Annotated in this window: 104 protein-coding genes and 1 pseudogene (2 of these 105 cut by a window edge); 54 read left to right on the top strand and 51 right to left on the bottom strand. The window is 73.1% G+C overall.

Going from position 1 to position 114,092, the window contains the following annotated elements; all coding sequences use genetic code 11:
- Positions 1–353 carry the final stretch of a glycosyltransferase family 2 protein gene (locus ABS735_RS26010; RefSeq protein ID WP_373903844.1) on the top strand. 544 nt of this gene lie to the left of the window's left edge, so only the last 353 of its 897 coding nucleotides appear in the window; the start codon falls outside the window, past its left edge; the stop codon is at positions 351–353.
- 6 nt (positions 354–359) lie between these two features.
- Here the strand turns inward: ABS735_RS26010 and ABS735_RS26005 are convergent, their stop codons facing one another.
- The 4 genes from ABS735_RS26005 to ABS735_RS25990 all read right to left on the bottom strand — a co-directional run bounded on the left by ABS735_RS26005 (position 360) and on the right by ABS735_RS25990 (position 3,513).
- Complete coding sequence (locus ABS735_RS26005) at positions 360–668, bottom strand: DUF3040 domain-containing protein (protein ID WP_373903845.1); 309 nt, start codon at positions 666–668, stop codon at positions 360–362.
- Positions 669–745: 77 nt separating this feature from the next.
- A complete protein-coding gene (locus ABS735_RS26000) occupies positions 746–1,684 on the bottom strand; it encodes a polysaccharide pyruvyl transferase family protein (protein WP_373903846.1) in 939 nt (312 codons plus the stop codon).
- Between the two features lie 87 nt (positions 1,685–1,771).
- Positions 1,772–3,133 (bottom strand): hypothetical protein, encoded by a 1,362-nt coding sequence (locus ABS735_RS25995; protein ID WP_373903847.1) that lies wholly within the window; start codon positions 3,131–3,133, stop codon positions 1,772–1,774.
- Positions 3,130–3,513: a hypothetical protein gene (locus ABS735_RS25990; protein WP_373903848.1), complete on the bottom strand. Its 384-nt coding sequence runs from the start codon at positions 3,511–3,513 to the stop codon at positions 3,130–3,132. The genes ABS735_RS25995 and ABS735_RS25990 overlap by 4 nt, the downstream gene beginning before the upstream one ends.
- Before the next feature lie 410 nt (positions 3,514–3,923).
- On the opposite strand from ABS735_RS25990, the gene ABS735_RS25985 reads away from it, so the two are divergent.
- Positions 3,924–7,787 (top strand): nSTAND1 domain-containing NTPase, encoded by a 3,864-nt coding sequence (locus ABS735_RS25985; RefSeq protein ID WP_373903849.1) that lies wholly within the window; start codon positions 3,924–3,926, stop codon positions 7,785–7,787.
- 87 nt (positions 7,788–7,874) lie between these two features.
- Here ABS735_RS25985 and ABS735_RS25980 read toward each other — a convergent pair whose 3' ends face one another.
- Genes ABS735_RS25980 through ABS735_RS25970 form a run of 3 tightly spaced genes read right to left on the bottom strand, consistent with a single transcriptional unit; the run spans position 7,875 to position 9,363 of the window.
- Positions 7,875–8,213: an Asp23/Gls24 family envelope stress response protein gene (locus ABS735_RS25980; RefSeq protein ID WP_373903850.1), complete on the bottom strand. Its 339-nt coding sequence runs from the start codon at positions 8,211–8,213 to the stop codon at positions 7,875–7,877.
- Positions 8,210–8,887, bottom strand: coding sequence for an Asp23/Gls24 family envelope stress response protein (locus tag ABS735_RS25975; protein WP_373903851.1), 678 nt, complete (start codon positions 8,885–8,887; stop codon positions 8,210–8,212). The genes ABS735_RS25980 and ABS735_RS25975 overlap by 4 nt, the downstream gene beginning before the upstream one ends.
- Positions 8,884–9,363: an RNA polymerase sigma factor gene (locus ABS735_RS25970; protein WP_373903852.1), complete on the bottom strand. Its 480-nt coding sequence runs from the start codon at positions 9,361–9,363 to the stop codon at positions 8,884–8,886. Before ABS735_RS25970 ends, ABS735_RS25975 begins: the two co-directional genes overlap by 4 nt.
- Before the next feature lie 349 nt (positions 9,364–9,712).
- Here ABS735_RS25970 and ABS735_RS25965 point away from each other — a divergent pair, with 349 nt between their 5' ends.
- A complete protein-coding gene (locus tag ABS735_RS25965; RefSeq protein ID WP_373903853.1) occupies positions 9,713–10,819 on the top strand; it encodes a winged helix DNA-binding domain-containing protein in 1,107 nt (368 codons plus the stop codon).
- Between the two features lie 504 nt (positions 10,820–11,323).
- On the opposite strand, the gene ABS735_RS25960 is transcribed toward ABS735_RS25965, so the two are convergent.
- Both ABS735_RS25960 and ABS735_RS25955 read right to left on the bottom strand, forming a co-directional pair.
- Positions 11,324–14,155, bottom strand: a complete 2,832-nt coding sequence (locus tag ABS735_RS25960) for an ATP-binding protein (RefSeq protein WP_373903854.1) — start codon at positions 14,153–14,155, stop codon at positions 11,324–11,326.
- Between the two features lie 211 nt (positions 14,156–14,366).
- Complete coding sequence (locus ABS735_RS25955) at positions 14,367–15,215, bottom strand: helix-turn-helix transcriptional regulator (protein ID WP_373903855.1); 849 nt, start codon at positions 15,213–15,215, stop codon at positions 14,367–14,369.
- Positions 15,216–15,342: 127 nt separating this feature from the next.
- Here ABS735_RS25955 and ibuL point away from each other — a divergent pair, with 127 nt between their 5' ends.
- Positions 15,343–17,019, top strand: a complete 1,677-nt coding sequence (gene ibuL / locus ABS735_RS25950; RefSeq protein WP_373903856.1) for an isobutyrate:CoA ligase IbuL — start codon at positions 15,343–15,345, stop codon at positions 17,017–17,019.
- Positions 17,016–18,638: a linear/branched/unsaturated fatty acid:CoA ligase LbuL gene (gene lbuL, locus ABS735_RS25945; RefSeq protein WP_373903857.1), complete on the top strand. Its 1,623-nt coding sequence runs from the start codon at positions 17,016–17,018 to the stop codon at positions 18,636–18,638. The genes ibuL and lbuL overlap by 4 nt, the downstream gene beginning before the upstream one ends.
- Before the next feature lie 12 nt (positions 18,639–18,650).
- Here the strand turns inward: lbuL and ABS735_RS25940 are convergent, their stop codons facing one another.
- Positions 18,651–19,337, bottom strand: a complete 687-nt coding sequence (locus ABS735_RS25940; protein WP_373903858.1) for a hypothetical protein — start codon at positions 19,335–19,337, stop codon at positions 18,651–18,653.
- A gap of 147 nt (positions 19,338–19,484) precedes the next feature.
- On the opposite strand from ABS735_RS25940, the gene gcl reads away from it, so the two are divergent.
- Positions 19,485–21,269: a glyoxylate carboligase gene (gene gcl / locus ABS735_RS25935; RefSeq protein ID WP_373903859.1), complete on the top strand. Its 1,785-nt coding sequence runs from the start codon at positions 19,485–19,487 to the stop codon at positions 21,267–21,269.
- Positions 21,270–21,349: 80 nt separating this feature from the next.
- Here the strand turns inward: gcl and ABS735_RS25930 are convergent, their stop codons facing one another.
- The 5 genes from ABS735_RS25930 to ABS735_RS25910 all read right to left on the bottom strand — a co-directional run bounded on the left by ABS735_RS25930 (position 21,350) and on the right by ABS735_RS25910 (position 26,271).
- Positions 21,350–21,979, bottom strand: coding sequence for a TIGR04222 domain-containing membrane protein (locus ABS735_RS25930; protein ID WP_373903955.1), 630 nt, complete (start codon positions 21,977–21,979; stop codon positions 21,350–21,352).
- A 65-nt stretch (positions 21,980–22,044) separates the two neighbouring features.
- Entirely contained in the window at positions 22,045–22,290 is a 246-nt protein-coding gene (locus tag ABS735_RS25925; protein WP_373903860.1) for a hypothetical protein, read from the bottom strand.
- Between the two features lie 543 nt (positions 22,291–22,833).
- The gene (locus ABS735_RS25920; protein ID WP_373903861.1) at positions 22,834–24,297 is read right to left on the bottom strand and encodes a catalase; all 1,464 of its coding nucleotides are present in this window, start codon (positions 24,295–24,297) and stop codon (positions 22,834–22,836) included.
- A 189-nt stretch (positions 24,298–24,486) separates the two neighbouring features.
- Positions 24,487–25,377 carry a 2-hydroxy-3-oxopropionate reductase gene (locus ABS735_RS25915; RefSeq protein ID WP_373903862.1) on the bottom strand — a complete coding sequence of 297 codons (891 nt, stop codon included), beginning with the start codon at positions 25,375–25,377 and terminating at the stop codon, positions 24,487–24,489.
- Positions 25,378–25,431: 54 nt separating this feature from the next.
- Complete coding sequence (locus tag ABS735_RS25910; RefSeq protein WP_373903863.1) at positions 25,432–26,271, bottom strand: TIM barrel protein; 840 nt, start codon at positions 26,269–26,271, stop codon at positions 25,432–25,434.
- 140 nt (positions 26,272–26,411) lie between these two features.
- Here ABS735_RS25910 and ABS735_RS25905 point away from each other — a divergent pair, with 140 nt between their 5' ends.
- From ABS735_RS25905 to ABS735_RS25870, 8 genes are all read left to right on the top strand, one after another.
- Positions 26,412–26,678 (top strand): thiamine-binding protein, encoded by a 267-nt coding sequence (locus ABS735_RS25905; RefSeq protein WP_373903864.1) that lies wholly within the window; start codon positions 26,412–26,414, stop codon positions 26,676–26,678.
- A complete protein-coding gene (locus ABS735_RS25900) occupies positions 26,675–27,043 on the top strand; it encodes a helix-turn-helix domain-containing protein (RefSeq protein WP_003972719.1) in 369 nt (122 codons plus the stop codon). The genes ABS735_RS25905 and ABS735_RS25900 overlap by 4 nt, the downstream gene beginning before the upstream one ends.
- 149 nt (positions 27,044–27,192) lie before the next feature.
- Positions 27,193–27,702 (top strand): 2-oxo-4-hydroxy-4-carboxy-5-ureidoimidazoline decarboxylase, encoded by a 510-nt coding sequence (gene uraD / locus ABS735_RS25895; protein WP_373903865.1) that lies wholly within the window; start codon positions 27,193–27,195, stop codon positions 27,700–27,702.
- Positions 27,703–27,704: 2 nt separating this feature from the next.
- Entirely contained in the window at positions 27,705–28,106 is a 402-nt protein-coding gene (uraH, locus tag ABS735_RS25890) for a hydroxyisourate hydrolase (protein WP_373903866.1), read from the top strand.
- Positions 28,107–28,113: 7 nt separating this feature from the next.
- Positions 28,114–29,049, top strand: coding sequence for a factor-independent urate hydroxylase (pucL, locus tag ABS735_RS25885; protein ID WP_373903867.1), 936 nt, complete (start codon positions 28,114–28,116; stop codon positions 29,047–29,049).
- A gap of 64 nt (positions 29,050–29,113) precedes the next feature.
- The gene (locus ABS735_RS25880; protein ID WP_373903868.1) at positions 29,114–30,574 is read left to right on the top strand and encodes a nucleobase:cation symporter-2 family protein; all 1,461 of its coding nucleotides are present in this window, start codon (positions 29,114–29,116) and stop codon (positions 30,572–30,574) included.
- Between the two features lie 72 nt (positions 30,575–30,646).
- Positions 30,647–32,035: an 8-oxoguanine deaminase gene (locus ABS735_RS25875; protein WP_373903869.1), complete on the top strand. Its 1,389-nt coding sequence runs from the start codon at positions 30,647–30,649 to the stop codon at positions 32,033–32,035.
- A 240-nt stretch (positions 32,036–32,275) separates the two neighbouring features.
- The gene (locus ABS735_RS25870; RefSeq protein ID WP_373903870.1) at positions 32,276–33,664 is read left to right on the top strand and encodes a nucleobase:cation symporter-2 family protein; all 1,389 of its coding nucleotides are present in this window, start codon (positions 32,276–32,278) and stop codon (positions 33,662–33,664) included.
- Positions 33,665–33,922: 258 nt separating this feature from the next.
- Here ABS735_RS25870 and ABS735_RS25865 read toward each other — a convergent pair whose 3' ends face one another.
- Entirely contained in the window at positions 33,923–35,359 is a 1,437-nt protein-coding gene (locus ABS735_RS25865) for an MFS transporter (protein WP_373903871.1), read from the bottom strand.
- A 99-nt stretch (positions 35,360–35,458) separates the two neighbouring features.
- Here ABS735_RS25865 and ABS735_RS25860 point away from each other — a divergent pair, with 99 nt between their 5' ends.
- Entirely contained in the window at positions 35,459–35,860 is a 402-nt protein-coding gene (locus ABS735_RS25860) for a winged helix-turn-helix transcriptional regulator (RefSeq protein ID WP_373903872.1), read from the top strand.
- Positions 35,861–35,876: 16 nt separating this feature from the next.
- On the opposite strand, the gene ABS735_RS25855 is transcribed toward ABS735_RS25860, so the two are convergent.
- The 3 genes from ABS735_RS25855 to ABS735_RS25845 all read right to left on the bottom strand — a co-directional run bounded on the left by ABS735_RS25855 (position 35,877) and on the right by ABS735_RS25845 (position 37,659).
- Positions 35,877–36,299, bottom strand: coding sequence for an acyl-CoA thioesterase (locus tag ABS735_RS25855; RefSeq protein WP_373903873.1), 423 nt, complete (start codon positions 36,297–36,299; stop codon positions 35,877–35,879).
- Positions 36,300–36,370: 71 nt separating this feature from the next.
- Positions 36,371–37,021, bottom strand: coding sequence for a hypothetical protein (locus tag ABS735_RS25850; RefSeq protein ID WP_373903874.1), 651 nt, complete (start codon positions 37,019–37,021; stop codon positions 36,371–36,373).
- A gap of 38 nt (positions 37,022–37,059) precedes the next feature.
- Positions 37,060–37,659, bottom strand: coding sequence for a histidine phosphatase family protein (locus ABS735_RS25845; RefSeq protein ID WP_373903875.1), 600 nt, complete (start codon positions 37,657–37,659; stop codon positions 37,060–37,062).
- Positions 37,660–37,725: 66 nt separating this feature from the next.
- Here ABS735_RS25845 and ABS735_RS25840 point away from each other — a divergent pair, with 66 nt between their 5' ends.
- Positions 37,726–38,187 (top strand): hypothetical protein, encoded by a 462-nt coding sequence (locus ABS735_RS25840; protein WP_373903876.1) that lies wholly within the window; start codon positions 37,726–37,728, stop codon positions 38,185–38,187.
- A 36-nt stretch (positions 38,188–38,223) separates the two neighbouring features.
- Here the strand turns inward: ABS735_RS25840 and ABS735_RS25835 are convergent, their stop codons facing one another.
- Positions 38,224–39,432: a pyridoxal phosphate-dependent aminotransferase gene (locus tag ABS735_RS25835; protein ID WP_373903877.1), complete on the bottom strand. Its 1,209-nt coding sequence runs from the start codon at positions 39,430–39,432 to the stop codon at positions 38,224–38,226.
- An 87-nt stretch (positions 39,433–39,519) separates the two neighbouring features.
- Between ABS735_RS25835 and ABS735_RS25830 the strand changes: the two genes are divergently transcribed.
- Positions 39,520–40,179 (top strand): winged helix-turn-helix transcriptional regulator, encoded by a 660-nt coding sequence (locus tag ABS735_RS25830; protein ID WP_373903878.1) that lies wholly within the window; start codon positions 39,520–39,522, stop codon positions 40,177–40,179.
- A gap of 55 nt (positions 40,180–40,234) precedes the next feature.
- Here ABS735_RS25830 and ABS735_RS25825 read toward each other — a convergent pair whose 3' ends face one another.
- The 3 genes from ABS735_RS25825 to ABS735_RS25815 all read right to left on the bottom strand — a co-directional run bounded on the left by ABS735_RS25825 (position 40,235) and on the right by ABS735_RS25815 (position 43,910).
- Positions 40,235–41,050, bottom strand: a complete 816-nt coding sequence (locus ABS735_RS25825) for a hypothetical protein (protein WP_373903879.1) — start codon at positions 41,048–41,050, stop codon at positions 40,235–40,237.
- Complete coding sequence (locus ABS735_RS25820; protein WP_373903880.1) at positions 41,050–42,321, bottom strand: vWA domain-containing protein; 1,272 nt, start codon at positions 42,319–42,321, stop codon at positions 41,050–41,052. The genes ABS735_RS25825 and ABS735_RS25820 overlap by 1 nt, the downstream gene beginning before the upstream one ends.
- Positions 42,322–42,383: 62 nt before the next feature.
- Positions 42,384–43,910, bottom strand: a complete 1,527-nt coding sequence (locus ABS735_RS25815) for an IucA/IucC family protein (RefSeq protein WP_373903881.1) — start codon at positions 43,908–43,910, stop codon at positions 42,384–42,386.
- Positions 43,911–44,083: 173 nt separating this feature from the next.
- Here ABS735_RS25815 and ABS735_RS25810 point away from each other — a divergent pair, with 173 nt between their 5' ends.
- The 3 genes and pseudogenes from ABS735_RS25810 to ABS735_RS25800 form a co-directional block, all read left to right on the top strand.
- Positions 44,084–45,637: an IucA/IucC family protein gene (locus ABS735_RS25810; protein ID WP_373903882.1), complete on the top strand. Its 1,554-nt coding sequence runs from the start codon at positions 44,084–44,086 to the stop codon at positions 45,635–45,637.
- Between the two features lie 135 nt (positions 45,638–45,772).
- Positions 45,773–46,441: a maleylpyruvate isomerase family mycothiol-dependent enzyme gene (locus ABS735_RS25805; RefSeq protein ID WP_373903883.1), complete on the top strand. Its 669-nt coding sequence runs from the start codon at positions 45,773–45,775 to the stop codon at positions 46,439–46,441.
- Between the two features lie 15 nt (positions 46,442–46,456).
- Positions 46,457–46,693: pseudogene (locus tag ABS735_RS25800) on the top strand (ATP-binding protein); the annotation flags it as partial.
- An 18-nt stretch (positions 46,694–46,711) separates the two neighbouring features.
- On the opposite strand, the gene ABS735_RS25795 reads toward ABS735_RS25800, so the two are convergent.
- From ABS735_RS25795 to ABS735_RS25785, 3 genes are read right to left on the bottom strand one after another with little or no spacing between them, the layout of a single operon-like run.
- Positions 46,712–48,493 carry an FtsX-like permease family protein gene (locus ABS735_RS25795; protein ID WP_373903884.1) on the bottom strand — a complete coding sequence of 594 codons (1,782 nt, stop codon included), beginning with the start codon at positions 48,491–48,493 and terminating at the stop codon, positions 46,712–46,714.
- Between the two features lie 2 nt (positions 48,494–48,495).
- Entirely contained in the window at positions 48,496–49,410 is a 915-nt protein-coding gene (locus tag ABS735_RS25790; protein WP_373903885.1) for an ABC transporter ATP-binding protein, read from the bottom strand.
- Positions 49,407–49,949, bottom strand: a complete 543-nt coding sequence (locus ABS735_RS25785; protein WP_373903886.1) for a PadR family transcriptional regulator — start codon at positions 49,947–49,949, stop codon at positions 49,407–49,409. Before ABS735_RS25785 ends, ABS735_RS25790 begins: the two co-directional genes overlap by 4 nt.
- Positions 49,950–50,142: 193 nt before the next feature.
- Here ABS735_RS25785 and ABS735_RS25780 point away from each other — a divergent pair, with 193 nt between their 5' ends.
- The 3 genes from ABS735_RS25780 to ABS735_RS25770 all read left to right on the top strand — a co-directional run bounded on the left by ABS735_RS25780 (position 50,143) and on the right by ABS735_RS25770 (position 52,987).
- Positions 50,143–50,604 (top strand): RrF2 family transcriptional regulator, encoded by a 462-nt coding sequence (locus ABS735_RS25780; protein WP_373903887.1) that lies wholly within the window; start codon positions 50,143–50,145, stop codon positions 50,602–50,604.
- 146 nt (positions 50,605–50,750) lie between these two features.
- Positions 50,751–52,031, top strand: coding sequence for an acyl-CoA dehydrogenase family protein (locus ABS735_RS25775; protein ID WP_373903888.1), 1,281 nt, complete (start codon positions 50,751–50,753; stop codon positions 52,029–52,031).
- Positions 52,032–52,072: 41 nt separating this feature from the next.
- Complete coding sequence (locus ABS735_RS25770) at positions 52,073–52,987, top strand: HipA family kinase (RefSeq protein WP_373903889.1); 915 nt, start codon at positions 52,073–52,075, stop codon at positions 52,985–52,987.
- 71 nt (positions 52,988–53,058) lie between these two features.
- On the opposite strand, the gene aceB is transcribed toward ABS735_RS25770, so the two are convergent.
- Positions 53,059–54,681, bottom strand: a complete 1,623-nt coding sequence (gene aceB, locus ABS735_RS25765; RefSeq protein WP_373903890.1) for a malate synthase A — start codon at positions 54,679–54,681, stop codon at positions 53,059–53,061.
- A gap of 184 nt (positions 54,682–54,865) precedes the next feature.
- Entirely contained in the window at positions 54,866–55,489 is a 624-nt protein-coding gene (locus ABS735_RS25760) for a nucleotidyltransferase family protein (RefSeq protein ID WP_373903891.1), read from the bottom strand.
- Between the two features lie 162 nt (positions 55,490–55,651).
- Between ABS735_RS25760 and ABS735_RS25755 the strand changes: the two genes are divergently transcribed.
- On the top strand, positions 55,652–55,966 hold the full coding sequence (locus ABS735_RS25755; RefSeq protein ID WP_373903892.1) for a DUF5955 family protein: 315 nt from the start codon (positions 55,652–55,654) through the stop codon (positions 55,964–55,966).
- Between the two features lie 37 nt (positions 55,967–56,003).
- On the opposite strand, the gene allR is transcribed toward ABS735_RS25755, so the two are convergent.
- Positions 56,004–56,828, bottom strand: coding sequence for an allantoin degradation transcriptional regulator AllR (gene allR, locus ABS735_RS25750; RefSeq protein WP_373903893.1), 825 nt, complete (start codon positions 56,826–56,828; stop codon positions 56,004–56,006).
- A gap of 255 nt (positions 56,829–57,083) precedes the next feature.
- Between allR and allB the strand changes: the two genes are divergently transcribed.
- Together allB and alc are read left to right on the top strand one after the other, a co-directional pair.
- A complete protein-coding gene (gene allB, locus ABS735_RS25745; RefSeq protein ID WP_373903894.1) occupies positions 57,084–58,421 on the top strand; it encodes an allantoinase AllB in 1,338 nt (445 codons plus the stop codon).
- A 62-nt stretch (positions 58,422–58,483) separates the two neighbouring features.
- Positions 58,484–59,614, top strand: a complete 1,131-nt coding sequence (alc, locus tag ABS735_RS25740) for an allantoicase (protein ID WP_373903895.1) — start codon at positions 58,484–58,486, stop codon at positions 59,612–59,614.
- A gap of 97 nt (positions 59,615–59,711) precedes the next feature.
- Here the strand turns inward: alc and ABS735_RS25735 are convergent, their stop codons facing one another.
- Positions 59,712–60,488: an SDR family oxidoreductase gene (locus ABS735_RS25735; RefSeq protein ID WP_373903896.1), complete on the bottom strand. Its 777-nt coding sequence runs from the start codon at positions 60,486–60,488 to the stop codon at positions 59,712–59,714.
- Positions 60,489–60,663: 175 nt separating this feature from the next.
- Here ABS735_RS25735 and ABS735_RS25730 point away from each other — a divergent pair, with 175 nt between their 5' ends.
- Positions 60,664–61,059 (top strand): guanyl-specific ribonuclease, encoded by a 396-nt coding sequence (locus ABS735_RS25730; RefSeq protein ID WP_373903897.1) that lies wholly within the window; start codon positions 60,664–60,666, stop codon positions 61,057–61,059.
- Positions 61,060–61,089: 30 nt separating this feature from the next.
- On the opposite strand, the gene ABS735_RS25725 is transcribed toward ABS735_RS25730, so the two are convergent.
- Positions 61,090–61,290, bottom strand: coding sequence for a hypothetical protein (locus ABS735_RS25725; RefSeq protein ID WP_373903898.1), 201 nt, complete (start codon positions 61,288–61,290; stop codon positions 61,090–61,092).
- A gap of 170 nt (positions 61,291–61,460) precedes the next feature.
- Between ABS735_RS25725 and ABS735_RS25720 the strand changes: the two genes are divergently transcribed.
- Together ABS735_RS25720 and ABS735_RS25715 are read left to right on the top strand one after the other, a co-directional pair.
- Positions 61,461–62,720 (top strand): sensor histidine kinase, encoded by a 1,260-nt coding sequence (locus ABS735_RS25720; RefSeq protein WP_373903899.1) that lies wholly within the window; start codon positions 61,461–61,463, stop codon positions 62,718–62,720.
- A gap of 88 nt (positions 62,721–62,808) precedes the next feature.
- On the top strand, positions 62,809–63,474 hold the full coding sequence (locus ABS735_RS25715; RefSeq protein WP_373903900.1) for a response regulator transcription factor: 666 nt from the start codon (positions 62,809–62,811) through the stop codon (positions 63,472–63,474).
- Here the strand turns inward: ABS735_RS25715 and phtC are convergent.
- The 3 genes from phtC to ABS735_RS25700 form a co-directional block, all read right to left on the bottom strand.
- Positions 63,471–64,265, bottom strand: a complete 795-nt coding sequence (gene phtC / locus ABS735_RS25710; RefSeq protein WP_373903901.1) for a 3,4-dihydroxyphthalate decarboxylase — start codon at positions 64,263–64,265, stop codon at positions 63,471–63,473. The genes ABS735_RS25715 and phtC overlap by 4 nt on opposite strands.
- On the bottom strand, positions 64,262–65,254 hold the full coding sequence (locus ABS735_RS25705; RefSeq protein ID WP_373903902.1) for a substrate-binding domain-containing protein: 993 nt from the start codon (positions 65,252–65,254) through the stop codon (positions 64,262–64,264). The genes phtC and ABS735_RS25705 overlap by 4 nt, the downstream gene beginning before the upstream one ends.
- 113 nt (positions 65,255–65,367) lie before the next feature.
- Complete coding sequence (locus ABS735_RS25700) at positions 65,368–66,420, bottom strand: ornithine cyclodeaminase family protein (protein ID WP_373903903.1); 1,053 nt, start codon at positions 66,418–66,420, stop codon at positions 65,368–65,370.
- A 156-nt stretch (positions 66,421–66,576) separates the two neighbouring features.
- Between ABS735_RS25700 and ABS735_RS25695 the strand changes: the two genes are divergently transcribed.
- Together ABS735_RS25695 and ABS735_RS25690 are read left to right on the top strand one after the other, a co-directional pair.
- Positions 66,577–67,338: a FadR/GntR family transcriptional regulator gene (locus ABS735_RS25695; protein WP_373903904.1), complete on the top strand. Its 762-nt coding sequence runs from the start codon at positions 66,577–66,579 to the stop codon at positions 67,336–67,338.
- 177 nt (positions 67,339–67,515) lie between these two features.
- A complete protein-coding gene (locus ABS735_RS25690; RefSeq protein ID WP_373903905.1) occupies positions 67,516–68,514 on the top strand; it encodes a cupin domain-containing protein in 999 nt (332 codons plus the stop codon).
- A gap of 234 nt (positions 68,515–68,748) precedes the next feature.
- Here ABS735_RS25690 and ABS735_RS25685 read toward each other — a convergent pair whose 3' ends face one another.
- The 10 genes from ABS735_RS25685 to ABS735_RS25640 form a co-directional block, all read right to left on the bottom strand.
- Positions 68,749–69,633 (bottom strand): AAA family ATPase, encoded by an 885-nt coding sequence (locus ABS735_RS25685; RefSeq protein WP_373903906.1) that lies wholly within the window; start codon positions 69,631–69,633, stop codon positions 68,749–68,751.
- A 13-nt stretch (positions 69,634–69,646) separates the two neighbouring features.
- Complete coding sequence (locus ABS735_RS25680; RefSeq protein ID WP_373903907.1) at positions 69,647–70,714, bottom strand: cupin domain-containing protein; 1,068 nt, start codon at positions 70,712–70,714, stop codon at positions 69,647–69,649.
- Positions 70,715–70,775: 61 nt separating this feature from the next.
- Positions 70,776–72,017, bottom strand: coding sequence for an MFS transporter (locus tag ABS735_RS25675; protein ID WP_373903908.1), 1,242 nt, complete (start codon positions 72,015–72,017; stop codon positions 70,776–70,778).
- Positions 72,018–72,044: 27 nt separating this feature from the next.
- A complete protein-coding gene (locus tag ABS735_RS25670) occupies positions 72,045–73,178 on the bottom strand; it encodes an ABC transporter ATP-binding protein (protein WP_373903909.1) in 1,134 nt (377 codons plus the stop codon).
- A gap of 14 nt (positions 73,179–73,192) precedes the next feature.
- Complete coding sequence (locus ABS735_RS25665; RefSeq protein ID WP_373903910.1) at positions 73,193–74,983, bottom strand: ABC transporter permease; 1,791 nt, start codon at positions 74,981–74,983, stop codon at positions 73,193–73,195.
- A 3-nt stretch (positions 74,984–74,986) separates the two neighbouring features.
- A complete protein-coding gene (locus ABS735_RS25660; RefSeq protein ID WP_373903911.1) occupies positions 74,987–76,099 on the bottom strand; it encodes an ABC transporter substrate-binding protein in 1,113 nt (370 codons plus the stop codon).
- Between the two features lie 29 nt (positions 76,100–76,128).
- On the bottom strand, positions 76,129–77,232 hold the full coding sequence (locus ABS735_RS25655) for an ABC transporter substrate-binding protein (protein ID WP_373903912.1): 1,104 nt from the start codon (positions 77,230–77,232) through the stop codon (positions 76,129–76,131).
- A 141-nt stretch (positions 77,233–77,373) separates the two neighbouring features.
- On the bottom strand, positions 77,374–78,972 hold the full coding sequence (locus tag ABS735_RS25650; protein ID WP_373903913.1) for an ethanolamine ammonia-lyase reactivating factor EutA: 1,599 nt from the start codon (positions 78,970–78,972) through the stop codon (positions 77,374–77,376).
- A 3-nt stretch (positions 78,973–78,975) separates the two neighbouring features.
- Positions 78,976–80,109 carry a cupin domain-containing protein gene (locus ABS735_RS25645; protein WP_373903914.1) on the bottom strand — a complete coding sequence of 378 codons (1,134 nt, stop codon included), beginning with the start codon at positions 80,107–80,109 and terminating at the stop codon, positions 78,976–78,978.
- A 123-nt stretch (positions 80,110–80,232) separates the two neighbouring features.
- Positions 80,233–80,910 (bottom strand): 2,3-bisphosphoglycerate-dependent phosphoglycerate mutase, encoded by a 678-nt coding sequence (locus ABS735_RS25640; RefSeq protein ID WP_373903915.1) that lies wholly within the window; start codon positions 80,908–80,910, stop codon positions 80,233–80,235.
- Positions 80,911–81,011: 101 nt separating this feature from the next.
- Here ABS735_RS25640 and ABS735_RS25635 point away from each other — a divergent pair, with 101 nt between their 5' ends.
- From ABS735_RS25635 to ABS735_RS25615, 5 genes are all read left to right on the top strand, one after another.
- On the top strand, positions 81,012–81,326 hold the full coding sequence (locus tag ABS735_RS25635; RefSeq protein WP_373903956.1) for a 2Fe-2S iron-sulfur cluster-binding protein: 315 nt from the start codon (positions 81,012–81,014) through the stop codon (positions 81,324–81,326).
- A 107-nt stretch (positions 81,327–81,433) separates the two neighbouring features.
- Positions 81,434–82,720, top strand: coding sequence for an aromatic ring-hydroxylating dioxygenase subunit alpha (locus ABS735_RS25630; RefSeq protein WP_373903916.1), 1,287 nt, complete (start codon positions 81,434–81,436; stop codon positions 82,718–82,720).
- Positions 82,721–82,722: 2 nt separating this feature from the next.
- Positions 82,723–83,202: a 3-methyl-2-oxobutanoate hydroxymethyltransferase gene (locus ABS735_RS25625; protein ID WP_373903917.1), complete on the top strand. Its 480-nt coding sequence runs from the start codon at positions 82,723–82,725 to the stop codon at positions 83,200–83,202.
- 13 nt (positions 83,203–83,215) lie between these two features.
- The gene (locus ABS735_RS25620; RefSeq protein ID WP_373903918.1) at positions 83,216–84,049 is read left to right on the top strand and encodes a 3-methyl-2-oxobutanoate hydroxymethyltransferase; all 834 of its coding nucleotides are present in this window, start codon (positions 83,216–83,218) and stop codon (positions 84,047–84,049) included.
- A gap of 4 nt (positions 84,050–84,053) precedes the next feature.
- A complete protein-coding gene (locus ABS735_RS25615) occupies positions 84,054–84,902 on the top strand; it encodes an alpha/beta fold hydrolase (protein ID WP_373903919.1) in 849 nt (282 codons plus the stop codon).
- 100 nt (positions 84,903–85,002) lie between these two features.
- Here ABS735_RS25615 and ABS735_RS25610 read toward each other — a convergent pair whose 3' ends face one another.
- Together ABS735_RS25610 and ABS735_RS25605 are read right to left on the bottom strand one after the other, a co-directional pair.
- Positions 85,003–85,452, bottom strand: coding sequence for an RpiB/LacA/LacB family sugar-phosphate isomerase (locus ABS735_RS25610; protein WP_373903920.1), 450 nt, complete (start codon positions 85,450–85,452; stop codon positions 85,003–85,005).
- Positions 85,453–85,472: 20 nt separating this feature from the next.
- Positions 85,473–86,414: a substrate-binding domain-containing protein gene (locus tag ABS735_RS25605; protein ID WP_373903921.1), complete on the bottom strand. Its 942-nt coding sequence runs from the start codon at positions 86,412–86,414 to the stop codon at positions 85,473–85,475.
- An 84-nt stretch (positions 86,415–86,498) separates the two neighbouring features.
- On the opposite strand from ABS735_RS25605, the gene ABS735_RS25600 reads away from it, so the two are divergent.
- The 4 genes from ABS735_RS25600 (at position 86,499) to ABS735_RS25585 (ending at position 91,810) form a co-directional block, all read left to right on the top strand.
- On the top strand, positions 86,499–87,614 hold the full coding sequence (locus ABS735_RS25600; protein WP_373903922.1) for a zinc-dependent alcohol dehydrogenase: 1,116 nt from the start codon (positions 86,499–86,501) through the stop codon (positions 87,612–87,614).
- Positions 87,611–88,321, top strand: coding sequence for a 4-carboxy-4-hydroxy-2-oxoadipate aldolase/oxaloacetate decarboxylase (locus ABS735_RS25595; RefSeq protein ID WP_373903923.1), 711 nt, complete (start codon positions 87,611–87,613; stop codon positions 88,319–88,321). Before ABS735_RS25600 ends, ABS735_RS25595 begins: the two co-directional genes overlap by 4 nt.
- Positions 88,318–89,331, top strand: a complete 1,014-nt coding sequence (locus tag ABS735_RS25590; protein ID WP_373903924.1) for an amidohydrolase family protein — start codon at positions 88,318–88,320, stop codon at positions 89,329–89,331. Before ABS735_RS25595 ends, ABS735_RS25590 begins: the two co-directional genes overlap by 4 nt.
- Positions 89,332–89,455: 124 nt before the next feature.
- Positions 89,456–91,810 (top strand): M6 family metalloprotease domain-containing protein, encoded by a 2,355-nt coding sequence (locus ABS735_RS25585; protein WP_373903925.1) that lies wholly within the window; start codon positions 89,456–89,458, stop codon positions 91,808–91,810.
- Positions 91,811–91,883: 73 nt separating this feature from the next.
- On the opposite strand, the gene ABS735_RS25580 is transcribed toward ABS735_RS25585, so the two are convergent.
- Entirely contained in the window at positions 91,884–93,113 is a 1,230-nt protein-coding gene (locus ABS735_RS25580; protein ID WP_373903926.1) for an NAD(P)/FAD-dependent oxidoreductase, read from the bottom strand.
- A 155-nt stretch (positions 93,114–93,268) separates the two neighbouring features.
- On the bottom strand, positions 93,269–94,291 hold the full coding sequence (locus tag ABS735_RS25575; protein WP_373903927.1) for a Gfo/Idh/MocA family protein: 1,023 nt from the start codon (positions 94,289–94,291) through the stop codon (positions 93,269–93,271).
- A 129-nt stretch (positions 94,292–94,420) separates the two neighbouring features.
- Here ABS735_RS25575 and ABS735_RS25570 point away from each other — a divergent pair, with 129 nt between their 5' ends.
- From ABS735_RS25570 to ABS735_RS25510, 13 genes are all read left to right on the top strand, one after another.
- On the top strand, positions 94,421–95,158 hold the full coding sequence (locus tag ABS735_RS25570; RefSeq protein ID WP_373903957.1) for a myo-inositol degradation transcriptional regulator: 738 nt from the start codon (positions 94,421–94,423) through the stop codon (positions 95,156–95,158).
- A 196-nt stretch (positions 95,159–95,354) separates the two neighbouring features.
- Positions 95,355–96,359 carry a sugar ABC transporter substrate-binding protein gene (locus ABS735_RS25565; RefSeq protein ID WP_373903928.1) on the top strand — a complete coding sequence of 335 codons (1,005 nt, stop codon included), beginning with the start codon at positions 95,355–95,357 and terminating at the stop codon, positions 96,357–96,359.
- Positions 96,356–97,396, top strand: coding sequence for an ABC transporter permease (locus ABS735_RS25560; protein ID WP_373903929.1), 1,041 nt, complete (start codon positions 96,356–96,358; stop codon positions 97,394–97,396). The genes ABS735_RS25565 and ABS735_RS25560 overlap by 4 nt, the downstream gene beginning before the upstream one ends.
- Positions 97,393–98,187 (top strand): ATP-binding cassette domain-containing protein, encoded by a 795-nt coding sequence (locus ABS735_RS25555; protein WP_373903930.1) that lies wholly within the window; start codon positions 97,393–97,395, stop codon positions 98,185–98,187. Before ABS735_RS25560 ends, ABS735_RS25555 begins: the two co-directional genes overlap by 4 nt.
- A gap of 139 nt (positions 98,188–98,326) precedes the next feature.
- Entirely contained in the window at positions 98,327–99,475 is a 1,149-nt protein-coding gene (locus tag ABS735_RS25550; RefSeq protein ID WP_373903931.1) for an ROK family glucokinase, read from the top strand.
- Complete coding sequence (locus ABS735_RS25545) at positions 99,472–100,053, top strand: sugar kinase (protein ID WP_373903932.1); 582 nt, start codon at positions 99,472–99,474, stop codon at positions 100,051–100,053. Before ABS735_RS25550 ends, ABS735_RS25545 begins: the two co-directional genes overlap by 4 nt.
- A gap of 102 nt (positions 100,054–100,155) precedes the next feature.
- Positions 100,156–103,218 (top strand): DEAD/DEAH box helicase, encoded by a 3,063-nt coding sequence (locus ABS735_RS25540; protein ID WP_373903933.1) that lies wholly within the window; start codon positions 100,156–100,158, stop codon positions 103,216–103,218.
- A 530-nt stretch (positions 103,219–103,748) separates the two neighbouring features.
- The gene (locus ABS735_RS25535; RefSeq protein ID WP_373903934.1) at positions 103,749–106,157 is read left to right on the top strand and encodes an SWIM zinc finger family protein; all 2,409 of its coding nucleotides are present in this window, start codon (positions 103,749–103,751) and stop codon (positions 106,155–106,157) included.
- A 137-nt stretch (positions 106,158–106,294) separates the two neighbouring features.
- A complete protein-coding gene (locus ABS735_RS25530) occupies positions 106,295–107,461 on the top strand; it encodes an NAD(P)/FAD-dependent oxidoreductase (protein ID WP_373903935.1) in 1,167 nt (388 codons plus the stop codon).
- A complete protein-coding gene (locus tag ABS735_RS25525) occupies positions 107,458–107,712 on the top strand; it encodes a (2Fe-2S)-binding protein (protein ID WP_373903936.1) in 255 nt (84 codons plus the stop codon). Before ABS735_RS25530 ends, ABS735_RS25525 begins: the two co-directional genes overlap by 4 nt.
- Positions 107,705–109,168, top strand: coding sequence for an FAD/NAD(P)-dependent oxidoreductase (locus tag ABS735_RS25520; protein WP_373903937.1), 1,464 nt, complete (start codon positions 107,705–107,707; stop codon positions 109,166–109,168). Before ABS735_RS25525 ends, ABS735_RS25520 begins: the two co-directional genes overlap by 8 nt.
- Positions 109,165–110,061 (top strand): dihydrodipicolinate synthase family protein, encoded by an 897-nt coding sequence (locus ABS735_RS25515; protein ID WP_373903938.1) that lies wholly within the window; start codon positions 109,165–109,167, stop codon positions 110,059–110,061. The genes ABS735_RS25520 and ABS735_RS25515 overlap by 4 nt, the downstream gene beginning before the upstream one ends.
- 2 nt (positions 110,062–110,063) lie before the next feature.
- A complete protein-coding gene (locus tag ABS735_RS25510; RefSeq protein ID WP_373903939.1) occupies positions 110,064–111,065 on the top strand; it encodes a proline racemase family protein in 1,002 nt (333 codons plus the stop codon).
- A gap of 74 nt (positions 111,066–111,139) precedes the next feature.
- On the opposite strand, the gene ABS735_RS25505 is transcribed toward ABS735_RS25510, so the two are convergent.
- Positions 111,140–111,817 carry a GntR family transcriptional regulator gene (locus ABS735_RS25505; protein ID WP_373903940.1) on the bottom strand — a complete coding sequence of 226 codons (678 nt, stop codon included), beginning with the start codon at positions 111,815–111,817 and terminating at the stop codon, positions 111,140–111,142.
- A gap of 341 nt (positions 111,818–112,158) precedes the next feature.
- Between ABS735_RS25505 and ABS735_RS25500 the strand changes: the two genes are divergently transcribed.
- Positions 112,159–113,310, top strand: a complete 1,152-nt coding sequence (locus ABS735_RS25500) for an enolase C-terminal domain-like protein (protein ID WP_373903941.1) — start codon at positions 112,159–112,161, stop codon at positions 113,308–113,310.
- Between the two features lie 31 nt (positions 113,311–113,341).
- On the opposite strand, the gene ABS735_RS25495 is transcribed toward ABS735_RS25500, so the two are convergent.
- Together ABS735_RS25495 and ABS735_RS25490 are read right to left on the bottom strand one after the other, a co-directional pair.
- Positions 113,342–113,821, bottom strand: coding sequence for a thioesterase family protein (locus tag ABS735_RS25495; RefSeq protein WP_373903942.1), 480 nt, complete (start codon positions 113,819–113,821; stop codon positions 113,342–113,344).
- Positions 113,818–114,092, bottom strand: partial view of a 3-hydroxyacyl-CoA dehydrogenase NAD-binding domain-containing protein gene (locus ABS735_RS25490; protein WP_373903943.1) — the 3' end only. The gene runs 682 nt beyond the window's last position; only the last 275 of its 957 coding nucleotides appear in the window; its start codon lies beyond the right edge, outside the window; its stop codon occupies positions 113,818–113,820. Before ABS735_RS25490 ends, ABS735_RS25495 begins: the two co-directional genes overlap by 4 nt.

Raw genomic sequence — 114,092 nt, 5'->3', positions numbered from 1 at the left:
TCGCCGCCGACCTGGCCGCCAACGGCTGGTGGCTGACGTACGCCGACCACCTGACGATCCATCACCACCCGTCCCGGGTACGGGACTCGACGGTCCGGCGGGCGCACGGCATCCGCAACACCCTGTGGTTCACCTGGCTGCGCCGCCCGGTCGGCCCCGCCCTGCGCCGCACCCTCCACCTGGCCCGCACCGTCCCCCGCGACACGGCGTCCCTGCGCGCCTTCGCGGAGGCGATGGCCGCGCTGCCCTGGGTGCTGCGCGAACGCCGGGTGCTGCCGCCGGAGGTCGAGGCCCGGCTCCGGTCACTGGAACCCGCCCAACGCGACTCGACGGCGCGCAGCTACACCGGCTGACACCCCCTAGCCCTCCGTCCACCGGCACAACAGCCGGAACACCGCGAACAGCGTCACCGGCCACACACCGGCGAACGCCCAGATCACGCCGGGCGCGGACGTGACGATGCCGACGACCATCAGCGTCACCGCCACGGCGAGCAGCAGAAGTACGGTCGGCGTGCGCGGGCGGTATGCCGCCAGGCGGGCGGGGTCGGGGCAGCGGCGCAGCCGCAGCGTGCGCAGGCGCCGGTCGAGGCGGCGGTCGCGGCGCAGTGCCCGTTCGACCTCGTCGAGTATGCGTTGCTCGTGATCGGGGAGCCGGCCGATGGACACGATGTCTCCTCCTGGGGGGCGGACCGACCACCGTCGAGTGCCCGCGCCGCCGCGTGACTAACCGCCCGCCCGGGCCGTCATCGCCCCGCCCCGGCCGCCGACGCCGCCCGCAAGGCCGCCACCAGGCCGTCCGCCGCGTCCGGCACCGAGTCCGGCACCGAGTGCGCCGCCCGGAACCGCGCGCCGATCCGTGCCGCTTCCGCCCGCCCGTCGGCCAGGCACCAGTCCCACCAGCGCTCCAGCGGCCCCTGCGCCGGTGCCTGCGCCGATGTCTCCGCGAGGTGCTCGGCGGGCACCAGCGCCGGCCAGCCACAGGTGCGGGCCTGCGCCGTCACCTTCGCACCGCCCTCGACCGGATCCACCGCCAGCGCGGGGACCCCCGCCCGCAGCGCGAGGACCAGCCCGTGCAGCCGGTCGGTGACGACCAGATCGAGCCGGGACAGTACGGCCTCCAGCTGGGCCGGCGTGCCGCACAGCCGCCAGTCGTGCGCGTCGAGCCGGGTCTCCAGCTCGAGCCGGGCACAGTCCCGGCCGGCCAGCCAGCGCGTCAGTACGGCGGCGACCTCCTCGTGCCGTCGCCGCCCCCCGTACTCGTGCTGCCCGTGGGTGAGCACCACCCCGACGACGGGCACCGCGGGGAGCGCCGGAGCACGGGCCGCGAGGTCCAGTCCCGGACCGCGTCCGGCGGCGTCCCGGGCCAGCACCCGGTGGAAGCCGGTGACGGCGGGGGAGTCCGGGTCGACCACGGAGACGCCGACGGCGATCCGCACACAGTGCGCGAACCGGCGGTGCAACTCCTCGATCTGCGTCCCGTGCACCGGCCCGCACACGAACACCAGCCGGGAGTACGCCGCCGGGTCCACGTCCGCGAAGTGCGTACCGCCGGCGCGGAACCCGGGGCTCCACACGACGTCGTACGCCAGCCCCGCGTCCCGCAGCACCTGCTCCACCCGCGCCAGCGCCAGCACGTCCCCGGCCGTCGCCTCCCCGTGCAGGAAGCTGAACCAGCCGGTCACCAGGATTCTGTCCCGTTCGTACACAGTGCCCCCGGGTGCCCCGCCGTCGCCCCGGCAACCACCGGGGCGACGGCCACCCGCGTCCGGTCAGCGCCCGACCACCGGCCCGAAGGCGTCCCGCACGTCAGCGTCCGAGGGCGTGACGGCCATCCCCGGCGGCAGCGAGCCGAAATATCCGAGGGTGCCCGGGCAGCTCTCGCCGCCGATCTGCACGGTGCGGTCGGTCACGAGCTTCCCGGTCCGCAGCGCGTAGGCCTTCACCCGGACCGCCAGTTTGTTGAAGGTGACACTGCCGATGTGGCCCTTGTGGTCCCGGTACTGGCAGGTCTCGACGGTGTCCCCCGCCTCCGTCTCGTCCGTGCACACCACCAGCGCGGCATCGGACGTGGCGGCCCGCCACTCCTGCGGCAGCTTGTCCGTGTACTCGGTGTCACCGACGAACACGGCACCGCTCCTGCCCTTGCGGTAGGCGGGGGCCGCCGAGTACTTCGCCGGGTTCCGGCAGTATCCGGAGTCCATGCTGTCCGCCTCGTCGAGCAGATTCCTGACCTGGATCAGTTCGATCGCCAGACTCGCCTTCCTGATCCCCTCGCGGGCGTCGTCCGCCCGGCCGTCCCCCGGATGCTCGTCGAGCAGCCGCTGGTAGCTGTCCCGCGCGTCCGCCCACTCCTCGTCGGTCATGAGGGCGTCACCGCACTCCACGAGCGCCCCGGGGATGATCCGGGCCGAGGTGGCGGAGGCGGGACCGGTCAGATCCTTCGGGCCGGTCCTCCGCTCCCGCAGCCAGTCCGCTATGCGTACGTTCCGGCAGCCGTCGTCGGTGGGCAGCCGCCCGAGGTAGCGCTTCAGGGTGGCCCCGACCGTCCGCTCGTTGCCGGGCTCGTCGAGCACCGCGCCGAGCCGGTCGAAAGCGGACGCCAGCATGTCCAGGTCGCCGGTCAGCCCGCCGCTCAGATAGCCCGCCGCCGTGTCCAGGCGCTCGCACGCCTCCACCACCGTGTCGCCCCGGGCGGCCACCGGCGCGGCGAGGAGCCGGTGCCGGAACCCCACCCCCTCCTGGGTGTCCACCGCCGCCCGGCAACTCCCGTCCGCGCGGGCGTCGGTGACGCGGTCCTCGATCCCGTACGCGTCGAACCGCACCCACCCGGCGGCCGCGAGCACCGGCACGGTGAGGGCGAGCGCGAGCACCCGCTGTCCGCGCCGTGGCCCCGCCGCCGGGTGCCGCCGCGCCAGCCACCAGCCGTGCGCGACGACCGCCGCCCACCACAGCACGACGAGCAGCTCGCACCACGCCTCGGCGGTCGTGTACGTCAGCCACAGCAGCGACGCCGTGCCCACCGCGGCGGCCCAGAACAGCGCCCGGCGCCCCAGGATCAGGTAACCCGCCCCGAGCAGCGAGGCGTTGGCGACGGCCACGGCGAGCGGATCGGGCTCGCGCGGCTCGGTCATCCTCCCAACTCCTCGTCGCTCTCCCCGCTGCGGGCCCGCACGTACGCCTCGGCGGCCGGCAGGTACAGCAGGACCACGCCCGGGACGGCGAGCAGCGCGGCGAACAGCAGCGTGGTGCCGCCGTACAGCGGGTCGTCGAGGGCGAACGGCGCGGCGACGACGAGGATCGCCGCGGTCAGACAGCTCACCGCGGTCCGGGCGGTCCGCCGGCCGCGGCCCGCCCGGACCGCGAACCAGAAGCAGACCGCCACCAGCAGCAGTACCAGGACGGCCGCCCCCTGCGGGCCGGCCGCCGTGGTCGCCGCGACCAGCGTCCCCAGCATCACCAGCACCACCGCCAGCGTCACGCTCCACGGCCGACGGATCGCCTCGGTCGTCATCGGATCACTTCCCTCACTTGCCTTCCTCGGACGTGTCCCTGCTCCGGACGGTGCGGGTGCCTTCTGAGGGCAGGGCGGGTGCCTGCTTCGGCGCAGGCGGAACGGGCGCGGGGTGGCGCGACCGCGACGGGCCCGCCGGCCGTGCCGCCCCGCACTCCCCCGGCCACCGATTCCACCGCGCCGCACCGTTGTTCAGCAGCCCGCACGCGGCACTGAACAATGCGGAACCCGTCGCGGCGCGGGCCGGAACCCGCGGACCTCGCGTGAAGACACCGTGAACTCCCCGTGCGCCGGCCCCCGGCGAACACCCCGGCGCTTGCCGCCCGCTCCCGCGGATCCCTACCGTGGGCGCCCGGACGGGGACCGAGAGCGACGGCGGCGGGGGCGGGGCACACATGGGCGGAAACGGCGTGGGACGCCGGGAGCGACGGCTCGACCCCGCGGCCGGACCGGTGCAGCGGTTCGCCGCCGAACTCCGTGCCCTGCGGGAGTCGGTGGGGCGCCCGACGTACCGGACGATGGCGGACAAGGTCCCGTTCTCGGTGACCGCCCTGTCGCAGGCGGCGGCCGGACGGCAGTTGCCCACCCTGGCGGTGACCCTCGCCTATGTCGAGGTCTGCGGCGGCGACCCGGGGGAGTGGGAGCGGCGCTGGCGGGCGGCGAGCGCGGAGGCCGCCGCACTCGCCACCGCCGACGAGGAGACGCGCCCGCCCTACCGGGGCCTGGCCCGCTACGAACCGGACGACGCCGCCCTGTTCTTCGGCCGCGACCGGCTGGTGGACCGCCTGGACGGACTGACCCGCCGGCACCGCTTCACCGCCGTCTTCGGCCCCTCGGGCAGCGGCAAGTCCTCCCTGCTGCGGGCCGGTCTGATCCCGCGCCTGCGCGCGCCCGCCGCGGAAGCCGGCGCCGACGCACCCGCCGCCCCGGCGGCCGTACGCGTCCTCACCCCGGGCGCCGCCCCGATGACCACCCACGCGGACCGCCTGGACCCCGTGCCGGACACGGACGCGGACACCTGGCTGATCGTCGACCAGTTCGAGGAGCTGTACACCCTCTGCGCCGACCCGGCCGAGCGGAACGCCTTCGTGGACCGGCTCCTCACCGCCACCGTCGCCGGAACCGCCACCGGAAGCGTCCCCGCCGCCGGCGGCCGGCTGCGCGTGGTGGTCGCCGTACGCGCCGACTTCCTGGGGCGCTGTGCGGAACACCCCGGCCTCACCGCCGCCTTGCAGGACGCGACCCTGCTCGCCGGTCCGATGAGCCGGGAGGAGCTGCGGGAGGCCGTCGTCCGGCCGGCCGTCGCGGCCTCACTGGTCGTCGAACGCGCCCTGACCGCACGGCTGCTCGACGAGGTCGAGGACGCTCCGGGCGGACTGCCGCTGATGTCGCACGCGTTGCTGGAGACCTGGCGGCACCGCACCGGCCGCACCCTGACCGTCACCGGCTACGAGGCGGCCGGGGGACTGCGCGGCGCCGTCGTCCGCACCGCCGAGGAGGTGTACGGCGAACTCACCGAGCCCCAGGCCGACCTGGCCCGCCGGATCCTGCTGCGGCTGGTCGCCCCGGGCGACGGCACCCCCGACACCCGGCGCCCCGCCGAGCACGCGGAACTCGACCTCGGCGACCCCGACGGCACCCGCGCCGTGCTGGACCGGCTGGTCGCCGCCCGGCTGCTCACCCTCGACGACGGCACCGTCGAACTCGCCCACGAGGCCCTCATCACGGCGTGGCCGCGGCTGCGCGGCTGGATCGACGCCGAACGCGACCGGCTCCGCGTCCACCGCGCGCTCTCCGCGGCCGCCCGCACCTGGCTGACTCTCGGCCGGGAGAACGCCGCGCTCTACGCGGGCTCGCGGCTGGCCGCCGCCCGCGAGGCCTTCGAGCGGGACCGCCGGAGCGGGGAACTCACGCCGGGAGAACTGACCCCGGTGGAGCGCGACTTCCTGGCCGCCTCGATCCACCGGCGGCGGCGCGCGGTGTGGCTCAGGCGCGGACTGTCTGCCGTCCTCGCCCTGCTGGTCCTGCTCGCCTCGGGCACCGCCGTCGTCGCGCTCAGGGCGCGGGCCACCGCCCAGGCCGAGCGGGACGACGCCGTCTTCGGCCGGATCACCGCGGAGGCCGACCGGCTGCGCGAGACCAACGCCGCCCTCTCGGCCCGGCTCGACGTCGCCGCGCTCGGCATGCGCACCACCCCCGAACTGCGCACCGCGCTCACCACGGACGCGGGCCGGGTGCTGTCCGCACGGCTGCCCGGACACGACGACATCGGCAGCGCCGTGGCCTTCGCCCCGGACGGCCGCACCCTTGCCAGCGGCGGCCACGACGGCACCGTACGGCTGTGGGACACGGCCGGATCCGGCAGACAGCTCGGGGAGCCGCTGCGGATCGCCGGAAGTCCGGTGGGCGCGGTGGCGTACGCGCCGGACGGCACCGTGCTGGTGGCGGCCGGGCACGAGGGCGGCATCCGGCTGTGGGACACCCGGGACCGCGCCCGGCCCCGGCCCCTGGGCGAGCCCCTGGTCAGCCACGCGGGCAAGTCCGTCACCTCCGTGGCCTTCGCCCCCGACGGCCACACCCTCGCCACCGCCGGTGACGACGGCACCCTTCGCCTGTGGGACCTGAGCGACCCGGCCCGGCCCACACCGATCGGCGCACCGGCCCGCGCCGACGCCCGCAGCGTCCGGGACGTCGCCTTCTCCCCGGACGGCCGCACCCTGGCCACCGCGGGGCACACCGGGACCGTACGGCTGTGGCGCCCGGACGGCGCCGACGGACCCGCCCCGCTCGGCGAGCCCCGGCACGCGCACGACGCGGCGGTCTGGTCGGTGGCGTTCTCCCCGGACGGCGACACCCTCGCCACCGCCGGCTACGACGACACGGTGCGCCTGTGGGAGGTGTCGGGCACGGGCGGGGCGGGCGCGGACCGGTCGGCCACCGGCGGGCCGGCCACCGGTGGCCTGCGCCCGCTGGGCGAACCGCTGACCGCGCACACCGCCGCCGTGTGGTCGGTGGAGTTCAGCCCGGACGGACACACCCTGGCCAGCGCCGCGCAGGACGACACCGTCATCCTGTGGAACGTGGCCGACCCCGCCTACCCGCACCGGATCGGCGAACCGCTGACCGGGCACACCGAGGGCCTGTGGGACCTGGCCTACGGCCCGGACGGCCGCACCCTCGCCACCACCGGCGCCGACCACGGCGTCCGCCTGTGGCACCTGCCGGACAGCGTCCTGACCGACTTCACCAACCCGCTCACGGCCGTGGCCTACGACCCCGGAGGGAGGCTGCTCGCCGCCGCCAGCACCGACGACGCCCTGGTCCGGCTCTGGGACGTAGGCCGGCCGGGGGCCCCGCGCCCGCTGCCGCGGCCCCTCGCCGGCCACGAGGCCCCCGTCCTGACCGCGGCCTTCGCGCCGGACGGCCGCACCGTCGCGTCCGGCGCCGAGGACGGCACCCTGCGGCTGTGGGACGTCTCCGACCCGGAACGGCCCGAGCCCGCGGCCACCGTCCCGGACGCCCACCCCGGCGGCGTCCTCACCGTTGCCTTCGCGCCGGACGGCCGCACCCTCGCCACCGGCGGCGTCGACGGGCGGGTCCGCCTGTGGGACGCGCGCGACCCCGACGACGTACGCCCCGTGGGCACGCCCCTGACCGGCCACACCGACTGGGTCGGCTCCGTGGCCTTCTCCCCGGACGGGCACACCCTCGCCACCGGCAGCCAGGACAAGACGGCCCGGCTGTGGGACGTGCACGACCGCGACCGGCCCCGGCCCGTCGGCCAGCCCATCACCGCCCACGGGGACTGGGTCAACGCGGTGGCCTTCGCGCCGAAGGGCCAGGTCCTCGCCACCGGCGGCCGGGACCGCACGGTACGGCTCTGGGACGTCACCGAACCCCGCCGGGCCCGCCCTCTGGGCGGCGAGCTGACCGGTCATCGCGGCGGCGTCACCTCCGTGGCCTTCTCCCCGGACGGCCGCACCCTCGCCAGCGGCGGTGAGGACCACGCGGTGCGGCTGTGGAACGTGGCCGACCCCACCCACGCCGAGGCCTTCGGCAACGCCCTCACCGGCCACCTGGACACCGTCACGTCGGTCGCCTTCGCGCCGGGCGGCGACACCCTGGCCTCGGCGGGCAACGACCTCACCGCCAGGATCTGGACGCTGGACACGCACCGGGCGCTCAGCCGGGTCTGCGACCGCACCGGCGGCGACCTCACCCCCGCCCGCTGGCGAGAACTCCTGCCCAGGCTGCCCTACCGGCCCACCTGCTGACCGCGCCGGCCGCCGCTCAGGGCGTGGGGGCCGCTCAGACGGTGTGGGCCGCTCACACCCGTTGGCTGCTGGGACTGTGTGGGCCGCTCACACCGCGTTGGTCACGGTCACCGTCACCTGCGCGCCGGGCACGGCCTCGGAGAGTGCGGCGGTCACCGCGTCGCGCACCGCGCGGGCGACGGTCAGGGCATGGTGGTCGCGGCGGACGACGATCTGCACGTCCACCTCCCACGGCTCCGACCCCGAGGCCCGGCTCACCCGCACGCCCCCGGGCGTCCGCCCCGCGGCGGCCGGCGGTGCGGTGCGGGCGGAGGAGCGGAACAGGTCCACGAGGCCCGGCCGCAGGAAGGCGACGCCGGGGACGCCGGAGGCGACCCGCGCGACGGTGCCGGCGAGTGCGTCACGGCCGGTGGCGGCGGCGGTCACGGCTGGTTCCCTTCGTCCGCGCCGGCCGGGTCCGGAGCCGCCCCGGCCTCTTCCGTCACGTCGGTGATGTGGACGTCCACGTGGTCCACCGGCAGTCCCAGGGCGTCGTCCGCCGCCCCGCGCACCCGCCGCCGGACCTCCTCCGCGAGGTCGCGCAGCCGCGGCGCGAGTGGTACGACGAGCTCCAGCCGCACGCTCACAGGGCCCCGTGAGGGGGATCCGCCGGACTCGGCGGGCCGGATCCGGCACGAGCCGGCCCGCACCCCCGGCACGGTCTCGGCGGCGGCCCGCAACGCGTCGGCGGCCATCGCCTCCCGCACCCACAGGTCCTCCTCGCGCTCCCCGAGCGGCAGCGGCCGGCCGGGCCGCGGCTCGAGCCGTACGACGTCCATGACCCGTTCGGTCAGCGCCCCGGCGTCCCACTCCGGCTCCCGGCCGCCGTCCACCTCGCGCACCGTGACGCCGAGCAGGTCCAGCTGCCGTACGGCCGCCGAGCAGTGCGGGCAGGTGCGCAGGTGCGGGTCCGGATCGTCCGCGCCGTCCTCCCAGGACTCCCACACCTCGGACAGCAGCCGCCCGCAGGCCAGCCGTTCGTCGTCGGCGCACTCGTCCGCACCGCCGGATCCGCCTCCGGTGGCGGACCCGGGCAGCTCCGCGCCGCTGTTCATGGTCATGCGGTCATCGCCTCCGTCAGGCAGCGTCGTGCACGGAACACCCGGCCGCGGGCAGCCTCCGGGCTGATCCCGACCGTCTCCGCGATCGTCTCGTACGACTGGCCCGCCAGCTCTCTGAGCACCCAGCACACCCGCTGCTCCGGGGAGAGCTCGGACAGCGGCCGGCCCAGCGCCCCGGGTTCGGGCACGCTGTCGAGGCCGGCCACGGGACGCCGCGAACGCAGCATGTTCAGGCACCGGTTGACGACGATGCGGTGCACCCAGGTGGCGAAGGCCGACCGCCCGCGGAACTCGGGGAGCCTGCGCCACGCGCTGACGAACGCGTCCTGCACCGCGTCCTCCGCCTCCGACGAGCTGCCCAGCATGCTCGCCGCGAGCCGCAGCAGCCCCGCCGCGTGCCGGCGCACGAGCACCTCGAAGGCGTCCTCGTCGCCCTCGGCGGCCCGCACCGCGAGCAGTCCGTCGTCACCCGGCACACGCGCTCCTCTCCACTCCACACCGTTCCCTTCGTCGGACACACCGACTGTCCCCGGCGTTACGCAAGCACACGGAGAAGAGAAAGTCCCGCAGCGGCGTAACGCCGGACGGCCATTCGTGTCCGACGCCCGGAGCAGCGAACGACCACGGCTGACGGAGGACACCATGACGACGGCACCGCAGACGGCCACGATCGGACCAAGTCCGAGAAGAAGAACGGAACCACGGGCACGGCCGGTGCTGTGCCTCGCCTGGTTCCCGGCCCAGTTCCGTGCCGGCGGCCGACGGCGTCCGTCGCCCACGTGAGCCGGACAGAACCTGTCCGCCATCCCCGCTACCGTGCCCCGCATGACGACCAAGGCAGGAACGACCGCCCCCGTCCTGGGCACCCGGGCCCTCAACCGCGCCACCCTGGCCCGGCAGTTGCTGCTGCGCCGCGCGGCGATGTCCGCCGAGGCCGCCGTCGCGCACCTCGTCGGGCTCCAGGCCCAGAACGTGAAGCCCCCGTACTACGCGCTCGCCGCCCGCCTCGACGGCTTCACACCCGAGGACCTGTCCGCGCCGATGGCCGACCGCCGCGTCGCCCGGCTCGTCACCATGCGCTCGACCATCCACACCCACACCGCCGACGACTGCCTCACCCTGCGGCCACTGGTGCAGGCCGCCAGGGACCGGGAGTTGAACACCTTCCGCAAAGGGCTGACCGGCGTCGACCTGGACCGGCTCGCAGTCCTCGCCCGTGAACTGGTCGAGGCCGAGCCGCGCACCATGGGGCAGCTGCGCGAGGCCCTCCTCGCCCAGTGGCCCGACGCCGACCCGCAGGCCCTGTCCGTCGCCGCCCGCTGCCTGCTCCCGCTCGTGCAGGTCACGCCGCGCGGACTGTGGGGGCAGAGCGGCCAGGTCACGCTCACCACCGCCGAGCACTGGCTCGGGCGCCCCGCGCGGCCGGCGCCGGCACCGGAGGACACCGTGCTGCGCTACCTCGCCGCGTTCGGGCCCGCTTCGGTGAAGGACATGCAGACCTGGGCGGGCCTGACCCGGCTCCGGGACGCCTTCGAACGGCTCCGCCCCCGCCTCGTCGTCTTCCGGGACGCGAACGGCACCGAACTCTTCGACCTCCCCGACGCGCCGCGCCCCGACCCGGACACCCCGGCCCCGCCGCGCTTCCTGCCCGAGTTCGACAACCTGCTCCTCTCCCACGCCGACCGCACCCGTCTCGTCCCGCCCGAACACAAGGGCCGCACCTGGCGGAAGAACCAGGCCTACCGCGTCCTCCTCGTCGACGGCTTCGTGGCCGGACTGTGGAAGCTCGAGGACGACGCCCTCGTCGTCGAGCCCTTCGACCGGCTCCCGGCGAAGCAGCGGGACGAGGTCGTGGCCGAGGGCGGGCGGATGCTCGCGACGATGCACGCCGAAGCCGCGTACGACATCCGCTTCGGGACCGTACGCGACTGACGCGCGGGCGCCACGCGGCCGACATGGAGAGGGAGCGTTGCGGGCCGCTCGTGGAGGCCCGCAACGCCCCCTGGTCTTGCACCTGAGGGGTACTCAGGAGATCGGCGAACCTGCCAGGGCGCCCCCGACAAGCAGGGGTCCGCCGCTCTCGCCCTGGCAGGTGTCCACGCCGCCGGCGATGGCCGTGGCGGCGGTCGGTCTGGAACGGGTGAGGCCGGACATCAGTCTCCTCGAGCGGTCGCCGGTGGGGGGGTCGCCCGGGCGTGGGGGGTGCACGGGGGTCTCGGGACAGACCCCCGTATGCCCGGGCGAGCGGCACGGGTTCACGCTAGGACCGGCGGTCCGGACCGCCCAATGAGGGAACCCCCTAAGGGCGGCGGGCAGGGAAAACCCTCGGTTCACCCCCGGTAAACCCGACCGTCGCGGGCCGGCCGTCGTCAGCCGCCGTCGTCAGCCGGCCGTCCCGGGCCGGGCGTGCTCGGCCGGGGCGTCGGCCCGCCGTGCTCAGTCGGGGCGCCGGCCCGCCGCCAGTCGGACGATGTCGACCCGGGACCGGATCCCGAGTTTGCGGTAGACCCGGGTCAGCGTCGCCTCGACGGTCTTGACGCTGACGAACAGCCGCGCGGCGATCTCCCGGTTGGTCGCGCCCTCCATGACGAGCGCCGCCACCTGCCGTTCCATCGAGGCGAGCCCCGCCAGACCGTCCGGTTCGGCGGCCGGCACCGGGGGCGGTCCGGCCGCCCGCGCCGCGACGGCCGCCTCCACCCGCCGCAGCCAGGGCAGCGCCCGGCACCGCCGGAACAGCCGCGCCGCCTCGTCGTACGGCGCCGACTCCGGTGCCCGCCCCGGCCGTTCGGCGTGCAATTCGGCCAGTGCGAACACCGCACGGGCCTCCTCCAGGCCGAACCCCAGCCCGGCGAGCCGCTCCCGCGCCGACGTCAGCCGGGCGACGGCCGCCCGGTGTTCGCCCCGCGCCGCCCGCACCAGGGCCTCGGCCCGGTCGAGGACGGCGAGCACGCTCCCGCGCCCGAGCCGCAGCGCGTGCGTCCGGGTGACCTCGATGACGTCCATCGCCTCGGCCGGCTGCCCGGTGCGCACCAGCGCCTCCGCGAGGTCGCCCTGCCAGCGGCCGCGCGCCGGGTCGGTGATGCCCGCCCCGGCCTCCAGCTCCCGCACCCGGCGCAGCGTCCGTACGGCCGCCGCCGCGTCGCCCGCCACCAGGTGCGCGTGACCGAGCGCGGCCAGCGCCCGCGACAGGTACACGGCGTCGCCGTCCTCCTCCGTCCGCCGCACCGCCTCCCGCGCCAGCTCCAGCGCCCGGTCCGGGTCGCCGCCCGCGGCCTCGGCGAGCGCGGCCTGCATCACGCCCGCGCCCTCCCCGATGCCCGCGTCGCGCGCCAGGGTCAGGCTCTCCCGGGACAGTTCCAGGGCCCGGCCGCAGTGGCCCGAATGCAGTTCGGTCTCCGCGAGGAAACGCAGGTAGTGGACCTCGCTCTCGGCCATGCCGCGCCGGCGCACCTCGCGCAGCAGCGCGGTGACGGTGGTCCGCGCCTCGGCCAGCCGGTCGTTGATCACCAGCCACCGGAACCGGGAGGAGCCAGCCCCGTTGTGATGGCACGCCACCCGCGGGTCCTGCGGTTCCTGAAGCGCCCGCTGGATGGTCGTCGCGGCGTCCGGATGGCCCATCAGCGTCTCCGACTGGGCCTGGAACGCGAGCGCCAGCAGTTCGGTGCGCCGGTCCCCGGCCCGCGCCGCCAGCCGGGCCGCGTGCGCGGCGTCCTCCCGGCCCTTGGCGAAATCGCCCTGCACCACCAGGGAGCGCCAGGCCAGCTGGTAGTGGACCAGGGCGAGCAGCCTCGGGTCGTCGCCCGCGTCGGCCAGCGCCTGCGGGAAGACGGCGTCGACCTCGCCGATGGCCTGCCCGGCCGCCTCGATCACCACCATCCACGCCCGTACCCGCTCGCCGGGCGCGGTGGCCCGGGTCAGCACCTCGCGGGCGATGTCCCGGGCGAGGTCCGGCTCACCCGCGGTGATGGCGTCCTCGGCCGCCGTGAGCCTGCGCTCGTCCGGGCCCGGCACGCTGTCCGCCGGGGTGTGGCGGGCGGCGAGCAGTCCCAGCGAGGCGGCCACCGACGGCGCCCCGCGGTCCCGGGCCAGCGCGGCCCCCTCCGCCAGCCGGGCCGCCACCTCGGGGTCGGTACCGGTGGTGGCCAGCGCCAGGTGCCGGGCGCGTTCGATCGGGTCGGAGGCGGCCGTGGACAGCGCCGCGTGCGCGGCCCGCCGTTCCGGCGCCGGGGCCTCGGCGTACAGCGCGGCCGAGATCAGCGGATGCGCGAACCGCACGGTCGGACCCTCCGGGTCGGGCACCAGCAGCCCCAGGGCCGCCGCCTGCGCGGTCTCCGCCTCGGCGTTCCCCCGCCCGGCCGCGTGCAGCAGGGCCGGGGTGGGACGGGCGCCGGCGCTGGCCACCAGGAGCGTGCGGCGCGCCTCGTCCGACAGCATCTCCAGGCGGGACAGGACCAGGGCGCGCAGCGAGGTCGGCACCGGTAGCGGCTCTCCCGGGCGCGGTGGGGCGGGGCTCTCGGCCAGGGCCCGGCCCAGTTCCAGGGCGAAGAGCGGATTGCCGCCGCTGGTGCGGTGGATGTCGCGGACCGTGGAACGGTGCAGGCCCGAGTAGCCGCGTCCGTCCAGCAGCGCCGACACCTGGGCGCGGGTCAGCGGCCCCAGGCGCACCGCGCGGGTGTCCGGCGGGGAGGCGCGCAGATGGCGGTCGTACTCGGCGTCCTGTGTCTCGGGACCCTCGGTGCGCACCGCGCACAGCAGCCGCACCGGGGTGTCGCCCAGGCGGCGGGCGGCGAAGCCGAGGAGTTCCGCGCTGGCCGGATCCAGCCACTGGAGGTCGTCGGCGACGACGAGGACGGGCCCCGCGACGGCCAGGGCGCGCAGCGCGGACAGTACCGCCAGGCGCAGCGCGAGACCGTCGCGCTGGAGGGTGGACTCGCCGCGGCCGGTGAGCGCCGACTCCAGCGCGGTGCGCTGGGCGGCGGGCAGGGCGTGGGAGACCTCGTCGAGGACCGGGCCGAGGAGGTCGGCGAGGGCGAGGAAGGGGAGATGGGATTCGGACTCGGTGGCCGAGCAGCGCAACACGGTGTGCGCCGTGCGGGCATATTCCGCGGCCAGGGTGCGCAGGACCGTCGACTTTCCAATTCCGGCGGGCCCGTGCAGCAACACGCTGCCGCCCCGGGAGAGTTGCTCACGCGCCGCGCCGAACGAGTCCTCCCGCCCGATGACCAGGTCGGAGCGGCATCCGGCAGCCTCCGCGAAGTCCCGTGGCACGGTGACCGCTCCCCTCCGTGTGTCGTGTCCGGGCCAATATTAGGCAACGGGGCATTGCATTACGGAGGGACGGCGAGGTGAGCCGAACAACAAACACCGGCACCCCGAAAACAAACCCCACCGAGAAATCCCCACCACCCCGCGCCGCGTCCGCTCCGGTCGGGCTCGTGCCGCGTCCGCTCCGTGAGGGGTGCCGCGCTCCGCCCGTGTTCTACGGCAGCCACCCCGTCCGGCGGGCGGCCGCGACGGCCTCCGTGCGGGTGCGGGCACTCAGCTTGCGCATGGCCGAGCGGAGGTAGCTCTTGACGGTCTCCGGGCGCAGGCCGAGCCGCTCGGCCGCCGCCGCGTTCGTCGCGCCGGCAGCCACACAGGCCAGCACGTCCACCTCGCGCGGAGCCAGCCGGGGCCCCGGGGCGGGGCCGGTCCCCACCGCCAGCAGACCGCACGCGTGCAGCAGCTCGTCCCGCAGCGCCGGGTCGGTGATCCTCGGCGCCAGTGCCCGCAGCGCCGCGTGCGCCTCCCGCACCTGCTCCCAGGCCGCGCCGCCCGCCGGATCGCGCCCGGGCGCCCGCGCGGACGGGGGCGAGGCCGCCGCCAGCAGCTCGTCCGCCTCGTCCCGCAGCACCAGCGCCTGCTCGGCGTCCCGCGCCGCCGCGACGGCCGCGCTCAGCGTGCGGTCGCCCAGCGGCTGGGCCGTGCGCAGGGCGCCGTACAGCACGCCGCGCACCCGGCGCCGTACGACCACCGGCACCGCCAGCACCGAGCGCAGGCCCTCGGCGGCGACGGGCAGGTCGTACTCGTGGCTGATCTGCCGGGAGACGGAGTAGTCCGTCACGGCGCACGGCCGCGACAGCGCGACCGCCCTGCCCCCGAGCCCGTTGCCGGCCGTCACCGCCAGCGCGCTGAGCGCGGTCGTGGCCGTGCCGCTCAGTTCGCTGATGCGCACATGGCGCTGCCCGGACTCGACGAGACCGCCGAAGGCGACGGGCAGCCCGGTCGTACGCCGCAGCCGCACCAGCGCGCTGCGGATCTGAGCCGCCTGAGCCGCGTCCACCGCCACCCGTTCCGTCCTCCCTCGCGACCGCCGTCCTGGGACGCACACCCCCGTTCGGGGGTAGTGAGACCCACATCACGGATTAGACGATGGCACAGAGCCGCCCGGCAAGGTCCGGCACCGAGGAGGACAGATGACGACGGCCACGGAGCAGTTCCGCAGCGCACGGGACTTCCTGCTGGAACACCGCGAGGACTACACCGCCGCCTACGAGGGGTTCCGGTGGCCCCGCCCCGAGAACTTCAACTGGGCGCTGGACTGGTTCGACGTCATCGCCGACGGCAACGATCGCACCGCCCTGCACATCGTCGAGGAGGACGGCCGCGAGGTCCGGGTCTCCTTCGCCGAGATGTCCGCCCGCTCCGACCGCGTGGCGAACCGCCTGCGCGAGTGGGGCGTCGGCCCGGAGGACCGCATCCTCGTGATGCTGGGCAACCAGGCCGAGCTGTGGGAGACCGCGCTGGCCGCGATGAAGCTGCGCGCCGTCGTCATCCCGGCCACCACGCTGCTCGGCCCCGCCGACCTGCGCGACCGCGTCGACCGCGGCCGGGTCAAGCACGTCATCGTGCGGGCCGAGGACACCGGCAAGTTCGACGACGTGCCCGGCGACTACACGCGCGTCGCCGTCGGCGGCGGCACGACGGCACCCGGCTGGCGGCCCTACGAGGACGTGTACGCGGCCTCCGACGCCTTCACCCCGGACGGCCCCACCGCCGCCGACGACCCGCTGATGCTGTACTTCACCTCCGGCACCACCGCCCGCCCCAAACTGGTCGAGCACACCCACGTGTCCTACCCCGTCGGCCACCTGGCGACCATGTACTGGATCGGGCTCGAGCCCGGCGACGTGCACCTCAACATCTCCTCGCCCGGCTGGGCCAAGCACGCCTGGTCGAACCTGTTCGCGCCGTGGAACGCCGAGGCGACCGTCTTCCTGTACAACTACACCCGGTTCGACGCGAGCCGGCTGATGGCCGAGATGGACCGGGCCGGGGTGACCACCTTCTGCGCCCCGCCGACCGTGTGGCGCATGCTCATCCAGGCCGACCTGACCCGGCTCGCCGCCCCGCCGCGCGAGGTCGTCGCCGCCGGTGAGCCGCTCAACCCCGAGGTGATCGAGCAGGTCCGCCGCCTGTGGGGGAGGACCATCAGGGACGGCTTCGGGCAGACCGAGACCGCCGTCCAGGTCTCCAACAGCCCCGGCCAGGTGCTGAAGACCGGCTCGATGGGCCGCCCCAGCCCCGGCTACCGCGTCGAACTCCTCGACCCGGTCACCGGCGCGCCCGGCGCCGACGAGGGCGAGATCGCCCTGGACCTGTCCGAGCGTCCCGTCGGCCTGATGACCGGCTACCACGGCGACCCGGAACGCACCGCCGAGGCGATGGCCGGCGGCTACTACCGCACCGGCGACATCGGCGCGCGGGACGAGGACGGCTACCTGACCTACGTGGGCCGGGCCGACGACGTGTTCAAGGCCTCGGACTACAAGATCAGCCCCTTCGAGCTGGAGAGCGCGCTGCTGGAGCACGAGGCGGTCGCCGAGGCGGCGGTCGTGCCGGCCCCGGACGAGCTGCGCCTGGCGGTACCGAAGGCGTACATCGTGCTCGCGGCCGGGTGGGAGCCCGGACCCGACACCGCGAAGGTGCTCTTCGAGCACTCCCGCGACACGCTCGCCCCCTACAAGCGGGTGCGCCGCCTGGAGTTCGGCGAGCTGCCCAAGACCGTCTCCGGCAAGATCCGCCGCATCGAGCTGCGCGAGGCCACGGCGGCCGGTTCCGCGAACGAGTACCGCGAGGAGGACTTCCGGTGACCGCACCCACCCCCCAGCCGTCGTATGCCCACGGAACCAGCACCACCCCGCTCCTCGGCGACACCATCGGCGCCAACCTCGGCCGCGCGATCGCCGCCCACCCGGACCGTGAGGCCCTCGTCGACGTCCCGTCCGGCCGGCGCTGGACCTACGCCGAGTTCGGCGCCGCCGTCGACGAGGTGGCGCGGGGGCTGCTCGCCAAGGGCGTCACCAAGGGCGACCGGGTCGGCATCTGGGCTCTCAACTGCCCCGAGTGGGTCCTCGTCCAGTACGCCACCGCCCGCATCGGCGTCATCATGGTGAACGTCAACCCGGCCTACCGCGCCCACGAGTTGGAGTACGTGCTCAAGCAGTCCGGCATCACCCTGCTGGTCGCCTCCCTCGCCCACAAGAGCAGCGACTACCGGGCGATCGTGGAACAGGTCCGGGGCCGGTGCCCCGCGCTGCGCGAGACCGTCTACATCGGCGACCCGTCCTGGGACGCGTTCACCGCGGGCGCCGCGTCGGTGCCGCAGGAGCGGGTGGACGCGCTCGCCGCCGAGGTGAGCTGCGACGACCCGGTCAACATCCAGTACACCTCCGGCACGACGGGCTTCCCGAAGGGCGCCACCCTCTCCCACCACAACATCCTCAACAACGGCTACTGGGTGGGCCGCACGGTCGGCTACACGGAGCAGGACCGGGTGTGCCTGCCGGTGCCCTTTTATCACTGTTTCGGCATGGTGATGGGGAATCTGGGCGCCACCTCCCACGCCGCCTGCATCGTCATCCCCGCCCCGTCCTTCGAGCCGGTGGCCACGCTGGAGGCGGTGCAACGGGAGCGGTGCACGTCCCTGTACGGCGTCCCGACCATGTTCATCGCCGAGCTGAACCTCCACGACTTCGCCTCCTACGACCTCACCTCCCTGCGCACCGGCATCATGGCGGGCTCGCCCTGCCCGGTGGAGGTGATGAAGCGGGTGGTCGCCGAGATGCACATGGAGCAGGTCTCCATCTGCTACGGCATGACCGAGACCTCCCCGGTCTCCCTGCAGACCCGCATGGACGACGACCTCGAACACCGCACCGGCACCGTCGGCCGCGTCCTGCCCCACATCGAGGTGAAGGTCGTCGACCCGGTCACCGGAGTGACCCTGCCGCGCGGCGACGCGGGCGAACTGCGCACCCGGGGCTACAGCGTGATGCTCGGCTACTGGGAGGAGCCCGAGAAGACCGCCGAGGCCATCGACGCGGGCCGCTGGATGCACACCGGTGACCTCGCGGTGATGCGCGAGGACGGGTACGTGGAGATCGTCGGCCGGATCAAGGACATGATCATCCGAGGCGGCGAGAACGTCTACCCGCGCGAGGTCGAGGAGTTCCTGTACGCCCACCCGAAGATCGCGGACGTCCAGGTCGTCGGCGTACCGCACGAGCGCTACGGCGAGGAGGTGCTGGCCTGCGTCGTCCCGCGCGACGCCGCCGACCCGCTCACGCTGGAGGAACTGCGCGCCTACTGCGACGGGCAGCTCGCCCACTACAAGGTGCCCAGCCGCCTCCAGCTCCTCGACTCCTTCCCGATGACCGTCTCGGGGAAGGTGCGCAAGGTGGAGCTGCGGGAGCGGTACGGCCGCGCGTAACCCCCCGACGATTCAGCCGGCCGTGGCGTCCAGCGCCACGGCCGGCGCGTTCGCCGGGCGCGGCACGCCCGACGGGTCGAGCACGAACAGCGGGACGTCCAGGAGGTCGGCGCGGGCGCGGGCGTCCTCGGCGTACCCGGCGAGCGAGAAGTAGACGCCCCGCGCGGACTCCGCCATGGCTGTCAGCCACAGGCACTCCACGTCCCGCACCGAGGCCGGGCCCGCCGTCGGATCCACCTGGACGACGATGCCGGGCGCGGCCAGCCCGATGCCGCTCAGGGGCCGCTGGTCGGCGCGGCGCACGTCCCGGTGACCCAGCCCGCGCAGATACAGGACGGCGGCGGTGACCGCGTCGCGGGCGGTGCGGATCGGGACGGCCCGGTGCGCCGGGACCCGAGAACCGGGGACGCGCCCGGCGCGGCCCGTCGCCGCGCGGTCCACCGGCACGCACAGCACCGTCCCGCACGGACAGCCCAGCTCCGGCCGCGGCCACCGGCTCTCGGCACCGCAGGCCGCGCAGCGCACCCCGATCCACTCCTCGTCCCACGCCCGGTGGGTGACCGCGGTCGCGGCCCCGCGCGGGTCCAGCTCAGGGGCGACGGGAGCCCCGCAGGCACAGGGATACGACGGTGCCGTGTAGCGGTGCCGACGCCCGCAGGCGGTGCAGCACACCGAGATGGTCTCGGACATGCCCCCCATCGTCCTCTCTTGACGGCCCTCGGCTGCCCACTTACATTACTTCCAGATCGTAGAAAACAAATTTCGCTATACGGAAGTTGCTACGGAAGAAGCTCACCGCGGGGCGCGACGGGAGTGCGAATCCGACAGCCGGATCAGGAGTACTCGATGGCTCGTATGACCGCTGCCCGAGCGGCAGTTGAGATCCTCAAGCGCGAGGGCGTCACCGACGCGTTCGGTGTGCCCGGTGCGGCGATCAATCCCTTCTACGCGGCGCTCAAGGCGTCCGGCGGCGTCCAGCACACCCTCGCCCGCCACGTCGAGGGTGCCTCGCACATGGCCGAGGGCTACACCCGCACCCGCCCCGGCAACATCGGCGTCTGCATCGGTACCTCGGGTCCGGCCGGCACCGACATGATCACCGGTCTCTACTCGGCGACCGGCGACTCGATCCCGATCCTGTGCATCACCGGTCAGGCACCGACCGCCGTGATCCACAAGGAGGACTTCCAGGCCGTCGACATCGCCTCGATCGCCAAGCCGGTCACGAAGATGGCCGTCACCGTCCTGGAGGCCGCGCAGGTCCCCGGCGTCTTCCAGCAGGCCTTCCACCTGATGCGCTCCGGCCGTCCCGGCCCGGTCCTGATCGACCTGCCGATCGACGTCCAGACGACCGAGATCGAGTTCGACCCGGAGACCTACGAGCCGCTCCCGGTCTACCGGCCCGTCGCCACCCGCGCCCAGGTCGAGAAGGCGATCGGCCTGCTCACCGCCGCCGAGCGCCCGCTGATCGTGGCCGGCGGCGGTGTCATCAACGCCGACGCCGCCGACCTGCTGGTGGAGTTCGCCGAGCTGACCGGCACCCCGGTCGTGCCGACCCTGATGGGCTGGGGCCTGCTGCCCGACGACCACGAGCTGAACGCCGGCATGGTCGGCCTGCAGACCTCGCACCGCTACGGCAACGCGACCTTCCTGGAGTCCGACTTCGTCCTCGGCATCGGCAACCGCTGGGCCAACCGCCACACCGGCAAGCTGGACGTCTACACGGCCGGGCGCAAGTTCGTCCACGTCGACGTCGAGCCGACCCAGATCGGCAAGATCTTCGCCCCGGACTACGGCATCGCCTCCGACGCCAAGGCCGCCCTGGAGCTGTTCGTCGAGGTCGCCAAGGAGCTGAAGGCGGCCGGCAAGCTGCCCGACCGCTCCGCGTGGGCCGCCTCCGCGCAGGAGCGGAAGGCCACCCTCCAGCGCCGTACGCACTTCGACGACATCCCGATCAAGCCGCAGCGCGTCTACGAGGAGATGAACAAGGCCTTCGGCCCGGAGACCCGGTACGTCTCCACCATCGGCCTCTCCCAGATCGCCGGCGCCCAGATGCTGCACGTCTACCGCCCGCGGCACTGGATCAACTGCGGCCAGGCCGGCCCGCTCGGCTGGACCGTCCCGGCCGCCCTCGGCGTCGCGAAGGCCGACCCCGACGCGCAGGTCGTGGCGCTCTCCGGCGACTACGACTTCCAGTTCATGCTGGAGGAACTGGCCGTCGGCGCGCAGCACAAGATCCCGTACGTGCACGTCCTGGTGAACAACTCCTACCTGGGCCTGATCCGCCAGGCGCAGCGGGCGTTCGACATCGACTTCCAGGTCAACCTGGAGTTCGAGAACATCAACTCGCCCGAGCTGGGCGTCTACGGCGTCGACCACGTCAAGGTCGCCGAGGGCCTGGGCTGCAAGGCGATCCGCGTGACCGACCCGAACGAACTGGGCGCGGCCCTGGAGCAGGCCAAGAAGCTGGCCGCCGAGCACCGGGTGCCGGTCGTCGTCGAGGCGATCCTGGAGCGCGTCACCAACATCTCCATGTCGGGGACGAACGACATCTCCAACGTCGTCGAGTTCGAGGAGGTGGCCACGGAGCCGGGGCACGCCCCGACCGCGGTCAGGACGCTGAAGGTCTGACGGACCCGGCGCCGAGCGCCGAGAGCGGCCCGTTCCTCCGGGGGGACGGGCCGCTCTCACGTGTGCGCGCGTGTGCGCGCTCAGTCCGAGCCGCCGCCCCCCGCGTGGTCCCCGTGGCCCGTGCTGCCCCAGTCGCCCGAGACCGAGTCCTCGTACTCGTCGCGCCACCTCAGGAACCTGCCCCGGCCCAGGGAGAAGCGCACCCCCTCGACCGGCGCGCCCGGGTCCGCCAGCCCGGTCCGCAGCGCGAAGCGCGGCAGGAGCCGACGGAGCGCGGCGTCACCGTGCAGGGCGACCGCGAGCAGTGTGTCCTCGTCCGTCAGACCGTGCCTGACCACCGGCAGCGGGTGCCGCTCCCGCCAGAACGCCACGCGCCGACGGGCGCCGCGGGCCGGCCTGAGCCAGGGGTGGCCAAGGAGCCCGTCCTCCGCGAGCGGGATGCGCGTCAGGGCCAGGGCAAGGCGCACGTCCGGGTGCCGGACCAGCTCGCGAGCGGTGAGCGGCTCGTGCAGACAGTCCAGGACGGTCCCCTCGAACGGCCCCAGGCCCTCCGGCTCCGGCCCCGCGGCGCACAGCGTCCTGCGCGGGCCGGTCTCGACGGCGCCCAGCAGGTGCAGGGCGACCAACGCCACCGTGACGGCGGCCGGCGGCCCGCCGCCCAGCAGCGCGATCTGGTGCGGCTCCCACCCGATCTCCGTGCCACCCTCCACGACACCACCCCCGTGCGCCCCGTGTTGCCGGGGTTGTGCCCGCTGCGGGGGGCTCCTACGCGCGTTCAGCCACCGGGGTGCTCGGGGTGCTCGTGCAGCCCCGGCCAGTCCTCCGGGCCGCCGCCCTGCCACTCGACCAGGTCGCTGTCCTCGACGTCGGTCACGTAGAGGTCGGCCAGGCGCAGCAGTTCGGCGACGTCGTCGACGTGGGAGGCGACGCCCAGGGTCTCGTCGCCGGAGGTGACCCGGCGGGAGCCGTCGAGGGCGGGGGAGTGGACGACGATGTGCGGGTGCTCGGGTGGGTGTGCCATGCCCCCAGGCTGCTGCGCGGGCACGGAATGCGCACCCCGGCGGACGCCGAGAAGCGCCGGATGCGGGACCGTCCGCATCCGGCGNCCGCCCTCGTGGAGCGGGCCTACGACGCCCTGACCTCGGAGGCCGCGGCCGCGACCCCCGACAGCACCACCGAAGAGTGAGAAGAGCACCGGATGCGGGACCGTCCGCATCCGGCGCTTCTCAGCCGGTGAAGGTTCTTCATGTGGTGTCCGTCCGGCGGCGCGAGGCTGGGCGCGACAGGTCGTTCGCGCCGCCGGACGGAGTCGTGGGGCCGCTCGTGACGAGCGGCGTGTGGCTGGGACCGCGGCGGTGCGACGGGCCGGAACGGCTCCTCCCCTCAGGTCGTAGGAGAAGCGTCCGTGCCCTTCACCACCGCACTGGCTCGCTGGCCGCCGCGGTCCTCGCCCTGCCCGCGCCGGCACCTGGCGGTCACCCCTCATCCGGGCCGCTTCGGTGCCTGCGCGGGCCGCGCACACGGTCCCGGCCTCCCCGCCGGGTTCCGTGCGCGAGCCGGTGGATCAGTCCTCGCGCAGGGCGCGGACCGCCTCCTCCACGCGCTTGCCGTACTCGGGGTCGGCGGCGTGGAAGTGCGCGAGGTTCTTCTCGACGACGTCGCCCCGGGAGACCTGGGACAGACCGCCGGCGAGGTTGGCGACCAGGCGCTGCTTCTCGTCCTCGCTCATCAGCCGGTACAGCTCACCGGCCTGCACGAAGGGGTCGTCCTTGGTGTGCAGCGGCGCCTCGTGGGTGCCGGTGTGGCCGGACACCGCGAGCGGCGCCGCCAGCGGGCGGCCGGTCTCGGCCGGGCCGTCGTGGGAGTTCGGCTCGTAGTTCTTGGCGTACCGGCCCTGCGAGTTGGCCGCCATCAGGCCGTCGCGGCCGTAGTTGGCGGCGCCGCCGGGGACGGCCTTCGGGGCGTTCACCGCGAGCTGGGTGTGGTTGACGCCCAGGCGGTAGCGGTGCGCGTCCGCGTAGGCGAACAGGCGGCCCTGGAGCATCTTGTCGGGGGAGGGGCCGATGCCCGGAACGAAGTTGTTCGGGGAGAAGGCGGCCTGCTCGACCTCCGCGAAGACGTTGTCCGGGTTGCGGTCGAGCACCAGCCGGCCCACCCGCTTGAGCGGGTAGTCGGCGTGCGGCCACACCTTGGTCACGTCGAACGGGTTGAAGCGGTAGTTCGCCGCCTCGGCCACCGGCATCAGCTGCACGTGCAGCGTCCAGGACGGGTACACGCCCCGCTCGATCGCCTGCACCAGGTCCGTCTGGTGCGAGGTCGGGTCCTCGCCCGCGAGCTTCGCGGCCTCGGCCGCGGTCAGGCAGCGGATGCCCTGGTCGGTCTTGAAGTGGTACTTGACGAAGAAGGACTCGCCCTTGGCGTTCGTCCACTGGTAGGTGTGCGAGCCGAAGCCGTCCATGTGGCGGTAGGAGGCCGGGATGCCGCGGTCGCCCATCAGCCAGGTCACCTGGTGCGTGGCCTCGGGGGAGTGCGCCCAGAAGTCGAAGACGTTGTCCGGCTCCTGACGGCCCGTGAACGGGTCGCGCTTCTGCGAGTGGATGAAGTCGGGGAACTTGATCGGGTCCTTGATGAAGAAGACCGGGGTGTTGTTGCCGACGAGGTCGTAGTTGCCCTCCTCGGTGTAGAACTTCACCGCGAAGCCGCGCGGGTCGCGGACCGCGTCCGCGCCGCCGAGCGAGTCGGCCACGGTGGAGAAGCGCAGGAAGACCTCGGTGCGCTTGCCGACCGTGTTCAGGAAGTCGGCGTGCGTGAAGCCGCTGACGTCGTCGGTCACCTCGAAGTGGCCGCACGCGCCGGAGCCGCGGGCGTGCACCACGCGCTCCGGGATGCGCTCGCGGTTGAAGCGCGCGAGCTTCTCGATGAGGTGCTGGTCCTGGATCAGGAGGGGGCCGCCGATGCCGGCGGAAGCGGAGTTCTGGTTGTCGGCGACCGGGGCGCCGGACTCGGTGGTGAGTACGCGCTGCGACATCGTGGACCTTCCGTGGCCTTACTTGCGAGGGTTCAGCGGAAACTTGTTTCCGCTTCGTGGAGCCTAGATTTGGGACAGTGGCACGTCAACAGTTTGTTGAAGTGGGTTCCGGGCGGCGCCGCCGCTCGGGCGCGACATGACAGGTGTCAGCGGCCGCGCCACCCGGAGGTCATGAGGTGCGTACGACGGTCAGACCCGGTCGCCGGACAGGCGCTCCACGGCCCGCAGCAGGGCCGAGTGGTCCAGGCCGCCGTCGCCCTGGGCGCGCAGCGACGCGACCAGCTGGGCCACCACGGCGCCGACGGGCAGCGCGGCGCCGACGTTGCGGGCGGCGTCGGTGACGATGCCCATGTCCTTGTGGTGCAGGTCGATGCGGAAGCCGGGCTTGAAGTCGCGGGCGAGGAAGTTGTCCTTCTTCCGGGTCAGCACGGTCGAGCCGGCCAGACCGCCGTTGAGGACGTCCAGGGCGGCCTTCAGGTTCACGCCGGACTTCTCCAGGAAGACCACGGCCTCGGCGCACGCCTGGATGTTCACGGCGACGATCAGCTGGTTGGCGGCCTTCACCGTCTGGCCCGAGCCGTGCGGACCGCACAGCACGATGGTCTTGCCGAGCGCCTCCAGGAGCGGCTTGGCCTCGTCGAAGTCGGCCTGCTCACCGCCGACCATGATGGACAGCACGGCCTCGATGGCGCCGGCCTCGCCGCCGGAGACGGGGGCGTCCAGGACGCGGATGCCCTTGTCCTTGGCGGCCTTGGCGAGGTCGACCGAGGTCTGCGGGGTGATCGAGGACATGTCGACCAGCAGCGCGCCGGACTTCGCGTTCTCCAGGATGCCGTCGGGGCCGTAGGCGATGGCCTCGACCTGCGGGGACGCGGGCACCATGGTGACGATCACGTCGGCGTCGCGCACGGCCTCGGCGATCGAGCCGGCCACGGTGCCGCCGGCGGCGGACAGGCGGTCCAGCTTCTCCTGCTCCAGGGTGAAGCCGGTGACCTGGTAACCCGCCTTGATCAGGTTCTCGGACATGGGCGATCCCATGATGCCGAGACCGATCCAGGCGACCTTGGGGAGTGCGCTCATGATGGGTACCTCTCTGAAAATGCGGAACGTCTCGAAAGTTGCTGCGGGTGGCGCTCAGCGGGCCGCGCGGGCCTCGGCCGGCAGCCAGGAGAAGGACTGGGTGCTGGGGGCGTCGCCGGGCTTGTACTCCAGGCCGACCCAGCCGTCGTATCCCGCCTTCTTCAGGCGGTCGAGCAGCTCCTCCAGCGGGAGGGAGCCGGTGCCGGGGGCGCCGCGGCCCGGGTTGTCGGCGATCTGGACGTGGCCGGTCTTGGCGGCGTACGCGTCGATCACCTGCGGCAGGTCCTCGCCGTTCATGGACAGGTGGTAGAGGTCCATGAGGAACTTGGCGTTGCCGAGCCCGGTGGCCTCGTTGACCTGGTCCACGACCGCGATCGCGGCCGGCGCCGACACCAGCGGGTACAGCGGCGACTCGGGCTCGTTGAGCGCCTCGATCAGCAGGACCGCGCCGATCCGGTCGGCCGCGCGGGCGGCGAGGACCAGGTTCTCCAGCGCGAGCCGGTCCTGCTCGGCCGGGTCCACGCCCTCGACGCGGTTGCCGTACAGGGCGTTGAGCGCCGTGCAGCCCAGCGACTTCGCGAAGTCGGCGGCCACGTCGATGTTGGCGCGGAAGCGGTCCGACTCCTCGCCGGGGATCGACAGCGCGCCGCGGTCGGGCCCGGGCAGCTGCCCGGCGTAGAAGTTCAGACCGGTGAGCCGGACGCCGGCGTCCTCGATGGCCGCCTTGAGGGCGTCGAGCTCGGACTGCTCGGGGGTGGGCGAGTCGATCCAGGGCCACCACAGCTCGACCGCGGTGAAGCCGGCCGCGGCGGCGGCCGCGGGACGCTCCAGGAGCGGGAGTTCCGTGTAGAGGATCGACAGGTTGACGTTGAAGCGCTGATCTGCAAATCCCATCGGGTGCCGCGCTCCCTTCCGTTCGAGGGTGTTTCCGTATTACGGAAGTTCGTTTCTGCTTAATGGAAGATTGCCGGGAGGGTGCGGCCCTTGTCAAGAGGGGGCGGCGCAATGTGGTCACCCCGCGTTAGGTTGACCGCGTGCGATTGAGAGTGGAGTTCACGACCGAACCCTTCGACCTGGACGAGGCGCCCGCCCATGCGGTGGTGGCCCGGGAGGTCGTCGAGGCCGCCGGGCTGGACGCGGTCGACGTCGGCCCGTTCGGCAACACCGCCGAGGGCGGCGCCGACCGGGTGCTCACCGCCGTGGATGCCTTGCTGCGCCGTTCCCTGGAGGCCGGCGCCACCCGGATCTCGCTCCAGGTCAACGTGGTCGACGCGGCCGCCGCCGAGGAGGGTGAGCGGTGACCGGCCCGGCCGAGGAGCCGTTCATCGCGGCCGTCAAGCCCCTGGTCGACGCCATGGGCGGCGAGATGCTGCCGCCGGACGAGGCCGGCCTGGAGGACGTCGTGCTTTCCTGGGAGGGTGCCGACGTCGTCGCCGTACGCCTGCCCCAGCTCGCCGACTCCCTGGACCACATCCTGGCCGCCATGGAGCGCCGGCAGGGCAGGCCGCTGGCCGACCTGGACCGCCGGACCAAACAGGAGGTCGTACGGGCCCTGGAGGCGCGCGGCGCCTTCGCCGTGCGGCACGGCGTGGAGACCGTCGCGAGCGCCCTCGGTGTCAGCCGCTTCACCGTGTACAACTACCTCAACCGCGAGAAGGGCACCTGACCTGCACGGTTCCTCCGCGCATCCAGCCGCCGTCCGGTAACCGGGCGGCGGCTTTCGTAACACCGAATTTTCAACAAAGTGTTGACGCGTTGTTTCCGAGGGCGTTAGCTATCGGCACGCCCGCTCAGCACAAGGCCACGGAGGCTCCCGTGACGTCCACTTCCGCGTCGGGCCTGGCCCGCTTCAACACCCTCGAGGAGTCCTCGGCACGCGCCGAACTCCACGAGGCGTGCGCCTCCACGGCGTGGGCCCGGCACCTGCTCGCCGCCCGCCCCTTCACCACCCCCGAGGACCTGTACGCCGCCAGCGACGCCGCCATGGCCGAGCTGAGCGCCGAGGACCTCGCGGAGGCGATGGCCGGACACCCGCCGATCGGCCGTCCCGAGCCGGGCGATCCGACCTCGTCCCGCGAACAGGCGGGCATGGCCGGCGCCGCCGAGGAGCTCAAGGCGGAGATGCTCGAACTGAACCTGGCCTACCAGGAGAAGTTCGGCCACGTCTTCCTCATCTGCGCCACCGGCCGGACCGGCGAGCAGATGCGGGACGCGGCTCTGGAGCGGATCGGCAACTCGCCCGAGCAGGAGCGGGAGATCGTCCGCACCGAACTGGGAAAGATCAACCGTATCCGCCTTTCCCGACTCGTCGAACAGGACGCCTGACCATGAGCACCAGCACCACCGCCTCCGTGTCCACGCACATCCTGGACACCAGCGTCGGCCGCCCCGCCGAGGGCGTCGCCGTCCGGCTCACCGCCCGTACGGGCAGTGACGCGGACTGGCAGGCACTCGGCGGCTCCGCGACCGACGCCGACGGCCGGTGCAAGGACCTCCCGGCCCTGCCGGAGGGCACCACCCACGTACGGCTCGACTTCGAGACCGAGACGTACTTCGCCAAGAAACAAGCCGCGGCCCAGCAGGACGCCCCCGCGCTCCGGGACAGCGAGAACGGCCGGCCCGTGTTCTTCCCCGAGGTCACCATCACCTTCGCGGTGGTGCCCGGCGAGCACTACCACGTTCCGCTGCTGCTCAACCCGTTCGGCTACTCCGTTTACCGAGGGAGCTGACCGACACATGACCCGTTTCGTCCTGGGACAGAACCAGTACGGCAAGGCAGAGAACCGCGTCGTCAAGATCACGCGCGACGGCGACACGCACCACATCAAGGACCTGAACGTCTCCGTCGCCCTGTCCGGCGACATGGAGGAGGTCCACCGCAGCGGTTCCAACGCCAACGTCCTGCCGACCGACACCACCAAGAACACGGTGTTCGCCTTCGCCAAGGAGCACGGGATCGAGAGCGCCGAGGACCTCGGCGTCGCGCTCGCCCGCCACTTCGTCGACAACAACGAGCCGATCCACCGGGCCCGCATCCGCGTCGAGGAGTACGGCTGGGAGCGGATCGAGACGTCGAAGGGCGGCGCCCGCTTCGTCGGTGCGGAGGAGATCGCCCACTCCTTCGTCCGTACCGGCCAGGAGACCCGCGTCGCCCAGATCACCTACGACGGCCACGGCATCCAGGTGCTCTCCGGGTTCAAGGACCTGACCGTCCTGAACTCGACCAACTCCGAGTTCTTCGGCTTCCTCAAGGACAAGTACACGACCCTCCGGGAGGACCACGACCGCATCCTCGCCACCACCGTCTCCACCTGGTGGCGGCACAACTGGGACGGCATCGACTCGCACGCCCCCGACTGGGACCGTTCCTACAACGGGGTGCGCAAGCACGCGCTCCAGGCGTTCGCCGAGACCTACTCGTACTCGCTCCAGCAGACCCTCTTCGAGATGGGTGTGCGGGTGCTCAACTCGCGCGACGAGGTCGACGAGATCCGCTTCTCGATGCCCAACAAGCACCACTTCCGCTCGGACCTGTCGCCCTTCGGGATCGACAACGAGGCCAAGGACGGCGCCGTGTACTACGCCGCCGACCGCCCCTACGGCCTGATCGAGGCCACCATCCTGCGCGACGGCGCCGAGCAACTCATCCCGGTCGACATGACCAACCTCTGACGCGGGACGCGCGTCGCCGGCCCGGCTCCCCGGGCCGGTGGCGCGCCACACCGGAGGAAACACCATGGCACTGCCTGCGAAAGGGCCCGCCACAGGCCCGGGTTCCGCCCCGGCCACCGGCCCGGACTCCACTCCGGCCACCGGCCCCGGCACCACCCCGCCGGTGCACACCGAGGACGCCGTCACGTCCGTGCACCCGGTCGACGAGAAGCTCCACCCCTCGCGGCTCGTCCCCGCCGCGCTCCAGCACATCGCCGCCATGTACGCGGGCGTCGTCACCCCTCCGCTCATCATCGGCCAGGCCTGCGGACTCGACCTGGAGGGCCGCACCCGGCTGATCGCGGCCTCGCTGCTGATCGCGGGCGTCGCCACCCTGCTCCAGACCCTCGGCGTCAAGGGCTTCGTCGGCAACCGCCTGCCGTTCGTCAACGCCGCCTCCTCGGCCGGCATCGCGCCCATCCTCGCCATCGTCGAGACCAACACCGACGGCAGCCAACTCCCCGCCGTCTACGGCGCGGTGATGGTCGCCGGTGTCTTCTGCCTCGCCGTCGGCCCGTTCTTCGGCAGACTGCTGCGCTTCTTCCCGCCCTTGGTCACGGGTGTCGTCATCACCCTCATCGGCGTCACGCTGATGCCCGTCCCGGTCGGCTGGGCCCAGGGCGGCGACAAGACCGCCGCCGACTTCGGCTCGATGCGCCACCTCGCGCTCGCCGCCTTCACCCTCGCGGTCATCCTCGTCGTCCAGCGCTTCGGCAAGGGCTTCGTCAAGCAGGTCGCCCTGCTCCTCGGACTGCTCATCGGCACCCTGGTCGCCATCCCCTTCGGCATGGCCGACTTCAGCGCCCTGGACTCCGCGCCGGTCGCCGCGCTGCCCACGCCCTTCGCCTTCGGCATCCCCGAGTTCCAGCCCGCCGCCATCCTCTCGCTGTGCATCGTGATGCTGGTCCTGATGACCGAGTCCAGCGCCGGCATGCTCGCCCTCGGCGAGATCTGCGACCGCCGCGCCGACGCCAAGGTCATCACCCGCGGCCTGCGCACCGACGGCCTCGCCACCCTGATCGGCCCCGTCTTCGGCGGTTTCCCCACCTCCGCCTTCGCCCAGAACGTCGGCGTCGTCTCCCTCACCCGGGTGCGCAGCCGCTACGTCGTCGCCGTCGCCGGCGCCTCCCTGCTCGTCCTCGGCGCCTTCCCGGTCCTCGGCGCGGTCGTCTCCCTGGTCCCGATGCCGGTGCTCGGCGGCGCGGGCATCGTGCTCTTCGGCTCCATCGCCGTCAGCGGCATCCGTACGCTCTCCGAGGCCGGACTCGACGACAGCTCCAACATCATCCTGGTCGCCGTGGCGCTCGGCGCGGGCATCATCCCGCTGGCCGCGCCCACCTTCTACGCCGAGTTCCCCGCCTGGGCACAGACCGTACTGGGCTCCGGCATCAGCGCCGGCGCGATCGTCGCGGTCGCCCTCAACCTGTTCTTCCACCATCTCGGCACCCGGAGCCGACGTACGGTTCCGGCACTCGAATCCTCCTAGGGTCCTGCCGTGCCCTCCCCGCGGGTACTCGACTCCCCGCCCACGGGCCCCACCGAAAGGCAAGGAAGCAGCATGGCAGCATCATCGGCAACCGAACGCACCGTCATCGAGCACTGTGCGATCGCCACTGTGGACGCGGGCGACACCGAATACGCCTCGGGCCACGTCGTCCTCGCCGGCAACCGGATCGAGTCGGTCGGCGCGGGGCGAGCGCCCGAGGACCTGGAGAACGTCGTACGCCGGATCGACGCGACCGGACACCTGGTCACCCCCGGCCTGGTCAACACCCACCACCACTTCTACCAGTGGCTCACCCGGGGCCTGGCCACCGACGACAACCTGTTCGACTGGCTGGTCGCGCTGTACCCGACCTGGGCGCGCATCGACGAGCCGATGGCCCACGCGGCGGCCCAGGGCTCCCTCGCGATGATGGCCCGCGGCGGCGTCACCACCGCCGCGGACCACCACTACATCCACCCGCGCGGCGCCGGCGACCTGTCCGGGGCGATCATCCGAGCCGCCCGCGACATGGGCGTCCGCTTCACCCTCGCCCGCGGCTCCATGGACCGCGGCGAGTCCGACGGCGGGCTGCCGCCGGACTTCGCGGTCGAGAGCCTGGACGACGCGCTCGCCGCCACCGAGGCCACCGTCAGGGAGCACCACGACCCCTCCTTCGACGCGATGACCCAGGTCGCCGTGGCGCCCTGCTCGCCCTTCTCCGTCTCCACCGAGCTGATGCGCCAGGGCGCGGAGCTGGCCCGCCGGCTCGGCGTGCGGCTGCACACCCACGGCTCGGAGACCGTGGAGGAGGAGAAGTTCTGCCACGAGCTGTTCGGCATGGGTCCGACCGACTACTTCGAGTCCACCGGCTGGCTCGGCGAGGACGTGTGGATGGCGCACTGCGTCCACATGAACGACTCCGACATCGCCGCCTTCGCCCGCACCGGCACCGGCGTCGCCCACTGCCCGTCCTCCAACGCCCGCCTGGCCGCGGGCATCGCCCGGGTCCCCGACCTGCTCGCCGCCGGCGTCCCGGTCGGCCTGGGTGTCGACGGCACCGCCTCCAACGAGTCCGGCGAACTCCACACCGAACTGCGCAACGCCCTGCTGATCAACCGCCTCGGCGCCCACCGCGAGGCCGCGCTGGACGCCCGCAAGGCGCTGCGCCTGGGCACGCACGGCGGCGCCCGGGTCCTCGGCCGGGCCGCCGAGACCGGCTCCCTGGAGGCGGGCAAGCTCGCCGACCTGGTGCTGTGGCGGATGGACACCCTCGCCCACTCCTCCATCGCCGACCCGGTGACCGCCCTGGTCTTCGGTGCCCCCGCCCCGGTCACGGCGTCGTTCGTCGACGGCCGTCAGATCGTCGAGGACGGCAGGCTGCTCACCGTCGACGAGGACGCCGTCGCCCGCTCCACCCGGGACGAGGCACGACGCCTGGCGCGGATCACCGCGCGAGGCTGAACCCCGCACAACAGAACACCACTTGATCTCCGGCCGGGAGGGACGGCTCCCGGCCGGTAACCGTGGACCCGAGCGGGGTCCACGGTGACCGACTCCGGGGCGTGCGCCCCTGCGCGCACGCCCCGGATAGGTCTCCCGTTTCCCCGAACGGTCCGTCCGGGTCCCGCACGACCACCACCAGTTCCACCTCCCTGACACCCACGTCGGAGCCGACGTGTAACCGACCGGAGGAACGCCGCCGTGGCCGACCACCCTGTTGACGAGAAACTCCCGCCACTCAAGATGGCGACGACCGGCCTGCAACACGTGGCCGCCATGTACGCCGGGGTCGTCGCCCCGCCCCTGATCGTCGGCGCGGCCATCGGCCTGAGCGCCACCGAGCTGACCTTCCTCACCGGCGCCTGCCTGTTCACCGCGGGCCTGGCCACCTTCCTCCAGACCCTCGGCATCTGGAAGATCGGCGCCCGGCTGCCCTTCGTCAACGGCGTCACCTTCGCAGGTGTCGCCCCCATGACCGCGGTCGTCGCCTCCACCGACGACAAGTCCGACGCGCTGCCGATCATCTTCGGCGCGGTCATAGTCGCCGGACTCCTCGGCTTCATCGCCGCGCCCTTCTTCAGCAAGGCGATCCGCTTCTTCCCGCCGGTCGTCACCGGCACCGTCATCACCCTCATAGGCATATCCCTGCTGCCCGTCGCCTTCGGCTGGGCGCAGGGACCCGCCCCCGCGGCGGACGACTACGGCTCGTCGACCAACCTCGGCCTGGCCGCCATCACCCTCGTCATCGTCCTGCTCCTGCGCCGCTTCACCCGCGGCTTCGTCAAGCAGATCGCCGTGCTGCTCGGCCTGATCGCGGGCACGCTCGTCGCGATCCCGTTCGGCGTCACGGACTTCGGCCCGGTCGCGGACGCGGACGTGGTCGGCTTCCCGACCCCCTTCCACTTCGGCGCCCCGCAGTTCCAGATCGCCGCGATCCTGTCCATGTGCGTGGTGATGGTGGTCTCGATGACCGAGTCCACGGCCGACATGCTCGCCCTCGGCGAGATCGTGGACCGCCCCGCCGACGAGAAGACCATCGCGGCCGGCCTGCGCGCCGACACCCTGGGCTCCGCCCTCAGCCCGTTCTTCAACGGCTTCATGTGCAGCGCCTTCGCCCAGAACATCGGCCTGGTCGCGATGACGAAGATCCGCAGTCGCTACGTCGTCGCGGTCGGCGGCGGCTTCCTGGTCCTGATGGGCCTGTGCCCGATGGCCGCCTCACTCATCGCCGTCGTCCCCCGCCCGGTCCTGGGCGGCGCCGGCGTGGTCCTCTTCGGCTCGGTCGCGGCCAGCGGCATCCAGACCCTGGTCCGGGCCAGCCTGGACAAGGACAACAACGTCCTGATCGTGGCGGTCTCCCTGGCCGTCGGCATCATCCCGATCGCGGCACCGGAGTTCTACCACTCGTTCCCGGAGAACGCGAGGATCATCCTCGACTCGGGCATCTCGACCGGCTGTGTGGCCGCCGTCCTGCTCAACCTGGTCTTCAACCACATCGGCGGCCGGGGACGCGACGCCGAGGACGTCACCCACCCGATGGAGGCGGGAGACGAGATCACCGAGGCGTCCCGGGCGGCGGCGATGCCGTGACGCGTGGGTGCGACGCGACACGTGTGGGGGCCCGGCACCTCTGAACAGAGGCGACGGGCCCCCACCCGCGTCACCGGCCTTGCCGGTTGTCGCTCCCGCCGGTGGCGGTTGCTTGCCCGGCCTCGGCTTTGCCGGTGGCGGTTCCTGCCGGTCGTCGGCCCCTCCGGTCACGGCTCTGCCGGTCACCGGTCGGGCTCGCCGTGGCACGCCCCCGCTGCTTCTGCCCGGCCACTTGCCGGTCTCACCGCGTCCGGCGGGTCACCGCTGCCGCGCCGCGCGGTCCCGCAGGGCCACCGCGGCCAGGACCAAGGTCCCCGCCGCGATCACCGCCGCCACGCGGAACGCCAGCTGATATCCCTCGGCCGTGGCCGGCACCGCCGCCGCACCCCGGCCGAGCAACCCGTCGGTCCGGGCCGCCGCCAGCGCCGACAGAGCCGCCAGCCCCAGCGAACCGCCCACCACCTGCGTCGTGTTGAACAGCCCGGACGCCAGCCCCGCGTCCTCCTCGCGCGCCCCCGACATCGCCAGCCCCGTCAGCGCGGGCATCGCGGCGGCGAAACCCACGGCGAGCAGCACCATCGGCGGCAGTACGTCGGTGAGGTACGTGCCGTCCACCGGCGCGCGGCTCAGCAGCGCCATCCCGCCGACGATCAGCACCAGTCCGGCCAGCAGTACCCGGTACGCCCCGAACCGGCCGACCGTCCGTGCCGAGAGCCCCAGCATCAGCACACCGATCAGGACCGGCGCCGGCAGGAACGCCGTCCCCGTCGCCAACTCCCCGTAGCCCAGTACTCGCTGCAGATACAGCGCGCCGATGAACTGGAAGCCGTACATCGTCGCCACCATCAACACCTGAACGGCGTTCGCCCCCGTCAGCAGCCGCGAACGGAACAGCCGCAGCCGCAACAGCGGGCTCGCGGCGTGCGCCTGCCGGACGGCGAACGCCGCGAACAGGGCGAGCGCGGCAAGGGAAAGCAGCACGGTGGTGACGGAGCCGAGCCCACCGGCTCCGGTGATCGTGTACACCGTCAGCATCAGCGCCCCCGTGACCAGGGCCGCCCCGGGGTAGTCCACGCCGTGACGGAGGCCCGCGCCCGCGTCGGGGGCGAGGACCCGGACCGCCGCGGCCCAAGCGGCCGCACCGATCGGCAGGTTGATCAGGAAGATCCAGTGCCAGCTGAGCGCCTCGGTCAGCGCCCCGCCGAGGAAGGTGCCGAGCGCCCCGCCCGCCGCGCCGACCGCGCTGAACACCGCGATCGCCCGGGCCCGCTCACGCGGCTCGGGGAAGAGCGCGACCACCATGCCGAGCACCACGGCCATGGTCATCGCGCCGCCGACACCCTGAACGGCACGGGCCGCGACCAGCACCTCCCGGCCGGTGGCCACCCCGCACAGCACGGAGGCCGCCGTGAACAGCGCCAGCCCGGCGGTGAACATCCGCTTGCGGCCCACCAGGTCACCGAGCCGGCCCGCCAGCAACAGCAGCCCGCCGAAGGGAATGAGGTAGGCGTTCACGACCCATGCCAGGCCGGATCCCGTGAAGCCGAGGTCGCGCTGGACGGCGGGCATGGCGACCGTGACGATGTTGCCGTCCAGGATCGTCATCAGCGCCCCCGCGCACAGGACGACAAGGGAAGTCCAGCGGGAGTACGTTCTCCCGCGTGATGCCGCCGTGGAATCGATCGTGGTCGTCATGGTGACGTGGCCTCCGCTTCTCCGCGCGCCCTTTGGGGCACGACTTGTAACGGAGGCCATCGTGGGTAACCCTGGAGCCCGGCATAAGGAGGCAGTTCGATGTCCCGGAGGAACACCGGTGTTACCTCCCAGGTCGTGAACGCGCACGCGTGCCCGGTCCGGGAAGTTCTTGACAGGGTCGCGGGGAAGTGGAGCGTCCAGATCCTGGTGGCGGTGGCGCACGGCCCGGCCCGTTTCACGGAGCTGGAGCGCGGCATCGAGGGCATCAGCCGCCGCATGCTGACCTTGACACTGCGCAACCTGGAGCGCGACGGCCTGGTCACCCGCACCGTCCACCCGACGGTGCCGCCGAAGGTGGAGTACGCGCTGACCCCCGTGGCCCGCGAGCTGCACGAGTCGCTGCAGCAGTTGACGGACTGGGCCGAGCGCAACCGGCTGTACATCGCCGAGGCCCGCGCGGCCTACGACACCGAGCACCGACCGGAGCTGACGGACGCCTGACGCGGCCCCTGCCCGCCTACAGCCCGAACAGCTCCGGCCGAGCCGCCAGTCCCTTGAAGCGCTGCCGCGGGTCCGGCACCAGCCTGCGCTCGCTCAGGTCCATCAGCCCGCCGACGGCCTCGATCTCGGCGGCGACGGTGCCGTCGGCCTTGGTGACGACCTGCCGGATCCGGAAGGTCTTGCCCTCGCCCCACTCGAACGCACAGGTCACCGTGACCTCGTCACCGGCGAGCAGCTCCCGCCGGAACCGGATGGTCGTCTCCAGGGCCACCGGCCCGACCCCACTGGCGACCAGGTCCGTCTGCCGGATCCCGGCCGCCTGGAGCAGGGACCAGCGGGCGTGCTCGGCGTAGTTCAGGTACACGGACTGGTTCAGGTGGCCCTGGGTGTCGGTCTCGTACCCGCGGACGGTCACCGGTACGGAAAACGGCTCGCTCACCGCTGCTGCCTCTCGTCGTGAACGCGTGGACGTGGACGTACTGATCTCTCGATCCTGGCATGGAGGCGCCGTCACACCTTCCGCGGGGAGGCCAGCAGGTAACGGGCCCGCGTGCGCGGCTCGGTGTGCTCCCCGACCTGCCAGCCGGCCCGCTCCAGCGTCGCCGCACAGCCCCGCAGTGCGGTGCCGTCCGGCTCGTACACCGCGACGGCCTCCGGCTGCGGCGTCGCCCGCACCCGGTACCCGTCCCCGCCGTCCGGTCCCGCCGGACGGTGCCCGGCCGCCTCCAGGGCGAGCGCGGCGGCCCGCACGAGATGCGACCGTTCCCACGCGCACGGCCGGTCCGTGCTCCCGTCGGGATGCGTCATCCGACGCAGCTCCAGCAGCCCCTGCCAGGCGCCGCGCACCTCCCGCAGCCGTGCGGGGCCGGCGTCGCCCGGAACGGCCTCCTCCCCGCCGACCCGCGCGGCGAACACACCCCCGGCGTCCGGTGCGGCGGGCTCCTCGGGCGGCACCGCCACCGCGTCCGGCTCGCCGGCCGCCTCCCGTATCCGGTGCCCGGCCGGGGTCAGGAAGTGGTCGTGCGGCGGCCGCGGATGCCGGAAGGCGAGCCCGCGCTTCACCAGCGCCGCGAGCTGGGTCTCCGTGCCCTTCAGGCGCCCGGTGACAGGATCGGCGGCGGCGATGACACGCCGCTGCGCGGCGGTGGGCGACAGTGCCACGGCGTCCCTCCTTCCCCCATCGGTCACGCCTTCGAAGGCTACGACGGGGGTCTGACATTCCAGGCCGCGATCACCGGCCGACCGTGCTCGGTGCCCAGCCGGCACAGCGTGCCCGTACCCAGTTGGAACAGTGCCCCGTGCGACGGCGGAAGGCCCAGGTGCCGGGCGGTCAGCACCCGCAGGAAGTGCCCGTGCGCCACCAGCACCACGCATCCCTCGGTGTTGGCGAAGGCGGCCTCCACCGTGGCAAGCACCCGGTCGGCCCGCTCGCCCACCTGCTCGGGCGTCTCCCCGGGGTGGTCCGGTGGTCCGGGCGCGACCCCGTCCGTGAACAGGAACCAGTCAGGCCGGCTCCGGTGGATCTCGACGGTCGTGATGCCCTCGTAGCCGCCGTAGTCCCATTCGTGCAGGTCCGGTTCGATCCGCACCTCGTGCAGCCCGATCAGCTCGGCCGTCTCCCGGGACCGCTGGAAGGGGCTGACGAAGGCGGCCCCGATCCGGTGCGACCGGATCAGCGGCACCAGGCTCCGCGCCTGCTCCCGTCCCTTCTCGGTCAGCGGAACGTCCGTCAGCCCGGTGTGCCGCCCGGACCGCGACCACTCGGTCTCACCGTGCCGGACCAGAAAAAGATCACCCATGGCTCCAGGCTACGGCGGGCCTTCCGCCCCGGCCGCTTGTCAGTGGCGTCTGCTTCAGTGAACCCCGTGAGCGACAACTACCTGACCGTGATCCCGACCGACCCCTGGTGGCAGCCTGCCGAGGAGGCGGCCGAGCGGGCCGCGGCGGTCGTGACCGGGCTCCTTCCGGACCGGGATGGCCTGGGCGAGGAGGAGGTCAAGTGGCACGACACGGTCCAGGTCGTCGACTGCGGGCAGAACCTGGAGCGCATCCGCTGCCCGGGATGCGGGGCGGAGCTGAGCGGGCAGTGGTGGGGGCAGGAGGTGACGCTCCGGTACGAGGAAGGCTTCGCCACGCTGAGCACCACACCGCCCTGCTGCGGAGCGGAGACCTCCCTCAACGACCTGGTGTACGACTGGCCGTGCGGCTTCGCCAGGTTCGAGATCGACGTGCTGTACCCGGACCGTGGGTGGCTGAGTGAGGAGGAAGTCGGCCGGATCGCCGAGGCGCTCGGCCACCCGGTCCGTCAGATCCTGTCCCACTTCTGAGGTCTCGGGCCGCTGAGGACAGGACCGGGGCCGTGCCTACTGCCGGTATCCGCTCAGGAACCGCCCGATACGCCCGATCGCCGCCTCCAGGTCCTCCGCGTGGGGCAGCGTCAGGATGCGGAAGTGGTCCGGGCTCGGCCAGTTGAAGCCCGTGCCCTGGACGACCTGGATCTTCTCCCGCAGCAGCAGGTCCAGGACGAAGCGCTCGTCGTCGTGGATCTTGTGGACGGCCGGGTCGATGCGCGGGAACGCGTACAGCGCGCCCTTGGGCTTGACGCAGGAGACGCCGGGGATCTCGTTGAGCTTCTCCCAGGCCACGTCCCGCTGTTCGCGCAGCCGCCCGCCGGGGACCGTCAGTTCGCGGATGGACTGGCGGCCGCCGAGCGCGGCCTGGATGGCGTACTGGGCGGGCGCGTTGGCGCACAGGCGCATGGAGGCCAGCATGGTCAGGCCCTCCAGGTAGTTTTTCGCGTGCTGCTTCGGCCCCGTCACCACCAGCCAGCCGGAGCGGAAGCCCGCCACTCGGTAGGTCTTGGACAGGCCGCAGAAGGTGAGGACCACCAGGTCGGGGGCGAGGGACGCGGCCGAGTGGTGGACCGCGTCGTCGTACAGGATCTGGTCGTAGATCTCGTCGGCGAAGACCATCAGGCCGTGCCGGCGGGCGAGGTCGAGGATGCCCTCGACGATCTCCTTGGGGTAGACGGCGCCGGTGGGGTTGTTGGGATTGATGATGACGACCGCCTTGGTGCGGTCGGTGATCTTCGACTCCATGTTGGCCAGGTCGGGGTACCACTCCGCCTGCTCGTCGCAGAGGTAGTGCACCGCCCTGCCGCCCGCGAGGGTGGTCACCGCCGTCCAGAGGGGGAAGTCGGGGGCGGGGATCAGCACCTCGTCGCCGTCCTCCAGGAGGGCCTGTACGGCCATGGAGATCAGCTCCGAGACGCCGTTGCCCAGGTAGACGTCGTCCACGTCGACCTCCAGGCCGAGCGCCTGGTAGCGCTGGGCGACGGCCCGGCGGGCGGAGAGGATGCCGCGCGAGTCCGTGTAGCCGTGCGCCCGCGGCAGCATGCGGATCATGTCCTGGACGATCTCCTCCGGCGCCTCGAAGCCGAAGAGGGCCGGGTTGCCGGTGTTGAGGCGCAGGACGCTGTGGCCCGCCTCCTCCAGCGCGTTGGCGTGCTCGATGACCGGGCCGCGGATCTCGTAACAGACCTCGCTGAGCTTGTTCGACTGCCGGAACTCCATGCGCGGCTTCCCCTCCGGAATCTGGTGTTGCTTGGTTTTACCAAGTAGCAGCTTGGAAAGTCCAACAACTTGTCTACACTGCGTCGCATGTCACCTCGCCCTCGCCGTAGCTACGACCAGTACTGTTCCGCCGCCCGCGCCCTCGACGCCGTCGGCGACCGCTGGACCCTGCTGATCGTCCGGGAGCTGCTCGCCGGTCCGCGGCGCTACACCGATCTGCACGCCGACCTGCCCGGCGTCAGCACGGACGTACTCGCCTCGCGGCTCAAGGACATGGAGCGCGACGGGCTGACGACCAGGCGCCGGCTGCCCCCGCCCGGCGCGGCGTACGTCTACGAACTCACCGCGCGGGGGCGGGCCCTGCTGCCGGTGCTGGAGGCGCTCGGCGCGTGGGGTGCCGGTGAGCTGGGGGAGCGGCGGCCCACGGACGCCGTGCGGGCGCACTGGTTCGCCCTGCCGCTGCTGCGGGCCCTGCGGGAGGCCGGTGCCGCGGAGGGTCTCGTCGAAGTCCGGCTGGAGGAGGGGGACTTCCACCTGTACGCCGACGACCGTGCCGAGGGGGAGGGCGGCGGTCCGGTCTACGGCGACGGGCCCGCGCCCGGGGAACCCGACGCCCGGCTCGTGCTGGACGCGGTGACCTGCGCGGCCCTCGGCCGCGGCGAGACCGGCCTGCGGGACGCGGTGCGCGACGGCCGCGTCGAGGTCACCGGGGACGGTACGGCGGCCAAGGCGCTGCGGGAGGGCTGAAACGGCAGGAGGCCCGCCGAAGCGGGCCTCCTGATGAAGCGGTCCTGATGGGACGTCAGGCGCCGGGCGGCACCCGGGACGGCCGTCCCGAACCGCGGGTCAGCGCGTAACCGCCGATGCCCGCGAGCGCGGCCAGTACGGCCCCGATCCCGCTCCACACCCAGCGGTCCGACCACCAGCCCGACGACCAGCCGTCCTCCGGCTCGATGGCGGACAGGACGGCGTTCCGGTCCTGCTCGTCGCCCTCCTCGCCCGCGTCGGCGCCGGACGTCACCGCGATGCCCGGCACCAGCGGCTCGGCCAGCGAACCGTCCACCGCCGCAGCGCCGCCGATGTCCTTGGAGTCCACCTGGACCTCGGCGGAGACCGGCACACCGAGGTCGGAGGCCGGCACGTTCACCGCCGTCAGCCGGAGGTAGTACGTACCCGGCAGCGGGTCGTTCGCCCACGGCTCGGACCAGGCGCGCACGGTGCGCAGGACGCAGGCCAGCTCCAGGGAGGAGGCACCGGCGTCCGCGGTGCGGGTCTGGGCGCCCCACTGGCAGGCCTGGCGGCGGCGCAGACCGTCGTACACGTCGATCCGCCAGGTCTGGGCGGCATGTGTCTCGGGCAGCTTCACCGTGGCCTTCGCGGTGGGGCGCTGCCCGGCGTCGGCCGGGAACGACCAGTACAGGTAGTCGCCCGCGGCACCGTTCGCCGTGGCGGTCTGCCCCTGCTCGAACTCGGCCGCCGTACGAAATGAGGTGCCCGCCGTGGTCGGCGCGTCACCGTCCTGGGACGGGCTCGCGGAGGGCGAGGAGTCGGCCGCCGCGGGAGCCGCGGCGAGGCCGAGCAGCACGAAGGCCGCAGTCAACGCTCGGGTGAATCGCATCAGTTGGTCCTCCAGATCGCGAACCGCCAGCGCGAGAGCCAGCCCCACAGCAGACCGGCGACGAAGCCGACCAGCACCAGCAGACCGAGCAGCCACCAGCCGCGCCCGAGGCCGAACGAGGCCACGTCGTCGGAGTCGCTCGGGCCGTCCACGACGTCGACGGTCAGCTCCAGCGGCAGCCCCGGCGTGGTCTTCACGCCGGAGGCCACCGAGAAGGAGTTGGTGACCTGGAGGCACACGGCCTCGGCCGGGGCGGCCGCATCGTCGTCGTCGCTCTCCGCCTTCGGGTAGCGCAGCCCCGTCGAGAGCACGTCGGTGCGGCCGTTGCCCGCCGCCTCACCGCGCACGATCTCCCGGCCGTGCACGGTCACCGCCCGCAGCAGCACCCCGTAGGACGGGTTCACGGCCCTGTCGGCGCCCACGCTCACCGAGGCGCGCAGCTCCTGGCCCGGTTCCACGTCCACCCGGTACCAGCGCTGCTGCCCGAACTCCTCGCGGTCGGTGTACAGCCCCGACTTGAGCGTCGGCGCCTTCGCGCACGCGTCCGCGCCCTCGGTGGCCACCGGCGTCACCACGGGGTCGGCCGCGCGGTCCACCAACTGGTTGACCTTGTCGGTCAGTTCGTCGGTGTGCTCGACCGAGGTGTACGTGCCGCCGGTCGCCTCGGCGATGCAGCTGAGCTGCTGCCGCATCTTGGTGTTGGGCACCAGCCCCAGCGTGTCGATGGTCAGCCCGATGCCCTTGGCGGCGATCTCGCGGGCCACCTCGCACGGGTCGAGCGGGGCGCAGGTGTCCTCGCCGTCGCTGATCAGCACGATGCGCTTGGAGCCGTCGCCGCCGTCGAGGTCGTCGGCCGCCTTCAGCAGCGCGGGTCCGATCGGCGTCCAGCCGGTGGGCGCCAGGGTCGCCACCGCCGTCTTCGCCTCGGTGCGGTCCAGCGGTCCGACCGGATAGAGCTGCGCGGTGTCCTTGCAGCCGGTCTTGCGGTCGTCGCCCGGGTAGTCGGCGCCGAGCGTGCGGATGCCGAGCCGCACCTCTTCCGGCGTCGCGTCGAGCACCTCGTTGAACGCCTGCTTCGCCGCAGCCATGCGCGTACCGCCGTCGATGTCCCGCGTCCGCATCGAACCGCTGACGTCGAGCACGAGGTCGACCTTCGGCGCGTCCTCACCCGTGGGTTCACCGGCGACCGCCCCGGCCGGGAACGCCGTCCCGGCCGCCAGCGCGGCGAGCAGGGCACAGGTACCCGCCGCCAGCCGTGTTCTTGTGATCATCGGCGGATCCTATTGATCAGTGGTGCCGCGCTCCAAAACGAGACCGCGCCGATGCCCCGACTTCACCTCCACCGCAGCGGATTGGGCAGTTCCGTCCACAGATCCCCCGACCTTCCAGGTGAAGTCCGCATCAACGTCAGCGCCTTCACCGGCAGCGGCCCCTCCCGCAGGGCCACGAGGTCCTCGGTGCGGGGCAGTTCGGGCACCGCCGCCTCCAGGGCCTTCCGCAACGCCGGGCCCGAGCCGGCCGTCGCCGCCAGCGCGCCCCCCACCAGCGAACCGAACAACTTCCGGCGCAGCACCGCCGGTTCGTCGGTGAGGACCCGCGCGGGCAGGCCGGAAGCGTCGATGCCGTGCCGGGCCAGACGGGCCGGGGAGACACGGATGTCCGCCAGGTCGCGGTAGACCAGACGCAGCGGGTCGCCCGTCGCGGACAGCACGACCAGGAGATTCTGACCGTGTGCCTCCAGGGCCACGCCCAGCTCCAGCGCGCGCAGCCCGACGGTGAGCGCGAGACGGGCGAAGGCCGCCAGCCACGCGGGCGAGCCGGGCAGTTCCGTGGTCGCCAGCGCGGCCACCGGGACGACATGCTCCCCCGGGGCGGCGTACACCCGCGGCGACTCGCGCAGTACGGCGGCCAGGTCGGGGGAGTGGGCACCGGCCGCGCCCAGCGTGCGGGTCACGTGAAGCAGACCGTCCGTGCGCGCCGCCAGCTCCTCCCCGAACGACGACAGGTCCGCCGACGCGGCGATCGAGGCGACCGAGATGTCCCGCACCGAGGACGTCAGCCGGGCGCTCAGCGCGGTCTTGACGTGCACCGAGCCGGGCACGGCGAGGGTCCGCAGGGACATCAGCGGATGCGCGGCGGGCCCCGCCACGCACGACCGCTCGAGCACGTGCGCGGACTGCCACGGATGCACCGGGACCAGCACCCGCGCCCCGTCCCGCAGTTCCCCCGGCCACACCCCCGTCACCAGGCACTCCGCCGCCGCAACCGGCACGAGCCCCAGCCCCACCACCGGCCCGTGCTCGGGCCCGTACGCGAGCTGCTCCGCCACCGAGAAGCCCGGCCGCGCACGGCAGCCGGGGTGGTACGGATGCCCGTCGACCACCCGCCGCTCCCAGCCCCAGTCGCTGTCCGGCCACTCGTCCGGGTGATTCTCCGGCGTCCCCTCCCGCGCCGCCCTGGGCTGCGCCGCGCGCGACAGAGCCAACGAAGCCGCACTGTGCCCGAGTTCGGCGGCCAGCCCCGCCGAGTGCGGTACGGCGAGGTCGGTCATCAGCCGCTCCGGGGCGTCGTACGCGACCTCGTCCAGCCGTACGACCGGGACGTACGCGTCCGTGCGGTACGGGTCGGCGGCCGGACCGCTCAGCCTGCGGCCGCCCCGCAGCCGCAGGACCAGTTGGTCCCCGGCCCGCTCCCGGCCCTCGATCCAGGGCAGCGGTTCGAAGGCGAGGGCACGCCACAGCCGGGACAGCACGGCCGAGCGGGCGCCGGGCAGTTCGGCCGTGAACCCGGCGACCAGTTCGGGACGGACGGCCGCCAGCTCGTCGGCGACCTCGGCCGCCGCACTGGGGGGACGATGCACGGGCTGGCTCCTCGGTTACGGGGGTACAGGGGTACGGGCACGGGTACGACGTCACGGCGGAGGGCCGACGAGGGACACGGCGACCGACACGGCCAGAGGCGTGACGAGAGACATACTGATCGTCCTGATCGTCTCCGTCCTCCTCTCCGCCATGGACCGACCGTAGGGAACGAGTGGAACGCGTGGATCTCCTGCCCCCGCCCACCGGCGCCGACTCCCGGGACGACGTGGCGCGGCGCGCCGACGCCTGCGCGGCCGTACCGCTGCTCAACTGCCTGCTGCGCGAGGTGGCCGAACCGCTGCCGGGCCCCGGCGCCCGCCCCGTGTACCGGCTGCCCGGCGGCAGACTGCTGCGGGTGCGGCAGGGACGCCGGCCCGCCGAACCCGAGGTGCGCACGAAGGACGGGTGGCACCGCGTCGACCACGCCGAACTGGTGAAGCTCGTCGCCGAGGCACTGCGCCGGTACACCGGTGCGTCCAATCACGAACTGCCCACCGAGATGACCGACAGCCGCGACGCGGTGGCCGCGCTGCTGACGGCACGCGCGCGTGCCACCCCGCCCGCGGACCCCTACCTGCGCTCCGAGCAGTCCCTGCTCACCGGCCACACCCACCACCCCGCCCCCAAGGCACGCGGCGGCGGCCCGCACGCCGGCTGGCTGCCGTACGCGCCCGAGGCGTACGCCCGCTTCCCGCTGACGCTGCTCGCCGTGCGCGAGGACGCCGTCGTCGACGAGGGCGACACCGCCGCCCTGGACGCCCTCGGCAAAGCCCCGCCCGGCTACCGCCTGCTGCCCGCCCACCCCTGGCAGCTGGAGCTGACGGCACCGGCCCTCGCCCCCGCCTTCGCCGACGGCCGCCTCGTCCGGGTGGGTACGACCGGCTTCTTCACCTGGCCGACGGCCGCGATCCGTACGGTGTACGCGCCCGAGTACCTCCCGGGACAGGACCTGTTCCTGAAGTTCAGCCTGGACGTGCGCATCACCAACGACATCCGCCGCCTGTGGCGCCACGACCTGATGCGCCTGCGCCGCACCGACACGGCGGTCACCGAGGCCTTCGCCTCAGTCGAGCCCCCTGCCGCATGGCTCGGCGACCGCGGCCACCGCACCGCGGACTTCGCCTTCGAGGAACTGGCCGTGGTCGTCCGCGACGGAGTGCGGGACCACCTCCTGCCCGGCGCGACCCCCCTCCTGGCCGCCGCGCTCGTGGAGGGCTTCCCCGGCAGCCCGCTGGCGGACACCACGGACCCGGCGACCTGGTGGGAGGCGTACCTCGCCGCCGTCGTCCCGCCCGTCCTGACCGCCTTCGCCGACGACGGCGTCGTCCTGGAGGCGCACCTGCAGAACACCCTGGTCGCCGTGGACGCCGCGGGCACCCCGGTACAGGCCCTCTTCCGGGACGCGGAGGGCGTCAAGCTGCTGCCGGACACCGCCCGCGCGGCCGGCTGGGAGCGACTGGTGTACTGCCTGGTCGTCAACCACCTGTACGAGATCGCCGCCGCCCTCACCGAACACCACCCCGGCCTCGACCCCTGGCCCGCCGTCCGCCGTGCCCTGGCCCGCCACGACCTCCCGGAGATCCCCGCCCTGCTCTCGGCCCCCGCCCTCCCCGCCAAGACCAACCTCCTGCTGCGCTGGACCGGCGCGGACGGAGCCGACGCCCGCTACCGGCCGCTGCCCAACCCGCTGCGCGAGGGCGGGGCACGCCCCGGGCCCGCGGAGTGAGGCGCGCTGGGCGCCGCTTCAGGGGCGATGACTTCTCGCACGGTCGGGAGTCTGCTCTCCGGTCGTCCCGCCGGACGGCCGCTGCTCCGGTCCGCGGACGGCTCGGAGCGCGACTCGTGACAGGAGGACCTCCCCATGACTGAGCGCAGTCCGGCCGTGGGCCGCGACCGCGGGCCCGGCGACGTCTGGCCCTCGATCCGAACGGAGCGGGCCGCGCTGGCGGCCGATCTCGCGGACCTGACCGACGGGCAGTGGGCAACGCCCTCGCTGTGCGCCGGTTTGACGGTGCGCGAGGTACTGGCGCACCTCACCGCGGGCGCGAGCCTCAACACTGTGCGCTGGCTGGCCGGGGTGATCCGCTGCCGGTTCGACTTCGACAAGCAGGTGGCCGTGCGGCTGGCCGAGCAGCTGGGCGCCGGCCCGGCCGAAACGCTGGAGCGGTTCCGGCACATCGTCCCGAGCACGACCAAGCCGCCCCTGCCCGCCGTCGCCATGCTGGGCGAGACGCTCGTGCACGGAGAGGACATACGGCGCCCGCTGGGCATCCGGTACGCCTACCCGATCGACGTCGTCACGCGGGTGGCCGAGTACTACCAGGGCTCGGACCTCGTGGTCGTCGCCGGGAAACGCGTCGCGGGACTGCGGCTCACCGCGGTGGACGGCCCGTTCGCGACCGGCTCCGGGCCCGCCGTGTCCGGTCCCACCACGGCCCTGGTGATGGCCATGACCGGACGCGCGGACCACTGCGACGACCTCGAGGGCGAGGGTGTGGAACTCCTCCGCAGTCGCTGCGGGACGGCGTGAACACGGCCCCGCCCCGGAACTGCTCCGGGCCGGGACATCGAGGTGCTGCTGCGGCTCGACGCGTACACGCTGCGGATCGACGTGTCCGACAGCCGCGGAAAGCACCGGCCGGACGCGCCGGGGAGCGCGGTGACGCCGGAGGCCGAGCACGGCCGGGGGCTGCTGCTCGTGGACGCGCTGGCCGACCGGTGGGGCGTCTTCGACCGTGTCCCCGTCGGCAAGACGGTCCGCGCGGAACTGGACCTGCGCTGACCTTCCCGGGCCCACGCCTCAGGCGGCCCCGGCGTCGAGGGCCCGCACGGCGGGAACGCGGGTGTGGAACCAGGCCGTCACGGCGGTGAGCGCGCCGACCGTCAGCAGGACGGCGAGTGCCGCGGCGAGCAGCCATGTTCCCGGCGGCACGACCTGCGTGCCGAAGAGCCAGTACAGGACGAGTCCCGCTGGAACACCCGCCGCCACTCCCGGCACGGCGGGCAGGAGCTGCGCGACGCAGAGCGCAGCGGTGACCTGGCCGGGTGTGGCGCCGAGGGTACGGGCGACGGCCAGGGCGTGCCGGGCCTGTACGGCGGTGCTCCAGCCGAGGAGCACGGTGTTGAGCGTGGACAACGCCACCAGGGCGAGCGTGACGGCGAGCAGCACCTGGCCGGTCTGCTCGGCCCGCACCTCGATGGGGCCGAACCGGCTGAAGTCGGGCCGCACATCGAGTTCGGCGTGCCAGGTGAGCAGGGCGGTGACCATGAGCGTGGTGGCGGCGGTACCGGCCGAGGCCAGAACGGCGCGGCCGGGCCGGCGGGCGAGCAACCGGACGCCGAGCAGGAACGAGGTGGGCAGGTGCGCCGTCACGGCGTTCAGGTGCGGGTGGCGCGTGAGCAGGTGCGCCGGGTCGGCCAGGGCGTGGACGGTGCTGATACGGGCGGCGCGCAGCGCGGGGGTGAGCGCACCGGTCGTGGCCACCACGACGGCGAGGAGGATCACGACGGTGACGGTGCCGGGGCCCGGAGGGCTGAGCGTGTTGAGCAGCCCGGCGCTGGGATCGACCAGGTGCGGTGCGGCCAGCGTCCCGGCGGTCAGACCGAGCGCGGTGGCCACCAGGGTCAGCAGCAGGTACTGCGCCAGCAGAACGGCGGTGACGGTCGCGGGTCCGGCGCCGACGGCCTTGAGCAGCGCGGCGCGCCGGTTGTCGCGGGCGGCGCGCGCGGTGGCGAGCGCGGCGAGGGTGACGACCGCGGCGCCGGCGAGCAGCGAGCCGCCGACGACCAGTGCGGGCCGGGTGTTTCTGATCATGGCGCTGTCGGTGCGGAGGATGCCCTGCCAGTCGTGGGTGTTGACCCAGGCGTCACCACTGCGGTCGGGGGTGAAGACGGTCTTCTGCCACCGCTGCGTCGCGTCCGGGTCCGTCAGTTTCAGGTGGATGAGGTGGACCCCGGGGGCGTCCGCGTCCTTGGCCGCCGCACGGGTGTCGGCGGTGGTGAGCCAGATCCTGCCGCCGAAGTCGGAGGGGCCGGGCCCTTGCGCGGCGTCGCTCCACGGGTACACGGAGGTGGCGGCGCTGATCGCGGTTCCGACGACCGGAAAGCCGCGGGTGCCGATGGCGACGCGGTCGCCGACGTGCACGCCGAGCGCCTGGGCGAAGCCGCGTTCGAGCACCGCTCCGCCGGGACGTACCCAGGTGCCGGAGGTCACCAGCGGCCGGTCCACGGCGGAGGGGGAGTCGTCCCGCCCCTCGACCGACGAGTGCGCGGTCCGGCCGTGGGCCTTGATGTAGGTGTCGAAGGCGAAGACCGGGTCGGACTGCGCCGCCACACCCGGTGTGTCCGCGATGCGCGCGGCCACGGCGGACGGGTCCGCGGCCGTCGTGACGGCGACGATGTCGGGGCCTGCGGTGGCCTCGCGGGTCTTCGCGTACCCGGTGGCCACGGCGTGGTCGCTCGCCAGCCCGAGGGTCAGGCTCGCGCCGGCGACGGTGACGGCGAGCACGAACACGACCGCCTCGCCGGGACGGCGACGCAGGTCGCGCGCGATCAGGCGCCACATCAGCAGGAGGCGTCCCACGGTCAGCCCTCCCAGTTCAGCAGCGCACCGAGCCGGGTGCCGTCGCCCAGGCCCTCCAGGCGGGTGTCGTCGATCAGCGTCCCGTCGCGCAGGGAGACAACGCGGTCGGCAGCGGCGGCGACGCGTTCGTCGTGGGTCACCATGACGAGGGTCTGGCCGGCGGCGCGCAACTCGTCGAAGAGCCGCAGGATGTCGTGGGTCGCGCTGCTGTCGAGGTTGCCGGTGGGCTCGTCCGCGAGGACCACCTGCGGGTCGTTGACCAGGGCGCGGGCGATCGCGACCCGCTGGCGCTGCCCGCCGGAGAGCGCGGAGGGCAGATGATGGGCGCGGTCCGCCAGCCCGACCCGCTCCAGCAGTCCGTCGGCGCGGCGGCGGGCGGTGCGCGGTGAGGCGCCGGCGAGCAGTGCGGGCAGTTCGACGTTCTCCGCCGCGGTCAGCTCGTCCATCAGGTGGAAGTCCTGGAAGACGAAGCCGACGGCGCGGCGCCGCAGCCTGGCCAGCGCCCGCTCGCCGAGCCCGTCGATGCGCTGTCCGCCCAGCCACACTTCGCCCTCGCTCGGCCGGTCGAGACCGCCGAGCAGCTGCAGCAGCGTCGACTTGCCGCAGCCGCTGGGTCCGGTCACCGCGAGCGTCTGCCCGGCGGGGACGTCGAGGTCGACCTCGTCGACCGCCCACACCAGGCTCTCGTCCTCCCCGTAGGTGCGCGTCAGACCGACCGTCCGCAACGCCGGACCTGCCGCCGGACCTGCCGCCGGACCTGCCGCCGGACCTGCCGCCGGACCTGCCGCCGGACGTGCTGCCGGACCGGCCGCCCCTCCGAGCCCGCGACCCGCCGGTCCCGTTCCCGCGCCCGGGGTGCCGTCCGCGCGCCTGCGCCGCAACCGGCCGCCCCTGATCCGCCGACCGTCTCTCGTCATCCGCTTCCTCTGCCTTTCCCACGTCGGGCACGGGCGGACCAGCCCCGCCCGCATGCCTCCAGCCAGCGGAGATCCGCCTGCAGCCGGAGCGAGATGCCCTCCAGGAGCAGCCCGGCCTCCGAATCCGTGTCGTGCGCGAGGGCGGCGCGCCGGGCCTCGGCGAGGCCGCGCATCAACTCCCGCCGCCACATGTCCACGAGCGTGAGCGGATCGGCCATGCCCGACTCCGCGGCGGCCACCAGCTTCAGGTGGAACTCCGTCACGTCCGCCCTGGGCCCGGGACTCGCGGCCAGCCACGCGACCACCCGCTCCTGCCCGGCCGCGGTCAGCGCGTACACCTTGCGCCGGGGCCCGCGTACCGGCGCGTCCTCACGCTCCTGGACGACCAGGCCCGACTTCTCGAGACGGGTGAGCGTCACATAGACCTGCCCCGCGTTCAGCGTCTCCCCGAGAGGTCCGAGCGCCGCCACCAACCGCCCGCGCAGGTCGTACCCGTGCGACGGCTCCTTGGCCAGCAGCGCCAGCACCACGTCCTGCACGGACCACCCCGTCCTCCCCGAAACTCCTCAATAGATAGCGGTTGGCCAATGGGACGTCAAATGGGGAGCGCGCCCCCATGTGCTCCGCCCAAGTCACCGCCACCCGCCGAGTCGAGCTCCTGCGCTCCGGCGGCTCCGTGCCCGCCGTCGTCGGGGGAGCCGGCCCGGGAGCCGGGCGTCCCATAATGGAGCCATGCGCATCTCCGCCAAGACCGACTACGCGATCCGTGCCGCCGTGGAGCTGGCGGCCCGCTCTTCCGACGGGGACCTGGTCAAGGCGGAGACGGTCGCCGAGGCGCAGCGGATTCCGCTGCGGTTCCTGCTGACCATCCTCAGCGAACTGCGCCATGCCGGTGTGGTCGACAGCCGCCGGGGTCAGGACGGCGGTTACCGTCTGGCCCGGCCCGCTGCGACCGTCGCCGTCGCCGACATCATCCGCGCCATCGACGGCCCCCTCGCCAACGTGGCGGGCACCCGCCCCGAGGCCCTGGAGCTGTCCGGCTCCGCCGAGCCGCTGCGCGAGGTGTGGATCTCCCTGCGCAGCAGCATCCGAACCGTGCTGGAGCACGTCACCCTGGCCGACATCGTGGCCCGGGACCTCCCGGCGGACGTGACGGCCCTCGCCGAGAAGCCGGACGCCTGGGTGGCGCGCTGACGGGGACGGTCCCCGGCGTCCGGTTGCCGTTCGGCTGTCGAGACGGGTGTGTCCGACTGATGGTCGCCCCCTTGCTCGGGGTGGGCACACCCGCGAAGGTATTCCCCACTAAGTCCATAGGGAAAGTAGAGAATGGTGGTGGGGTCGTGGGGACGCCGGAGTTCTGGATGCGTGTCGGCCGTGAACTCGGGGACGACCTCGCGACGGACGCACCCGACCGCGACCGGGCGGGCAAGCCGCCGTACGACGAGGTGGCGCGGCTGCGCGATTCCGGCCTGCCGACCGCTCTGATGCCGCCCGATACGGCGCCCGACACGGCGTCCGACACGGCGTCCGACACGGCGTCCGGCGGGACGGGCGGCGGGACGGGCGGCGGGACGGGCGGCGGGCTGGACTGGGCAGACGCCTGCGCCGTCGTCCGCCGGATCGCGGCCGCCGACGGCTCCATGGGCGAACTCCTCGGACGGCACCACGTGTTGTCCTGGAGCGCCCGGTTCTTCGCCGCCCCGGAGCGCGTCTCCCCACTGGAGGCCCGCGCCGTGCGCGAGCAGTGGCTGTGGGCCGGCGGCACGGGCCCGGCCGGCGCGGACGGGCCGTCCCGCCCCGGCGACGGCGGTGCCTGTCTCGTCCTCGCCCCCGCCACCGGGGGCTTCCTGCTCAACGGACAGCGGACCCTGGCCACCGCCGTCGACGTGGCCGACCGGTTCGTCCTCGACGCGGTCTGCGCGTCCTCGGGCGAGTCCCTCGTCGTCCTGGTGGACCCGCGCCACCCGGGCGTCGGCCGCGCCCCGCTGACCGACCGGTTCGGCCAGCGGCTCGCCGGTGCGGGCACGGTCCGTTTCGACGACGTACCGATCGGCGTGGACGACGTGCTGGGGACCGCCGCGTTCGACGAGGACACGGCCGTACCCTTCGCCACCGTCGCTCCGCTCGCACTCCGGCTGATGCTCGCCCATGTGGCTCTGGGGGTGGCCGAGGGGGCGCTCGCGGAGGCGCGGGAACTCAGCCTCGCGGCGTCCCACGCCCGGCCGGGAAGCGCCATGGAGTACCTTCTCGCGCCGCCTCCCGGCACGGACGCCGATCTGCTGCTGGCCTTCGGCGAACTGGCCCTCGGCGTCCACGGCGCGTCGGCCGTCGTCGAGCGCGCCACGACCGCCATGGCACAGACCCTGCGGACGGGCCGGGCGCTGGACGCGCGCGGGCGCGCCGACACCGCCGCGCTGGTGGCGGCGGCCGGAGCCGTCACCGACCGGGCGGCCCTGCGCGCCGGGGAGGGGATCCTGGAACTCGCCGAAGCCGACGGGCTCGACCGGTTCTGGCGCAACATCCGGGTCCTGGCGGGCCGCGGGCCCACCGGCCCCGCCCTGCGCGCCATCGGGGACCACTTCCTGTACGGCGGGGGTGGCTCGCCGGCACGATGGTGGTGACCGAGCAGGAAGCCGGGAGCGCGCCTCAATATGCTCGTCGCATGCTCACCGAAGTCACCGCCACCCGCTACATCGAGCCCCTGCGCTCCGGCGGCTCCGTGCCCGCCGTGGTCGAGGCCGACGATCTCGGCACCTACGTCCTGAAGTTCACCGGCTCCGCGCAGGGCCGCAAGGCGCTGGTAGCCGAGGTGATCGTGGGGGAGCTGGCCCGGGAGCTGGGGCTGCGGGTGCCGGAGCTGGTGCTCGCGCACTTCGACCCGGCGATCGCCGACGCCGAACCGCACCAGGAGGTGCGGGAGCTGCTGCACGCCAGCGCCGGACTCAACCTCGGCATGGACTACCTCTCGGGCGGCGCCGACTTCACGCCCGAGCTCGCCGAGGTGTTCCCGGTGGACGCGAGGGAGGCCGGGCGCGTCGTCTGGCTGGACGCGCTTACCGTGAACGTCGACCGGACCGTGCACAGTTCCAACCTCATGGTCTGGCCCACCCTCGGCACCGCGCCCCCGCGCCTGTGGCTCATCGACCACGGCGCGGCCCTCGTCTTCCACCACCGCTGGGGCGCCTCCCCGCCCGAGAAGGCGTACGACTTCCGTCACCACGCCCTCGGCCACTACGCACCCGACGTCCCCGCCGCTGACGCCGAGCTGGCGCCGAAGGTGACGCGGGAGCTGCTGAGGGAGGTGGTGGGCCGGGTGCCGGAGGCCTGGCTGACCTGCGAGGCCGGTTTCGACACGCCGGACGAGGTGCGCGCCGCCTACGTGGACTACCTGCACGCGCGCGTGCGCGCCTCCCGCGAGTGGCTGCCCACCGGCTTCCCGAGCCGCGAGGAACTCGCCGCCGAGAACGCCGCCCGCGCGGCGCGCACCCAGCGGGGTCGGCCCGACTGGCTCAAGCGCGTCCCCGACCTGCACGGCAAGCCGCCCGCCGAGCAGGACTGGTCCGTCCACCTGGGCTGACGGACGCACGACCGCGCCCCCGGTGCCGTGCTTCGGTACCGGGGGCGCGGACACGGGACGTGCCTACGGCGTCAGCCCTTCAGCTGCTCGTACGCCGGCAGCGTCAGGAAGTCGGCGTAGTCCTCGTCGAGCGACACCGTGAGCAGCAGATCGTGGGCCTGCTGCCAGTTGCCGGCCGCGAAGGCCTCGTCGCCGATCTCGGCGCGGATGTTCGCCAGTTCCTCGGCGGCGACCTTGCGGGCCAGGTCGGCGGTGACCTGCTCGCCGTTGTCCAGGACGACCTCCGCGTTGATCCACTGCCAGATCTGCGAGCGGGAGATCTCGGCGGTGGCCGCGTCCTCCATCAGGTTGAAGATGGCGACGGCACCGAGGCCGCGCAGCCACGCCTCGATGTAACGGATGCCGACCTGCACGGCGTTGACCAGACCGGCGTACGTCGGCTTGGCGTCCAGGGAGTCGATCGCGATCAGGTCGGCCGCCTTGACGTCGACGTCCTCGCGCAGCCGGTCCTTCTGGTTCGGCTTGTCGCCGAGGACCTTGTCGAAGGACTCCATGGCGATCGGGACCAGGTCGGGGTGGGCGACCCAGGAGCCGTCGAAACCGTCTCCGGCCTCGCGGTCCTTGTCGGCGCGGACCTTCTCGAAGGCGACCTTGTTGACGTCCGCGTCCCGGCGGGAGGGGATGAACGCCGCCATGCCGCCGATGGCGTGCGCGCCCCGCTTGTGGCAGGTGCGGACGAGGAGTTCGGTGTACGCCCGCATGAACGGGGCGGTCATCGTCACCGCGTTGCGGTCCGGCAGGACGAACTTGGCGCCGCCGTCACGGAAGTTCTTGACGATGGAGAACAGGTAGTCCCAACGGCCGGCGTTCAGCCCGGAGGCGTGGTCGCGCAGTTCGTAGAGGATCTCCTCCATCTCGTACGCGGCCGTGATCGTCTCGATCAGGACCGTGGCGCGGACCGTGCCCTGCGGGATGCCGACGTAGTCCTGCGCGAAGACGAACACCTCGTTCCAGAGGCGGGCCTCCAGGTGGGACTCCGTCTTCGGGAGGTAGAAGTACGGGCCCTTGCCGAGGTCGATGAGGCGCTGGGCGTTGTGGAAGAAGTACAGGCCGAAGTCGACCAGGGCGCCGGGGACCGGGCGGCCGTCCACCTGGAGGTGGCGCTCGTCGAGGTGCCAGCCGCGCGGGCGCACGACGACCGTCGCCAGCTCCTCGGCCGGGCGCAGGGCGTAGGACTTGCCGGTGCGCTCGTCCGTGAAGTCGATGGTGCGGGTGTAGGCCGCGGTCAGGTTGAGCTGGCCGAGGACGACGTTCTCCCAGGTCGGCGCGGAGGCGTCCTCGAAGTCCGCGAGCCACACCTTCGCGCCCGAGTTCAGGGCGTTGATGGTCATCTTGCGGTCGGTGGGGCCGGTGATCTCGACGCGGCGGTCGTTCAGCGCGGCCGGAGCGGGGGCCACCTTCCAGGAGTCGTCCGCGCGGACGGCGGCGGTCTCCGGGAGGAAGTCGAGCGTGGAGGTGCGGGCGATCTCGGCGCGGCGTTCCGCACGGCGGGAGAGGAGCTCGTCACGCCGGGGCGTGAACCGCCGGTGCAGCTCGGCCACGAAGGCGAGCGCCGCATCGGTGAGGACCTCCTCCTGCCGGGGCAGGGGCTCGGCGTCGACGATGGCCAGCGTGGACGGCGCTGGTGCGGACATGAGCTGTCACTTCCTTCAGCGGTGGCACCGGGTGCCAGAGGGTGCGTATGGGGCATTACGCACTCGCCGTGCAGCGGAGTGCTTCTGGTCAGTGGATAGTAGTTTCCTCATCGTGGAACTTCAATGGTTTGTTGATGTCGAGATTCTCCGGGTCGAGGGAAGATGGCGCTGGGTGCCACCTCCCTCACTCAAGGTGGACCAGATCCGCCGCGGTGTCGATGTCGTACGGCCGCGCCACGTCCCCGCACTCGACGAGGGCGATCTCCGCCTCGTGTTCCCCGAGATAGGCGCGGGCACCCCGGTCCCCGGTGGCGGTCGCGGTGATCCCCGCCCAGTGCGCGGCGCCGAGCAGCACGGGATGCCCGCGCACGCCCGCGTACGCCGCCGAGACCAGCGACGTCTCGTCCCGGTACCCCGCGAGCACCCTGGCCATCGCCGCCGCGCCGATGCCGGGCTGGTCCACCAGGGACACCAGCGCGGCCCGAGTCCCGGTCCCCGCCAGCGAGCCGAGCCCGGCCCGCAGTGACGAGCCCATGCCCTGCTCCCAGTCGGGGTTGTCCACCACGACGCAGCCGTCGAGCGCCGCCCGCGCGCGTACGTCCCCGGCACGCGCTCCCAGGACGACGTGCACGCGGGCGCAGCCGGCCGCACGCAGCGTGCCGACCACATGTTCGACGAGTGGGTGTCCGCGGTGTTCCAGCAGCGCCTTGGGGCGGCCGCCGAGCCGCCGTCCGCCCCCGGCGGCCAGCAGCAGCCCCGCCACCGGGCCGCCCACCTGGTCTTCTGCCTGCGCCTCGTTGTCGGTCATACGTCCTGCATACCTGACGGCTCGCCAAACGCTCCGGCGTGCGCGGGGTTCTGGAAGACTTTCCGGAGGCTGAATTTCGGTCCGCGTGGTGGCGCGTCCGGCGTGGGGTGGCGTTTACTGGCCCGCGCACAACGGGGTGCGAGGGGGAGGGCGGGGAGGGCTGTGTTGCGGAGCTTGGGGCAGAGGCACGTGACCGTCGGCGACGAGGACGTGAGGGTGGTGGCGCTGCGGACCGCTGTGTCCGGGTTGCGCCGCCAACTCGCCCTGCTGCCCGCCGACTTCCCGGACCGCGGGATCGCGGAGGACGAACTGGCCGACCTCGCCGCGATGGCGGGTCACGGAGTCCCCGAGGTGCCGAGGCTGCGCCGCTCCCTGCTGCTGATAGCCGGTGCGATCGGCTCCGTCAGCGCCCTCAAGCCGGGGCTGACGGAGGTCCGTCACGCCGTGGAACTGTTCGGGGACCCGCCGCGCCGCTGAGCCCCGGCGTGGGGGACCGGCGCGCGCGGGGCGCGGTTCAGACGGCGGGGTTGCCGTTCGAGCCGTTCGGCGAACCGTTCGAGGTCAGCAGGGCCTCCGACAGTTCCGCCGCCACCTGCTGGAGCAGGGGCACGATCCGGTCGGTCGCGGCCTCGGTGACACGGCCCGCGGGGCCGGAGATCGAGATGGCCGCGGCGGTGGGGGAGTCCGGCACGGAGACGGCCAGGCAGCGGACGCCGATCTCCTGCTCGTTGTCGTCGATCGCGTAGCCCTGGCGCCGCACGTCCTCGAGCGCCGCGATGAAGCCGTCCGGCGTGGTGATCGTCTTGTCGGTCGCGGCCGGCATGCCGGTACGGCCCAGCAGGGCCCGCACCTCGTCCGCCGGGAAGTCCGCGAGCAGCGCCTTGCCGACGCCCGTGGAGTGCGGCAGGACGCGCCGGCCCACTTCGGTGAACATGCGCATCGAGTGCTTGGACGGCACCTGGGCGACGTACACGATCTCGTCGCCGTCGAGCAGGGCCATGTTCGCCGTCTCGCCGGTCTCCTCGACCAGGCGGGCCAGGTGCGGCCGGGCCCAGGTGCCGAGCAGCCGGCCCGCGGACTCGCCGAGGCGGATCAGGCGGGGGCCGAGTGCGTAGCGGCGGTTGGGCTGCTGGCGTACGTATCCGCAGGCCACGAGCGTGCGCATCAGGCGGTGGATGGTCGGCAGCGGCAGTCCGCTGCTCGCCGAGAGCTCGCTCAGGCCGACCTCGCCCCCCGCGTCCGCCATCCGTTCGAGCAGGTCGAAGGCGCGCTCCAGGGACTGGACGCCACCGGTGGCGGACCTGGCGGAGTCGGTGGTGCTGGCGCTGGACGTCGGCACGGCACGTTCCTTTCGGGGCTGGCGGGAGGAAAGAAGCGTACCCGGCGGCCGGTTGACTACCGGCTTGTACGTAGCTACGTTCTGCTTGCTGGAATTCTAATTCCGCTTTGTGGAAACGTCCAGAGCGGGGGCATTGGGCATGCCATCACAAAGGGTGCCTCTTGACGGCCTCGAAGCGGGAGTGAAGACTCCTTCAACAGAACGTTGAAATTCGACGGCAGAGGCAGAGAAGCACAGGCAGAGAAGGGGATCCGGGTGTCCGAAGCTGAACTGGTGCTGCGCTCGACGCGCGTCATCACTCCCGAGGGGACGCGCGCCGCGTCGATCGCGGTCACCGGGGAGAAGATCACGGCCGTGCTGCCGTACGACGCCCCCGTCCCGGCGGGCGCCCGGCTCGAGGACGTCGGCGACCACGTCGTCCTGCCCGGCCTGGTCGACACCCACGTGCATGTGAACGACCCCGGCCGCACCGAGTGGGAGGGCTTCTGGACCGCCACCCGCGCCGCGGCGGCCGGCGGCATCACCACCCTGGTCGACATGCCGCTCAACTCCATCCCGCCGACCACCACGGTCGTCAACCTGCGCACCAAGCGCGAGGTCGCCGCCGACAAGGCCCACATCGACGTCGGCTTCTGGGGCGGCGCCCTGCCGGACAACGTCAAGGACCTGCGCCCGCTGCACGAGGCCGGGGTCTTCGGCTTCAAGGCGTTCCTGTCGCCGTCGGGCGTGGACGAGTTCCCGCACCTCGACCAGGAGCAGCTCGCCCGGTCGCTGGCGGAGATCGCCGCCTTCGACGGCCTGCTGATCGTGCACGCCGAGGACCCGCACCACCTGGCCGCGGCCCCGCAGCAGGGCGGCCCCAAGTACACCCACTTCCTCGCCAGCCGCCCGCGCGACGCCGAGGACACCGCGATCGCGAGCCTCCTCGCGCAGGCGAAGCGGTTCAACGCGCGCGTGCACGTGCTCCACCTGTCGTCCAGTGACGCCCTGCCGCTGATAGCCGAGGCCCGCGCCGACGGCGTACAGGTGACGGTCGAGACCTGCCCGCACTACCTCACCCTCACCGCCGAGGAAGTGCCGGACGGAGCCAGCGAGTTCAAGTGCTGCCCGCCGATCCGCGAGGCCGCCAACCAGGACCTGCTCTGGCGGGCACTGGCGGACGGCACCATCGACTGCGTGGTCACCGACCATTCGCCGTCCACCGCCGACCTGAAGACCGACGACTTCGCCACCGCCTGGGGCGGCATCGCCGGCCTCCAGCTCAGCCTGCCGGCCATGTGGACCGCGGCCCGCGCACGCGGGTACGGCCTGGAGGACATCGTGCGCTGGATGTCGACGCGCACGGCCCGCCTCGTGGGGCTCGACGCGCGCAAGGGCGCCATCGCGGCGGGCCACGACGCGGACTTCGCCGTCCTCGCCCCCGACGAGACGTTCACCGTCGACCCGGCCGCCCTCCAGCACCGCAACCGCGTCACCGCGTACGCGGGCAAGACCCTGTACGGCGTCGTGAAGTCCACCTGGCTGCGCGGCACGCGCGTCGTGGCGGACGGCGCGTTCACCGACCCGAAGGGACAGCTCCTCGACCGGGCCTGACGCGCCCGGACCCCCTGAACCCAGTCCCTCCCGAACGGCCCCGAAAGGAACACCTGATCACCGTGACGGCCCAGCAGAACCCCTCGTTGGCCAGCTTCACCGGCGACGCGAACCCCTACGGGGGCGGCGACCCGTACGCGGACTACCGCACCGCCGACCTCCCCTTCACCCAGTACGCCAACCTTGCCGACCGGCAGCTCGGCGCGGGTGTCGTCGCCGCCAACGACGAGTTCTTCGCCCAGCGCGAGAACCTGCTGGTACCCGAGCCCGCCGAGTTCGACCCCGAGCACTTCGGGCACAAGGGCAAGGTCATGGACGGCTGGGAGACCCGCCGGCGCCGCGGTGCCTCGGCCGAGCACCCCTGGCCCACCGAGGAGGACCACGACTGGGCGCTGATCCGCCTCGGCGCCCCGGGCGTGATCCGCGGCATCGTCGTCGACACCGCCCACTTCCGCGGCAACTACCCGCAGGCCGTCTCCGTCGAGGGCGCCTCCGTCGCGGGCTCCCCCTCCCCGGAGGAACTGCTCGCCGACGACGTGAAGTGGACGACGCTCGTCCCGCGCACCCCGGTCGGCGGCCACGCCGCCAACGGCTTCGCCGTCTCCACCGAGCAGCGCTTCACGCATCTGCGCCTCAAGCAGCACCCCGACGGCGGCATCGCCCGCCTGCGCGTGTACGGCGAGGTCGTCCCGGACCCCGCCTGGCTCACCGCCCTCGGCACCTTCGACGTGGTCGCCCTGGAGAACGGCGGCCAGGTCGAGGACGCCTCCAACCTCTTCTACTCGCCGGCCACCAACACCATCCAGCCGGGCCGCTCCCGCAAGATGGACGACGGCTGGGAGACCCGGCGCCGCCGCGACCGGGGCAACGACTGGATCCAGTACCGCCTGGTGGACCGCGCCCAGATCCGCGCGATCGAGATCGACACGGCGTACCTGAAGGGCAACAGCGCCGGCTGGGCGTCCGTCTCCGTCAAGGACGGGGAGGACGGCGAGTGGCGCGAGGTGCTCCCGCGCACCCGGATGCAGCCCGACACCAACCACCGCTTCGTCCTGCCGGAGGCGGCCGTCGGCACGCACGCGCGCGTGGACATCTTCCCCGACGGCGGCATCTCCCGGCTGCGCCTGTTCGGCTCCCTGACGGAGGACGGCGCCGCCCACCTCGCCGCCCGCCACCAGGAACTGGGCGGCTGACCCGCCGCCCACCGACCCGCGGGGCGCACCGGCCGGACAGCACCGGTGCGCCCCGCGCGCATGCCCGGGGCGCGCGTGGCGCACGTTCCGGGAGCCGCTACGCGGCGTGTCCGCCGTCCACGGCGAACTCCGCGCCGGTGACGTACGAGGCGGTCGCCAGGTACGCCACCGCCGACGCCACCTCGTCCGCGGTGCCGAAGCGGCCCAGCGCCGTCATGGCCGCCTGCCCGTCCGCGTAGGGGCCGTCGGCCGGGTTCATGTCGGTGTCGATCGGGCCCGGGTGCACGATGTTCGCCGTGATCCCGCGCGGACCCAGTTCCCTCGCCAGCGCCTTGGTCAGCCCGATCAGCGCCGACTTGCTCATCGCGTAGAGCGTGCCGCCGGGTCCCGGCACCCGCTGGGTCATGCAGGTGCCGACGGTGATGATCCGCCCGCCCTCGCCCATGCGGGACGCGGCCGCCTGGGAGGCCAGGAAGACACCGCGGACGTTCACGGCCAGCAGCCGGTCGACGTCGGCGAGGGACAGGCTCTCCAGCGGGCCGAGCAGGCCGAGGCCAACGTTGTTGACCAGCACGTCGAGGCCGCCGCCGAGCGCCTGGGCGGCCCGCTCGACCGCCCCCGCCGCCTCCTCCGCGTCGGTGGAGTCGGCCCGCAGGGCCACCGCCCGGCGCCCCAGCGCCCGGGCGGCCCGTACGACGTCCTCGGCCGCGTCCTTGCCGTTCACGTAAGTGAGGGCCACGTCCGCGCCGTCCCGCGCCAGCCGCAGGGCGGTCGCCGCGCCGATGCCCCGGCTGCCGCCGGTCACGAGCGCGGTGCGGCAGGCCAGGGGAGCGGTGGCGGGGGCCAGTGGGTTCGTGTGCGTGTTGGTGTTCATGGGTCCATCCCAGCCGGGCCGCCGTGACCGTGCTGGCGGTGAACGGACGTCGACCTGACCGGTGCGCCGTCCGCCCCGATGATGACGTGAACACGCGGGAAACACATATGACGTCCCGGGAAACTCCACGACCTTGTCATTGACATGCCACTGTCTACGCGCGTCATCATGAGACATGCGATTCCCCCCACGCGCCGCTCGGCTCGGCGCAGCAGCCGCAGTCCTGTCCGCCCTCCTCGTGGGCGGCACCGTCTCCGCGACCACGGCCGGCGCCGCCCCCGCGGCGGTCGGCGACATCTGCTACAGCGACCTGCCCTCCCAGGCGCACGACACGCTCGACCTGATCGAGCAGGGCGGTCCCTACCCGTACGAACAGGACGGGACCGTCTTCCAGAACCGGGAGGGCATCCTGCCCAGCCAGTCCTCCGGGTACTACCACGAGTACACGGTGATCACGCCGGGCTCCGACACGCGCGGCGCCCGCCGGATCGTCACCGGTGAGGAGAACCAGGAGGACTACTACACGGCCGACCACTACGCGTCGTTCGACCTCGTCGACTACGGCTGCTGAGGCCCGGCCCGCCGAGTCCGGATCCCGTACTCACCCGGACTCCCGGCTCTCGGCGGCGGCGAACAGCGCGCCGCCGAGGGCGAGCAGGGCCACGCTCGCATAGACCTCGTAGCCGTCGAGGAAGCCGACTCGCCGCACCACACCGACGTTCCAGTCGGCGAACTCGTGCACCAGGCCCATCACGCCCTGGAGCACGGCGAGCAGGCCCAGGAACTCCAGCAACTTCTTCATGATCCCGACTCTCGCCCCGCGGTCCCCCCACACGCATCGGCCGCGGGGCGAGTCCTGCCCTACGGAAGGCGTCGTCGCGCGCGTACCGGCGCGCCAAAAGTCGCCGGTCGCGAGACTTTGGTCGACGGTCCCTCTCGACCGGCCGTTCCTGCCGTCACCACTGCATAGATTTGTCGATTGTGAACAGTGACAAGCAGGCCACGGTGCCCCCGGCCTTCGCGAAGCGGCGCTGGGTACTGCCGGCGGCGCTGGTGGAGGACCTGTACCCGCAGCCGCGGCGGCCCGGCGGCCGGCCCCGGCGCACCGCACGCGACTGGGCCGTCGACTTCGCCTGCTTCCTGCTCGCGGTCGGCATCGGGCTGCTGGCAGCCGACGCGCTGGACCAGGAGCCGCACCTCTCACCCGCCGTGGCCGTCGCGGACCAGGTGATCGGGGCCCTGGCCTGTGCCGCCGTCTGGCTCCGGCGGCGGTGGCCGGTCGGGCTGGCCGTGGCGATGCTGCCCGTCTCCCTCGTCTCCGCCACCGCGGGCGGCGCCGTCCTGGCCGCCCTGTTCACGCTCGCCGTGCACCGCCCCTTCCGGTACGTGGCCTGGATCGGCGGCGCGAGTATCGCCCTGACGCCCCTGTACTACTGGATGCGCCCGGAGCCCGGGCTGCCCTTCCTGGCCTCTCTCACCATCGCCTTCCTGCTCGCCGTCACGGTGCTCGGCTGGGGCCTGCTCGTCCGCTCCAAGCGCCAGCTCCTGCTCAGCCTGCGCGACCGCGCCCGGCACGCCGAGGCCGAGGCGCGGCTGCGGGCCGAGCAGGCGCAGCGGCTGGCCCGGGAGGCCATCGCCCGCGAGATGCACGACGTCCTCGCGCACCGGCTGACGCTGCTCAGCGTGCACGCGGGCGCGCTGGAGTTCCGGCCCGACGCGCCCCGGGAGGAGGTCGCGCGGGCGGCGGGCGTCATCCGGGAGAGCGCGCACGAGGCCCTCCAGGACCTGCGGCAGATCATCGGCGTCCTGCGTGCGGGGGACTCCGACGACGCGGGCCGCCCTCAGCCGACGCTCGCGGCGCTCGACGCGCTGGTCGCCGAGTCCCGGGAGGCCGGCATGAAGGTCACCCTCGCGGACCGCGTGCCCGACCCCGGCGCGGTCCCCGCCTCCGTGGGCCGCACCGCGTACCGCATCGCCCAGGAGGCGCTGACCAACGCCCGCAAGCACGCCCCGGGGACCGAGGTCACCGTCTCGGTCGGCGGAGCACCGGGCGACGGTCTCGACCTCTCGGTGCGCAACACTCCGCCCCGGGGCGAGGTGCCCCACGTGCCCGGCTCCGGGCAGGGCCTGATCGGGCTGACCGAGCGGGCCACGCTGGCGGGCGGCGCCCTGGAGCACGGCCCGACACCCGGCGGCGGCTTCGAAGTACGGGCGCGACTGCCGTGGGGCTGAGCGGCGGCCGGACGCCCAGGACAAGCCGGGGGACCGTCTCCCCCGGGGGGCGAAGTCGGCCCCCGGCGACCGTGATTACCTATGACCCATGACAGCGATCAGACTGCTCCTCGTCGACGACGACCCGCTCGTTCGGGCCGGGCTGTCCCTCATGCTGGGCGGCGCCGCCGACGTGGAGATCGTCGGCGAGGCCGCCGACGGTGACGAGGTCGCAGCGCTCGTCGACCGCACCCGCCCGGACGTCGTCCTCATGGACATCCGGATGCCGGTGGTGGACGGGCTCACGGCGACCGAGCGGCTGCGGGGCCGCGCGGACGCGCCCCAGGTCGTGCTGCTCACCACCTTCCACGCGGACGAACAGGTGCTGCGCGCCCTGCGCGCCGGTGCCGCCGGGTTCGTCCTCAAGGACACCCCTCCCGCCGAGATCCTCGACGCGGTGCGCAGGGTCGCGGCCGGAGACCCCGTGCTGTCGCCCGCCGTCACCCGGCGGCTGATGGAACAGGCGGCCGGTACCGCCCCCGACGCGAGGCACACGCGCGCGCGTGCCCGCGTGGACACCCTCAACGACCGCGAGCGCGAGGTCGCCGTCGCGGTCGGCCGCGGCATGGCCAACGCCGACATCGCGGTCCGCCTCTTCATGAGCGTCGCCACGGTCAAGGCCCACGTCTCCCGCATCCTGGCCAAGCTCGACCTGAACAACCGGGTCCAGATCGCCCTGCTGGTCCACGACGCCGGGCTGTTGGACGAGGACTAGGACGGTCGGTGCGCGCCGAGCCCCAGGCCCGCGTGTTCGAGGGCCGCCACGTGGCTGTTCCACACCAGTGTGTCGTTGAACCCGCCGCCCAGATCAGGGAGTTCGGCGATGTCCTCGGGCGGCAGGGGGGAGGGGAGCGTGGGGCCCGCGGCCGAGCGCAGGGTCATCGTCGCGAGCGACTCGACCGACAGGGCGCGCACCACCGCTTGCTGAACGGAGTCCCCGGTGGCGATGATGCCGTGGCCCCGGAGGACCGCGACCGGACGGTCGCCGAGGGCGGCGGCCACCTCCCGGCCGAGGTCCGCGCGGGTCACCAGGACGGCCCTCGGGTAGACGGGGATGCCGTCGAGCGCCATGCGCATGGCCGGGATGTCGTAGGCGCCGACGACGGGGCGCAGCGGCAGGCCGGCCAGGTCGGCGGCCACCGTGTGGGGCGGGTGGACGTGGACGACCGCTCGGACGTCGGGACGGGCGCGCAGGATCTCGCGGTGGATCGGCAGTTCGTTGGGCACGCGGTAGCCGTCGGGCGGCGTCGGCTCGCCGTCCGTGGGGACGGGGTGGACGTCCGCGGGCTCGGTGAGGAGCAGCCCTCGTTCGTGCGGGCCCCGGCAGCGCACGTACAGGGCCCCGTCGTCGCGGCGCAGTGAGATGTGGCCGAGGATGTCGGCGGCCAGGCCGCGGAACGCGAGGATCCGGCACCCCAGCGCGATCAGTTCCTCGGGAGAGGGAGAGGGAGCGGAAGCGCGTGCGGGACCGGGACCGGGTGCGGCACCCGGCGCGGTGGGCGTCACAGGACGTAGGTGTCGTCGGCGTACGCCAGGACCAGGTCCTCCGCCGTGCGGCGGCGGGAGACGAGATGCTGCTCGTGCTGGTAGCGGGCGAAGGTCTCCAGGGCGGTGCGGTTCTTCTCCAGGCCGTAGTCCCACCAGCCCTCGCCGAGTGCCTCGGCCGTGGCGGTCACGTGTTCCTGCAGCCACGGCAGCATGACCTTCAGGGCACTGCGGTAGCGCAGGTCGTCGTAGGCGATGCGGAGGGACTCCTCGAAGGCCTTGGTGAGCGAGCGGGCGATCCACGGGTGCCGTTCGACGAGGGTCCTGCGTACGGCGACGACGTGCATGATCGGGAAGATGCCGGTGCGGGCGAAGTAGTCGCGCTCGACGGCCGGGAAGTCCTCGAAGAGGTGCCGGACGTGCGGGTCGCGGCCCATGCAGGAGGGCTGGCTGGCGCTCTGGATCGCGTCGATCTCGCCGTCGGCGAGCATCCGGGAGAGGGTCTGCTCCGGGCCGATCGGCGTGATGCGCACCGTGTCGGGGAGGTCCAGCGGGAGCTTCTCGGGGCGGCCGGGCTGCTCGATGCCGCCGGTGAAGTAGTGGACCGACTCGACGGGCACCCCGTACTCCTCGGCGAGGATGCCGCGCTGCCACACCCCGGCCGTCATCTGGTACTCGGGGGTGCCGACGCGCTTTCCGACGAGGTCCGCCGGCTTCTCGATGCCGCTGCGGGAGTTGACGTAGATCGACTGGTGGCGGAAGAAGCGGGACGGGAAGACCGGCAGGGCGACGAAGGGCGGGTCGTCCTGGTCGAGGGTCATCGCGTAGCTCGACAGGCTCAGTTCGCTGATGTCGAACTCGCGGTGCCTCAGCTGCCGGTAGAACGTCTCCTCCACCCCCAGCGGCAGGAAGGTGAGGTCGATGCCCTCGGGCCGCACGCGGCCGTCCTGCAGGGCGCGCACGCGGTCGTAGTCACCGCAGGCGAAGGAGAGGTGGAGGCGGCGGGACATCGATGCTGCTCCTTCGGTCACGTACGGGAGAAGGGGTGCGTCGAGCACCGTAGGCGGACGAAGACGAATGCGTCAATGGTTATACCAATAGCGGTCGAGGGGGCGGGCGCGGCTCAGTCGCGGATGTCCTGGAGCAGCAGGTCCCGCGGGATCTCGTGCCCCAGTCCCCGTTCCCGCGCCCGCTCGTAGACCAGCGCGGCGACGGCGTGGAACTGGGCGCCCTGGATGTTGCCGCGCTCGGAGAAGGTGATCTGCCGGTCGTCCGTGCGGGCGCGTGCGGTGCCGTCGAGGAGTTCGCTCAGGCCGACCCGGCGCGGTCCCCGGGGCGGGCGGCGGGTGTGACCGTGGCGGTGGCGGAGCCAGACGGGGTCGTCCGGGCGGGCGCGGTAGACCACGTACTCGTCGCTCGTGCCCCAACCCGGCGTCGAGTCGGGGGTGTTGGCGTCGCCGAGCCGCAGCCACACGTCGATCCGCTCCATGGCGCGGCGGTCCGGGCGGCCGCCGACGCAGGTGAGGTGCGTGCCGGGGGCGAGATGCTCGCCGAAGACCACCTCGCCCACCGCGTCGGTGCAGCCGGCGACGAGATCCGCGCCCCGGTGGGCGGACGCGCCGTCCGCCACGGCGACGGCCTCGATGCCGTACCGCTCGCGTGCCTCGGCGGCGAAGGCCTCCCGGTGGGCGCGGGTCGGGCTGTACACCTGGACGCGCTCCAGCGGAAGGACGGTCAGCAGTGCCTCCAGGTGGCTGCGGGCCATGCCGCCGGAGCCGAGCAGGCCGAGGACGCGGCTGTCGGCGCGGGCGGCGTACCGGGCGCCGAGCGCCGAGTCGGCGCCGACCCGCAGGTGCTGGAGCAGGCCGTCGTTGAGCAGGGCCACCGGCTCGCCGCTGCGGATGTCGAGCAGCAGGACGAGGCCGCAGTAGCGACCCGGTGCGACGCAGTGCTTCTCCTGGGTGCGAGCCCCTTCCGGGCCGGTCTCGACGAGGAGGTCGGACTTCATGCGGATCGCCGCGTACCCGGTGCGGGCCGAGCCGCCCTCCATCGTGCCCCATTGGTAGACCCGGTCGTCCCCGGCCGGGAAGCGCAGGTCGATCCGCGGACGGCAGACGCCCTCGCCCGTGGCGAGGTCTCCGTACGAGGCCTCCAGGGCGGCGATCACATCGGGCATGGTGAGTACGGTGGCGGTGACATCGTTGCCGAGGACCAGCACGGGACCTCCCGGGCGGATGGGAGCCGATGGATTTCGTCAATGGATTTTTGGTATGACGTTATTCCGTTGGTCAGAACCGGGTCAACCGTCGGCCCGTCGTGGGAGAATGCCCCCATGTCAACCCGAGCGAGTCAGACCCCGGAGAACGAGGCGCAGTCCGGGCGGGCGGCCGTCCCGCAGGAGCTGTTCAAGGCCGTCTCCTCGAGCCGTGTCTCCCAGGTGATCGTCGAGCAGATCCGGCATCTGCTGAAGGAGGAACGGCTGCAGGCGGGCGATCGTCTGCCCAGCGAACGCGAGCTGTGCGTCCAGTTCGGTGTCAGCCGGGTCACCATCCGTGAGGCCCTGCGCATCCTGGAGTCCAACGGTCTCGTCGAGATCAGGGTCGGCGCGCGCGGCGGCGCCTTCGTGACGGTGCCCAGTTCGAGCCGGGTCAGCGAGGGCCTCGCCGACCTGCTCACCTTCTCGCCGCTCACCGCCTCCCAGGTCACCGAGGCCCGTCTGGTCTTCGAGCTGGGCGTCGTGCCGCTGGCCGTGGAGCGGGCCACGGAGGAGGACATCGCCGAGCTGCGCGCCATGTGCGACGCGCACGCGGAGGTGATGAAGGAGGGGGAGTACACGATGGAGCTGTCCACCGCCTTCCACATCCGGCTCGCCGCCTGCACGCACAACCCGGCGATCGAGATGCTCGTGGAGTCCTTCCACGGTCCGATGCTGATGAGCCTGCGCGAGGCCCAGGCCATCGAGCCGAAGATGGGCCGGCGCGGCACCAAGGAGCACCGGGAGCTGGTCGACGCGATCGCCGCCCGTGATGTCGAGGCCGCGAACAAGATCATGCGCACCCACCTGGAGCGGACGGCCTCCCGCGTGAAGGACTGAACCGCGTCGTTCGCGAGCGCCCCGGACCGCACCGGTCCGGGGCGTTTTCGTGTGCGATCGCCTCCGTGTGCGGTCACTTCGTGCGGAAGGGTTGGCACTCCACCCGCTCGGTATTATGGTCATACCGTTAGTTGGTTTGAGCTGCTAGTCAGTTGAGCTGCCCTACAGGAGGAATGCATGGCAAAGAAGGGGCGCACCTTCGTCCGCGGCCTCACCTCTGAGACGTACGGGCTCGGCGAGTTCCGCACCCGGCAGTTGGCCTCCAAGCGGGTCCGGGACGACACGGTCGTCGTCGACGACGCCAAGGTCGCCCACTCCGGCGACAGCGAGAAGTCCCGCACCTGGTGGCGGATCGGTCCCGGTGACGAGGAGTTCCTCACCCAGACCGTCCAGGTCCACTTCGTCCAGTTGCCGCCGCAGTCCAGCAACCACGGCCACGGCCACCAGAACGAGGCCGCCTTCTACATACTGGAGGGCCGCGGTTACGAGATCCACGACGACCAGCGCTACGACTGGGCCAAGGACGACTTCGTCTTCGTCCACACCGACTCGGTCCACCGCCACTTCAACCCGTACGACGAGCAGGCCACCGCGCTGGTGGTGAAGGCCAAGAGCACCTGGATGTTCATGGGCCTGTGGCAGCAGGGCCGCAGCGGCCCGATCGAGCGCCCGGACGAGTTCGGCCCGCGCGAGGACTGGTCGCGGGTGTGGACCCCGGGCGTCCTGGACCGCAAGAAGGTCATCTCCCCGGCCGACACCACCTGGGAGAGCACCCCGCTCGGCCGGCAGCGCGTGCTCACCTCGCCCGAGCGCACCGACGCGCGCCTGTTCTCCGTCGACGCCCACGAGCTGGACATCCCCTCCGGCAGCCGTTCGGGCAAGTACTGGAAGATGGCCGACGAGGTGCTCTACGTCCTCGACGGCGGCGGCTACGCGCTGCAGTGGGAGGTCGAGGCCGAGATCGCGGAGAAGTACTACGCGCGCGTCGCCCTCGAACCGACCCGGCACGAGATCAAGAAGGGCGACACGCTGTACGTGCCGCAGAACCACATCTGCCAGCTCTTCGCCCACGACGGCACGCCGTTGAAGGTCTTCTCGGCGCAGAACAGGATCTTCAAGCACCTGGGCTACGACACGGTCCACTACCTGGAGAACGCCCCGGAGTACGAGGGCTGACCGCGGTCACCGCACCGTCACCGTCACGAGGAAGCGGCCCGGGGCTCCACGAGCCCCGGGCCCCGCACCGCCGAGCCCTCCCGGACCCGGTCACCACCCGCCGTACGAACCGCTGAACCCGCCTGCCGAACCGAACCGGTAAAGGTTGCGCTCTGGCGCACGGGCATCGTGACGTATGAGGACGAGTCCAGCCCGGGGCTCCACGAGCCCCGGGCCGCTTCCTCGTGACGTCCCTCAGCGCGGACCGCCCGCCGCCTCCCGCGCCGCGGCGACCAGGTCGTCCGCCGTCAGCAGGGACGGATCGCGGGCCGTGGCCACCCGCAGGGCCAGCGCCCCGTGGACGGTCTTGCGGATGCGGCGCCCGTCGAGCCCGTGCAGCAGTTCGCCCACCCGGCGGTGCACCGACCCGTCCGCGGCCAGCGACTTCAACTCCGGCCACTGAAGGGCCAGTTCGCGCAGCGAGTCGGCGACGATCGCCGGGACGACCTCGGCCCCCGGGACCTCGGTGCGGATCACCAGGTCGGCCCGGGAGAGGAACGCGTCGTCCACCGCGTCCGCGAAGTTCGTCGTCACCACGAGCAGAGTGCCGGGCCGCTCCGCCCGCAGCGCGTCCAGGCCGCTGAGGACCGCGTCCGTGGCACGGTGCACGTCCACGGGGTTGGTGTCGAACGACGCCGAGTGCCGGCGGACGGCCAGCGCCTCCACCTCGTCCACCAGGACGACGGTGTGCGGCCGGCGCGCGGCCAGTTCCGGCAGGGTCTCCCGGAACAGCCGCGACACCTGCCGCTGGCTCTCCCCGAGCAGCTCGCTGGGGAAGGCGTGCGGGTCCACCTCCACGAGCGTGGTCGCCCCGTGCGGGGCGAGGGTCCGGGCGGCGGCCTGCGCCAGACCCTGCGCCAGCGTCGACTTGCCCGTGCCCGGCGGCCCGGCCAGCACCACCAGACCGTGCGGGGCGAGGGCCGACCCGGCGAGCCGCCGCCCGTGCCGCAGCACCAGGACGGCGGTCGCAAGGAGCCGCTCCTTGACCGCCGGGTCGATGAACACCGCGTCCCAGGGGCCGTCGTGGTGGTCGGCCGGCAGCGCGTGGACCCCGGCCACACCGTGCGGCAGCGCGCTCATCCCCGCACCCCGCTCACGGCCACGTCGGCCGGTGCAGCGGCGGCCAGTCGATCGTCGACGGGTCACCGGCCTGCGCGTCGCGGATGTGGTCCGGCGGCTCCTCGAAGAGCACCAGCGGGTCGCACAGGGCCCGCATGGTCTCCAGGAGGCTGTCGAACATGTGGATGCGCACCACCTTCGCGGTCCGCTCCGGGTCCGTGTTGATGTGCTGGTGCCACAGGAAGTGGTCGACGACGATGAGGTCGCCCTTCTTCCACGGGTGGCGGGTGCCGCCCTCCGGCTCGGCGCCGAGGTAGCTCTCGCCGGAGCCCTCGACCACGTACAGCCAGGCCTCGCCCGGGTGGCGGTGCATGGACTGGGCGCGCCCCGGGCCGATCTCGAACATCGCCATGGTGATGCCGGACGCCTGGTAGCCGATCGCCCGGTCGAGGAGGAACGTCGTGCGGGTGCCGCGGGGGGTGTTGCGAAGCTCCAGTCCGCCCCAGTCGGTGTGCAGGCGGCCCGAGCGCCGGGCGTCCTGGTCGCGGGCGAGGCGTCGCAGCCGTGCCGCGTACGGGTCGGAGCCGTCCCGGCCGGGCGAGTACGGCGGGCGGGGCGCGAGCTCGGACACGGGCGTGTGCCCGGCGTCCTCGATCATCGCCATGCCCATCGTCTCCAGGAGCGGCTCGCTGGAGAACGACAGGTAACGCACCGTCTCCCCGCCGTCGTTGCCGCTGCGGTGCCAGGCCCAGGCCGGGAGGTGCAGCGAGTCGCCGGGGCCGAAGTCCACGCGCCTGCCGTCGATCTCGGTCCAGCCGCGGCCCGCGACGACGAACACCATGGCGTCCCAGGAGTGCCGGTGGATCGTGGTGGTGACGCCGGGGTCGATCTCGTGGGCCAGCGCGTCCATGGAGCGGGTGGGACGGTCGCCGTCGGCGCCCACGTACACGCCGACGCGGCTGCCGCGCGCGGTGGGGTGCATCGCGGCGTCCTCGTGGGCGACGACGGTGCGGTGGTTGGCCCGCCAGTCCTCGATGAACTGCGCTCGTCGTCGTTTCTGCACGTGGTAGTGGGTGGTCTGGGTCGAGGTGTGCACACTCACGGGGACCTCTCCCTACGAAATCGGACAGGACAGGATGGGATGGGACGGGACGGACGGCAGGTCAGGAGGCGGCGGACGGGGCCTGCTTGGGGACGTCGTAGCCGCGGACGGTGCGGCCCCGCAGTGCGGTCAGGCCGGCGGCGGCCGCGGGGACCAGACCGCCCACGGCGAGCGCGGCCACCGGACCGACCGCCCCCGCGAACACGCCCATGCCCGCGTCGCCGAGCGCGGGACCGCCGCGCGAGGCCATCTGGTAGAGCGCCGAGACCCGGCCCCGCAGCGCGTCCGGCGTCTCCACCTGCACCGCCGCGTGGCGCACCGTCGTCGCCAGTGCGTCGGCCGCGCCCAGCGCCAGTGCCGCGAGGAGCGCGAGGAGGAACGTGCCGGACAGGGCGAGCCCCGTCACCGCCAGGCCGTAGGCCGCGGTGCCCCACAGCGCCAGGCGCCCCGCACGGGCGGTGCGCACCAGCTTGAACACCCACACCGAGCCGAGCAGCGCCCCCGCCGAGGGGGCCGCCGACAGCAGCCCGTACCCGGTCGCGCCCACGTGCAGCACATCGGTCGCGAACGCCGGCAGCAGCACCCGGTACGCGCCGCACACGGTGGCGGCCAGGTCCAGGCCCATCAGCTGCCACACCAAGGGACGGTGGGCCACGTACGAGGCGCCCTCGCGCAGACTCGCCAGGAGCCCGGCGCGCTCCCCGGACCCGCCGGGCAGCGCCGGTACCCGCAGGAGAGCGAGCACCGCCACCAGCACCGCGTAGGTGACCGCGTCGAACACGTACACCGCGCCAGGACCGCCGAACGCGATCAGCACACCGGCCAGCGCGGGACCGGCCAGCACGGCGAGTTCACGCGAGGGGTTCAGCAGCGCGAAGGCGTCGACGAGCCGTTCACGCGGTACGAGCGCCGGGATCAGCGCCTGCCGGGCCGGCTGGTCGAAGGTGGCGGCCGCCGTCGCCAGCAGCGACGACAGCGCCACCGCCCACACCGTGGCCGCCCCCGACAGGGTGAGGGCGGCCAGCGCCAGCGACACGACGAGGGCCACGGCCTGGGCGGCCTGGAGCAGCCGCCGCCGGTCGAGCCGGTCGGCGTACACCCCGCCGAGCGGGGAGAGGGTCAGCAGGGCCACCGCCTGGGCGAGGCCGACCAGACCGACCTGCGCGGTCGACCCGGTCAGCTCGTAGACCTGGTACAGGTTGGCGGCCACGGCCCCGCGGGTGCCGATCTGCGACAGCACCACACCGGCCCAGTACAGGGTGAAGTCGCGTTGCCGGAGTACCTCCGGAAGCGTCCGACGCACGGTCCTCCTCTCCAGCGGGTACGGCGGTCAGTCGACCGGCACGAGCGTCACCTTGTCCGGCGCGACCGAGAAGTGCACCTCGGTGCCGGGCGGGATGGACAGGGTCGGGTTGGACCGGTTGCGGATCTCCGTGTCGCCGATCCGCACGACGTGGTCGACGACGTCACCGAGGAACGCGCGGGTCCGGACGGTGCCGGTCCATTCGTTGGTCACGCTCCGCCGCTCGCGCGACAGGTCGACGCACTCGGGGCGCACCGACAGCAGCACCGGGTCGCCGACGGCGGGCCGGCGCTGCGGGTCGGCGGCGACCAGCCGGCCGTGCGGGGTGTCCACCTCCACCTCGGTCCCGTTCACCGCGACGACCTTGCCCTCCAGGAAGTTGGAGGTGCCGATGAACTCGGCGACGAAGCGGGTGGCGGGCCGCGTGTAGATCTCCCGGGGCTTGCCGATCTGCTCGACCCGGCCCTCGTTCATCACCGCGATCCGGCTCGACATCACCAGCGCCTCGGCCTGGTCGTGGGTCACGTAGATCGCGGTGAGGTTCAGCTCCCGCTGGAGCCGCTTCAGCTCGAACCGCATCGTCTCGCGCAGCTTGGCGTCCAGGTTGGACAGCGGCTCGTCGAGGAGCATCAGCTCCGGCCGGGTCACCAGGGCGCGGGCCAGGGCGAGACGCTGCTGCTGGCCGCCGGAGAGCTTGGTCGCCGACCGCTGGGCGTACGCGCCGAGTTCGACGCTCTCCAGGGCCTCGGCGACCTGCTGGTCGATCTCCTGCCGGGAGGGCCGCTTGGCCCGCGGCATGACCTCCAGCGGGAAGGAGACGTTCTTGGCCACGGTCATGTGCGGCCAGATCGCGTACGACTGGAAGACCATGCCGAAGCCGCGCTGGTTGGGGTGGAGGTTGACGTCCTGCGTCGAGTCGAACAGGACGCGGTCGCCCAGCGCGACCCTGCCCTCCGTGGGGCGTTCCAGACCGGCGATGGAGCGCAGGGTGGTCGTCTTGCCGCAGCCGGACGGACCGAGCAGCGTGAAGAGTTCGCCGTCCTTGACCTCGAAGTCGACGCCGCCGACCGCGTAGTTGCGGGTGGTGTCGCTCTTCTTGCGGCGGGCCGCCTTGCCTGGCGCCTCGTCGTAGGACTTCTTCAGGGATTCGACAGTCAGCATCGGCCTGTCCTTGGCTAGTTGGAGGAGTCGGCTTGGCCCTGCAGCCCGAAGCGGGCGCCGAACCGGTAGGCGAGGGCGACGAGCACCACCAGCAGGAGCACCATGCACACGCCGAGCGCGGCGAGCGTGGTGAACTGCCCGTTCTCGAACTGCTCCCAGATCAGGACGGACAGCACCTCCTTGCCGGGGCTGTACAGCAGGATCGTGCTGGACAGCTCGCGGAAGGAGACGACGAGGATGTACACCCAGCCGGCCATGATCCCGCTGCTCATCAGCGGCAGCAGCACCCGCCGGAAGGTCTGGAACCAGGACGCCCCGGACACCGCCGCGGACTCCTCCAGTTCGGGTGCCATCTGCGCCATCGCCGCCGACGAGTAGCGCATGCCGTACGGCAGGTAGCGCGTGCAGTACGACACCAGCAGGATCAGCAGGGTGCCGTAGATCGGAAGCGGCATCCGCAGGTACACGAAGGCCAGGGCGAGTCCGAGGACCAGGCCGGGGATGACGATCGGGGTGAAGGCCAGCAGATCGAGGAAGCGCCGCCCGCGTGCCTTGGTGCGCAGCACCACCCAGGAGACGACCGTGGTCAGCAGCATCACCACGGTGGCCGCCCCGAGCCCCAGGATCAGCGAGTTCTTCAGCGCGGTGAACGCCAGCGGCATGTCGAAGACCTGCCGGTAGTTGTCGAGGGTGAGCGAGGACAGCGTCTCGGCGGACGGCGCCGCGTAGTACGGCAGCAGCGACGCGTACACCAGGACCGCGACCGGGAGCACCACGGTGACCAGGAAGTACAGGACGACCGCGGTGCCCACGACGGGCCGCGCGCGGCCGAGCTCGACGGGCCGGGGACGGAACGCCTTCCCGGTGACGGTCTGGAAGTTGCGCGAGGAGCGCTGCAGCCAGGAGGAGAGCAGCACACCGGCCGCGGCGATGACCAGCAGGCCGATGGCGTAGGCACCGGCGGCACCGTAGTCCGTGGGATAGGAGCGCAGCACGAAGTAGATGCGGCTGGTGAAGACGTAGATGCCGTTCTGCAGGCCGAGCAGGGCCGGCACCTCGAAGCTCTCCAGGGACTGGACGAACATCAGCAGCGCGGCCGAGATGAGGGCCGGCCGCACCAGCGGCACCGTGATGCGGCGCAGCACGGTGAGCCGGGAGGCCCCGGACATCGCAGCCGACTCCTCGAGCGAGGGGTCCATGGCGCGGAACGCGGCGACCATCAGGAGGAAGGCGACGGGGGACAGGTGCAGGCCCTGCACCCAGATCATGCCCCACACGCTGTAGATGTTGACCGGCGTGGTGCCGGTGAGGGGCTCGAAGAGCAGATTGTTCAGCAGACCGCTCTCCGGGTCGCCGAGGAAGATCCACGACGTGGAGTACAGGATGCCGGGGACGATCAGCGGGACCAGCGACGCGGCGAAGAACAGGCTCTTGAACGGGGTGTCGGTGCGGACCTGGATGTAGGCCAGCGTGCTGCCCAGGATCAGCGCGAGCGCGGCCGAACCCAACGCGAACCACAGCGAGTTGAGCAGCATGTCCCCCGACTGGGAGTTGCCGCCGTAGGCGCGGGCGAAGGCGCCGAGGGAGACGCCGGTGCCGTCGGAGTCGAGGAACGTGTCGTGGACGAGGTAGCCGAGCGGTACGACCGCCAGGTAGCCGACGACGACGACGGCGCCGCCGACCAGGAGGGTCTGCGTGGAGAACCGCCGGTGCCGCAGGCGGGTCAGCAGTCCTGGCCGGGACCCGGGCGGCGGGTCCTGGGAGGGCGCCGCGGGATCCTTGCGGGATGCGGATATGAGGGCCATCGGTCACTTCCCCACGGAGTCGACGCCGCGCAGCAGCGCGTCGTACTTCTTGTCCCAGGTGCCCTGGTCGTGACCGAGGCCCTCGACGTCGAACGGGGCGAGAGTCAGGCCGTCGAGGCTCTTGTCGCCGGGGACCTTGGTGGACGGGGTCAGATGGAGCTCGACGAGTTCCTTCTGGCCCTCGGTCAGCATCCAGTCGTAGAACAGCCAGGCGGAGGCCGGGTGCTGGGCGGCCTTGAGCATGCCGACGCCGTTGGGCCGGGGGAACGCGGGCACCGTCGACTTCCCGCTCTTCGGCAGGTAGGTGACGGGTGCGCCCTGGGCCGCCGCGCGGGCGGTGATGTACGTGTAGTTCATGACCTCCATGGGGGTCTGGCCGGAGGTCAGGAACTGCATCATCGTGGTGTGGCCCTTGGCCACCTTGGCGTTGGCGACAATCTTCTTCCAGAGTCCGTCCACCTCGGCCTGCGACTTGCCGTGGCCCAGCCAGTACTGGGTGACGTTCTCGTACCAGTCGCTGTCGCTGACCTCCAGGGTGATGCGGCCCTTGTACTTGGGGTCGGCGAGCTCCTCCCAGCTCTTCGGTTCCTCACCCGGCTTGATCAGATGGGTGTTCCAGGCGGGGTGGAAGATGTTGAGGCGGGTGGCGGTCCAGGTGTCGAACTTGCCGGTCTTCTCCACCCTGTCGAGGGCGGAGCCGTTGTACCGGGCGAGCAGCTCGTTGTCGGAGAGCGCCACCATCTCGCGGAAGTTGGTCTCCACCACGTCCGTGCCGGCCTTGCGGGCCTGCGCCTCCTGGAGGGTGCGTTGCAGGACGGTCTCGGAGTTGCCGCGGAAGACGGTGACGTGGATGCCGGTGTCCTTCTCGAAGGCCTCCGAGAGGGGGGTGACGATGTCGGCAGTCATCGACGTGTACAGGGTGACCGTGCCGCCCTCGTCCTTGGCCAGTGCGCGGGCCCTCTCCCGCTGCTGCTGCTTCGGCAGTGCGGCGATCTCGGCGTAGACGGCGTTCTCCTTGCCGCCGGCGGCCGCGGTCGGCAGGGCGCCGCCGCAGCCGCTGAGGGCACCGGCGGACAGCAGCGCGGCTGCCGCGAAGATCGTGGTACGGCTCCTCATGGGGGCTCCAGATGGGTGGGAGGGGCGGGTCAGCCGGCCTGCGGGGCGCCCCGCAGCAGGGCGTCGTAGGCTGCGTCCCATTTCTTGGTCTCCGTTCCGCCGGTCTTGGAGAGGGTGAAGGTCTCCGTACCCGGGGGCACGGGTTCGTCGTATCCGGGCACGTGCCGCGCCGCGGGGATCCGCAGCGACTTCGCGATCTCCTTCTGGCCCGGGCCGAGGACGTAGTCGGTCCACAGCAGCGCCGCGGCCGGGTGCCGCGGAGCGGCCATGAGCCCGATGCCGTTGGGCCGGAGGATCACCGGTTCGACGGCCGGCTTCCAGGCGACGGGCGCGCCCTTGCGGGCCGCCTTGTCGACGGTGTGGCTGTAGACGGACAGGGCGACGCCGAACTGGCCGGCGCTGAGCATCTCGCCCTGCACCGTGTGGCCCTTGGCCACCTTGACGTTGGCGACGATCTTCTTGAACAGGACGTCGGCCGCCGCCTCGCTCATGCCCTTCTTCTCGGTGAGGTAGGTGTGCATGGAGGCGTACCAGTCCCAGTCGCCGACCTCGACCGAGAGCTTTCCCTTCCACTTCGGGTCGGCGAACCCGGTGAAGTCCGCGGGCGGTTCGCCCTCGGCCACCTCCCGGGTGTTCCAGCCGGCGACGAAGGCGTTGAACCGCTCGGCGGTCCAGTTGCCGAGGCCCTTGGCGTCCGGCTTGAGACCGTCGAGGGAGGGGCCGGTGTAGGCGCGCAGGAGGTGCTGGGAGTCGAGGGCGCGCAGTTCGAGGTCGTTGGTGTCCACGACGTCGTTGCGCGGCTTGCCCGCCTGGTTCTCCTGGAGGGTGCGCTGCAGCACCGTCTCGGAGTTGGCGCGGAAGGCGCGGACCTGGATGCCGGGGTGGGCCTTCTCGAAGCCGTCGACCAGGTCCTGGATGTCGGTGTTCGAGGTGTACAGGTCGAGTACGCCGCCCTCCTCGCGGGCGGCGGAGAGGAGCTCGGCGGTGCGCTCCCGGCCCGTGAGGTTCTCGTACGGGGCGTACGGGTCGGACTCCGCCCGGGGGGCGTTGGCCGCGGTCGTGGGCGAGGGACCGCATGCGGAGATCAGCAGACCGGCGGCCAGCAGGCCGGCGGGAAGAGCACCATGACGCATCGCACACTCCAGGGCCGAAGGATCGTCTGGAAAGTGGGGGGTGCCGGTGGCCGGTTCACGTTCCGGCCACCGCGCTTGTCCCTGCATGAAACAAGAGGGAGGTATGATGGTCTAACCATCGGACAGGACTTTATCGATTCGTTACTTCTCCGGCCGCTCGGCGAAGACCAGCGACTTGATGGTCACCGGCACCGTCCCCGAGGGGTGCCGCACCCGTCCCAGGTCGACGTAGTCGAAGTCCTGGAGCGTGATGCCGTCGAGCACCAGCACGTCACCGGCCAGGCCGAGTTCATCGGTCAGCAGCCGTCCCAGGGTCATCGCCACGTCCCCGTCGAGGACCACGTACACGGGCCGCCCGGCCGCCGTGCGGGCGGCCAGTCCGTCCCGGACGCCGCGGGCGAAGGGCAGCAGCCGCTCGTGGGACGGCAGCCCGTGCCAGGTGAGGGCCAGCGCCACGTCCCGGTCCGGGTCCTCGGCGTCCGCCTCGCGCAGCCGCCGGCGGATCGCCTCGGCGAGCGCGTCGGCGTCCACCTCGTCGCCGGGGGTGTGACCGGGACGCACCACCGGCAGGTTGCGGCGCGGCAGCAGGGCGTCCGGTGAAGAGATGTGGCCCGTGTTCCCGCTGAGCTGGACGCTGTACTCCGAGGCGCCGACCGCGGTGGCGCGGATGCACTCGCCCGCGGGCAGCAGCGGTGCCCCCAGCGCCCCGTCCCCGGCCAGCTCCCGCAGCCGCTCGCCGAGCCGTCGGCCCAGGTCGCCGAAGTCGCGGTGCTCGCGGCCGTAGACGTACTCGGCGACCCCGCCGGAGAAGACCACGCCGTCCAGCCGGCCCAGGTCCGGCAGCGGGTCGGTGAGGTACAGGTCCTTCACCTCGTGCGGGGCGAGCACGGCGCGGACCAGCAGTGCGGCCATCGACTCCGCCACCGTGTCCAGGCCGTCCCCGGTCACCCGGCTTCCGACGTCCCAGTCGAAACCGGCGCGCCGGGCGTGGTCCCGGCCCGCCGGTGCCAGCCGCCCGATCCGCCCGTCGGGCCCGGTCACCTGGAGCCGGCCGCCGATGTGCACGGCCGCCGTCGCCTCCACCCGCCCGTGGTCGACCAGGGCGAGCTTGGTGGTGCCGCCGCCGATGTCGACGGTGAGCACCCGGGTGCCCGCCTCGTAGGAGCCGCGGACCGCTCCGGAGCCGTAGGCGGCGAGACGGGCCTCCATGTGGTGGCCCGCCGTCGCGGTGACCAGGTCGCCCCCCTTGGCCGCGAGGACCGAGGCGATCGCGGCGGCGTTGCGGCGGCGCAGCGCCTCCCCGGTCAGGATCACCACCCCGGTGTCCACGTCACGGGGGTCGACGGCCGCCGCGTCGTACGCCTCGTCGACGAGCGCGCCCAGGGCGCCCGCGTCGATCATCGTCTCGCTCGCGTAGGGGGTGAGCCACACCGGCGAACGGTGCAGCGTCTCCCGGCGCACCACCAGGTAGCGGCTGGTGAGTTCCTCGCCGATGCGGCGCAGGAAGAGCCGGGAGAAGAGGACCTGGGTGCCCGAGGAGCCGATGTCGATGCCGACGCTGTGCAGGGTCACGTTGTCCTGCTGCCAGATCGGGTTGTCCTCGATGCGGCCCGGGTCCTCGTCGTGGTCGTGGTCGTGGTCGGGTACGTGGGGCGAGTGCACGAGGCGGACCTCCTCGTGCGTGTGCTCGTGCGCGTGCGCGCTGCCGTGCCTGTGCGGGTGTCCGTGCGGGTGCGACATGGGTCAGGCCTGGGCGCGGGCCTGCGGCAGCGGCGGCAGGGTGGCCAGTTCGGACTCGTACACCTCGTCCATCCGCGGTGCCATCCCGTGCTTGGCCAGCGCCTCGCGGAAGGTCTCGCGCACATAGGCGGACTCGTCGGCGTAGTCGATCTGGTCGCCGCCGATCCGCCGGCTGATCCACGCCTTGGGCACGCCCTGGGCGTTGCGCACGGAGACCACCTCGTGCTTGAAGGCGAGGTAGCGCGCGGGCTCCGTACCGGTGTTGAAGTGCTGGTGGAACCACATGTTCGGCGGCACGATCAGGGTGCCGGGGCCCCACTCGTAGCGGCGCGGCTCCTCGCCCTCGGGCCACATCAGGCTGTAGCCCTCGCCGGAGAGCATGATGACGTGGGCGCCGGGGCCGTGCCGGTGGCCCTTCTTGTACGTGGCCGTCGGGAACTGGGACATGTGGCTGTTCATCGACCCCTTGGCCATCGCGAAGCGGATGTGACCGCCGCCCGCGCCCCGTTCCTTCGCCTCGACCAGCGGCAGGTTGAGCGCGTCCGCGACGAAGTTGGTGTCGAGGAGGAGGCCCTTCTGCTCGCCCTTGGGCGAGAAGTAGTCCGGCTCGCCGGCGAAGCGGTCCGGGAAGTCGCGTGCGGTGCCGAAGACGAAGTCCGGGTCGGCGTAGAGGTTCAGGATGGGCGGCAGGTTGGTGGACGACACGAAGCGGGCGGCCTTGCCGCCGGACCCGTTGAAGTGCTGGTGGTGGGCGTTGAGGGGGATCGCGAAGATCGAGCCGGCCTGCCACTCGAAGGTGACCGAGGCGCCGGCGTCGTTCCACACCCGGGTGGAGCCGTTGCCCTCCAGGACGAGGATCATCTCCTCGAACAGCTGGCGCTGCGGGGCGAGCTTGCCGCCGGCCGGGATCTCGCACACGTAGCAGTCGTTGGAGGTGCGGGTCGCCTCGTGGTTGATGAACACGCCCCGCCCGCCGCGCCGGTCCCACGGTTTGAGTTCCACGGTGCGCAGGTCCGGGACGTAGTGGGCGGCGATGATGTCGAGACCTTCCGCCGCGACCCAGCGCGTGTACGGGGTCTCCTTCTCGGTGGCGAACTTGGCGGCGAACTGGTCGTTGACGATCGCGTTCTCGGTCATCCAGGGCCCCTTCTCGTCGGCTGTGACGGCTGAGTGGTGGGCAAAAGTGCAGGTCACCAGATTGGTAAAACCATAAGTCCGTCACTGTGAGCCCGCTCACCATAAGTCGGCCCCGTGTATGCGTCAACGGTCGTGTGTCACGGAGCTTCCGGCCGTCCGCACCGCGCCGGAGGCGCCGGCCGGGTGCAGGTGCCGGCCGCCCCTGCGCAGGGGTAGGAGGGCCGGATCCAGCTCGTACAGCAGGGGTGTGCCCGGGAGCAGTTCGAGGTCGAGGAGCTCGGTGGGGGAGAGGGCGTCGAGGTGCGCGGCCAGGCAGCGCAGGGAGTTGCTGTGCCCGACCACCAGGACCGTGGCCCCGGCGCCGAGCCGGGGCGCGATGTGCGCGTGCCAGTACGGCAGCAGCCGCGCCGAGACGTCGTCGAGGGACTCGCCGCCGGGCGGGCGGGCGTCGGCGGAGCGGCGGATCCGCCGGAACTCCCGCTCGCCCACCTCGCGCCGGACCGCCTCCTTGTTCCGTCCCTGCAGGGACCCGTAGTCCCGCTCCGCCAGGGCGCGGACGGCCGCGACGGGCGCGGTGCCGCGGCCCGCGGCGTCCATGGCGAGCGCGCAGGTGTGCCAGGCGCGGCGCAGCACGGAGCAGTGGGCGGCGTCCGGCGCCAGGCCCAGGGTGCGGAGCAATGTCCCGGCGTCCCGGGATTGTTGTTCGCCGCGCCGGGTCAGGGCGACGTCCGCGCGGCCGGTGAACAGGTTTCTCGTGTTCCACTCGCTCTCGCCGTGGCGGAGCAGGATCAGGCGGCTCATGCCGGTGATTGTCGGGCGCGGGCGCCGCTCTTGTATCCCGTTCCCGAGTTCTGGTCTAATGGACAGACCATCGAGCGGGGAGGGACGGAACCTTGCCCAAGGTGACCTTCGTCCAGGACGGCGGGCCCGAGCTCACCGTCGACGCGACCACGGAAGACTCCGTCATGTCGGTCGCCGTACGCCACGGCGTCCCCGGCATCGTCGCGGAGTGCGGCGGCAACCAGTCGTGCGCCACCTGCCACGTGTGGGTGCGCGACGGCTACACCGAACTCGTCGGGCCTCCCGGAGACATGGAGGACGACCTGCTGGACCTGGCCGTCGCCGACCGGCGGACCGGCAGCAGGCTCGCCTGCCAGATACCGGTGACACCCGAACTCGACGGCCTGACCGTCGACATCCCGCCGGAACAGCCCTGAGGGACGGGGCGTCTCCGCCACCGCCCTGAGGGCTCCGGCGTCACCGCACCACCGAAGCAGTCGCCCCGTCAGTCGGGTCGGTCGTCAGTATCGGAAGGGAAACGGCTGTGCTGCGCAAAGACATCAACGAGCTCCTCACCCGGACAGGCCCCGGGACGGCCATGGGAGAGCTGTTCCGCCAGTACTGGATACCGGCCCTGCTGGCCGAGGAGCTCCCGGAGAACGACTCCCCGCCCGTGCGGGTCAAGCTGCTGTCGGAGCGCATGATCGCCTTCCGGGACAGCGAGGGACGCTACGGACTCGTCGACGAGTTCTGCGCCCACCGCGGCGCCTCCCTCTGGTTCGGCCGCAACGAGGAGGGCGGACTGCGCTGCCCCTACCACGGCTGGAAGTACGACGTGAGCGGACAGTGCGTCGAGGTGCCCTCGGAGGCGGACAACTCCAGCTTCTGCCGGAACGTCAAGCTCACCTCCTACCCGCTGGTCAAGATCGGCGACGTGCTGTGGACCTACATGGGCGACGCGGCCACCCGGCCGCCGCTGCCCGAGTTCGAGTGGACCCAGGTGCCGGCCGAGCAGACCTACACCTCCAAGCGCTGGCAGCAGTGCAACTGGCTGCAGGCCTTCGAGGGCGGCATCGACTCCAGCCACGTCACCTTCCTCCACTCGGGCGGCCTCAAGACCGACCCGCTGTTCAAGGGGGCGAAGGGCAACGAGTACAACATGAAGGACACCAAGCCGTTCTTCGAGGTCGCCGACAGCGAGGGCGGGCTGTTCGTCGGAGCCCGCCGCAACGCCGAGGAGGGCAGGTACTACTGGCGGATCACCCCCTGGGTCATGCCCGCCTTCACCATGGTGCCGCCGCGCGGCGACCACCCCGTCCACGGCCACTTCTGGGTGCCCATCGACGACGAGAACTGCTGGACCTACTCCTTCGACTACCACCCGGTGCGGCCCCTGACCGAGACCGAGCGGCAGGCCATGATCGACGGCCACGGCGTGCACAGCAAGAACATCCCCGGCACCTACCGGCCGATGGCCAACATGGACAACGACTACCTCATCGACCGCGAGGCGCAAAAGCGCGGCGAGACGTACTCCGGAGTCGCCGGCATCGCCATGCAGGACGCCTCCCTCCAGGAGTCGATGGGCCCCGTCGTCGACCGCTCCAAGGAACGCCTGGTGCCCGCCGACAGCGGCATCATCAAGGCCCGCCAGAAGCTGAGGAAGGCCGCCGTGGCGCTGCGCGACGAGGGCGTCACCCCGCCCGGGGTGGACCCCGAGCACCACAGGGTGCGCTCCGCGGCCGTCGTCCTGCCGCAGGCCGAGTCGTTCCTCGACTCGTGCCGCGACGCGGTCAGGGCCGTCCCGGGCACCGCCCAGCACACGGTGTGACGATGAGCCTCGCCACCGGCCGACAGAGCCAGAGCGCCCGTGCCGCCTCCGCCGCCGAGGCCCGCCACCGCATCGACGTCCCCATCGCGCCCGCCCGGGCGGCCCGGGTCGTCGCCCTCGACGACCGCGCGGCCCGGGTGGCCACCCGGCTCGCCGCCCACCCGTGGGCGCACGCCGAGTTCCTGCGCGCCGACGCCTTCGGCGAACTGCGGGAACTCGGCGGCGGACCGCTGCCCCTGACCGCCGCGCTGATCGGCGCCGACGTGGTCGTCGTCCTCGCCACCGAGGACGGCGGCCGCACCACCGCCGAGGCCATCGGCCGGCACTGCTTCCGATACGGCGTCACCACCGCGGGCGTCGTCCTCGGCGACGGCTTCGAGGCCGACGACGCCGTCGCCGCGCTCCGCCCGTACGCCCGCGTCCTGCTGCTCTCCGCCGACGAGAGCGACGTCTTCGAACTGCTCACCGCCCTGAGGGTCTGACCTGGAGCCGCACATGCCCGAGAAGGTGACGCTGCGCGACCTGCAGCGCATGAAGGACACCCGGCAGAAGATCGTCGGGGTGGTGGCCTGGGACTACCAGATCGCCCGCCTCGCGGACCGGGCCGGCGTGGACCTCGTCTCCGTCGGTGACACGGTCGGCGTCAACCTGTGGGGTCACGCCACCCCGTTCGAGATCACCCTGGACGAGATGCTGACCGTCACCAAGGCGGTCCGGCGAGGGGTCCGGCGTGCCCTGCTCAGCGCCGACTTCCCCTTCGGCCCGCTCCAGAGGGGCACCGCCGCCGCCCTCGACGCCGCGATCCGCTACGTCAAGGAAGCCGGCGTCGACCTCGTCAAACTCGACGGCGCGTCCGACCACCCGGCCGCCGTCGAGGCGCTCACCCGGGCCGGTATCCCCGTCTTCGCCCAGTTCGGCATCACCCCGCAGACCGCGCTGCGCTACGGCGTCGAGTACCGGGCCGTGCCGAGCGCCGGGGGCCAGGTTCCCGAGGAGATGTGCGAGGAACTGGTGGCCGAGGCCAAGCGGCTGGAGCAGGCGGGCGCCGCCCTCCTCAACTTCACCAACTCGGGGCCCGTGGTGGGCGCCGCCGTCGCCGACGCGGTGTCGGTCCCGGTGCTCGGCGGCTTCGGCGGCGGACCCTGGCTGGACGGCCGGGTGCGCATGGCCCACGCCGCCATCGGCTACGCCGCCGACACCGTCGACGACCCGCCCGTCACCTACGCCCACGTCGCCGCCACCGCCCTCGACGCGCTGACCGCGTACGCCGGGGACGTGCGCGCGGCACGGCAGATCGCCGGCGGCATCCCCGTGCCGAAGGAGGCCTGATCCCGTGCCCACCGCGGTCCTCGACGGCATCCCCACCCGGTACGAGGTGACCGGGGAGGGTCCGCCGCTGCTGATGTTCTCCCCGGGCGGCTTCGACTCCACCCTCGACAGCTGGCACACCACCGGCATCCACCGGCGGCTGAGGCTCCCCGCCCGTCTCGCGGCCCACTTCACCTGCGTCACCTTCGACCGCCGGGAGTCCGGACGGTCCGGCGGCAGGCTGGAGCGCCTCACCTGGGACGCGTACGTCCGCCAGGGCGTCGCCCTGCTCGACCACCTGGGCTTCGGGCGGGCGTACCTGATGGGCGGCTGCGTCGGCTGCTCCACCGCGGCCGCCCTCGCCGCCGCGCACCCCGAGCGGGTGGCCGGCATGGTCCTCTACTCACCGGCCGGTGGCGTCCGCTACCGGCGCACACAGCACGAGCGGTTCGAGCGGCACCTCGCCTTCGTGCGCGAGGCGGGGCTCGGCGCGGTGGTGGACCTCGCCCGCGCGGGAGAGGACGGCTTCTCGAAGGACCCCCGGGTCGGCCCGTGGGCGGCGGTGCTCCGGCACGACGCCGGCTTCGCCGCCGCGTACGCGGCCTGTGACGCCGAGCGGTACCGGACGCTGGTCACCGGCACCGCAGCCCACCTCTTCGACCGGGACACCGTGCCCGGCGTGGAGTGCGAGGACCTGCTCACCCTCGACGTGCCCGCGCTGATCGTCCCGGGCGACGACACCTCCCACGCCCCGTCGGCCGCGCACTACCTGCGGGAGTGCCTGCCCCGTACGCAGTGGTGGGGAGTGGCACCGGGGGAGCAGACACCGCGGGACACCGCGGGCCGGATCCTGGAGTTCCTGACGCACGCCTGAACCGGCCGCAGGGCGCACGCCCGAACCGTGAGTGAGAAGAGGGGCCTCGGTCTTCCAAGGCCCCTCTTCTTCGTCTTCCTCGTCCTTCGTCCGCTCCCGTTCAGGGTCGACCGCCCTGTTCCAGCCCGGCGATCTGCGCCACCCGCCGGGCGTGCTTGCCGCCCTTGAACGGTGTGTCCAGCCAGACGGCGACGATCTCCCGCGCCCGGTCGTCGGTGAGCCGCAGCGCGGGCAGCACCAGCACGTTGGAGTCGTTGTTGCCGCGGGAGACCTCCGCCGTCCACACGTCGTGGCACAGACCCGCCCGGATGCCCGGCAGCTTGTTGCAGGCGATGGTCTCGCCCAGCCCGCTGCCGCCGAGCACGATGCCCCGCTCGGCCCGCCTGTCCCCCACCCGGGCGCACACGTCGACGCACAGCGCCGGATAGTCCACCTCCTCGGCGGTATGGCTGCCCAGGTCGGACACCTCGTGCCCGGAGCCCGAAAGCTCCGAACACAGCAGGGACTTGAGGGCGAACCCGTTGTGGTCGCCCGCGATCGCGATGCGCATGCCTGTCATCCCCTTCGCCCTCAGCCGGCCAGGTCGCGGGTGCCGGGCGCGAACAGCTCGTCCACCGGCACGGCCCGCTCCAGGATCCGCTGGTCGACGGCGTGCCGCATCAGCTCCTCCAGGACCTGCCGGTTCGCGTCGACGCCGTACGGCAACGGATCGGCGCCGGTCAGCTCGGCCACCCCGAGGTGCAGGGTGTCCACCGCCGTCGGGGCCTCGATCTCCCCGCCGAGCAGCCGCCCGGTGTAGAGCCGCTTGGCGCGGGCGAAGGCGTCGAAGACCTGGGCGCCCAGGTCGGGGCGGGCCGTGAGGAGTTCGTCCTTGACGACGACGAGGTGGTTGATCGGATACAGCCCGCGCTCCCGCAGTGCCCTGAACCCGGCCGTCCCGGGATCGTCGATCAGCGGGACCAGGCCCTCCCGGGGCGGCACACCGATGACGGCGTCCAACTCCCCCTGGCGCAGAGCCTCTTCCAGCGTGCGGCCCGGCCCGAGCGGCTCGACGTTGTCCGGCGGGCGGTACGCCTCGACGTGCTCGTCGCCGGAGAGCACCCAGGTCACCTTCGACAGGTCCACTCCGTACTCGTCGCGCAGGACGGCGCGCGCCCAGACGCCCGTGGTCACCGTGTACCCGCGGTTCACGCCGACCCGCCCGCCCTCCAGCTGCTCCGGGGTGACCGGGCGCCGGGCGTCGCGCAGGATCGCGCCGTGGTGGAAGCCGCGGACCAGGAACGCGGGCACGGCGGTGAACCGCGCCCCGTGGGCCTTGGCGACGAGATAGGTGGTGAGCGCCATCTCGCTGATGTCGAAGTCGAGTTCGCGGACCATGCGGCGGAAGCCGTGGACGAGGACGGGCACCTCCTCGAAGTCGAACCCGAAGCCCACGGGGGTCACCTCCCCCGACTTGAGCGCCTCGTTGTTGCCCTGGGTGCGGGTGCAGGTCCTGAGCAGAGGTTCTGTCATGGGCCGAAAGGTAGCATGGTCAGACCATCAGTCCATAGAGTACGGTGATCCGCGGGACAACCTCAGAGCGCGAGGAGTCGCTTCATGGCAGAGACCGTGCTGGCAGCCGTCCGCACCGCCCCCTCCACCACCGAACTCCGTGAGTTCCCGATGCCCGACATACCGGCCGACGGCGCCCTGCTGAAGGTCGAGGTCGCCGGGATCTGCGGCACCGACGTGAAGATGTACGGCAGGCCGCCCTTCCCCGATCCGGTGATCATGGGCCACGAGAACGTGGGCGTCATCGCCCGCGCGGGACGGGAGTTCACCGCCCGCAAGGGCCTCGGCGAAGGCGACCGCGTCTTCGTCGAGCACTACGTGGGCTGCTTCCGCTGCGCCTGGTGCCACGCCGGTGAGTACCGCCACTGCGAGCTGACCGACTGGCGCACCAACCCCGAGGCCCGCCGCTACGGCTACACCTCGGCCGAGAACCCGTACCACCTGTGGGGCGGCTTCGCGCAGTACCTCTATCTGCCGTGGAACGCCGTCACCCACCGCGTCCCCGACGGGGTGAGCGCCGAACTCGCCGGGCTGGTCACCCCGTTGTCGAACGGCATCGAGTGGGCGCTGGTCACCGCCGGGGTCGGCTACGCCTCCACGGTCCTGATCCAGGGCCCCGGCCAGCAGGGCCTGTCCCAGGTCGTCGCCTGCAAGCAGGCCGGCGCCTCGCGGATCATCGTCACCGGTACCCCGCGCGACGCCGCCCGCCTCGCCCTGGCCCGTGAACTCGGCGCCGACCACACCGTCGACGTCACCGAGGGCGACCCCCTCCAGCAGGTCCTCGACCTCACCGGCGGCCGCGGCGTGGACGTCGTCCTCGACTGCACCGCCGGCGCGGGCACCGCCCCCGTGCTCCTCGGCATCGACGCCCTCAAGCGCCGCGAGGGCGTCATGGTGGTCCAGGGCGAGCTGGCCGCGTTCCCCGACTTCCCCCTGAAGAAGCTCACCGAGAAGTCCATCGCCCTCAGGAGCGCCCGCGGGCACAGCTACCGGTCCTGCGAACTCGCCCTGGAACAGCTCGCGTCCGGCCGCTTCCCGCTGGAGAAGCTCGCCACCCACAGCTACCCGCTCGCCGAGACCGACCGGGCCATCCGCACCGTCGGCGGCGAGAGCGGCGAGGACGCCGTCCACGTGTCCCTGCTGCCCTGGGCGGCGGCATGAGCATCGTCGTACGCAACCCGCCCCGCGCCGACCGCGCCGCCGTCGACGCGCTCGCCGAGTACGGCGTCGCCACCCTCCACGAGGCCCAGGACCGCACCGGGCTCCTCGATCCCGATCTGCGCCCGGTGTGGCCGGGTGCGCGGGCGGCCGGTACGGCCGTCACCGTGAGCGTGCCGCCCGGCGACAACTGGATGCTGCACGTCGCCGTGGAGCAGTGCCGGGAAGGGGACCTCCTCGTCGTGGCCCCCACCTCGCCCTCCCAGGCCGGATACTTCGGCGAACTCCTCGCCACCTCCCTCGCCGCCCGCGGCGTGCGCGGCCTGGTCATCGACGCCGGGTGCCGGGACGTCGCCGAACTCCACGGCATGGGCTTCCCGGTGTGGTCGCGGCACGTCTGCGCCTACGGCACCGTCAAGGAGACCCTCGGCGACGTCAACGTGCCGGTGGTGTGCGGCGGGCAGCTCGTCCGGCCGGGCGACGTGGTCGTCGCCGACGACGACGGAGCGGTCGTCGTCCCGCGCCCGCGCGCGGCCGCCGTGGCCGAGGCCGCGCGGACCCGCGAGACGAAGGAGGCCCGGTCCCGCAAGCGGTACGAGAGCGGTGAACTCGGCCTCGACGTGAACGCGATGCGGCAACGCCTCGCCGACAAGGGCCTGGTGTACGTCGACCACACCGAGTGGGCGGCCGCGGAGGGAGCTGAGCGGTGATCATCGACATCCACGGGCACTACACCACCGCCCCGCCCGCCCACCAGGGCTACCGCGACGCCCAGCTGGCCCGCCTGACCGACCCCTCACTGCCCCCTCCGGCGCGCGCGGCCGTCAGCGACGACGCGATCCGGGAGAGCGTCGAGCGGAACCAGCTCAAGGTGTTGCGGGAGCGCGGCGGCGACTTCATGCTCTTCTCGCCCAAGGCCTCCGGCATGGAGCACCACGTCACCGACCCGGCCACCGCCCGCGACTGGGCGCGCGCCTGCAACGACCTGGTGGCCCGGGTGGCCGCCCTCTTCCCCGCGCACTTCGCCGCCGTCTGCCAGCTCCCGCAGACCCCCGGCGGCACGATGGACGACCTGGTCGCCGAGGTGCGCCGCTGTGCGGACGACCCCGCCTTCGTCGGCTGCAACCTCAACCCGGACCCCTCCGGCGGCCACTGGACCTCACCACCGCTCACCGACCCGTCCTGGTACCCGCTCTTCGAGGCCCTGTGCGAGCTGGACCTCCCCGCGATGATCCACGTCTCCAGCTCCTGCAACCCGGCCGCGCACACCCTCGGCGCCCACTACCTCAACGCCGACACGTCCGTGTTCATGCAGCTGCTGCGGGGCGACCTGTTCACCCGCTTCCCCGGACTCCGGTTCGTGATCCCGCACGGTGGGGGAGCCGTCCCGTACCACTGGGGCCGCTACCGGGGCCTGGCCATGCGCATGGACCTGCCCGACCCGGCAGAATCCCTCCTGGGGAACGTCTGGTTCGACACCTGCGTCTACCACCAGGCCGGCATCGACCTGCTGACCCGCGTCGTCCCGGCGGCCAACCTGCTGTTCGCCTCCGAGATGCTCGGCGCCGTACGGGGCGCCGACCCGGCGACGGGCGTGGCGTGGGACGACACGAAGACGTACGTCGACGCCTCGGGCCTCGCGCCGGACGACCTGCGCCGCGTGTACGAGGGCAACGCGCGGCGGGTCTACCCGCGGCTGGACGCGCTGCTGACGCCGTGACTGGCGCGAAGGACCACGTGTACGCAGCACACAGGGGGTGCCGTCAACCCCACGGGTGTCGCTAGGGTCCCGGGCGGGCGTGTCCCGTCCGGGCCGCCCTGGGCACTCAAGGAGGCACCCCTTCGTGAGAAGAACCCGAAGCTCCACACCCGGAGCCCCCCGCCGCACCGCCGCCCGACGCACCGGGTGGACCGCCGGCGTCCTCGCGGGCACCGTCCTCGCCGCCGTCGCCGCCCTGCCGTCCCCGGCGAACGCCGCCGGGGCGACGCTCCCGGCGCCCGCCCGCCCGGTCGTGGCGGTCGACCCGCAGCACTGGACCGAACAGGCCGACATGACCTGGGACGACTACGTCGACGTCCGTCCGCCGCAGTGGTCGTCCGCGGCCACCTCACGGGGCTCGGAGGCCCAGTACCGGACCGCGGTGCTCCTGGTGGAGTTCACCGACCAGCCGATGCTGATAACCCAGGAGCCGGGGACGCACCCCTTCGGCAACCCCTACGGGGAGGACTTCGAACCGGTCCCGGAAGACCAGGTGCGCGACTGGTACCAGGACTACTACACCGTCCCGAACGAGTACAACGGCCACCAGACCCTCCACTCCTACTGGATGGAGGACTCCTTCGGGAAGATCGGTGTGGACGCCGAGGTGTTCGGCGCCTACGAGCTGCCGGGCAAGCTGCACGAGTACGGCATCAACAACCAGATGAACGGCCCGGTCGAGAAGTTCTGCCCGATGGGCGACGAGTGCGGCAAGGATCTGCGGAAGGACGCCACCGCCCGGTGGCGGGACGCCATCGGGTGCACCACCGGCGACTTCTGCGGGTTCGACAACATCTTCATCGTCACCGCCGGGCACGACGAGTCCTCCACCTGGGAGGAGTTCGGCCGCCAGAAGTACGCGAGCAAGGAGGACGTCCCCGACGAACTCGGGCCCCCGCGCGACGAGAACGGCGACCCGGTGCTCAACCAGCTGGGCGAGCCCATGACCAACTGGGCCAGGACCCGCTACGTGGACTGGACGAGCTGGCGGGCCGCCGCGAACCACTGGCCCAACGCCGGCGGCGGGATCTCCACCCAGGCGGAGAGCTCCGGACTGAGCGTCTTCGCCCACGAGTTCAGCCATCTGCGGGACCTGCCGGACAACTACAACAACCCGTTCGCCGACGACACCCGCAACTACACCGGCTACTGGGAAATGATGTCCCGCGGCACCTTCAACGGCCCCGGCGGCACCCACAACCGCTGGCAGGTGCCCAATCGGGGCGGCTCCGCCCTCGGCCCGCACCACATGGTCCACTACAAGCAGGAACTGGGCATCCTCGGCGAGGACGAGACGGTCCGCCTGACCAAGGCCGCCCTGCGCGAGCACGGCGTCGCCGTCGCCACGCTCCGCGCGCGCGAGTACGCACCGGGCGAGGGCGACCGGATCGCCCTGGACGTCGACGTCGACGGCTTCGCCCTCGGCGCCTGCGAGGACCAGATGGCCCGCGCCGGCGAGAGCGACACCGGCTTCTGGTGCCCGGACGGCGGGGGCTGGCAGGACTACACGATGGAGGTCGTCGACCGGGTCGGCAACGACTCCTTCGCCCCGGGAGCGGGCGTGCTGCTGTCCCAGAACCGCAGCCAGGGGACGCCGCGCGAGTGGCTGGTGGACGCCAATCCGCGGGACATCGGACGCGTCGACTACGTGGGCCCGACCGGCGAGGACGTCATGGTCGTCCGCGGCGACCCGCGCCAGCTCGACGACGCCACCTTCCACGCCGGCACCGGCTCCGGCTCCGCGTACGAGTGGATCGACGAGCCCAACGGGCTGCACTTCTACGTCCTGGACGTCCGGCGTGACGCCGAGGGCGTGCTGACCTACCAGGTCGCCGTGCGCGCCCTCGACGCGGCGGGCCCGCAGGAGCGCGGCGCCCGCCTCGGCGGCGCGAGGGGCCTGCCGGTCGGCGGCCGCACCGCGCTGGTCGGCGCCCCGCTGACCAACACCGGCGGGGCCGGGCCGGGCGCACACGCCTCCGACGTCTACCGGCTGAAGGCCACCGTCGAGGGCGAGGGCTGGAAGGTGGACCTCCCCTACGAGGTGCAGGCCGTGGCCGCGGGATCCACCCTGCCGGTCGCCGCGTACGCCACCGCCTTTGACGGCGCGGCCCGACGGGCGACGGTGACGATCACGGCCACGAGTGAGTCCGACCCGTCGGCGACCTCCACCACGACGGTGAGGCTGACCACCGCGGGGCTGGCCGTCTCCACCGGCTCCCTGAGGGCGCTCCTGAACGGCTACGCGGAGCAGGGCGACCTGTCGGCCGGTGAGGTCGGCCGGCTGTCCGCCCAGCTCAGGCAGGCCGAGCGTCCGAAGCAGGCGGAAAAGGCGCTCAAGAGATTCGCCTCCCTGGCCCAGGGGATGTCGACCGAGGGCAGGCGTGCCCTGGCCTCGGCCGCCCTGAGCAGCGCCGCCCGCACCCTCGCGGCCTCCGCCTGAATTCTGGCCGAGTCCCGTCCGAGTCACGTCCGTGCCCGGGCCGAGTCCTGCTCGGCCCGGGTCGGTGCACCGCTCAGACGACGGTCCGCTCGCAGAACAGGGTCTTGAGCGGAACCTCCGCGCCGGCGGCGTCCGCGGGGATGTGGACGCCGCCGGTCAGGGCACGGCGTACGGCCATGTAGTCGGCGGGCCGGTTGACGGCGTCGACGGCGAGCAACTCGCCCCGCCGGTAGTACAGGACGGAGAACTGCTCCTCGTCCGGAGCGCCGCGCACCACGCAGTGGTCGTACCCGGTGGAGAGCCCCGCGATCTGCAGGCGCAGGTCGCCCTGGTGGGACCAGAACCAGGGCACGGAGGTGTCCGGCTCCTCCCGGCCGAGCAGCGAGGCGGCCGCCGCGCCCGCCTGCGCGAGGGCGTTGGGCACCGACTCCAGACGGATCCTGCCCTCCCCGGGGCGCGGGTGCGGCCGTACGGTGCAGTCGCCGGCGGCCACCACGCCGGGCCGGCCGGTACGGGAACAGGCGTCCACGACGATCCCGCCGTCCACCTCCAGACCGAGCCGCTCGGCCAGGTCGGTGCGCGGGACGGCGCCGACGCCGACGAGGACCAGGTCGGCGGGGAGATGCGAGCCGTCGTCGAGGAGGACGCCGGCCGTCCGGCCGGACCTCCCTTCGAACCCGGTGACGGAGGCCGACAGCCGTACCACCGTGCCCCGCCGCGCATGCGCCCGCCGGTAGAAGTCGGAGACGACCGGCGCCACCGACCGCCCCAGCAACCGGTCCGCCGCCTCGACGACGGTCACCTCCTTCCCCCGCGCCCGGGCGGCGGCCGCCACTTCCAGGCCGACGAATCCGCCCCCGACCACCACCACCCGCCGGGCGCGGATCAGCTCCTCCCGGAGCCGGAGGGCGTCGGTGAGGTCGCGGAGGTGGTGGATGCCGCCGAGGTCCGAGCCGGGTACGGCGAGCCTGCGCGGGGCGGCCCCGGTGGCGAGGGCGAGCCGGTCGTAGGGCAGCTCCCGGCCCCGGTCGGTGACGAGGACGCGGTCGCCGGTGTCGACGACCCGCTCGCCGGTGAGGAGGTCTATCCCCGCCTGTGCGTAGTACCCCGCCGTACGGAGCGCCAGCCGCCCGGCGTCGTAGCCGTCGGCCAGGAGCTCCTTGGAGAGGGGCGGCCGTTGATAGGGGTCCCGGGGCTCCGCGCCGACCACCGTGATCCCGCCCCGTTCCCCGCGCCGCCGCAGCTCCAGCGCCACCTGTATCCCGGCCTGCCCCCCGCCCACGACAACCGTCCCGCGCCCCATGTGCTGGTCCCTCCGTCGGAGTCCTAACGGCTTAACGTCATACCATTATGCCAATGAAGAGGGGATGAGGGTATGGGGAGGGGCGGGATCGGCGTCGAGCCGGTCCCGCGAGCCGTCGCAAAGGGGGGCGCTACGGCCTGATGCCGTGCCGTTCCCTACTCCCACACGGGGGCGGTGGACCCGGGCACCTCGGCCAGCCGTACGGGCCTGCGCTCGCGGCGGGAGATGTCGCAGGCCTCGGCGATCCGCAGGGCCTGCAGTGCCTCGCGCCCGTCGCAGGGGTTGGCCCGCTCACCGCGCACGACCTGCACGAACGCGTTCAACTCGGCCTCGTATGCCGGCCCGAAGCGCTCCACGAAGCCCGTCCACGGTTTGTCCGCGGCCGGCGGCCCGGTCGGCTCGGTGGACGCGATCGGCGTACGGTCGTCCAGGCCCACGACGATCTGGTCCAGCTCCCCGGCCAGCTCCATGCGGACGTCGTACCCCGCCCCGTTCAGCCGCGTCGCCGTCGCCGTGGCCAGCGTTCCGTCGTCCAGCGTGAGCAGCGCCGCGCCGGTGTCCACGTCGTCCGCCGCGCGGAACACCGGCGGACCGGCGTCGGACCCGGCGGCGTACACGTCGACGACCTCCCGCCCGGTCACCCAGCGCAGGACGTCGAAGTCGTGGATGAGCGTGTCCCGGTAGAGCCCGCCCGACTGCGGCAGGTACTCGGCCGGCGGCGGGGTCTGGTCGCTCGTCACCGCCCGGACGGTGTGCAGCCGTCCGAGCCGTCCGGAACGCACCGCCTCCCGGGCCCCCGTGTAGCCGGTGTCGAAGCGGCGCTGGAAGCCCATCTGGAGGATCGTCCCGGCGGCCTCCACCTCGGCGATCGCCTGTAACGTGCCGGGCAGGTCGAGGGCGATGGGCTTCTCGCAGAACACCGGCAGCCCCGACCGTGCCGCCCGGCCGATCAGCTCCGCGTGGGCCGGCGTCGCGGTGGTGATCACCACCGCGTCCACGCCCCACTGGAAGATCTCGTCCACTCCCGGTGCCGCCGTCTCGCCCAGCCGGTGGGCCAGATCCTGGGCCCGCGTGATGTCGGCGTCCGTGAGGATCAGGGACCCGACGTCGCGGTGGCGGCTGAGTGTGTTGGCGTGAACGGTGCCGATGCGGCCCGTACCGATGACCCCGATGCGCATGGAATCAAAGTGGGCTCACAGCCCGCACCCTGTCAATGCGTATGTCCGGACAATCGAACTACACAACTTCCCGTCAACTGCGCACAGAGCTACGCTCGGCCCGTGCCGAAACCAGAAGTGGACCCCACCGTGTCGCTGGACCTCAGCGTGGATCGCAGCAGCCCCGTGCCGCTGTACTTCCAGCTGTCGCAGCAGCTGGAGGCGGCGATCGAGCACGGCGCGCTGACCCCCGGCAGCCTGCTCGGCAACGAGATCGAGCTGGCCGCGCGGCTCGGTCTTTCCCGGCCCACCGTCCGCCAGGCCATCCAGTCGCTCGTCGACAAGGGCCTGCTCGTGCGCCGCCGGGGAGTCGGCACCCAGGTCGTGCACAGCAAGGTCCGGCGCCCGCTGGAGCTCAGCAGCCTCTTCGACGACCTGGAGGCGGCAGGACAGCGCCCGGCCACGAAGGTGCTGGTCAACACCGTCGTCCCCGCGACCGCGGAGATCGCCGCCGCGCTCGGCGTGACCGAGGAGAGCGACGTGCACCGCGTCGAACGGCTGCGGCTGACGCACGGGGAGCCGATGGCGTACATGTGCAACTACCTGCCGCCGGGCCTCCTCGACCTGGACACCGGACAGCTGGAGGCCACCGGCCTCTACCGGCTGATGCGCGCCGCCGGGATCACCCTGCACAGCGCCCGTCAGACCATCGGCGCCCGCGCCGCCACCGACGGTGAGGCCGAACGGCTCGGCGAGGACGCGGGCGCGCCGCTGCTCACCATGGAGCGCACGACGTTCGACGACACGGGACGCGCGGTGGAGTTCGGCGCCCACACCTACCGGCCGTCCCGCTACTCCTTCGAGTTCCAGCTGCTCGTGCGGTCCTGAACAGCACTTTCCGGCGGCGGCTCCCACCGTGCGAGTTCGTCGCAATGTCCGGACAATGTGACCGTCGGCCGATCCCCGGAGGCACGTGCTCCGCTTGTGTGTCGGACAATGGGGCGTTTGGGGTTTCCAGAACCCGGCCGGGGCTGGGAAAGGCCCCCGCACGCACAGCACGGCACAGCAAGAAGGGCACGGCCTCGTGGCACGGTTTCGGACATGGGTGGGCATCGCGCTGGCAGGGGCACTGTCGGTGTCCCTGGCCGGCTGCAGCAGCACCGGCGGCAAGCGCGCCGAGGACGCCCGCAAGGCCGCGTCGGCCGAGGGCAGGGCGGCGGTGAACACCCCCCGCTGGACTTTCGCGATGATCACTCACTCCGGTGACGGCGACACCTTCTGGGACATCGTCCAGAGCGGCGCCGAGCAGGCCGCGGTCAAGGACAACATCAACTTCCTGTACTCCCACGACGACGAGGCGCAGCAGCAGGCCCAGCTCGTGAACGCGGCCATCGACAAGAAGGTCGACGGCATCATCGTCACGCTCGCCAAGCCCGACGCGATGAAGTCCGCCCTCGCCCGCGCGGACAAGGCGGGCATCCCCGTGATCACGGTGAACTCCGGCTCCGAGGAGTCAAAGGAGTTCGGCGCCGTCACCCACGTCGGCCAGGACGAGACGATCGCAGGCGAGGCCGTGGGCGAGGAGCTCAACGAGCGGGGCCGCGAGCAGGCGATCTGTGTGCTCCACGAGCAGGGCAACGTCGGCCACGAGCAGCGCTGCGACGGAGTGGAGAAGACCTTCGACGGCAAGGTCCAGCGGCTCTACGTCAACGGCACCAGCATGCCGGACGTACAGTCCGCCATCGAGGCCAAGCTCCAGACCGACAAGTCCGTCGACGCCGTGGTCACCCTCGGCGCCCCCTACGCCGACACGGCCGTCAAGGCCAAGCAGGGCGCCGGCAGCAAGGCCGAGATCGACACCTTCGACCTCAACGCCAAGGTGGCCGCCGGACTGGAGGACGGCAGCCTCGGCTTCGCCGTCGACCAGCAGCCCTACCTCCAGGGCTACGAGGCCGTCGACCTGCTGTGGCTGTACAAGTACAACGCCGACGTCCTCGGCGGCGGCCGTCCGGTGCTCACCGGGCCGCAGATCATCACCAAGGACGACGCCGCCGCGCTGGCCGACTACACGAAGCGGGGCACGCGATGAACGCCACGCAGGTGAAAGAGGCTGACGAAAGGATTCTGCAGACCTCTCCGCTGCGGAAACTCCTGGGCCGCCCCGAGCTGGGCTCCGTCGTCGGCGCGATCGCCGTCTTCGTCTTCTTCGCGTTCTTCGCCGACAGCTTCCTGCGCGTCTCCAGCCTCAGCACGGTGCTCTACGCCGCCTCGACGATCGGCATCATGGCCGTCCCGGTGGCGCTGCTGATGATCGGCGGAGAGTTCGACCTGTCCGCGGGCGTCATGGTCACCTCCTCGGCGCTGGTGTCGTCGATGTTCAGCTACCAGATGACCGCCAACGTCTGGGTCGGCGTCGGCGTGTCGCTGCTGGTCACCCTGGCGATCGGCGCCTTCAACGGCTTCATGCTCACCCGCACCAAGCTGCCCAGCTTCATCATCACGCTGGGCACCTTCCTCATGCTGACCGGCCTGAACCTGGGCTTCACCAAGCTCATCGACGGCACCGTCTCCACCAAGTCGATCGCCGACATGGAGGGCTTCCCCTCCGCCCGCGACGTCTTCGCCTCCACGATCACCATCGGCGGCGTCGGCTTCAAGGTGACCATCCTGTGGTGGCTCGCCCTGGTCGCCGTCGCCAGCTGGATCCTGCTGCGCACCCGCGCCGGCAACTGGATCTTCGCGGTCGGCGGCAACAAGGACGCCGCCCGCGCGGTGGGCGTCCCGGTCACCAGGACCCGGATCGGCCTCTACATGGGCGTGGGCTTCGGCGCCTGGATCTCGGGCCAGCACCTGCTCTTCTCCTACGACGTCGTCCAGTCCGGCGAGGGCGTCGGCAACGAGCTGATCTACATCATCGCGGCCGTCATCGGCGGCTGCCTGATCACCGGCGGCTACGGCAGCGCCGTCGGCTCGGCGGTCGGCGCGTTCATCTTCGGCATGACCAGCAAGGGCATCGTCTTCGCCGAGTGGAACCCCGACTGGTTCAAGTTCTTCCTCGGAGCGATGCTGCTCCTCGCGACCCTGCTCAACGCCTGGGTCCGCAAGCGCGCGGAGGCCGCCAAGTGACGCAGACACCAGCACGCGAGGCGCTCGTCGAGCTGTCCGGCGTCAGCAAGAACTACGGCAACGTACGCGCCCTCGAAGGCGTGTCCCTGGAGGTCCACGCCGGGGAGATCACCTGCGTACTCGGCGACAACGGGGCGGGCAAGTCCACGCTCATCAAGATCATCGCCGGGTTGCACCAGCACGACGGCGGCACGCTGAGCCTGGACGGCGAGGAGACCCGCCTGTCCTCCCCGCGCGAGGCCCTGGACCGCGGCATCGCCACCGTCTACCAGGACCTGGCCGTCGTCCCCCTCATGCCGGTCTGGCGCAACTTCTTCCTCGGCTCCGAGCCGCGCAAGGGCGTCGCCCCGTTCAAGCGCATGGACGTCGACCACATGCGCCGCACCACCCACGCGGAACTCCTGCGCATGGGCATCGACCTCCGCGACGTCGACCAGCCCATCGGCACCCTCTCCGGCGGCGAGCGCCAGTGCGTGGCGATCGCCCGCGCGGTGTACTTCGGCGCGAAGGTGCTCGTCCTGGACGAGCCGACGGCGGCGCTGGGCGTGAAGCAGTCGGGCGTGGTCCTGAAGTACGTGGCGGCGGCCCGCGACCAGGGGCTGGGTGTCGTCCTCATCACCCACAACCCGCACCACGCGTACCTGGTGGGGGACCGGTTCGTGCTGCTGAAGCGCGGCACGATGGTGGGCAACCACGAGCGCGAGGACATCACCCTGGACGAGCTGACAAGGCAGATGGCAGGCGGAAACGAGCTGGACGATCTGCGCCATGAGCTGCAACGTCCCTCTTAGGGGCGCGGGTCTGTGTCATGTGCGGTTCCGCCGCGTGGGCGCGAGCAACCACGACGCACCCGCACCCGGCAACGAACCGATCACGCCACCCCCTGTCCCATTCGGCGCCCGGCACGGCCGTGCGGCACAATCGCACCCGATGAGCACCTACCGCGACTTCACCGCCCCCATCGGATCCCGCCGCGCCCCGGTCCTGCGCACCGTGGGCACGAGGGAACGCCGCTCGCACCTCACGGCACCCCGGGTGCCCACGGTCGGCATCGACATCGGCGGCACGAAAGTCATGGCGGGTGTCGTCGACGCCGACGGCAACATCCTGGAGAAGCTCCGCACGGAGACCCCGGACAAGTCCAAGAGCCCCAAGGTCGTCGAGGACACGATCGTCGAGCTGGTCCTGGACCTCTCCGACCGGCACGACGTGCACGCCGTGGGCATCGGCGCGGCCGGCTGGGTCGACGCCGACCGCAACCGCGTGCTGTTCGCCCCCCACCTGTCCTGGCGCAACGAACCGCTGCGCGACCGCATCGCCGGCCGGCTCGCCGTACCCGTCCTGGTGGACAACGACGCCAACACCGCCGCCTGGGCCGAGTGGCGCTTCGGCGCCGGCCGCGGCGAGGACCACCTCGTCATGATCACGCTGGGCACCGGCATCGGCGGCGCGATCCTGGAGGACGGCCAGGTCAAGCGGGGCAAGTACGGGGTCGCCGGCGAGTTCGGCCACATGCAGGTCGTCCCCGGCGGCCACCGCTGCCCGTGCGGAAACCGCGGCTGCTGGGAGCAGTACAGCTCGGGGAACGCCCTGGTCAGGGAGGCCCGCGAGCTGGCCGCCGCCGACTCGCCCGTGGCGTACGGGATCATCGAGCACGTCAAGGGCAGCATCGGCGACATCACCGGCCCGATGATCACCGAGCTGGCCCGCGACGGCGACGCCATGTGCGTCGAGCTGCTCCAGGACATCGGGCAGTGGCTCGGCGTCGGCATCGCCAACCTCGCCGCGGCCCTCGACCCGTCCTGCTTCGTGATCGGCGGCGGGGTCAGCGCCGCCGACGACCTGCTGATCGGTCCCGCGCGCGACGCCTTCAAGCGTCAGCTCACCGGTCGCGGCTACCGCCCCGAGGCCCGCATCGTCCGGGCCCAGCTCGGCCCCGAGGCCGGCATGGTGGGCGCCGCCGACCTGTCCCGGCTGGTCGCCCGCCGGTTCCGCCGGGCCAAGCGGCGCCGGGTGGAGCGGTACGAGCGCTACGAACGGTACGCCGAGGCCCGCCGCACGTCCGGGGAGTCGTCGTGACGGAGACCCTGCCGCAGCAGGCGGCGTCCCCGGAGGAGCCCGGGCCGTCGGGCGAGGACCGCCGGCACATGATCCGCCGCCGTGCCCTCACGCTGATCATCATCGTGCTGCTCATCGGCGTCCCCGCCGGCTACCTCGCGATCTCGGCCGGCCAGAGCCGCGACAGCGGCAGGGAGAAGGAGGCGAAGTACGCGGCGACCGGCATGAGCGACGGCTGGCCGTCCAAGCTGCAGCGCCGCATCTACGAAGTGCCCGTCCCGGTCCCGTCCGACGAGGTCGCGTACTACGAGACGAACAACTGGAAGACCAGCCGGCTCTACGTCCAGTTCGAGACCACCGGCGCGGGTCTCGACGTCTTCCTGGCGGGGCTGGGCGTCGACCGGGACGCGCTGAAGAAGGACAAGATCGCGATCAGCGACCGCGCCCAGCGGGTCACCGGCTGGGAGTTCGGCGGGTCCGGCTCCTGGTGGGGCGTCGTCAACGAGCAGGAGAACCCGGCGCCGACCCAGGACGTCGTCGTGAACATGGCCAATCCGGACTACCCGATGGTCTACGTCGTCTCGCACACCGTTCCCTAGGGTTCCGGGGCCCGGCGGCAGGCCGTCGGAGCCGATTGTCAGACCCCGCCCGTAGAGTCGAAGACATCTGATCGGGCAGACGGGCGGGAGGTGACAGGACGTATGGGCGACATGGCCGTGACGGACACGACGGATCCCGGACGAGCGGGGGAGCGGGCGGAGCCGGAAGAGGCGACGCGGCACGAGGGGGCGGCGGCGCCCGTCCCCGCCCGGCTCGCGGCCGTCTTCCTGCCCGCACCACTCCCGCGCGAGGGACGGATCGCCTTCTGGGACCCCGACGGCGGGCCCGTCACCGGCATGGTCCCCGCGTACGGCGTCGAGCCGGTGCCCGGGGCGGCCGCTGCCGCCCCGGCCCCCGGGGACGGTCCCGCGCCGGTGCCGGATCCCGGGCACGGCGCGGAGGACGTGGCCGCAGCGGCCGCCGGGGACGGAGCCCGGCCGGACGGAGTGGTGGAGCTGACCGTCGTGCGACCGCACGGCTCCGGGGTGCGCCGCAGGACCACACCCGCGGTGTCGCTGCCGCTCGCCGAGGCGCTGCCCCTCCTGGTGCGTGCCCGGCACGACCCGGCCGCCCACCCCGCCACCGCCTGCTGGGGCGCGGCGGCCCTGCACGCCCTGCGGCTCACCGCGCGCGGCCGGCTGCTGCCCGGCCTGACCACGACCGGGCACGACGCCTGGCGGGCCGGCCCGCTCGACCCCGACGACATCGCGCACGTGCGGGCCGTGGCCGCCGCCCTGCCCCCCGAGGGCCACGCGGTCCCGCTCGACGGCCCGGGACCGATCCGGCTGCCGGAGCCGGAAGGGCTGATCCGGGCCTTCCTGGACGCGGTCGCCGACACTCTGCCCCGCACTCCGGCCGCGCCCCACGCATCGGGCCGTCCGTTCGCCGCCCGCGGAGCCCAGCGCCTGCCCGACGCCCACGACTGGGCCGCGGAGGTCGCCGCGGGCATGGACGCGGGCGTGCGGATCTCGCTCCGCCTGGACCTGTCGGCGTACGACCTGTTCGACCGGGACGCAGACGGCGGCGCGGGCGTGGAAGGCGGCGGCAGCGTCGGCGTGCGCAACGCCGGCGCGGCGATCGTCCAGGTGCACAGCCTCGCCGACCCCACCCTCGTGGCAGACGCCGCGGACCTGTGGTCGGGGGCGGCCGACGCGTCGTTCGGCCCCCGCGCGCGCGTGGACGCGGCCCTCGCCGTGCGGCGCGCGGCGCGGGTCTGGCCGCCGCTGGACCGGCTCACCGAACAGGACGTCCCCGACGTACTCGGCCTGTCCGAGGAGGAGGTCACCGACCTGCTGGGCGTGGCGGCCGGCCGGCTCGCCGCCGCGGGTGTCGCCGTGCACTGGCCCCGCGACCTGGCCCAGGACCTCACCGCGACCGCGGTGGTCAGGACCGCGCCCGGTTCGGCGACCGACGGCACGGGCTTCTTCGAGAGCGAGGACCTGCTCCAGTTCCGCTGGCAGCTCGCGATCGGCGGCGACCCGCTCACCGAGGCCGAGATGGACACCCTCGCGGAGGCCCACCGCCCGGTCGTCCGGCTCCGCGACCGATGGGTGCTGGTCGACCCGGCGCTCGTCCGCCGGGCCCGCAAGCGCGACCTGGGCCTGCTCGACCCGGTCGACGCCCTCTCCGTCGCCCTCACCGGCAGCGCCGAGGCCGACGGCGAGACGGTCGACGTGGTGCCCGTCGGCGCGCTGGCCGCCCTGCGCGACCGGCTCACGGCGGGTGTGCGTCCCGCCGAAGCACCGCCCGGCCTGCACGCCACCCTGCGCGACTACCAGCTGCGCGGTCTGGCCTGGCTCGACCTCATGACCTCGCTCGGCCTCGGCGGTTGCCTCGCCGACGACATGGGGCTGGGCAAGACCGTCACCGTCATCGCCCTGCACCTGAAGCGGGCCCGCACCGAACCGACCCTGGTCGTCTGCCCGGCCTCCCTCCTGGGCAACTGGCAGCGGGAGATCGAGCGCTTCGCGCCCGGCGTCCCCGTCCGCCGCTTCCACGGGCCCGACCGCACCCTCGACGACCTGACCGGCGGCTTCGTCCTCACCACCTACGGCACCATGCGGTCCGCCGCCACGACCCTGGCCGAGCAGCCCTGGGGCATGGTCGTCGCGGACGAGGCCCAGCACGTGAAGAACCCGTACTCGGCGACGGCGAAGGCCCTGCGCACGATCCCGTCCCCGGCGCGGGTGGCCCTGACCGGCACGCCCGTGGAGAACAACCTCTCCGAGCTGTGGGCGCTGCTCGACTGGACCACCCCCGGGCTCCTCGGCCCCCTGAAGTCCTTCCGCGCCCGGCACGCGCGCGCGGTGGAGAACGGCGAGGACGACCAGGCGGTGGAGCGCCTCGCCCGGCTGATCCGCCCCTTCCTGCTGCGCCGCAGGAAGTCCGACCCGGGCATCGTCCCCGAGCTGCCGCCGAAGACCGAGACGGACCACCCCGTCCCGCTCACCCGCGAGCAGGCCGCGCTGTACGAGGCGGTGGTGCGCGAGTCGATGCTCGCCATCGAGGCGGCCGAGGGCATGGGCCGCCGCGGTCTCGTCCTGAAGCTGCTGACCTCGCTGAAGCAGATCTGCGACCACCCCGCGCTGTTCCTGAAGGAGCAGCACCCGCTGGGCGGCACCGACCGGATGACCGCCCGCTCGGGCAAACTCGCCCTGCTGGACGAGCTGCTGGACACGGTGCTCGCGGAGGACGGCTCGGTGCTGGTCTTCACGCAGTACGTCGGCATGGCCCGCCTCATCACCTCCCACCTCGCCGCCCGCGCGGTCCCGGTCGACCTGCTGCACGGCGGTACGCCGGTGCCGGAGCGCGAGCGGATGGTGGACCGCTTCCAGAGCGGGGCGACCCCCGTGCTCGTCCTGTCCCTGAAGGCCGCCGGCACCGGCCTGAACCTCACCCGCGCCGGCCACGTCGTGCACTTCGACCGCTGGTGGAACCCGGCCGTGGAGGAGCAGGCCACCGACCGCGCCTACCGCATCGGCCAGACCCAGCCGGTCCAGGTCCACCGGCTCATCACCGAGGGCACGGTCGAGGACCGCATCGCCGAGATGCTCCGGTCCAAGCGGGCCCTTGCCGACGCGATCCTCGGCTCCGGAGAGTCGGCCCTCACCGAGCTGACGGCACGTGAACTGTCCGACCTCGTCTCCCTGCGGAGGCCGTCATGACCCCCAGGCCCGCCGACGAGGCCCGCCGCGCCCTGCGAGAGGCACGCGAGCGCGGCGAGGGACCGGGCGCGGACGGGGAACGCGGCGCGGCGGCACCGGCACCGTCGGCGCCGGTTCAGGGCCAGGAGAGTGCCCCTGGCGGGAAGCCGGCTGAGCACCCCGAGCCGCGCCCCGGGGACATCGCCCGCGCCGCGCTGCGCAGCGCACGGACCGCACGGCATGCGGGGGCGCACAACTCAGTGGGCGCCTCCGACGCCCCTGACACCTCCGAGGCCACCGACGCCCCGTCACGTCCGGAGAACCCGGCAGGTCCGGTGGAGGCGGCGGGTTCGGCAGGTCCGGCAGGGGTGGCGGACACGGCGGGACCAGGGAGATCGGCGGGTTCGGCAGGGGGGGCGGACACGGCGGGACCGGCAGGATCGGCCGGACCGGCGGGATCGGCAGGGGCGGTGGGATCGGCAGGGGCGGCAGGGTCGGCGGGCCCGGGGGAGCCGGCCAAGCGGGGAGAGGGAGCGGAACGGTCCGACGCGGTGACCGGGCCGACCGCCCTCGGTGGGGCGTCCCTCTCCGGTTCCGTGGACGGGGGCGACAGCCGACCGGCGGATGTGGCGCGCGAGGCGTTGCGGGCGGCTCGTCGGCAGGCGAAGGCGGACGCGGCGACCGAGGGCGCGGCGGCCCACGGCACATCGGCCAAGAGCGCGGCGAGGGCACGGCGGGCGCCCCGTCCGGCCGGTCGTCAGCAGCGGGCGGGCGGCATGGGCAGCGCCGACGCCCGTGCCCGCGCCGTACGGGACTTCGCCGCGGGCGCGTTCCGGCTGCCCCCGGAGGCGGACCCGGCCGGGGAAGTCCCGCCCGCCGGGGAGGCCCCGCCTGCTGGGGAAGTCCCGCCCACCGGAGAGGCCCTGGCCGCCGGGGAGTTCGTGCCTGTCGGGGATGCCCTGCCCGTCGAAGAGGCCCCGCCCGCCGGGGAGCCCATGGCCGCCGGGGAGTCCGTGCCCGCCGGGGAAGTCCCGCCCGCCGGGGATGCCCCGCCTGCTGGGGAAGTCCCGCCCACCGGAGAGGCTCTGGCCGCCGGGGAGTTCGTGCCTGTCGGGGATGCCCTGCCCGTCGAAGAGGCCCCGCCCGTCCGGGAGCCCATGGCCGCTGGGGATGCCCCGCCTGCTGGGGAAGTCCCGCCCACCGGAGAGGCCCTGCCCGCCGGAGAGTTCGTGCCTGCCGGGGAGGCCCCGCCTGCCGGGGAGGCCGTGCCCGCCGGGGAGCCCATGGCCGCTGGGGATGCCCCGCCTGCTGGGGAAGTCCCGCCCACCGGGGAGGCCCCGCCCACCGGGGAGGCCCCGCCCACCGGGGAGGCCCCGCCCGTTGCCGACGAGCCCCCGGCCGCGGAGAGGCCGGCCGACGGATCCTCCGGCGAGGGCCGGGCGGCCGCGTACCCGGAGCCGGGCGCCCCGCCCGGCCTGGCCCCCTCCACCGGGCCCACCACCTCTCCTCGCGCCCCACACACGCCGAGCCCCGAAGGTCCGGCACTCGACCACGAACAGCCGGGAAACCCCGGACGCCCGGGACACCCCGGACAGCCCGGGCACCCCGAACACCCGGGGCATCCGTCGGCGGTGCGCGGACGGGCGGCCTTCTCCGCACCGCCCGCGCAGCCTCGCGCCCCCCGCTCGATGGCGGCCCCGGACCGTGACGGCGAACTCCGGCGCACCTTCCCCGCGCTCCCGCCCCGGAAGGCCGCGGAGGAGGGCCTCGCCGGGACATGGTGGGGGAACGCGTGGGTGACCGCGCTGGAGGAGGGGGCCCTGGACGCCGCGCGGCTGGAGCGCGGGCGGGGATATGCCGAGCGGGGGCACGTGGACGCCATCACCGTGACGCCCGGGCTGGTCCTCGCCTACGTGCAGGGCAGCCGCCCCCGGCCGTACCGGGTGCAGGTGCGGCTGCGGACCCTCGGCGACGCCGACTGGGACCGGTTCCTGGACGCCGCCGTCGAACGGCCCGGACACATCGCCGCTCTCCTCGACAAGGAACTTCCCCACTCCCTGGCCGACCTTGCCGACCGCGGCGTCCCGCTGCTCCCCGGCCCCGGCGACCTCACCCCGCAGTGCAGCTGCCCCGACTCCGGGCACCCCTGCAAGCACGCCGCCGCCCTCTGCTACCAGACGGCACGTCTGCTCGACGCCGACCCCTTCGTGCTCCTCCTGCTGCGCGGCCGGGGCGAACGCGAGCTGCTGGACGCCCTGTCCCGGCGGAACGCGGCCCGCGCGGCACGCGCCGCCCAGGACCGGGGACCGGCGCCGCTGCCCGGAGTCCGGGCCGGTGAGGTCCTGACCCGGCGCGCCCTGCCGCCCCTCCCGGCGCCGCTGCCCGCGCCCCCGCATCCCGAACAGCCGCCGGCCTACCCGGCCGCCCCGGGCGGTCCCGACCCGTTCGCGCTGGACCAGCTCGCCACCGACGCGGCCGCCCGCGCCCACGCCCTGCTCACCACCGGGCGGGACCCGGTCGGCACGCTGACGCTGTGGCAGGACGCCGTCCGCCTCGCCGCGGCGCGCCCCGGCTCCGGCCTCACCGCCGGCACCCGCGCGCTCTACGCGTCCCTCGCCTCGGCCGCCGGGCGCGACACGGCGGAGCTGGCCCGGGCCGTCGCCGCCTGGCGGCAGGGCGGACCGGAGGGTCTCGACGTCCTGGAGGAGCCGTGGGACCCGCCGGCCGGCCGTTTCGACCGCGCCCGCCCCCTGCTGCTCGCCGCCGACCTCCCCGCCTTCCGCCCCTGGCGCAACCACCTCACCCACCCCCGGGGCCATGTCCAGCTCAGACTCGGCCGGGCAGGGCTCTGGTACGCGTACGAGTCGGAGCCCGGCCGCGAGGACTGGTGGCCGCGCGGCACCCCCGACCTCGACCCGGTCGGCGCCCTGACCGGTCTGGGCACCCGCGTCGACCTCTGACCATCCCGGACCACCCCCTGCGCGCCCGCGGAACGGCCCGGGCGCGCAGGGGGCGTTGTCTTCAGCAGGCCGGATGTATAGCCTCCTCATGGCATGTGACATTGCACAGCCCGGCGCGGTGCGCGGAGGAGGAGCCGTTGACCCTCAAGGTCGTCGTCGCGGGCGCGGGAGTCGTCGGAGCCGCCTGTGCCTTCCACGCCGCTTCGGCGGGCATGGACGTCACGGTCACCGACCGCGGACCCGTCGGTGCCGGGACGACAAGCCGCGGAGAGGGCAACGTCCTCCTCTCCGACAAGGAACCCGGCCCCGAACTCGCCCTGGCGCAGTTGAGCCGCACACTGTGGGACGAGGCCGGCCGGGAGCTCGGTCCCGACTCCCTCGAACTCGAGCCCAAGGGCGGCCTGGTCGTCGCGAGCGGCGTCGACGGCCTCGCCGCGCTCGGCGAGTTCGCCGCCCGGCAGGAGGCGGCCGGTGTCCGCGTGGAGCCGGTCGACCGGGTGCGGGACCTCGAACCCCACCTCGCGCCCGGGATCCCCGGCGGCGTCCACTACCCGCAGGACGCGCAGGTGCAGCCGGTGCTGGCGGCCGCCGCGCTGCTGCGAGCCGCCGTACGGCGCGGCGCGCGCTTCCACCACGGCGAGGTCGCCGGCGCGGTGACCGGCCGGGACGGCCGCGTCACCGGCGTCCGGACGGCCGCCGGTGACGTCCTGCCCGCCGACGCCGTCGTCAACGCCGCCGGCACCTGGGGCGGCGAGGTCGGCCGGAGGCTCGGTGCGCCCGTCGAGGTGCTGCCACGCCGCGGTTTCGTCCTGGTGACCGAGCCGCTGCCGCCGATGGTCCGGCGCAAGGTCTACTCCGCCGACTACGTCGCCAATGTCGCCTCCGGTGACGCCGGACTGGAGACCTCGTGCGTCGTGGAGGGCACGCGCGGCGGCACGATCCTCATCGGTGCCAGCAGGGAACGCGTCGGCTTCGACACGACGATGGACACCGCCGTGGTCGCCAGGCTCGCCGCACAGGCGTGCCGGCTCTTCCCCTTCCTGCGCGGCGTCCATCTGATGCGCACCTACCGCGGATTCCGGCCGTACTGCCCCGACCATCTGCCGGTCGTCGGCCCCGACCCGCGGGTGCCCGGCGTCGTCCACGCCTGCGGTCACGAGGGAGCGGGCGTCGGCCTCGCTCCCGCGACCGGCGCGCTGGTGACGGCCCACCTGCTCGGCCGCCCCTGGCGCGGCGCCGATCCGGCCGCGCACGCCGGTCTTCTCCCCGACCGCTTCCTCACCCCCGGAGGTGCGCCCCAGTGAGCGAGATCGTCGTCGACGGCGAACCCCTGCCGTTCGTCGAGGGACAGAGCGTCGCCGCGGCCCTCGTCGCGACGGGCCGGGTCGCCTGGCGCACCACCCGCGTCGGACACCGCCCGCGTGGCGTCTTCTGCGGCATCGGCGTCTGCTTCGACTGTCTCGTGACGATCGACGGAGCCGGCGGGCAGCGCGCCTGCCTGGTGCCGGCCCGGCCGGGCATGACCGTCACGACCCGGGAGGACGACGATGAGTGAGCCGGCGGACCTCGTCGTCGTGGGCGCGGGCCCGGCCGGCATGGCCGCGGCGGTGACGGCGCTGACCGGTCGACTGCGCGTCGCACTGGTGGACTCCGGAACCGCCGTCGGCGGTCAGTACTGGCGGCACCCGCCGGAGCACGCGCGAGCCGCCGTCCCGACCGAGGACCTGCACCACGGACTGCGTGAATACCGCGCACTCCGCAAGGTGTTGTCGGCGCACCGGGCGGCGGGCCGGCTCGACCTGCGCCTGGGGCACCACGCGTGGTCCGCCGTCCGCGAGGGCGACGGGTTCGCGGTCCACGTGGTCGACCGTCGCGCCGCGCCGCGGGAGACCGCGGCCGTCCTGCGCGCGCCGAGGCTCCTCGTGGCGACCGGCGCCTACGACCGGCAACTGCCCTTCCCCGGTTGGGACCTGCCCGGGGTCCTGACCGTCGGCGGCCTGCAGGCGCTGCTCAAGGGCGGCGGGGTCGCGGCCGGGAGCCGCGTGGCGCTGGGCGGCACCGGCCCGTTCCTGCTGCCGGTGGCCGCCGGTCTCGCCGCCCGCGGCGTCGAGGTCGTCGCGGTGTGCGAGGCGGCCCGTCCGCGGGCCTGGCTGCGACACCCCGGTCCGCTGCTGCGCAACCCGGGCAAGTGGGCCGAGGGAGCCGGGTACGCCGCCGCGCTCGCACGCCACCGCGTGCCGGTCCGTCCACGTACGGCGATCGTCGGCGCGGACGGAGACGAACGCGTGACCTCGGTGCGGATCGCCTCCCTGACGCCGGACGGCGCCCCGCGCCCGGGTACGGAACGACGCGTCGAGGCCGACGCCGTCGGCGTCGGCTGGGGTTTCGCGCCCCAGCTCGATCTGCTCGTCCCCCTCGGCTGCGCTCTCACGGAATCGGCGGACGGCAACGCGGTGGTCGCCGTCGACGCCGGCCAGCGCACCACCGTCCCCGGCCTCTACTCAGCGGGGGAGACGTGCGGCGTGGGCGGTGCGGCACTCGCGGTGGGCGAGGGGCGACTGGCCGCGGAGTCGGTCCTCGCCGACTCCGGCGCCGCCCCCCTGCGGGTGAACAGGCGCCTGGCCGCGGTGCGTTCCGCGGTGGTCCGGCAACGCGCCTTCGCCCGGGCGATGGCGCTGGCCCACCCGATTCCTCCCGCCTGGGCCTCGTGGCTGACCGACGCCACCGTCGTGTGCCGCTGCGAGGAGGTGACCGCCGGTGCGGTCCGGGCCGCCCGCGCCGACGGCGCGCACGACCATCGGCAGGTCAAGCAGCTGACCCGGGCCGGCATGGGCTGGTGCCAGGGGCGGATGTGCGGACCCGCCGTGCACTGCCTCACGGCGCGGGGGCGGGCCTACGAGCCCGCGGAACGGCTCGTCGCGACGCCCGTCACCCTCGGAGCGCTCGCCGACCTCGACGAAGGACCGCCGGCACCGACGGACAACGGTGAAACCGACAAGGAGTGTTCATGAGCGAGACCCGCAAGCCCTGGCACGGCGTCATCGTCGCGACCAGCCTGCCGTTCCACGACGACCTCTCCGTCGACTTCGGCGCCTACGGTGACAGCGTCGCCCACCTCGCCGAGCAGGGGATGCACGGCGTCGCGCCCAACGGATCGCTGGGCGAGTACCAGACCCTCACGTACGAGGAGCGCGACCGCGTCGTGGAGACCGCCGTCGCCAACGCCCCCGAAGGGTTCACCGTCATGCCGGGCGTCGGCGCCTACGGCGGTCGCGAGGCCAAGCGGCACGCCGAGTTCGCCAAGGACGCGGGCTGCCAGGCCGTCATGTGCCTGCCGCCCAACGCCTACCGCGCCGACGACCGCGCGGTGCTCGAGCACTTCGAACTGGTGGCCTCGGCGGGCCTGCCCGTCACCGCGTACAACAACCCCGTCGACACCAAGGTGGACCTGCGCCCCGACCTGCTGGCCAAGCTGCACGCCGAGGGGTTCGTCGTCGGGGTCAAGGAGTTCTCCGGCGATGTCCGGCGCTGCTACGAGATCGCCGAGCTGGCACCCGGCCTCGACCTCATGATCGGCACCGACGACACCGTGCTGGAGGTCGCCGTCGCCGGCGCCAAGGGCTGGGTCGCCGGCTACCCGCAGGTCTTCCCCCGGGCCTGCCTCGCGCTGTACGAGGCGTCCGTCCGGGGCGACCTGGAGACGGCACTGCCGCTCTACCGCCGACTGCACCCGGTGCTGCGGTGGGACAGCAAGACGGAGTTCGTCCAGGCCATCAAGCTCGGCCAGGAGCTGACCGGCCGCCGAGGCGGTGTCTGCCGTCCGCCGCGACAGCCGCTCGGCCCGGAGACGGAGGCCGTCGTGCGCGCCGCCACCCAGGCCCTCGTCGACGCCGGGGTGAACTGACGATGCGCTCGACGGTCTGCTACCACGCCGTCGACTCGCACACCGAGGGCATGCCCACCCGTGTGATCACCGGCGGTGTGGGCGTCCTTCCCGGCGCGACGATGTTCGAGCGACGGCAGCGGTTCGTCGCCGAACGCGACCACCTGCGCACCCTGCTCATGTGCGAACCGCGCGGGCACGCCTCGATGTCCGGGGCCGTCCTGCAGCCGCCGACCCGTCCGGACGCCGACTACGGCGTGCTCTTCATCGAGGTCTCCGGCTGTCTGCCGATGTGCGGGCACGGGACCATCGGTGTCGCGACGGTCCTCGTCGAGACCGCAATGGTCGAGGTGGCCGAGCCGGAGACCCTGGTCCGTCTCGACACTCCGGCCGGACTGGTCACGGCACGGGTGCGGGTGCGCGACGGCCACGCCGAATCGGTGACCCTGGAGAACGTGGCGTCGTACTGCCACGCACTCGACCAGGTCGTCGACGTCCCCGGATACGGTGCGGTGCGGTACGACATCGCCTACGGCGGCAACTTCTACGCCTTCGTCCGCACCGACGACCTCGGCATCCCCTTCGAGCGGGCGCACAAGCAGCGACTGCTCGACGCCGGACTGGCCGTCATGGACGCGATCAACAAGCAGAACCCGGTGTCCCACCCGGAGAATCCGGAGATCGACGTGTGCCACCACGTCTACCTCGAGGCCCCCGGATCGACCGCGCAGCACTCACGGCACGCCATGGCGATCCACCCGGGATGGTTCGACCGCTCGCCCTGCGGCACGGGCACCAGCGCCCGGATGGCACAGCTGCACGCCCGCGGCCAGCTGCCGATCGGCCGGGACTTCGTCAACGAGTCGTTCATCGGCTCCCGGTTCGTCGGCCGGATCCTGGGGGAGACGACGGTCGGGGACCGCCCGGCCGTCCTGCCGTCCGTCACCGGCCGCGCCTGGATCACCGGCACCGCGCAGTACCTGCTCGATCCCACGGACCCCTACCCGGCGGGCTTCACCCTCTGAGGGACCGACCGGGGGGCACCCGGTGGGGCCGGGACGGCCTGAAGCGGCATCGGGGCCGCGGGGGCCGCGCGCCGTCAGTCCTCGGTGTTCGCCTTGCCGTCCGCCCAGAGCGTGCGGACGTGCGCGAGATGACGGCGCATGCACTCCTCGGCCTCACCACCGCGGCCGGCCACCATCAGATCCAGCAGTTCGACGTGCTCCTGGGCGGAAGCGACCAGCCGCCCCGTCTCGTTCAGGCTGCCCAGCCCGAACAGGCGCGAACGCTTGCGCAGGTCGCCCACCACTTCCACGAGATGGTGGTTGCCGGCCAGGGCCAGCAGTTCGAGGTGGAACCGGTGATCGGCTTCGAGGTACTTGAGGACGTCGTGCTCGCGGGCCGCGGTGACGATCTGCTGCGCCGACGGCCGCAGAGCCTCCAGTTGCTCGGCGGTCGCGGTCGCGGCGACGCGTCCCACGGTGGGAACCTCGATCAGCGTGCGGATCTCGGTGAACTCGTCGAGGTCCCGCTCGGTCATCTCCGTGATGCGGAACCCCTTGTTGCGCACCGCTTCGACCAGGCCCTCCCTGGCCAGGTCCAGCATGGCCTCGCGCACCGGGGTCGCGGAGACGCCGAGTTCGGCGGCCAGGGCGGGGGCGGAGTAGACGACACCGGGGCGCAGGTCACCGGCGATGAGAGCGGCCCGGAGCGCATGGGCGACCTGGTCGCGCAGATGGGTCTGGACGGAGATCGACTGGGACTTGAGATGCGGCATCCGTGCTCCTGCGTCCGACCAGCCAATGACGCCCCACCATACAATGTCACGTTGCGCCGACGGCCGGTGCGCATGCGCGCTCGCCGGTGTCCGGTTGTCGACGGTCCGCCCTGAATACCTGGACTGTGAACCTCGTCCGACGGGAGACTTCCGACTCCGGCGCGGCGACCGAACGAGTGACCGTCGTCCGGTTTACCGGCGTTTCGGGAAGGCACTCCAAGAGTGTTCTTCCCGCCCGCTCAGGAGAGCCCCATGACCCAGGTCATCGACTTCGTTCCGCAGCGTCGGGGCGAACGCCGCAAGCCCACCGAGTACGCCGAGCGGCCGCGCGGACGCCACTGATGAGCGGTGGCCCGACGCTCTTGGACGAGTGCACGGTGGACGCGGTCGACGTGCACGCCTTCGAGGTCCCCACCGACGGCCCCGACGGCAAGGAGCAGGACGGCACCCTGGAGTGGGACTCCACGACCCTCGTCCTCGTCCGGGTGCACGCCGGTGGCAGGACCGGCCTCGGCTACACCTACGGCGACGTCTCGGCCGCCACGTTCGCGCACTCGAAGCTGGCCCCGGTGATCGAGGGCGCGAGCGTCGGCTCGCCGGCGGCGCTGTGCCGGCGGATGGCCGCGCGGATCCGCAACGCGGGCCGTCCCGGCGTCGGGGCCATGGCCCTGTCCGCCGTCGACGTGGCGCTGTGGGATCTCAAGGCGCGGCTGCTGGACCTGCCCCTGGTCCATCTCCTGCCGGCCCACCACGACCGGGTGCCCGTCTACGGCAGCGGCGGCTTCACCAACTACCCCCTGGACCGGCTCACCGACCAGCTCACCGGGTGGGTCGGCCAGGGCGTCCCCCGCGTGAAGCTGAAGACGTCGCGGCAGCCCGAGCGCGACGCCGAACGCCTCACCGCCGTACGCGAGGCGATCGGCGCCGCACCGGAACTGTTCGCCGACGCCAACGGCGCGCTCGGTCGCAAGGAGGCCCTGTACTGGGCGCACCGGTTCCACGACGAGTGGGACGTGCGCTGGTTCGAGGAGCCCGTCAGCTCCGCGGACCTGGAGGGCCTGCGGATGCTGCGCGAGCGGGGCCCGGCACGGCTGGAGATCACCGCGGGGGAGTACGCCTTCACCGCCCAGGACTTCGCCAACCTCGTCGACGGCCCCGCCGGTCCGGCCGTCGACTGTCTCCAGGCCGACGTCACCCGCTGCGGGGGCATCACCGGCGTGCTGGAGATCGCCGGTCTGTCGGGCGTCCGGCACCTCGATCTGTCCGCGCACTGCGCCCCGGCGATCTCCGCGCACGCCTTCTGCGCCGTGCGCCGGCTGCGGCACCTGGAGTACTTCCACGACCACGTGCGCGTCGAGCACCTGCTGTTCGACGGCACCCTGTCGCCCGACGGCGGCGCCCTGCGCCCCGACACGGGCCGGCCGGGACTCGGCCTCGACGTCAAGTGGACCGACGCGGAGCCCTACCGCGTCCACGGCACGCGACCGACTTGACCAGGCGTCCGCGCACCCCTGACGCGTCCTGTCAGGACACGGCAGGGATCGAGCGGCCCGCCCAGTCCGGAGCGGGCTCGGTCAGCTGGGCGAAGCGGCGCCGGACCGGGCCCGGGAACTCGGTGGCCCGGCCCGCCTGCCGGTCGACGTGGACCGCGAGCAGCTCGGTCGTCGCCACCGGCACCGCGTCGGGCGCCGGCTCCGACTCCGGTTCGGACACCACGTACATCTCGTGCACGAAGCGCGCCTTGCGGGCTGCCGCACCCAGCACCCGCGTGCGGACGGCCAGGTGAGCGGCCTCGGGCACGTCCCGGAGGTAGCGGATGTGGGACTCGACCGTGTAGAGGGAGCAGCCGGTGGACTCGCGGTAGCCGGAGTCCAGGCCCGCCTCGATCATCAGCGCGTCAGTGGCGTGGCCGAAGACGAGGACGTAGAACGCCTCGCTCATATGGCCGTTGTAGTCGATCCACTCCGGGCGGACCGTGCTGCGGAACAGCGGGAGCCCCGTCATCGGGAGTCCTTCTCGCGGTCCAGGCGGCCGGTGGCGCGCAGTACGTCGATGACACCTCGGTCGCGTTCGGCCACCAGGTCCGCGATGGAGCGGCCGTCCGCCGCCTCGTCGCAGCCCGCCACCACGGCGTCGTACAACTCCTTGTCCAGCTCGGGCGCTTCGAGGCGCGTCCACGGCGACTTCAGGGACGGGCCGAAGTGGTCCAGCATGTGCGCCATGCCGCCCTCGCCGCCCGCGAGCGCGAACGTCAGCATCGGGCCCATCACCGCCC

Origin of the sequence: Streptomyces sp. MMCC 100 (assembly GCF_041538145.2) — a bacterium.
In the GTDB taxonomy this organism is placed as follows: Bacteria; Actinomycetota; Actinomycetes; order Streptomycetales; family Streptomycetaceae; genus Streptomyces.
The sequence above is the reverse complement of the archived record's forward strand: the minus strand, read 5'-3'. Positions and strand labels throughout refer to the sequence as shown.

Excerpts from the sequence above, each read along its gene's own strand:
- ABS735_RS25995 (WP_373903847.1), bottom strand. The coding sequence starts at position 3,133 with ATGACCGAGCCGCGCGAGCCCGATCCGCTCGCCGTGGCCGTCGCCAAC.
- ABS735_RS25990 (WP_373903848.1), bottom strand. The coding sequence starts at position 3,513 with ATGACGACCGAGGCGATCCGTCGGCCGTGGAGCGTGACGCTGGCGGTG.
- ABS735_RS25975 (WP_373903851.1), bottom strand. The coding sequence starts at position 8,887 with ATGACCATGAACAGCGGCGCGGAGCTGCCCGGGTCCGCCACCGGAGGC.
- ABS735_RS25965 (WP_373903853.1), top strand. The coding sequence starts at position 9,713 with ATGACGACCAAGGCAGGAACGACCGCCCCCGTCCTGGGCACCCGGGCC.
- ibuL (WP_373903856.1), top strand. The coding sequence starts at position 15,343 with ATGACGACGGCCACGGAGCAGTTCCGCAGCGCACGGGACTTCCTGCTG.
- ABS735_RS25940 (WP_373903858.1), bottom strand. The coding sequence starts at position 19,337 with ATGGGGGGCATGTCCGAGACCATCTCGGTGTGCTGCACCGCCTGCGGG.
- gcl (WP_373903859.1), top strand. The coding sequence starts at position 19,485 with ATGGCTCGTATGACCGCTGCCCGAGCGGCAGTTGAGATCCTCAAGCGC.
- ABS735_RS25925 (WP_373903860.1), bottom strand. The coding sequence starts at position 22,290 with ATGGCACACCCACCCGAGCACCCGCACATCGTCGTCCACTCCCCCGCC.
- ABS735_RS25920 (WP_373903861.1), bottom strand. The coding sequence starts at position 24,297 with ATGTCGCAGCGCGTACTCACCACCGAGTCCGGCGCCCCGGTCGCCGAC.
- ABS735_RS25915 (WP_373903862.1), bottom strand. The coding sequence starts at position 25,377 with ATGAGCGCACTCCCCAAGGTCGCCTGGATCGGTCTCGGCATCATGGGA.
- ABS735_RS25910 (WP_373903863.1), bottom strand. The coding sequence starts at position 26,271 with ATGGGATTTGCAGATCAGCGCTTCAACGTCAACCTGTCGATCCTCTAC.
- uraH (WP_373903866.1), top strand. The coding sequence starts at position 27,705 with ATGAGCACCAGCACCACCGCCTCCGTGTCCACGCACATCCTGGACACC.
- pucL (WP_373903867.1), top strand. The coding sequence starts at position 28,114 with ATGACCCGTTTCGTCCTGGGACAGAACCAGTACGGCAAGGCAGAGAAC.
- ABS735_RS25880 (WP_373903868.1), top strand. The coding sequence starts at position 29,114 with ATGGCACTGCCTGCGAAAGGGCCCGCCACAGGCCCGGGTTCCGCCCCG.
- ABS735_RS25875 (WP_373903869.1), top strand. The coding sequence starts at position 30,647 with ATGGCAGCATCATCGGCAACCGAACGCACCGTCATCGAGCACTGTGCG.
- ABS735_RS25865 (WP_373903871.1), bottom strand. The coding sequence starts at position 35,359 with ATGACGACCACGATCGATTCCACGGCGGCATCACGCGGGAGAACGTAC.
- ABS735_RS25860 (WP_373903872.1), top strand. The coding sequence starts at position 35,459 with ATGTCCCGGAGGAACACCGGTGTTACCTCCCAGGTCGTGAACGCGCAC.
- ABS735_RS25845 (WP_373903875.1), bottom strand. The coding sequence starts at position 37,659 with ATGGGTGATCTTTTTCTGGTCCGGCACGGTGAGACCGAGTGGTCGCGG.
- ABS735_RS25835 (WP_373903877.1), bottom strand. The coding sequence starts at position 39,432 with ATGGAGTTCCGGCAGTCGAACAAGCTCAGCGAGGTCTGTTACGAGATC.
- ABS735_RS25830 (WP_373903878.1), top strand. The coding sequence starts at position 39,520 with ATGTCACCTCGCCCTCGCCGTAGCTACGACCAGTACTGTTCCGCCGCC.
- ABS735_RS25825 (WP_373903879.1), bottom strand. The coding sequence starts at position 41,050 with ATGCGATTCACCCGAGCGTTGACTGCGGCCTTCGTGCTGCTCGGCCTC.
- ABS735_RS25820 (WP_373903880.1), bottom strand. The coding sequence starts at position 42,321 with ATGATCACAAGAACACGGCTGGCGGCGGGTACCTGTGCCCTGCTCGCC.
- ABS735_RS25805 (WP_373903883.1), top strand. The coding sequence starts at position 45,773 with ATGACTGAGCGCAGTCCGGCCGTGGGCCGCGACCGCGGGCCCGGCGAC.
- ABS735_RS25790 (WP_373903885.1), bottom strand. The coding sequence starts at position 49,410 with ATGACGAGAGACGGTCGGCGGATCAGGGGCGGCCGGTTGCGGCGCAGG.
- ABS735_RS25780 (WP_373903887.1), top strand. The coding sequence starts at position 50,143 with ATGCGCATCTCCGCCAAGACCGACTACGCGATCCGTGCCGCCGTGGAG.
- ABS735_RS25770 (WP_373903889.1), top strand. The coding sequence starts at position 52,073 with ATGCTCACCGAAGTCACCGCCACCCGCTACATCGAGCCCCTGCGCTCC.
- aceB (WP_373903890.1), bottom strand. The coding sequence starts at position 54,681 with ATGTCCGCACCAGCGCCGTCCACGCTGGCCATCGTCGACGCCGAGCCC.
- ABS735_RS25760 (WP_373903891.1), bottom strand. The coding sequence starts at position 55,489 with ATGACCGACAACGAGGCGCAGGCAGAAGACCAGGTGGGCGGCCCGGTG.
- ABS735_RS25735 (WP_373903896.1), bottom strand. The coding sequence starts at position 60,488 with ATGAACACCAACACGCACACGAACCCACTGGCCCCCGCCACCGCTCCC.
- ABS735_RS25730 (WP_373903897.1), top strand. The coding sequence starts at position 60,664 with ATGCGATTCCCCCCACGCGCCGCTCGGCTCGGCGCAGCAGCCGCAGTC.
- ABS735_RS25725 (WP_373903898.1), bottom strand. The coding sequence starts at position 61,290 with ATGAAGAAGTTGCTGGAGTTCCTGGGCCTGCTCGCCGTGCTCCAGGGC.
- ABS735_RS25715 (WP_373903900.1), top strand. The coding sequence starts at position 62,809 with ATGACAGCGATCAGACTGCTCCTCGTCGACGACGACCCGCTCGTTCGG.
- ABS735_RS25705 (WP_373903902.1), bottom strand. The coding sequence starts at position 65,254 with ATGTCCCGCCGCCTCCACCTCTCCTTCGCCTGCGGTGACTACGACCGC.
- ABS735_RS25700 (WP_373903903.1), bottom strand. The coding sequence starts at position 66,420 with ATGCCCGATGTGATCGCCGCCCTGGAGGCCTCGTACGGAGACCTCGCC.
- ABS735_RS25695 (WP_373903904.1), top strand. The coding sequence starts at position 66,577 with ATGTCAACCCGAGCGAGTCAGACCCCGGAGAACGAGGCGCAGTCCGGG.
- ABS735_RS25690 (WP_373903905.1), top strand. The coding sequence starts at position 67,516 with ATGGCAAAGAAGGGGCGCACCTTCGTCCGCGGCCTCACCTCTGAGACG.
- ABS735_RS25685 (WP_373903906.1), bottom strand. The coding sequence starts at position 69,633 with ATGAGCGCGCTGCCGCACGGTGTGGCCGGGGTCCACGCGCTGCCGGCC.
- ABS735_RS25670 (WP_373903909.1), bottom strand. The coding sequence starts at position 73,178 with ATGCTGACTGTCGAATCCCTGAAGAAGTCCTACGACGAGGCGCCAGGC.
- ABS735_RS25665 (WP_373903910.1), bottom strand. The coding sequence starts at position 74,983 with ATGGCCCTCATATCCGCATCCCGCAAGGATCCCGCGGCGCCCTCCCAG.
- ABS735_RS25660 (WP_373903911.1), bottom strand. The coding sequence starts at position 76,099 with ATGAGGAGCCGTACCACGATCTTCGCGGCAGCCGCGCTGCTGTCCGCC.
- ABS735_RS25655 (WP_373903912.1), bottom strand. The coding sequence starts at position 77,232 with ATGCGTCATGGTGCTCTTCCCGCCGGCCTGCTGGCCGCCGGTCTGCTG.
- ABS735_RS25650 (WP_373903913.1), bottom strand. The coding sequence starts at position 78,972 with ATGTCGCACCCGCACGGACACCCGCACAGGCACGGCAGCGCGCACGCG.
- ABS735_RS25645 (WP_373903914.1), bottom strand. The coding sequence starts at position 80,109 with ATGACCGAGAACGCGATCGTCAACGACCAGTTCGCCGCCAAGTTCGCC.
- ABS735_RS25640 (WP_373903915.1), bottom strand. The coding sequence starts at position 80,910 with ATGAGCCGCCTGATCCTGCTCCGCCACGGCGAGAGCGAGTGGAACACG.
- ABS735_RS25625 (WP_373903917.1), top strand. The coding sequence starts at position 82,723 with ATGAGCCTCGCCACCGGCCGACAGAGCCAGAGCGCCCGTGCCGCCTCC.
- ABS735_RS25620 (WP_373903918.1), top strand. The coding sequence starts at position 83,216 with ATGCCCGAGAAGGTGACGCTGCGCGACCTGCAGCGCATGAAGGACACC.
- ABS735_RS25610 (WP_373903920.1), bottom strand. The coding sequence starts at position 85,452 with ATGCGCATCGCGATCGCGGGCGACCACAACGGGTTCGCCCTCAAGTCC.
- ABS735_RS25605 (WP_373903921.1), bottom strand. The coding sequence starts at position 86,414 with ATGACAGAACCTCTGCTCAGGACCTGCACCCGCACCCAGGGCAACAAC.
- ABS735_RS25600 (WP_373903922.1), top strand. The coding sequence starts at position 86,499 with ATGGCAGAGACCGTGCTGGCAGCCGTCCGCACCGCCCCCTCCACCACC.
- ABS735_RS25595 (WP_373903923.1), top strand. The coding sequence starts at position 87,611 with ATGAGCATCGTCGTACGCAACCCGCCCCGCGCCGACCGCGCCGCCGTC.
- ABS735_RS25580 (WP_373903926.1), bottom strand. The coding sequence starts at position 93,113 with ATGGGGCGCGGGACGGTTGTCGTGGGCGGGGGGCAGGCCGGGATACAG.
- ABS735_RS25575 (WP_373903927.1), bottom strand. The coding sequence starts at position 94,291 with ATGCGCATCGGGGTCATCGGTACGGGCCGCATCGGCACCGTTCACGCC.
- ABS735_RS25560 (WP_373903929.1), top strand. The coding sequence starts at position 96,356 with ATGAACGCCACGCAGGTGAAAGAGGCTGACGAAAGGATTCTGCAGACC.
- ABS735_RS25550 (WP_373903931.1), top strand. The coding sequence starts at position 98,327 with ATGAGCACCTACCGCGACTTCACCGCCCCCATCGGATCCCGCCGCGCC.
- ABS735_RS25540 (WP_373903933.1), top strand. The coding sequence starts at position 100,156 with ATGGGCGACATGGCCGTGACGGACACGACGGATCCCGGACGAGCGGGG.
- ABS735_RS25520 (WP_373903937.1), top strand. The coding sequence starts at position 107,705 with ATGAGTGAGCCGGCGGACCTCGTCGTCGTGGGCGCGGGCCCGGCCGGC.
- ABS735_RS25515 (WP_373903938.1), top strand. The coding sequence starts at position 109,165 with ATGAGCGAGACCCGCAAGCCCTGGCACGGCGTCATCGTCGCGACCAGC.
- ABS735_RS25510 (WP_373903939.1), top strand. The coding sequence starts at position 110,064 with ATGCGCTCGACGGTCTGCTACCACGCCGTCGACTCGCACACCGAGGGC.
- ABS735_RS25505 (WP_373903940.1), bottom strand. The coding sequence starts at position 111,817 with ATGCCGCATCTCAAGTCCCAGTCGATCTCCGTCCAGACCCATCTGCGC.
- ABS735_RS25500 (WP_373903941.1), top strand. The coding sequence starts at position 112,159 with ATGAGCGGTGGCCCGACGCTCTTGGACGAGTGCACGGTGGACGCGGTC.
- ABS735_RS25495 (WP_373903942.1), bottom strand. The coding sequence starts at position 113,821 with ATGACGGGGCTCCCGCTGTTCCGCAGCACGGTCCGCCCGGAGTGGATC.